The 115,343-nt window shown below is 28.2% G+C and carries 84 protein-coding genes, 10 tRNA genes, 2 rRNA genes and 1 pseudogene (1 of these 97 running past the window's edge); 75 read left to right on the top strand and 22 right to left on the bottom strand.

Annotated elements, in window-relative coordinates; translation table 4 throughout:
- Positions 1-6 precede the first annotated feature (6 nt).
- The 12 genes from rplT to EXC58_RS01610 all read left to right on the top strand — a co-directional run bounded on the left by rplT (position 7) and on the right by EXC58_RS01610 (position 14,055).
- Complete coding sequence (gene rplT, locus EXC58_RS01660; RefSeq protein ID WP_129725317.1) at positions 7-354, top strand: 50S ribosomal protein L20; 348 nt, start codon at positions 7-9, stop codon at positions 352-354.
- A 301-nt stretch (positions 355-655) separates the two neighbouring features.
- Positions 656-2,287: a site-specific DNA-methyltransferase gene (locus EXC58_RS01655; protein WP_220096555.1), complete on the top strand. Its 1,632-nt coding sequence runs from the start codon at positions 656-658 to the stop codon at positions 2,285-2,287.
- A complete protein-coding gene (locus EXC58_RS01650; protein WP_129725316.1) occupies positions 2,281-4,536 on the top strand; it encodes a DEAD/DEAH box helicase in 2,256 nt (751 codons plus the stop codon). The genes EXC58_RS01655 and EXC58_RS01650 overlap by 7 nt, the downstream gene beginning before the upstream one ends.
- 199 nt (positions 4,537-4,735) lie before the next feature.
- The gene (locus EXC58_RS01645) at positions 4,736-5,365 is read left to right on the top strand and encodes a thermonuclease family protein (RefSeq protein ID WP_129725315.1); all 630 of its coding nucleotides are present in this window, start codon (positions 4,736-4,738) and stop codon (positions 5,363-5,365) included.
- A gap of 70 nt (positions 5,366-5,435) precedes the next feature.
- Positions 5,436-6,467 (top strand): folate family ECF transporter S component, encoded by a 1,032-nt coding sequence (locus EXC58_RS01640; RefSeq protein ID WP_129725314.1) that lies wholly within the window; start codon positions 5,436-5,438, stop codon positions 6,465-6,467.
- Between the two features lie 5 nt (positions 6,468-6,472).
- The gene (locus tag EXC58_RS01635) at positions 6,473-8,881 is read left to right on the top strand and encodes an MAG1360 family OppF-related protein (RefSeq protein WP_129725313.1); all 2,409 of its coding nucleotides are present in this window, start codon (positions 6,473-6,475) and stop codon (positions 8,879-8,881) included.
- Between the two features lie 142 nt (positions 8,882-9,023).
- The gene (deoD, locus tag EXC58_RS01630; protein ID WP_129725312.1) at positions 9,024-9,728 is read left to right on the top strand and encodes a purine-nucleoside phosphorylase; all 705 of its coding nucleotides are present in this window, start codon (positions 9,024-9,026) and stop codon (positions 9,726-9,728) included.
- Position 9,729: 1 nt separating this feature from the next.
- Positions 9,730-11,025: a pyrimidine-nucleoside phosphorylase gene (locus tag EXC58_RS01625; protein ID WP_129725311.1), complete on the top strand. Its 1,296-nt coding sequence runs from the start codon at positions 9,730-9,732 to the stop codon at positions 11,023-11,025.
- 11 nt (positions 11,026-11,036) lie between these two features.
- Complete coding sequence (gene deoC, locus EXC58_RS01620) at positions 11,037-11,699, top strand: deoxyribose-phosphate aldolase (protein ID WP_129725310.1); 663 nt, start codon at positions 11,037-11,039, stop codon at positions 11,697-11,699.
- Positions 11,700-11,914: 215 nt separating this feature from the next.
- Positions 11,915-12,427: an AlbA family DNA-binding domain-containing protein gene (locus EXC58_RS04820; RefSeq protein WP_223211617.1), complete on the top strand. Its 513-nt coding sequence runs from the start codon at positions 11,915-11,917 to the stop codon at positions 12,425-12,427.
- The gene (locus EXC58_RS04815) at positions 12,418-13,272 is read left to right on the top strand and encodes an ATP-binding protein (protein WP_223211616.1); all 855 of its coding nucleotides are present in this window, start codon (positions 12,418-12,420) and stop codon (positions 13,270-13,272) included. Before EXC58_RS04820 ends, EXC58_RS04815 begins: the two co-directional genes overlap by 10 nt.
- A gap of 183 nt (positions 13,273-13,455) precedes the next feature.
- Positions 13,456-14,055, top strand: coding sequence for an FMN-dependent NADH-azoreductase (locus EXC58_RS01610; RefSeq protein WP_129725309.1), 600 nt, complete (start codon positions 13,456-13,458; stop codon positions 14,053-14,055).
- Between the two features lie 48 nt (positions 14,056-14,103).
- Here the strand turns inward: EXC58_RS01610 and metK are convergent, their stop codons facing one another.
- Positions 14,104-15,249, bottom strand: a complete 1,146-nt coding sequence (metK, locus tag EXC58_RS01605) for a methionine adenosyltransferase (RefSeq protein WP_129725308.1) — start codon at positions 15,247-15,249, stop codon at positions 14,104-14,106.
- Positions 15,250-15,547: 298 nt separating this feature from the next.
- Between metK and EXC58_RS01600 the strand changes: the two genes are divergently transcribed.
- The 8 genes from EXC58_RS01600 to EXC58_RS01565 all read left to right on the top strand — a co-directional run bounded on the left by EXC58_RS01600 (position 15,548) and on the right by EXC58_RS01565 (position 26,002).
- The gene (locus tag EXC58_RS01600) at positions 15,548-15,829 is read left to right on the top strand and encodes a putative quinol monooxygenase (protein WP_129725307.1); all 282 of its coding nucleotides are present in this window, start codon (positions 15,548-15,550) and stop codon (positions 15,827-15,829) included.
- Between the two features lie 277 nt (positions 15,830-16,106).
- Entirely contained in the window at positions 16,107-18,407 is a 2,301-nt protein-coding gene (locus tag EXC58_RS01595; protein ID WP_129725306.1) for a P68 family surface lipoprotein, read from the top strand.
- Positions 18,408-18,485: 78 nt separating this feature from the next.
- Positions 18,486-19,898: a thermonuclease family protein gene (locus tag EXC58_RS01590; RefSeq protein WP_129725305.1), complete on the top strand. Its 1,413-nt coding sequence runs from the start codon at positions 18,486-18,488 to the stop codon at positions 19,896-19,898.
- A gap of 20 nt (positions 19,899-19,918) precedes the next feature.
- Complete coding sequence (locus tag EXC58_RS01585) at positions 19,919-22,006, top strand: ATP-binding cassette domain-containing protein (protein WP_129725304.1); 2,088 nt, start codon at positions 19,919-19,921, stop codon at positions 22,004-22,006.
- Positions 21,993-23,012 (top strand): carbohydrate ABC transporter permease, encoded by a 1,020-nt coding sequence (locus tag EXC58_RS01580; RefSeq protein ID WP_129725303.1) that lies wholly within the window; start codon positions 21,993-21,995, stop codon positions 23,010-23,012. The genes EXC58_RS01585 and EXC58_RS01580 overlap by 14 nt, the downstream gene beginning before the upstream one ends.
- Entirely contained in the window at positions 22,987-24,009 is a 1,023-nt protein-coding gene (locus EXC58_RS01575) for a carbohydrate ABC transporter permease (RefSeq protein WP_129725302.1), read from the top strand. Before EXC58_RS01580 ends, EXC58_RS01575 begins: the two co-directional genes overlap by 26 nt.
- A 2-nt stretch (positions 24,010-24,011) precedes the next feature.
- Positions 24,012-24,284 carry a hypothetical protein gene (locus EXC58_RS01570; RefSeq protein ID WP_129725301.1) on the top strand — a complete coding sequence of 91 codons (273 nt, stop codon included), beginning with the start codon at positions 24,012-24,014 and terminating at the stop codon, positions 24,282-24,284.
- The gene (locus EXC58_RS01565) at positions 24,260-26,002 is read left to right on the top strand and encodes a hypothetical protein (protein ID WP_165177516.1); all 1,743 of its coding nucleotides are present in this window, start codon (positions 24,260-24,262) and stop codon (positions 26,000-26,002) included. Before EXC58_RS01570 ends, EXC58_RS01565 begins: the two co-directional genes overlap by 25 nt.
- A 296-nt stretch (positions 26,003-26,298) precedes the next feature.
- On the opposite strand, the gene EXC58_RS01560 is transcribed toward EXC58_RS01565, so the two are convergent.
- Positions 26,299-29,427 (bottom strand): coiled-coil domain-containing protein, encoded by a 3,129-nt coding sequence (locus tag EXC58_RS01560; RefSeq protein ID WP_129725299.1) that lies wholly within the window; start codon positions 29,425-29,427, stop codon positions 26,299-26,301.
- Positions 29,428-31,023: 1,596 nt separating this feature from the next.
- Between EXC58_RS01560 and EXC58_RS01555 the strand changes: the two genes are divergently transcribed.
- The 10 genes from EXC58_RS01555 to EXC58_RS01510 all read left to right on the top strand — a co-directional run bounded on the left by EXC58_RS01555 (position 31,024) and on the right by EXC58_RS01510 (position 50,521).
- Positions 31,024-34,173, top strand: a complete 3,150-nt coding sequence (locus EXC58_RS01555) for a coiled-coil domain-containing protein (RefSeq protein ID WP_129725298.1) — start codon at positions 31,024-31,026, stop codon at positions 34,171-34,173.
- The gene (locus EXC58_RS01550; protein ID WP_129725297.1) at positions 34,160-36,580 is read left to right on the top strand and encodes a transglutaminase domain-containing protein; all 2,421 of its coding nucleotides are present in this window, start codon (positions 34,160-34,162) and stop codon (positions 36,578-36,580) included. The genes EXC58_RS01555 and EXC58_RS01550 overlap by 14 nt, the downstream gene beginning before the upstream one ends.
- A 154-nt stretch (positions 36,581-36,734) precedes the next feature.
- A complete protein-coding gene (locus tag EXC58_RS01545; protein ID WP_129725296.1) occupies positions 36,735-37,541 on the top strand; it encodes a TIGR00282 family metallophosphoesterase in 807 nt (268 codons plus the stop codon).
- Between the two features lie 136 nt (positions 37,542-37,677).
- A 16S ribosomal RNA gene (locus EXC58_RS01540) occupies positions 37,678-39,184 on the top strand.
- Between the two features lie 298 nt (positions 39,185-39,482).
- Positions 39,483-42,373: ribosomal RNA gene (locus EXC58_RS01535) — 23S ribosomal RNA — on the top strand.
- Together the 16S and 23S rRNA genes form the textbook arrangement of a ribosomal RNA operon.
- A 181-nt stretch (positions 42,374-42,554) precedes the next feature.
- A complete protein-coding gene (locus EXC58_RS01530) occupies positions 42,555-43,466 on the top strand; it encodes a hypothetical protein (RefSeq protein ID WP_129725295.1) in 912 nt (303 codons plus the stop codon).
- A gap of 187 nt (positions 43,467-43,653) precedes the next feature.
- The gene (locus EXC58_RS01525; RefSeq protein ID WP_129725294.1) at positions 43,654-45,042 is read left to right on the top strand and encodes a hypothetical protein; all 1,389 of its coding nucleotides are present in this window, start codon (positions 43,654-43,656) and stop codon (positions 45,040-45,042) included.
- A 229-nt stretch (positions 45,043-45,271) separates the two neighbouring features.
- On the top strand, positions 45,272-46,639 hold the full coding sequence (locus tag EXC58_RS01520) for a hypothetical protein (protein ID WP_129725293.1): 1,368 nt from the start codon (positions 45,272-45,274) through the stop codon (positions 46,637-46,639).
- A gap of 419 nt (positions 46,640-47,058) precedes the next feature.
- A complete protein-coding gene (locus EXC58_RS01515) occupies positions 47,059-49,119 on the top strand; it encodes a S8 family serine peptidase (protein ID WP_129725292.1) in 2,061 nt (686 codons plus the stop codon).
- Positions 49,103-50,521 carry a hypothetical protein gene (locus tag EXC58_RS01510; RefSeq protein ID WP_129725291.1) on the top strand — a complete coding sequence of 473 codons (1,419 nt, stop codon included), beginning with the start codon at positions 49,103-49,105 and terminating at the stop codon, positions 50,519-50,521. The genes EXC58_RS01515 and EXC58_RS01510 overlap by 17 nt, the downstream gene beginning before the upstream one ends.
- 55 nt (positions 50,522-50,576) lie before the next feature.
- Here the strand turns inward: EXC58_RS01510 and EXC58_RS01505 are convergent.
- Positions 50,577-51,928: pseudogene (locus tag EXC58_RS01505) on the bottom strand (IS3 family transposase).
- A gap of 420 nt (positions 51,929-52,348) precedes the next feature.
- Between EXC58_RS01505 and EXC58_RS01500 the strand changes: the two are divergent.
- The gene (locus EXC58_RS01500; RefSeq protein WP_129725290.1) at positions 52,349-53,758 is read left to right on the top strand and encodes a hypothetical protein; all 1,410 of its coding nucleotides are present in this window, start codon (positions 52,349-52,351) and stop codon (positions 53,756-53,758) included.
- A gap of 343 nt (positions 53,759-54,101) precedes the next feature.
- Here EXC58_RS01500 and EXC58_RS01495 read toward each other — a convergent pair whose 3' ends face one another.
- On the bottom strand, positions 54,102-54,731 hold the full coding sequence (locus tag EXC58_RS01495; RefSeq protein WP_220096554.1) for a DUF6037 family protein: 630 nt from the start codon (positions 54,729-54,731) through the stop codon (positions 54,102-54,104).
- 451 nt (positions 54,732-55,182) lie between these two features.
- Here EXC58_RS01495 and EXC58_RS01490 point away from each other — a divergent pair.
- The 11 genes from EXC58_RS01490 (at position 55,183) to EXC58_RS01440 (ending at position 59,943) form a co-directional block, all read left to right on the top strand.
- Positions 55,183-55,259: transfer RNA gene (locus EXC58_RS01490), tRNA-Pro, on the top strand.
- 7 nt (positions 55,260-55,266) lie between these two features.
- A tRNA-Ala gene (locus EXC58_RS01485) sits at positions 55,267-55,343 on the top strand.
- 7 nt (positions 55,344-55,350) lie between these two features.
- A tRNA-Met gene (locus EXC58_RS01480) sits at positions 55,351-55,427 on the top strand.
- A 21-nt stretch (positions 55,428-55,448) separates the two neighbouring features.
- A tRNA-Ile gene (locus EXC58_RS01475) sits at positions 55,449-55,524 on the top strand.
- Positions 55,525-55,527: 3 nt separating this feature from the next.
- Positions 55,528-55,620 (top strand) — tRNA-Ser (locus EXC58_RS01470).
- 29 nt (positions 55,621-55,649) lie between these two features.
- Positions 55,650-55,725, top strand: a tRNA-Met gene (locus tag EXC58_RS01465).
- Between the two features lie 4 nt (positions 55,726-55,729).
- A tRNA-Asp gene (locus EXC58_RS01460) sits at positions 55,730-55,805 on the top strand.
- A 6-nt stretch (positions 55,806-55,811) separates the two neighbouring features.
- Positions 55,812-55,887: transfer RNA gene (locus tag EXC58_RS01455), tRNA-Phe, on the top strand.
- 101 nt (positions 55,888-55,988) lie between these two features.
- Positions 55,989-56,477, top strand: a complete 489-nt coding sequence (locus EXC58_RS01450) for a hypothetical protein (RefSeq protein ID WP_129725288.1) — start codon at positions 55,989-55,991, stop codon at positions 56,475-56,477.
- A gap of 15 nt (positions 56,478-56,492) precedes the next feature.
- A complete protein-coding gene (ileS, locus tag EXC58_RS01445) occupies positions 56,493-59,168 on the top strand; it encodes an isoleucine--tRNA ligase (RefSeq protein ID WP_220096559.1) in 2,676 nt (891 codons plus the stop codon).
- Positions 59,158-59,943: a signal peptidase II gene (locus tag EXC58_RS01440; protein ID WP_129725286.1), complete on the top strand. Its 786-nt coding sequence runs from the start codon at positions 59,158-59,160 to the stop codon at positions 59,941-59,943. Before ileS ends, EXC58_RS01440 begins: the two co-directional genes overlap by 11 nt.
- A gap of 32 nt (positions 59,944-59,975) precedes the next feature.
- On the opposite strand, the gene EXC58_RS01435 is transcribed toward EXC58_RS01440, so the two are convergent.
- Positions 59,976-61,327, bottom strand: a protein-coding gene (locus EXC58_RS01435) for an IS3 family transposase (protein WP_129725157.1) whose coding sequence is annotated in 2 segments (ribosomal slippage) — positions 59,976-60,886 and positions 60,886-61,327 — 1,353 coding nt in all. Because the reading frame shifts where the segments join, the coding sequence is not laid out codon by codon here.
- A 117-nt stretch (positions 61,328-61,444) separates the two neighbouring features.
- Here EXC58_RS01435 and EXC58_RS01430 point away from each other — a divergent pair.
- From EXC58_RS01430 to rpmA, 4 genes are all read left to right on the top strand, one after another.
- Positions 61,445-62,707, top strand: a complete 1,263-nt coding sequence (locus EXC58_RS01430; RefSeq protein WP_129725285.1) for a YitT family protein — start codon at positions 61,445-61,447, stop codon at positions 62,705-62,707.
- 87 nt (positions 62,708-62,794) lie between these two features.
- The gene (locus EXC58_RS01425; protein WP_223211615.1) at positions 62,795-63,046 is read left to right on the top strand and encodes a hypothetical protein; all 252 of its coding nucleotides are present in this window, start codon (positions 62,795-62,797) and stop codon (positions 63,044-63,046) included.
- Between the two features lie 122 nt (positions 63,047-63,168).
- Positions 63,169-63,468, top strand: coding sequence for a 50S ribosomal protein L21 (gene rplU / locus EXC58_RS01420; RefSeq protein ID WP_129725284.1), 300 nt, complete (start codon positions 63,169-63,171; stop codon positions 63,466-63,468).
- A 10-nt stretch (positions 63,469-63,478) separates the two neighbouring features.
- Entirely contained in the window at positions 63,479-63,748 is a 270-nt protein-coding gene (gene rpmA / locus EXC58_RS01415) for a 50S ribosomal protein L27 (protein ID WP_129725283.1), read from the top strand.
- Positions 63,749-63,764: 16 nt separating this feature from the next.
- Here the strand turns inward: rpmA and EXC58_RS01410 are convergent, their stop codons facing one another.
- Positions 63,765-64,490, bottom strand: a complete 726-nt coding sequence (locus EXC58_RS01410; RefSeq protein WP_129725282.1) for a DNA processing protein — start codon at positions 64,488-64,490, stop codon at positions 63,765-63,767.
- A gap of 250 nt (positions 64,491-64,740) precedes the next feature.
- Between EXC58_RS01410 and EXC58_RS01405 the strand changes: the two genes are divergently transcribed.
- The 7 genes from EXC58_RS01405 (at position 64,741) to gyrA (ending at position 76,093) form a co-directional block, all read left to right on the top strand.
- Complete coding sequence (locus EXC58_RS01405; protein ID WP_129725281.1) at positions 64,741-66,450, top strand: MFS transporter; 1,710 nt, start codon at positions 64,741-64,743, stop codon at positions 66,448-66,450.
- A 137-nt stretch (positions 66,451-66,587) separates the two neighbouring features.
- Entirely contained in the window at positions 66,588-67,625 is a 1,038-nt protein-coding gene (locus tag EXC58_RS01400; RefSeq protein WP_129725280.1) for an NAD(P)-dependent oxidoreductase, read from the top strand.
- On the top strand, positions 67,603-68,616 hold the full coding sequence (locus tag EXC58_RS01395; protein ID WP_165177513.1) for an MIP/aquaporin family protein: 1,014 nt from the start codon (positions 67,603-67,605) through the stop codon (positions 68,614-68,616). The genes EXC58_RS01400 and EXC58_RS01395 overlap by 23 nt, the downstream gene beginning before the upstream one ends.
- A 50-nt stretch (positions 68,617-68,666) precedes the next feature.
- Positions 68,667-69,389, top strand: a complete 723-nt coding sequence (locus EXC58_RS01390; RefSeq protein WP_129725278.1) for a nuclease-related domain-containing protein — start codon at positions 68,667-68,669, stop codon at positions 69,387-69,389.
- A complete protein-coding gene (locus tag EXC58_RS01385; RefSeq protein ID WP_129725277.1) occupies positions 69,382-71,532 on the top strand; it encodes a helix-hairpin-helix domain-containing protein in 2,151 nt (716 codons plus the stop codon). The genes EXC58_RS01390 and EXC58_RS01385 overlap by 8 nt, the downstream gene beginning before the upstream one ends.
- 127 nt (positions 71,533-71,659) lie before the next feature.
- A complete protein-coding gene (locus tag EXC58_RS01380; RefSeq protein WP_129725276.1) occupies positions 71,660-73,342 on the top strand; it encodes a restriction endonuclease subunit S in 1,683 nt (560 codons plus the stop codon).
- A gap of 129 nt (positions 73,343-73,471) precedes the next feature.
- Positions 73,472-76,093, top strand: a complete 2,622-nt coding sequence (gene gyrA / locus EXC58_RS01375; RefSeq protein WP_129725275.1) for a DNA gyrase subunit A — start codon at positions 73,472-73,474, stop codon at positions 76,091-76,093.
- A 42-nt stretch (positions 76,094-76,135) separates the two neighbouring features.
- Here the strand turns inward: gyrA and EXC58_RS01370 are convergent, their stop codons facing one another.
- From EXC58_RS01370 to EXC58_RS01340, 8 genes are all read right to left on the bottom strand, one after another.
- Positions 76,136-78,541, bottom strand: a complete 2,406-nt coding sequence (locus EXC58_RS01370) for a DEAD/DEAH box helicase (protein ID WP_129725274.1) — start codon at positions 78,539-78,541, stop codon at positions 76,136-76,138.
- Between the two features lie 3 nt (positions 78,542-78,544).
- Positions 78,545-80,146 (bottom strand): site-specific DNA-methyltransferase, encoded by a 1,602-nt coding sequence (locus EXC58_RS01365; RefSeq protein WP_129725273.1) that lies wholly within the window; start codon positions 80,144-80,146, stop codon positions 78,545-78,547.
- Between the two features lie 65 nt (positions 80,147-80,211).
- The gene (locus EXC58_RS01360) at positions 80,212-81,366 is read right to left on the bottom strand and encodes a site-specific DNA-methyltransferase (protein WP_235666108.1); all 1,155 of its coding nucleotides are present in this window, start codon (positions 81,364-81,366) and stop codon (positions 80,212-80,214) included.
- 53 nt (positions 81,367-81,419) lie between these two features.
- Positions 81,420-81,812, bottom strand: coding sequence for a type III restriction endonuclease subunit M (locus EXC58_RS04810; protein WP_223211614.1), 393 nt, complete (start codon positions 81,810-81,812; stop codon positions 81,420-81,422).
- Between the two features lie 62 nt (positions 81,813-81,874).
- A complete protein-coding gene (locus tag EXC58_RS01355; RefSeq protein ID WP_129725272.1) occupies positions 81,875-83,599 on the bottom strand; it encodes a site-specific DNA-methyltransferase in 1,725 nt (574 codons plus the stop codon).
- A gap of 100 nt (positions 83,600-83,699) precedes the next feature.
- Positions 83,700-84,410: a pseudouridine synthase gene (locus tag EXC58_RS01350; protein WP_129725271.1), complete on the bottom strand. Its 711-nt coding sequence runs from the start codon at positions 84,408-84,410 to the stop codon at positions 83,700-83,702.
- 14 nt (positions 84,411-84,424) lie between these two features.
- A complete protein-coding gene (locus EXC58_RS01345) occupies positions 84,425-85,468 on the bottom strand; it encodes a hypothetical protein (protein WP_129725270.1) in 1,044 nt (347 codons plus the stop codon).
- An 80-nt stretch (positions 85,469-85,548) separates the two neighbouring features.
- Positions 85,549-86,865 carry a glucose-6-phosphate isomerase gene (locus EXC58_RS01340; RefSeq protein WP_129725269.1) on the bottom strand — a complete coding sequence of 439 codons (1,317 nt, stop codon included), beginning with the start codon at positions 86,863-86,865 and terminating at the stop codon, positions 85,549-85,551.
- Between the two features lie 175 nt (positions 86,866-87,040).
- Between EXC58_RS01340 and EXC58_RS01335 the strand changes: the two genes are divergently transcribed.
- The 15 genes from EXC58_RS01335 (at position 87,041) to thiI (ending at position 98,986) form a co-directional block, all read left to right on the top strand.
- A complete protein-coding gene (locus EXC58_RS01335) occupies positions 87,041-87,487 on the top strand; it encodes a hypothetical protein (protein ID WP_129725268.1) in 447 nt (148 codons plus the stop codon).
- The gene (locus EXC58_RS01330; protein WP_129725267.1) at positions 87,480-88,247 is read left to right on the top strand and encodes a F0F1 ATP synthase subunit A; all 768 of its coding nucleotides are present in this window, start codon (positions 87,480-87,482) and stop codon (positions 88,245-88,247) included. Before EXC58_RS01335 ends, EXC58_RS01330 begins: the two co-directional genes overlap by 8 nt.
- 7 nt (positions 88,248-88,254) lie before the next feature.
- Positions 88,255-88,560, top strand: coding sequence for an ATP synthase F0 subunit C (atpE, locus tag EXC58_RS01325; RefSeq protein ID WP_129725266.1), 306 nt, complete (start codon positions 88,255-88,257; stop codon positions 88,558-88,560).
- A gap of 19 nt (positions 88,561-88,579) precedes the next feature.
- On the top strand, positions 88,580-89,176 hold the full coding sequence (locus EXC58_RS01320; RefSeq protein WP_129725265.1) for a F0F1 ATP synthase subunit B family protein: 597 nt from the start codon (positions 88,580-88,582) through the stop codon (positions 89,174-89,176).
- On the top strand, positions 89,176-89,730 hold the full coding sequence (gene atpH / locus EXC58_RS01315; RefSeq protein ID WP_129725264.1) for an ATP synthase F1 subunit delta: 555 nt from the start codon (positions 89,176-89,178) through the stop codon (positions 89,728-89,730). Before EXC58_RS01320 ends, atpH begins: the two co-directional genes overlap by 1 nt.
- On the top strand, positions 89,730-91,301 hold the full coding sequence (gene atpA, locus EXC58_RS01310; protein WP_129725263.1) for a F0F1 ATP synthase subunit alpha: 1,572 nt from the start codon (positions 89,730-89,732) through the stop codon (positions 91,299-91,301). The genes atpH and atpA overlap by 1 nt, the downstream gene beginning before the upstream one ends.
- 9 nt (positions 91,302-91,310) lie before the next feature.
- Positions 91,311-92,168 carry an ATP synthase F1 subunit gamma gene (gene atpG / locus EXC58_RS01305; RefSeq protein ID WP_129725262.1) on the top strand — a complete coding sequence of 286 codons (858 nt, stop codon included), beginning with the start codon at positions 91,311-91,313 and terminating at the stop codon, positions 92,166-92,168.
- Between the two features lie 15 nt (positions 92,169-92,183).
- Entirely contained in the window at positions 92,184-93,587 is a 1,404-nt protein-coding gene (gene atpD / locus EXC58_RS01300) for a F0F1 ATP synthase subunit beta (RefSeq protein ID WP_129725261.1), read from the top strand.
- Positions 93,580-94,002: an ATP synthase F1 subunit epsilon gene (gene atpC / locus EXC58_RS01295; protein WP_129725260.1), complete on the top strand. Its 423-nt coding sequence runs from the start codon at positions 93,580-93,582 to the stop codon at positions 94,000-94,002. Before atpD ends, atpC begins: the two co-directional genes overlap by 8 nt.
- Positions 94,003-94,050: 48 nt before the next feature.
- On the top strand, positions 94,051-94,503 hold the full coding sequence (locus EXC58_RS01290) for a hypothetical protein (protein ID WP_129725259.1): 453 nt from the start codon (positions 94,051-94,053) through the stop codon (positions 94,501-94,503).
- The gene (locus EXC58_RS01285; protein WP_129725258.1) at positions 94,503-94,988 is read left to right on the top strand and encodes a DUF4231 domain-containing protein; all 486 of its coding nucleotides are present in this window, start codon (positions 94,503-94,505) and stop codon (positions 94,986-94,988) included. The genes EXC58_RS01290 and EXC58_RS01285 overlap by 1 nt, the downstream gene beginning before the upstream one ends.
- Positions 94,988-95,374 carry a hypothetical protein gene (locus EXC58_RS01280; RefSeq protein ID WP_129725257.1) on the top strand — a complete coding sequence of 129 codons (387 nt, stop codon included), beginning with the start codon at positions 94,988-94,990 and terminating at the stop codon, positions 95,372-95,374. Before EXC58_RS01285 ends, EXC58_RS01280 begins: the two co-directional genes overlap by 1 nt.
- 66 nt (positions 95,375-95,440) lie before the next feature.
- On the top strand, positions 95,441-96,280 hold the full coding sequence (locus EXC58_RS01275) for an HAD family hydrolase (RefSeq protein ID WP_129725256.1): 840 nt from the start codon (positions 95,441-95,443) through the stop codon (positions 96,278-96,280).
- A gap of 3 nt (positions 96,281-96,283) precedes the next feature.
- Entirely contained in the window at positions 96,284-97,828 is a 1,545-nt protein-coding gene (locus EXC58_RS01270) for a hypothetical protein (protein WP_129725255.1), read from the top strand.
- Positions 97,829-97,840: 12 nt separating this feature from the next.
- Entirely contained in the window at positions 97,841-98,986 is a 1,146-nt protein-coding gene (gene thiI / locus EXC58_RS01265; RefSeq protein ID WP_129725254.1) for a tRNA uracil 4-sulfurtransferase ThiI, read from the top strand.
- 29 nt (positions 98,987-99,015) lie between these two features.
- Here thiI and EXC58_RS01260 read toward each other — a convergent pair whose 3' ends face one another.
- The 3 genes from EXC58_RS01260 to EXC58_RS01250 form a co-directional block, all read right to left on the bottom strand.
- Positions 99,016-99,372 carry a hypothetical protein gene (locus EXC58_RS01260; RefSeq protein ID WP_129725253.1) on the bottom strand — a complete coding sequence of 119 codons (357 nt, stop codon included), beginning with the start codon at positions 99,370-99,372 and terminating at the stop codon, positions 99,016-99,018.
- A 71-nt stretch (positions 99,373-99,443) separates the two neighbouring features.
- A tRNA-Lys gene (locus EXC58_RS01255) sits at positions 99,444-99,519 on the bottom strand.
- Positions 99,520-99,524: 5 nt separating this feature from the next.
- Positions 99,525-99,611, bottom strand: a tRNA-Leu gene (locus EXC58_RS01250).
- A gap of 188 nt (positions 99,612-99,799) precedes the next feature.
- Between EXC58_RS01250 and efp the strand changes: the two genes are divergently transcribed.
- Both efp and EXC58_RS01240 read left to right on the top strand, forming a co-directional pair.
- Positions 99,800-100,363, top strand: coding sequence for an elongation factor P (gene efp, locus EXC58_RS01245; RefSeq protein ID WP_129725252.1), 564 nt, complete (start codon positions 99,800-99,802; stop codon positions 100,361-100,363).
- Entirely contained in the window at positions 100,363-100,668 is a 306-nt protein-coding gene (locus tag EXC58_RS01240) for an MMB_0454 family protein (protein ID WP_129725251.1), read from the top strand. Before efp ends, EXC58_RS01240 begins: the two co-directional genes overlap by 1 nt.
- A gap of 44 nt (positions 100,669-100,712) precedes the next feature.
- Here the strand turns inward: EXC58_RS01240 and pfkA are convergent, their stop codons facing one another.
- From pfkA to EXC58_RS01225, 3 genes are read right to left on the bottom strand one after another with little or no spacing between them, the layout of a single operon-like run.
- Entirely contained in the window at positions 100,713-101,690 is a 978-nt protein-coding gene (gene pfkA / locus EXC58_RS01235) for a 6-phosphofructokinase (RefSeq protein WP_129725250.1), read from the bottom strand.
- Between the two features lie 22 nt (positions 101,691-101,712).
- A complete protein-coding gene (locus EXC58_RS01230; RefSeq protein ID WP_129725249.1) occupies positions 101,713-102,540 on the bottom strand; it encodes a bifunctional 5,10-methylenetetrahydrofolate dehydrogenase/5,10-methenyltetrahydrofolate cyclohydrolase in 828 nt (275 codons plus the stop codon).
- A complete protein-coding gene (locus EXC58_RS01225; protein ID WP_129725248.1) occupies positions 102,528-105,014 on the bottom strand; it encodes a valine--tRNA ligase in 2,487 nt (828 codons plus the stop codon). Before EXC58_RS01225 ends, EXC58_RS01230 begins: the two co-directional genes overlap by 13 nt.
- Before the next feature lie 113 nt (positions 105,015-105,127).
- On the opposite strand from EXC58_RS01225, the gene EXC58_RS01220 reads away from it, so the two are divergent.
- On the top strand, positions 105,128-106,900 hold the full coding sequence (locus tag EXC58_RS01220) for a hypothetical protein (RefSeq protein WP_129725247.1): 1,773 nt from the start codon (positions 105,128-105,130) through the stop codon (positions 106,898-106,900).
- A 44-nt stretch (positions 106,901-106,944) separates the two neighbouring features.
- Here EXC58_RS01220 and EXC58_RS01215 read toward each other — a convergent pair whose 3' ends face one another.
- A complete protein-coding gene (locus EXC58_RS01215) occupies positions 106,945-108,801 on the bottom strand; it encodes an ABC transporter ATP-binding protein (RefSeq protein WP_129725246.1) in 1,857 nt (618 codons plus the stop codon).
- A 12-nt stretch (positions 108,802-108,813) separates the two neighbouring features.
- Positions 108,814-110,598 (bottom strand): ABC transporter ATP-binding protein, encoded by a 1,785-nt coding sequence (locus tag EXC58_RS01210; protein WP_223211613.1) that lies wholly within the window; start codon positions 110,596-110,598, stop codon positions 108,814-108,816.
- Between the two features lie 358 nt (positions 110,599-110,956).
- On the opposite strand from EXC58_RS01210, the gene EXC58_RS01205 reads away from it, so the two are divergent.
- The 4 genes in view from EXC58_RS01205 to EXC58_RS01190 are tightly spaced (at most 12 nt apart) and all read left to right on the top strand, a layout consistent with a single transcriptional unit that may run on beyond the window.
- A complete protein-coding gene (locus EXC58_RS01205) occupies positions 110,957-112,372 on the top strand; it encodes an ABC transporter ATP-binding protein (RefSeq protein ID WP_129725244.1) in 1,416 nt (471 codons plus the stop codon).
- Positions 112,362-113,201 carry an ABC transporter permease gene (locus tag EXC58_RS01200; protein ID WP_129725243.1) on the top strand — a complete coding sequence of 280 codons (840 nt, stop codon included), beginning with the start codon at positions 112,362-112,364 and terminating at the stop codon, positions 113,199-113,201. Before EXC58_RS01205 ends, EXC58_RS01200 begins: the two co-directional genes overlap by 11 nt.
- Positions 113,194-113,982, top strand: a complete 789-nt coding sequence (locus EXC58_RS01195) for an ABC transporter permease (protein ID WP_129725242.1) — start codon at positions 113,194-113,196, stop codon at positions 113,980-113,982. Before EXC58_RS01200 ends, EXC58_RS01195 begins: the two co-directional genes overlap by 8 nt.
- A 12-nt stretch (positions 113,983-113,994) precedes the next feature.
- Positions 113,995-115,343, top strand: partial view of a hypothetical protein gene (locus EXC58_RS01190; RefSeq protein ID WP_129725241.1) — the 5' portion only. It continues 628 nt past the right edge of the window; 1,349 of the gene's 1,977 nt are visible here — the first part of the coding sequence; the start codon lies at positions 113,995-113,997; the stop codon falls past the right edge of the window.

Below are 115,343 nucleotides of genomic sequence, written 5' to 3'. Positions count from 1 at the left end.
ATAATTATGGCAAGAGTTAAAGGCGGAACAGTTACAAGAGCAAGACGTAAAAAATGACTAAAGTTAGCTAAAGGGTACTTTGGACACAAATCAATTGGTTATAAAGTTGCAAAACAAGCAGTTGTTAAATCATGAACATATGCATTTAGAGATCGTAAACAAGTAAAAAGAAACTTCAGAAAATTATGAATTGCTCGGATTAATGCAGCGACAAGAATGCATGGAATGAGCTATTCACAATTTATTAATGGACTCAAAAAAGCTAACGTTACAATTAACCGTAAAATGCTTTCTGAATTAGCAATTAATCAACCTGTTACATTTAAAACACTAGTTGATTTAGCTAAAAAATAATATAAATATTTTCATCTCAAAATTGAGATGAATTTTTTTATTTTTAATTAATAATTTTGTAATATTAAATATAAGTATAGTAAATAAAAATTTTTCAATCATAAAAATTAATATGTCCATCCATACATTAATTGATTAGTTTTATCAAAAGAAAGGTAAAAATGGCAAATATATCTAAAGAAAAAAGAGAAAAGATGATAGATTTTTTGAATAGACTAAAATCGCAACATCAAGATGATGAAACATTAAGATTTATTAATGAAATTCAAATTTCATTGAATGAAAAGAAATATGGGCTTGTTTGAGAAAAACATTCAGAAAACGTCGAGGAAATGCTAAAATACAACATTCCTGTTTTTGTTGAAGACAAAAGCAGAAGGATGACGTTAGCGAAGGATGACCATATAACTTTCTACTCGAAGGTGATAATCTTCACTCCTTAAAATTACTTCAAAAAACTCACAAAGCAAAAATTGATGTAATTTATATCGATCCGCCATACAATACAGGGAACAACGATTTTATTTACAATGATTCTTTCGTTGATAAAACAGATGGTTATTCTCATAGTAAGTGATTAAGTTTCATGAGTAAAAGACTTGAAATTGCAAGGGAACTTTTAAAAGAAGATGGAGTTATTTTTATTTCTATTGATGATAATGAGCAAGCTCAACTAAAATTACTTTGTGACGAAATTTTCGGGGAACAAAATTTGGTTTCTATTTTATGTGTTGAATTATCTAAAACTCAGGGAATGAAAGTAAAATCTGCTCAAGAAGGCAGAATAGTTAAAAATCATGAATATATTTATATTTATGCAAAAAATATTAATAAGGTATATGTTTCAAGAAAACCACTACTGGATAATGCTGATATATGAGATAGTCATTATAGTAAGGTTCTTCTTAAAAAAGAAGACATTTTTAGTTTAATGTCAATAAATGATTATATAAAAGAAAAACATAAAGATATATATATTGAATTTGAAAGCAATGGTTTTTTAGATAAAAATCAAATAAATGAAAAAAGCATAAGAATCGGAATACTTATTAACGATAAAATTAGGAAATTTTTATATGAAGAAATAGCTGACAAAATAGTGCGAGAAATGGCTTGTTCTATATCTATTCCTGAAGAAATAAAGAATAAATTAAAAAGCAATAAAATAGTTGAATATAAAAAATATTTTTTAACTTATACGGGTAATGGAAAATTAAGACAATATAGAACTTTATCTGAAAACATCAATGAAAGTGATGAATACAATAGAGTTTTGGGAAGAGTCACAATCAGAGGAGCATTGTGAAAAGGATTTTATTCAGATATGATGAATATACAAAAAGAAGGGATGATTGATTTTAAAAATGGTAAAAAACCAATTAGATTAATATCACAACTTAATAAATGGTGTAATAGACCTAATTCAATTATTCTTGACTTTTTCGCCGGATCAGCAACTACAGGACATGCAGTTATGCAACTTAATAAAGAAGACGGTGGGAATAGAAAATATATTCTTTGTACCAATAACGAAAATAATATTTGTGAAAATATAACATATCAAAGATTAAAAAATATTCAAACTGAATTACCGCATAATCTTAAATATTTTAAAACTGATTTTGTTGCTAAATATTCACAACATCAAGATGATGAAATTATTTTTAGAAAAATTTTCAATTACATCAAAGAGCTTATAGAATTAGAACATCACATTCAGATCGATGATAAAAAATATATTATCTTAAAAGAAGAAGAAAAAATCTTAGAAGCAATTAATAAAATAGAAAAAGGAGGTAAATTATTTATTCGTTCTGGAATCTTGTTATCAACAGAGGAACAATTTAATCTTGAACAAAAACAAGTAAAAGTAATCGAAATCCCAGAATATTATTTTAAAGAAGAGTTAAAAGAAGTAGGAGAATTATGATAGATATAAAACTTAAAATTTTTCAAGAAGAAGCAGTGGATTTTTTGTTTAACAAAACAAAAGTTAAAAATCCAAAATCAAAAATAGTTCTTCAAAGTCCTACAGGTTCAGGCAAAACTATTATTTTGGTAGCTTATATTGAGAAATATCTCAATTTTAATGAGGATACTGTGATTTGCTGATTTTGTCCTGGTAAAGGTGAACTTGAGGAACAATCTAGAAAAAAGATGGAGCAGTATGCGCCACATTTTAAAACAGGAAGCCTTTTTGATATTCTTAACAAAGGTTTCGAAAATAAAACAACCTATTTTATTAATTGAGAAACAATTACAAAAAAAGACAATACAGCTATAAGAGAAAGTGAAAGAAAAAACCTTTTTGAAAGAATTAGCGAAGCTCATAATCGTAATTTAAATTTTATTGTTATTATCGACGAAGAACATCAAAATAATACTTCTAAAGCTGATGATATTATTTCAAGTATTCATGCAAAGTATGAAATAAGGGTTTCTGCAACACCAAACAAAAGAGTTGTTGGAGAGTTCCATGAAATTCCTGAATTTGATGTAATTAACGAAGGATTAATTACCAAATTCATGTACATTAATAAAGACTTAGAAACTGCTAATGTTAATGATCCAAAAAATGAAGCTGAAATTCTGCTTGAAAAAGCCAATGAAATAAGAAAAGAAATTGCAAAAGCTTATATAGAAGAAAATGAAGATATTCGACCTTTAGTTTTGGTTCAATTTCCTAACTTAAATGATGAATTAATTGAGTTTGTTGAAGACAAATTAAATGACATGGGTTTTAGCTATGAAAATAAATTATTAGCTTCTTGATTTAGTGCTGAAACAAAAGAAGATAAAAATAAAAAATCAAAGAAAATAGGGAAAATAAATATCGGAACTACAAAAGAAGATGATATTACTAAAGGAAATGCTACACCAGTTTTTTTATTATTTAAACAAGCTCTTTCGACAGGTTGAGATTGTCCACGTGCTAAAATATTAGTAAAACTTCGCGAAAATATGTCCGATACTTTTGAGATACAAACATTAGGAAGACTAAGGAGAATGCCAAAAGCAAAGCATTATGGAAGAGATATTTTAGACTGTTCGTTTCTTTATACATTTGATGAAAAGTATAAATTAGAAGTTATTAAAGCTGGTAATGGTTTCGAAACTCAAAGATTATTTCTTAAAGATGAACCAAAAAAAATTAAACTTAAAAAAGAACTCAAAAATAGATATGCTGATTACGTTGATGAAAAGTTAATTCGTAATCATATAGTTGATTTTTTTAAAGAAAAATATAGTCTTGATAAAAACTTAGGAAAAAATCTTTCTAAAATGAAAAATAAAGGCTTTGTTTTTGAACCAAAAATAAAAAGACGTTATTTAACTGGTAAATATTCGACACTAAAACAAGTGGACGCAGAAGAGACTAAATATGGTTTAATTAACATTGAAATTAATAACAATTCTCACAATATTGAAAAGAAAGATTTTGTTAGTGCTATCAAAAAACACATTGGACTTAGCCATGACAAAACTATTCAAATTTTAAAAACACTATTTTTAAATGATGACCCAGAAAAGAAATATAACTTACTTAATTTAAGAAAAGCAGAATTCAACGCTTTTATTATCAACAATACTGACAAATTAAAAGAAGATTTTACTGAGTTTTCATGTAAAAAATATTACCAAATCGAATTACTTGAAAATTTTGTTGAAGAATTTACAATCCCACTTGAGGAACATTATAGATATGATCCTTTTCAAAGAAGTGCTAAAAATTTAGATTCTAATGTTTATAAAGAATATAACACTTCAATGATAACAGATAATTTTAGGTCTACATCTGAAAGATTATTTGAAAAATATTGTGAAAAAAATCCAAATGTAAAATTTATCTACAAAAACGGAGATAGTGGGCAAAAATATTTATCAATAGTTTATGCAAATAATTTTGGAAAACAAAAGTTGTTTTATCCTGATTATATTGTCCAACTCAAAGATGGTTCAATATGAATTATTGAAACTAAAGGTGGAGAAATTAGAGGACAAAGCAAAAATATTGATATTCAAGTGGAAAACAAATTTGAAGCATTTAAACATTTTGCAAATAAACACAAATATAACTTCGGATTTATAAGAGACAAAAACGATGATTTGTACTTTAATAATACAGAATATGTCGATGATATGTCAGATAGCAGGTGACAAAGTATTGATGAAGTTTTTTAAATAAATAAAGTTAAGACAGGATTTTTGAATGAAGACTCAATTAAACTTTTGGAGTTTATATCATTTTATGTCCTGTCTTTTATTTATTAAAAATAGATATAAAAATTTTAACAAAGTTAAATAACTTTATCTAAATATACAAATACGCTTTTTGTTTTTTATTTTAAGTTTTGAAAGAATTTTTTATTATTTAAATATAATGTGAAGAAAAATTCTATCTCTTAAAAGTTTACTATTGGTTCTTTTAAGTGTTTCGTGTATAAATTTAAATATTTACACTAATCCTGATAATAAAATTTCTATTCCCTTAAGTAGTAATCAAAAGCTTTTAAAGGGAAAAGTAATACAAATTAATGATGGAGATACTATTTTAGTTAATAGTGAAAATAAATACATTTCACTTCGTTTTTATGGAATTGACACTCCAGAAAATAAAAAGCCCTTTAAGGACGAAAAATTAGCTCAATATGAAAATTTTTACGCTCACAAAGCCACTGAATATCTTAAAAGTTTACTTTCTAAAAGTTCAGAAGTATATTTTACTAAAGAAACAATTGGAAAATATGGACGGACAATTGCACTTTTATTTAGTGATAATGAGCATACTAATTTAAAAGATTCAATTAACTATAAATTAGTTAATCAAGGATTAGCTAGAGTAGCATTTATTTGTTCAGGTAAGTGTAAAGAATATAATGTTAAAAATGAATATCAAAAAACCTTTTTAACACAAATTTTACAAGCACAAAGTGATGCAAAGGTTGCTAAAAGAGGATTTTGAACTCATAATATTAATGAAGTTTTTCATAAAAAATGAATTCAGAAGTAATTTCATAGCTATTTAATTTACTTTTATTCAATCACTTTATTTTTGCAAAAAAAGAGTAAAATTTAAATGAATGTTAAAAGATAAACTTAATGTATTTAACAAACCCAAAGGTAGTTACTATTGATTTGGACCAAAGTTTCGTGACCTTGGTCTTTTTCAAAGATGAACCATTAAAAAAATGGTTGTTGTTGCAATGTTAATTGCTATTTCAGTAGCTTTTACTATTATTTCTTCTCAAATTGTTCCAATTGCTTCAATTCCGACCTTTAAAATTGCTTTTATTGGACTACCAGTTAAAATTACTGGATTTATTTTTGGACCAATTATTGGATTTTTTGTAGGATTAATTGCTGATTTGTTATCTTTATTATTTGTCCCTCCAGTGACTTATCATATTTTATATACTCTAGGAACTGCAATGAATGGACTTATTGCCGGAATTGTGGGTTGATTTTTTATTAGATTTTTAAAATATGCTTTTAGCAAAGAAAACAAAGCTCGAAATTATGAATACAAAATTTGACGGATGAGCTTAAAACTTAATTTAGCTATTAGTGCAAAAGACGAACGCAAAATTCAAAAAATCTCGCTAAAAATTATTAAATATCGCAACTTAAGAGATTTTGTGATGCGTTATGGAATGAATGATAAATTAAAAAATATTTATATGATTATTTCAGTAATTATCATTTCAAGTATTATTATTTCCATTATTGCAATCATTTTACCTCTGAAAGATGATGATTTTAAAGACATTCCAGTTATTAAGGGAAAATATCCAGTATTAGTGTTTATGGTTACTGGATATTCAGTAATGTGCTTGTTTGTTATTATCGGAAAATATTACATTAGTGCAGCTAAATATTTTGTTTTTGCTCCAATTATTGTCTTTTCATCAATTTTAGAATTTGTCAATTTACCAATTTTAGGACTTGCAGATGCCCTTGCAATTGGAAATGGAACTAATGATTTATTTTTATGAATTATTAGTCGAACCGTCTTTAGTCCAATTAAAATCTGATTTAACATTTTTGTGATTTACTTTTCTTATTCAGTAATTTATAAACTAGTTAATAAAAATAAAAATAATACTTATAATTAGAAAATATGAAAAGAAACAATTTGCTCCTTACGATTTGAAATATGTTCCATTATCAAAATAAAAACGGCCAAAACCGTTTTTTAAACATACCTCGAATTGATATTTACGAAAATACATCTACAGCTTTTTACATCGATTCGCAATATAATGATTTTTCATATTCATTTTTTTGAGAAAATATTATCAAAAACAATACCAATACTATCTCATTGTGAACTGAAAATTCTGATAATAAGAGCAAAAAAGTTTTATTAAAAAAAGAAGAGATTCAAAAACACATTAGTTATTTAGAGTTAAAAAACATTGTTCAAAAAGATGATAATAACTTACCCATTTACACCATTTGAAAAGATTGTCTTAAAGAATATGAAAATGATAAAAATTTAAAGCAACAACTAAAGCAAACTTTTCATTTATTTGAAATTTCTATTAAGAATGCTTTTTATAATATTTTGTTTAAAAAATCTGAACACATTATTATTTCCAACACCGAATTAATTCGTACTATGCAGTTTTTAAAAAACAACATTAAATCCAAAAGCGCTGTATTATCAGCTTCAGAATTACTTGAACTTATTGAAAATTTCAATAAAAAAATTATATTAATTCAAAATAATTTATTCGAAAAATATTTTGAACTTTTTGATGATTTAGTTAAACATTTACAAATATATTCAGATAATAAACTCCTTGAAAATGGAACCTATCAACAACAAGAAATCAAAGAACATATAATGGAACTTGATTTTTTAAACAAGATCTCTCAAGCTTCAATTCAAAAGATTTATAATGACTTAAAAATTCGGGATATTAATACAGAAATTGAATTTTATAAAAATTATAAAAACTCAGTTTCTATGCAAGGAAACAACCAAATTCAAGTTATTAAACACCATTTAAAAAGCCAGCTGAAAGCTTTAAAAAGCCAAATTAAAAAATATCCCTCTAATACTTTGAGCAAAACTCAACTGTATAAAAATTACTTTTATTTTAAAAGCATTTTAAAATTATGAACTAAATACGAAAATGATCTTCAATATGCACCAATTGAAGAAATAGCGCAACTTGATAAACAAATTATTAGCGAAAAATTATTTTTTAACATCGGAAATAAAAAAAATATTTATAAAGCTTCCTTATTTAAAAAGTATTTGATTTATAAAACTATTGAAAATGATTTTGATAATATCGCATCCCCAACATATCAAATTTCTGAAGCTAATCGCAAACAAATTCAAGATAAAATCAATTCGTTGCAAAAAAGGTTATCAAAACTTAACAATAATTCCTTTAATCAAAGTCCTTTAAAACGAAATGTTGTTAAAATTCAATCGCTAAAAGAGAAAATTAAACTCGCTGAAGCTGATTTACTGTGAAATAATCTTTCAGAACTTAAACTGTATAAAAGTAAACTTAAAACCAAAAATTTAAAAATTAAGCAACTCATTGCTAGCACTAAAAAAACTCTTAAAGATTCCAATTCCTTTTTTAAATATATTCGGGAATTTATTGATAATCATCACAGTAAAAATGAGATTTTATTTAACGATCAATACATTAATTTTGAAAACTTTTTTACTCAATATATTGACTTAGAAATTTTTAATGAGTTTATTATTTTACTTAGTAATTTTAGTTTAAATAAAATTAAAGATTCTAATAAATTCATCAACTATTTCCTTGGAGTATCAAAATTTGTTAAAGCAATTAATTATTTATCAATTAATAGTATTAACTTTTTTTATCCATATAAAGAGTTAACTTTTTTAGAGGTAGCTAAGTTGAAATTAGTCAAATACTATCTTAATCAAAGTAAGGTAATTTTAATTGAAGATGATCCAAGTGTTGAGAGTTATCATATCAAAAATGAGTTTTTTAGAGTCTTTAAAAATATTGCCAAAGACAACAATATTACATATGTTTTTTTAACAGAAGATATTAAATTTTTACTAGATAATTTTGATTATTTACACATGTTTTACAATAACACAACAATTGAAGGAGGCGAGTTAAAAAGTATTTTGCATAACTCCTTACATCCACTAACTCGAAAAATTTTAATTAAAAAAGCGATCAAAAACATCTCGCTAAATAATGTTTTAGAAGATTATGTTTTTAATGAGTTTATTACCCCAAATCAACAAAATTATCATTATATTTACAGTAAATATGGAAATTATAAACAATGAAAAAATTCCCAAATTGATATTAAACAAAATTTTCAAAATAACGAAGAACAAACTTTTGATATGAAATTAGACAAACTTGTTGAAGTGAATTTATTTAGTTTTTTAGAAAATATGGAAGTAGATTTGACAAATTTTGGACGTAAAAGTAATTTAGATCGTAAGATTTTACCCGCAGATTTTACCGAAAAATTCGACAAACCACAAGATAATGAACAAGCCTTTTAATACCAAGCAAGCTTGGTATTTTTTTCATTTACGCTCATAAAGGCTTAAAAGTAGTAAAATTTATATGCAATCTATTTATTTAGGGTAAATTAGATATGGCGTATTTTTTTATTATAAATAAAATCACAAAGGAGTAAAAAAGATGACACCACATATTAATGCACAAAAAGGAGAAATTGCTAAGTTGGTAATTATGCCTGGAGATCCTTTAAGGGCTAAGTTTATTGCCGAAACTTATTTAGATGATGGCTATAAATTAGTCAATTCAGTGCGAAATATGTTTATGTATACTGGAACATATAAAGGAAAACCTGTAACTATAGCCGGAAGTGGAATGGGTTGTCCTTCAATAGGGATTTATTCATATGAATTATTTAAATTTTATGATGTAGATACTATTGTTCGGATTGGTTCTGCAGGTTCATATTTAAAAGAACTAGGGCTTTATGAAGTTGTGTTAGCTACTGAAGCTTATGCTGATTCAGGTGCTTTTCGAAGACTTGTTCTTGATAAAGAAGAAAATTTAGCCTATCCATCAGTTAAAGTTAACGATCAAATTCAAAGTATTGCTCAAAATCTAGATATTAAGCTCAATTTAGGGAGAGTTCATTCTTCGGATGTGTTTTATTCAAATACATCACTAGAGCAAAGAATTAAAGAAACTAAAGCCATTGCTGTAGAAATGGAATCATATGCACTTTTTACCAACGCTGAAGCTACAGGTAAAAACGCCGCTTGTTTATTAACTATTTCTGATAATTTAATCACCAAAGAAGAAACAAGTGCTGAAGAGCGTCAAAGTGCATTTACTAAAATGATGGAGATTGCTTTATCGTTAGCAAAATAATATGCGTGTAGTTGATTTAATTGATAAAAAACGTCTTAATAAAGAACTATCTGAAGTAGAAATTAAGTTTTTAATTAATTCTTATGTTAGCGGAGATGTTCCTGATTATCAAATGAGTGCTTTTTTAATGGCAGTTGTTTTTAATTCAATGACTACTAAAGAAATTGCTCAAATGACTAAATATATGCTTTATTCAGGAGATGTAATTACTCTAAAAGAAATCCCTGGAATTAAAGTTGATAAACATTCTACTGGAGGAATTGGCGATAAAACCACTTTGGCAGTAGCTCCTATTGTGGCCGCTTTAGGAGCTCCGGTTGCTAAAATGTCAGGTCGAGGGTTAGGACATACTGGCGGAACTATTGACAAACTTGAATCCATTCCTAGTTTTAATGTCGAATTAAGTGAAGAAGAATTTAAATCTCAAGTTAAAGAACATTTAATTGCCATCATTGGACAAAGTTCTCAACTAGTTCCTGCTGATAAAAAACTTTATGCATTACGAGATGTTACTGCTACTGTTGAATCAATTCCTTTAATTGCTTCAAGTATTATGAGTAAAAAACTCGCTACCGGAGCAGATGCTATTTTACTGGATGTAAAATGTGGCAATGGAGCTTTTATGAAGGATTTAGCTTCAGCTACAGAACTAGCTCAAACTATGATTAACATCGGAAAAGAATTAGGTGTTGATGTGCGTGCTGAAATAACCAATATGTCTAGACCAATTGGTCGTCAAATTGGGAATAAAAACGAAGTTTTAGAAGCTATTTTAACTCTTCAAGGTCAAGGACCAGAAGATTTTAAAGAGTTAGTTTATTCTTCATGTTCAACTATTTTAGAACAAGCTAAAATAGCTTCTTCGCACTCAGAAGCTCAAAAAATGGTTCAAGAAGTTATTTCAAATGGAAAAGCACTTGAAAAATTTTATCAATTAGTCTCACTTCAAGGTGGAGATGTTAAGGCTTTAAAAGACCCAAACTTTTGGTCTCCAAAATACAAATTAGAAGTTATTAGTAATTCTCAAGGTTATTTAGAAATTTTTGATGCATTAACTTTTGGAATTGTTTCAATGAAATTAGGAGCTGGAAGAGCCACTAAAGAAGATCCTATTGATTTTGAAGCTGGAATTACTTTAAATAAAAAAACTAATGAATTTGTTAAAGTTGGCGAAGTACTTTTTACTCTTTATTCTTCTAAAGAAATTGATGCTTCACTTGTAGAAGAATTAAAATCTGGATATAAATTTAATTCTGCACCAATTGAAAACCAAATAATCTTACAAAAACTTAAATAAAGGAAATAAATATGAATTACAACAAAATGATTGATCACACCTTCTTAAAAGCTGAAGCAACTCATAAAGATATTGATAAACTTGTTAGTGAAGCAAAGCAATATGGATTTAAAACTGTTTGCGTTAATTCTTCATATGTAAAATATGTTAAAGAAAAATTAAGCGGAAGTGATATTGGAATTACTTCAGTAGTAGGCTTTCCTCTTGGAGCAATGATAACCCAAGCTAAAGCTTTTGAAGCAAAACTTGCCCTTGATCATGGAGCTGATGAAATTGACATGGTAATAAATGTTGGTAAATTTAAGCAAGGTGAATACGAATATGTTTTAAATGACATTAAAAAAGTTAAAGAAGCTTGCGGGAATAAGGTACTAAAAGTCATTATTGAAACCGCCTTACTTACAGCTGATGAAATTAAAAAAGCCACCGAAATAGTTTTAAAATCAGGAGCTGAATTTATCAAAACTTCAACAGGATTTAGTTACCGTGGAGCTACTTTAGAAGATGTTCAGTTAATGAAAAGTGTTGCTGGAGATAAATTGCTTATTAAAGCTGCTGGAGGAATTAGCAATTTAGATGATTTAGTTGCTATGTATAACGCTGGAGCTACTCGTTTTGGAACCAGTCGTTCAGTGGCTATTGTTAGTGGGAAAGATTCTAAAAACGGATATTAGAAAAAATAACGAGATTTAAAAATTTCTCGTTATTTTTTATTGGTAATAATTTACTTAAAGAAATTTAATTCATCAATTTAAGTGTTTATTTAGCTTTAATTTAGAAAAATTCTTTTTATAATTTAATTAATAGAGCTTTTTATTAGTTACTACAATAAAAAAATAAAAAACAAAAATTTAAGAAATATAAGTAAAAAATCAAAAAAGAGCAAAATATGGAAGACGCTAACATTGAATATAAATTAGATATCCCTAAAAATGAAAAAGATTTCAAAGCAGAAATAGTTTCATTTTTAAATACTAAAGGTGGAGAAATTTTTTTAGGAGTTAATGATGATGGTAAACTTAATCAGGAAATAGCAGATAGCAAAAAGAAAAAATGGGAAGAAACTTTATCAAATTGGATATTTAATGCATTTAGTCCTGATGTTACAAATTTAATTTCTATATATCCAAATGAAAATCCTTTTAGAATTAAAATCTTAGAAGGCAAAAAGAAACCATATTTTTATAAAAATGGCGAAGGTTTTAATGGTAGAGGTGTATATATAAGGATTGAAAGCACTAAAAGATTAGCTACCTCTAATCAAGTAGAAAGAATGATCAAAAGTCGTGATGCTAGCGATTTTGAAACAATTAGTATCGGTAGAACTGATTTAACTTTTGAATATCTTAAAAAAAGATATAAAGAAAAAGGGATTAATTTCAATAAAAAACTTTGTCCTTAATAAATAAAGACGGAAAATACAATAATGGTGCATTAATTTTGAGCGATCAAAACCCTACAATTACAAAATTTGATGTATTTCAAGGAACTAATACTTTATCTTTTCGTGATAAAAAAGAATTTGAAGGCTCAGTTTTAAAGCAAATTGATGAAGTGTTATATTTTGCAAATTTATCAAATCGCATGAAGATAACTATATCAGGAAAACCTGATAGAGATGAATATTTGGATATTCCAGAAAGAGCTTTAAGAGAAGCGATTGTAAATTGTTATTGTCATAGAGATTACACTTTAAGTGGTGATATTAAAATTGAATTTTATGATGACCGAGTGATAATTTTCTCTCCAGGGAGTATACCAGATGGATTAACTTTAGAAAATATCAAAAGCGGTATGGTAGCAAAAAGGAATAAAAATATAGTAGAAGCTTTACGTAAAGTTGGAATAATTGAAAATTATGGAACAGGTGTTCGAAGAATTTTTGATGATTATGATGATTTTGCAAAAAAGCCAGATTATAATATTTCAGATAATAGGGTAATTGTGACTTTGTTTAATAGAAATTATCAGAAAATCAATGACACCCAAAATGACACCCAAAATGACACCCAAAATGACACCCAACTATCTCTAAAGAATAAACCTAATGAAAGATATAAACAAATTATTAAATTAATAAAGAAAAATAAAAATATAACAAACGAAGGACTTGCAGGTATTTTAAAATTATCAATAAGAACTATAAAAAGGGACACAAAAACACTGATAGATGATGGCAAAATTAAATATGAAGGAAGTTCTAAAAAAGGATATTGAATAATCCAGAATAAAAACAATAAAAAATAAAAATTCTATTTAATATGTGAGGGACAGAATTTCAAGTTTTATGTCATACTTATTTATGGCTTTTAATAGTTGGGCAGTATCAAAATCTATTTTTTCGTTGTCTTTTTTATAAAATCTTTAACTTAAATAATATAATTTTAATATCAATATAAAAATTAAAAAATCAAATAAGGAGCGATTTTCATGGCAAAAGTCTTATTTTTAGAGGGAAACCTCACTAAAAGTGAAAGTTCATATGCTTCACAAATGCTATATGAATTTAAAAATCAATACATGTTAGCTCATCCAGAAGATGAAGTGGAAATGGTTAATTTAAATGATACTGAATTTGCACAAGTATTTTTACACAATAGCAACTTTGGTACTTACTGAAAAGATGTTAATTCAGATAAATGAATTGATAAACTTAAAAGTGTAGATAAAGTAGTTTTATCATGTTCAATGACTAATTTTGGACCTAATGCAGTGGTAAAAAACTTTATTGATGGAGTAGCAGTAGCTAATAAAACCTTTTCATATAAATATTCTAAAAAAGGTGAAGCAATTGGATTACTTGATCACCTTTCAGTGATGGTAGTTGCTTCACAAGGAACCCCAAGAGATTGGTATTTATGAGGAAGTCACATTGAATGACTTAAAGGTACTTGAAAATTTTTAGGAGCTAAAGTGGTAGATACAATCGAAATAGCTGGAACTAAACTTGCACCAATTAATACTCAAACTCCAGCGGAATATGCAAGCTCTCAAAAAGAAGTTTTAATGGAAAAAGCTAAACACTTTTAACTAAAAATAATAAAAAATAATACTTCAGGAACATCTTGAAGTATTATTTTATTTATGTTTTGCAATGTAATTTTTGATCTCTTCAACTTTATCTAGGCGTTCTCAAGTGAAATCCACATCACTACGTCCAAAGTGTCCATAATATGAAGTTAGCAAATACTTTGGTTTACGTAAATCTAGTGAATTAATAATTCCTTTAGGAGTTAAATCAAAAAGATTTACAATGGCATCTTCAATTAAAGAGACATCAACTTTATTAGTTCCAAAGCATTCAACCATCACCGAAACAACTTCTGCAACTCCAATTGAATATGCAATTTGAATTTCAACTTTATCTGCTAGGTTAGCCGCTACAATATTTTTAGCAATTCACCGAGCTGCATAAGCAGCTGAACGATCCATTTTTGTGGCATCCTTACCTGAAAAAGCCCCTCCGCCATGACGAGCCGCCCCACCGTAAGTATCAACAATAATTTTTCTTCCAGTTAACCCTGTATCTCCTGTTGGTCCACCAATTACAAAATTTCCAGTAGGATTAATGAGTAATTTTGAAGGTAATTGTAAATTGTATTTAGCAAGTGCTTCTTTAATGACAACATTTTTGATAAAAGCATCAAATTCTTCTTTGTTGTACTTTGGCGAGTGTTGAATACTAAATAAAATTGTATCAACAGTAGTTTGTAAAGGATCGCTATAATCTAAAGTTACTTGGGATTTCATATCAGCTTTAGCTCATTTAAATGATCCATTTTCTCGGTATTTATCAGCAATTTTAACAATTTCATGAGCAAGCATAATTGCTAAAGGCATATATTGCTCAGTTTCATTAGTAGCATACCCAAACATAATTCCTTGATCACCGGCTCCAAGTTCTTCTCCGACTTGATTACCAAGTTCAACTCCTTGGTTAATATCGTTAGATTGTTCTTTAATGTCAACAATAATGCTAGTTTTGTATGAATAATATCCTAGTTGGCGCAAAATGTTTTTGGCAATTTCAATTACATCAATATCAACTTTGGATTTAACTTCTCCAGCAATAACAATCATATTTCCGGATGCAAGTGTTTCAATGGCTACTTTTGCATGCGGATCTAAAGTTAAGTACGAATCTAAAATTGCATCTGATATTTGATCACAAACTTTATCAGGGTGACCACGACCAACAGATTCGCTGGTAAATAATTTTCTCATAAAAATCTCCTTATTATAAATTAGCAGGAGCAACAAATTTAAAGCATGTTGGATTTCTCCCTAACTATCCACCTAACTAAATGAGGTTGGCAACGGTCACTGCTGTCAAGCTACCGTATTCTTAATGCTAATTTAGAATTTAATTATAACATAATAACATTTTCGTTAGTGTAAAGAGCTAAAAAGTATTTTTTGGTAAAAATAAGCAAAAATCATGCTTAATTTTGATAAAATAAAGGAGGCAATTTGGTTGCTGACATTTATTTTTAAATAAACGCTCATACATGAAGGAGATTTAATGATCTTTGCTAAGGCAACTCTTTACCAAGTCAAAGAGGAGAAACTGAAAGGTTTTGTTGATTATATGTTCATTTTGACTAAAAAAACCCGTATGTTGTCAAATAATTTATCATTTGAATATGGTTTTAATGGTAAAGATATTATTCTCTTTGAAAGGTGAACAAGTTTACAAGAATACGAAAACCACATTAAAACTCAAGAGTATTCAAAAGAACTGTCAACCTTGAAAAAAATGTCAAGAGGTGTTGTTGTTCTTTATTCAATGGATACGTTATCATAATAGCTAGTTATCACTTTTTAATAGTGAAAAGTTTTACTAGCTATTTTTCTTTAAAACTTATAAACTACTGAAAAATAAATGAAATTAAAATGTATTTTGACGGTTGTTCTTAAAGAAAAACCCTAAAATTGTGGAAAATATATGGAAAATATTCCGCATTTTTAGATTTATATGACTAAATTGATAAAATTTTATAGTATTTAATATTAATTTAAATACAGGCTTAAAAAGAGATAGTAATAAACAAAAAGACACAAAATATACAAGGAGAAATTCAATGACTTCAAAGTTTAAAAAAGTAATTTTAGGGGCTAGCGGACTTTTAGGTGGAACAAGCTTGGGATTTTTAGCATCTTGTTCTTCAGATGGAAATCCAATACCTGTTAGAACAGAAACTGAACCAACAAACACAAATGAAGACGCGAAATACGAAGAAAGAGTTGAGGCATCTAGATATGGTGCAAATCCAAGTGCTTCTTCAAAACGTTTTGATGCAAATGTTCAAGATAAAATTATAATAGGAACAACTTGATCAGAAGGCGGGCCACAAGTTAAAGCTCTTAATGCAATAATTGAAAAATATAACGAATTAGTTGAAGCTGGATCAAGCGATGTAGCTAGTGTGGCTAAAATGGTTGAGCAAAAAAACATAGGATCAGGATATACTGCAGGTGCAAGTCAAGTTGATAGAGATCTTACTGCTAGAAATGGTAAAGAGCTTTATAATTTAATCTTAAATTATCCAAATGTTGCTTCAAGGTTAGCTGAATACGACATGCTTCTTAGTTTTAATGATGAATTAGCTAAATACAATACCGATATTAATCGTTTTGTTGGTGAGTTCAAAAAAAGTAATGAAAATATTGAATTTGTTCAAAATGATTCAACATACATTATTCCGTTTGCAAAATCCACTTTAGCTTTTTCTATTAATGCACCAGTTCTTTCATACATTATTGACGAAATGAAAAAAGCGGGTGCAAAAATTGCTGATGATCAAGACACACAAAATTTTGTAAAAACCTTAGATGCTAAAGGTAAAAATGATAGAAATTCTGTCGCTTCAATTTGAGGTAATGCTCGTAGCGGAGTTAATTTTAATGATTATACAATTTCGATGGAATTATTTAAAAATTACAAGGATCTTCTTGAATTTTCGGAAAAAGCACAAAGTTTATTTGAAAAATCATACAATAATAACGATCCAGTAAATGCACAAACACACGTTTTTGGTATGTCTGATCCAACATCATTTATGAAAACATCGCTTTTCTCTCAAGTTGATGGAGATTATGAAAAAATGGATTCATATTCAACAAAAGTTAATGGAATTACAAAAACTAACTTCGGCGCTTTAAAATCAGGTGGAACCGCAAGTACAGAGCTTTCAAAAATTTATACAACTCTTTCTAAAGCAGTTTCAAGCGGAGGAGTTAAATTATACCCTAGTGGACAATACCCATCAGGAGAGCAAACTAAACATTTAATAGCATTTTCTACAGGTTCAACTTCTGGGTTTGAAAGAAATTTTATTTCATCAGATCCTATATTTATTAAAAATGAAATTCGATTATCAAGCGATTTATCAAGCGATTCAGACACCATGGTTTCATTCAACCTAACAAAATTAGGTAATGATGAAGTAGCTAAATTCAGTAAGTTTGATAATAAGCTTTATAAATATACATATAAAATTGCTGATAAAGATGCAGAAAAAAAAGAAAGATTCAATTTAGTTTTTGCTAGTGAAGCAGACCAAAAAGCTTTTGAAGATAAAGTTAATTCTTCGCCAGATACACACAAAGACTTCATTATTAAAGTAAGCAATTATAAAGATGGTAAAGATTCAGAAAATTACAAAAAACTTTATGAAGACGCAAAAAGCAAAGGTTATTTTGCAGGATTTGTTAAAGAAGTTAAAAAAGATCCTTCAAAAGCGAAAACAACCCTTCTTTTATATATGACAGGAGGAAGAAATTCGCTAGATATTCAAGAATCAGCTAAAAAAGCTCTTGAGGGATTAGGTTTTGAATTAACAGGTAAAGATACAACTAGAGAATTAAATAGAGAAGAACTAGTAGCTATTTCTGCTCCATTAAAATGAAGCAAAGAAAACAGACTTAATGTTATTTATGGACAAGGGCCATCGCTAATAGGAATTCATACAAATACTGGTGATGATTGAGCAACTAAAGCATTTGTTAGCTGATTATTTAACAATAAAGTATATGATTTTAAATCCCCATATGCTAGTGACGATAAAACATATAGATTAACTGCAATTCAATTTTTTGATAAATTCGCTTCATACTATACTGCTTCAACTGAATCGAAAAATCTTGATTCGACAATATTTGGAGACAATGATTTTCTTAAAAATGCGAGTGAATTATTTAAAACTGCGCAAAATGAAAATGGATATGTAATTTACGAAGAACCTGCTTCATCATTTTCGGATCCATTTAGAAGATCGATTGACGGTGCTTTTTCTGGATTACAACAGTCAGCAATCAACAAAAATCCACAAAGTTTTGATCAATTTGTAGAAAAACTTAAATTTCCAAATCCAACAAACTAGTTTTAAATTATTTTTAATCAAATACAAAAATATAATTTTCTTTTAAAAGAAATTATATTTTTAGTACAGGGATAGCTTATGAAAATATTTAATAAATTTTTTTCTTTTTATCTTAGCTCTAGCTTAGTTCTTTTTCCTGCCTCTTTAGCAGTATCTTGCTCTGGAATTTCTGAACAAAAAGGACCACAATTACCAAAATTAAAAAATAATAAACTCGATTTTTCGCTAAAAAAACTAGGAAGTTCAGAAAATTATCGCTTTGATTATAACAAAACAAAAATGGATGAGTATATAAATTATGGTTCAGAAAAATTTTTAAACAAAAGTGAAAAAAATAACTATCTTTCTAAAAGAAAAGTGCAGTATAGAAACGCTTGGGATAGAGCATTTCAAGAAGCAAAAAATAAATTTCAAATAGATATAAATAAAGAAATATCTAAAAACATTTCATTTGATAAATTAAGTTCTTTTTCATTGAATTTAGATCAAATTCATAATCTTCCAGAAAATAAAATTTTTGATTTTTTAGGTACAAAAGTAAAACTAAAATTATCTAATTACTTCTTCACATTTAAGGATAAAGGATATTTAGAACCCAACTTAGAATCGAATGAAGTGAAAAAACGAATTTCAAATTTACAAAAGCAAAGAAAATTTATTATTATTGTTTCCTTTAATTTTACAATTTCTGTTGATGATAAAAATATTAGTGATTTTACTTTAGAAGTTAAAAAAGAAACAGAAATTGAACTTAAAAAAACTTTAGGGGAATTTTATGATCAATTAATTGTAAATTTGAATGAACTTCCGCAAATTAACATTAATTGAGATGCCCCCGAAATTAAAAATACTTATTTTGACGGTGTTATAGCTAACGAAGCGGATGGAGATACATATACTATTATGGTTACTGATAATCATAATAATAATTCAGTTAAAATTGGAGATAGAGTTAAAGTTAGACTTTCGGGTATTGATACTCCAGAAAAAGCTGTAGATAAACAACAAGCAAGTGCTTTTGAACAAAGTTTTGCATTGTTGTCTTCAAAATTTGTGTCACAATTAATGAATAACAAATTAAATAACGGAATAAAAGTAGGGGATAAGCTTAGGGTTGGATTTAGTAGTGGTATTGATACATTTTTGAGAACTTTAGGCGATGTATTTTTTGGAGATAAATATCAATATTCATACAACTTATCAATTGTGTCTGAAGGATATACATTACCATATATTAATAATGCTGGTTGACAAAATAATATAAATGTTCAAAATACATATGAAAATATTTTATATCCGCAAATTTACAAGCAATTTAATAAAGCTATTTCTGATGAAAAAGGATTTTTCGAACTTTTCAACTCCCCAAATGATGTTCAAAATTTTGTTTATCTAAAAAAACCAAATGGTAAATGAACACCATTTTGAAGTGGAACTCCAAATAATTCAAATTCGGGGAAAGTTTCTAATTTTTTAGAAAATAAAGAATAATAAAGGAAAAAACTTTAAATATGAAGATTATAAATAAAATTTACAATTATATAAAATTATCGAAAAATTATCCATCAGATGAGTTTCAAAGTGTTTTGGATGAATATAAAAAGGAATATTTAAAAATTGATCACAATAAAATTCCTGCTATTGAATTAAAAAACCTTAATATTGACTTTGGAGAAACTTTAGCTGTTGATAATGTTAGTTTTAAAATTCCTGAAGGTAAATTGGTTACTTTGCTTGGTCCCTCAGGAAGTGGTAAAACCACCACTTTAAATGCTATTGCTGGCCTTTTAACTGTAACTTCGGGTAAAATTCTTTTTCGAGGAAAAGACGTAACAGATTTAACGCCTCAAAAACGTAAAATTGGTTTTGTATTTCAAAACTATGCACTTTATCCACATATGAGTGTTTATGCAAACATTGCCTTCCCGCTTAAAAATGATGCTGAATGACAATATAAAACATTTATGAATCGTGTTAAAGCTAAAAATGATATTCGTTGCATTTATTTAAAAGCACTCGGAGCTTCTGAATTGGAAATAAATAAACTTCAAGAAGCTTATTTAGATTGAAGAATTGCTCAAAAAGAATCAAAAGCTAAACTTGATGAAAAATACGCCCAACTAGTAGCTGAATACGAAAAAGCTAACACTGAATATAAAGTTGTTCGTGTACATGAAACTTCAGAATTATCAATTTTGGCTAAAAATGTCATTAAAACAAACGAAACAATTCGTAAGGATACTAAAAACAAAATAAAAGCTTTAAAAGAAAAATATAAGCAAGCATTACTTAATAACGAATTAGTTGAATCTGAATTATTATCTTCCGAAGAACTAAAATTATTTGATCACAATTTATTAAAATTTCAAAAAAATTTAGATGAAATTCAAACTAAAGAACTCGAAGCCAAATTGCTCGAAGCCAACGCAAAGCTTTTAAATGAAAATCTTAACAAATTAACTTTAAAACATCGTATTGCAATTATTAAATTAGAAGAAAAAATTCTTAATTTAATCACTCGTTATAGTTATGAAATAAAATCAAAAAAACTAATTGAAAAATACAAAAAACTTAAAGAAGAAACAGGAATAACTAATAAAGAAGCAAAATTATCATTTAGAAATGCCTTAAAAAATGACGAAGAATATTCTAGGTTACTTAGATTAAGTAAGAACTTAAGATTTTATGCAGAAAAGCGTTTTAAAAATCTTGTTAAAGAACTCGAGTCTAAATATTCTTACAAAGAATGATTAAAAGATGAAAAGACTTCTGGGAAAAGTTTACTTAGTGAAGAACAAAGAAATAAAGTTAAAGAATTTGCAAATCAAGACATTCCAATTAAAAAAGCTATTCATAATGAAGTTATGGAAGTCGCTAGAAGAGTAGAAATTGTTCCAATTTTACAAAAAAAACCTACTCGTCTTTCTGGAGGACAACAACAACGTGTTTCAATTGCTCGTGCCATTGTTAAAAAACCTCAAATTCTTTTAATGGATGAACCACTTTCAAACTTAGATGCTAAATTAAGAATTTCAACTCGCCAATGAATTAGACAAATTCAACAATCACTTGGAATTACAACTGTATTTGTCACTCACGATCAAGAAGAAGCAATGTCCATTTCAGACATTATTGTCTGCATGTCAACTGCTAAAGTTCAACAAATGGGCTCACCAATTGAACTTTATAATAAACCAAAAAATCAGTTTGTAGCTAGATTTTTAGGAATGCCAGAAATGGGATTATTCCCTTCAGAATATAAAGATGGAAAATTGTATATTGCTTCAAAACAAATTAAAGGTGTTACTATTCCGGATAAAAATCAAGCTACCTTGCATGTTGGAATTCGTTCAGAAGATTTTGAAATTACTACTGCTAAAGATAAATATCAATTTGTCGGAGATGTGCTTGTTCAAGAAAATTTCGGAAAAGAAAGTAAATTAGTTGTCGAAATCGAAAATGTAGGAAAAATAAACTTCTTACTTAATAATAATTTAAATTACAGCGTTGGTGATAAAATTTATTTTAAAATTCCTATTAATAAACTTCATATTTTTGATGCTTTAACTGAGGAGAGACTTAAATATGAAATTAATTAGCCCAGAATTATTAAACAAAATTTCTAAATCAGTACCGTTTTCATATCAATGAGTATTACGAAAAATATCAAGTATGAAAGGTACGCTTTCATATTCAATTTTGGATAAAAAAAATAATTTTTTAATTCCTTTTTTACTTTTGTTACCAGGAATTATTTTACTTTTAGCTTTCACCATGATTCCAATGGGTCTTAATATATATAGTTCTTTTACCGATAGTAATGGAAAATTTACTTTACAAAATTACGTAAAAATTTTGAAAGATCCAGACTTTGCTTTAGGAGTAAGAAATTCACTTATTTATGGTATTTTCGTCCTACCGATGGTAATGTTTATTTCCCTTCTAATTTCTTCTATTATTGCTAAACTATATCGCAATTATGCTCGTGGATTTTGACAAACCATTTTCTTTATGCCTTATATAACTAATGGTGTTGCTGTTTCTTTGGTATTTATACAAATCTTTTCTCCAAATGGTTTGTTAAATAATTTATTAGGTACAAGCACCGGTTGACTTAATTCAGGAGATAAAAATTCTTTTAATGCTTTAATAGCTATTGTTATTAACGGTATTTGAAATGGATTAGCCTTTAATATTTTAATTTATACTACTGCAATGCTTTCTGTGGATAAAAATTTATATCGTTCAGCTTCAATTGATGGATGTTCAGAAATTAAACAGTTTTTCACAATCACTCTTCCATCAATTAAAGGGACAATTAATTTTATTATTACTTTAGGAATTATAGGAGGATTAAAAGTATTCCCTCTTGCTCTTTTCCAGAACAGACCAGAAGATGCATTTAATAATGGTGGAGCCTCAATTATGCTCTATGTTTATTATAAAGTTAATTCAGGGGAATTTGCTCTTTCTGGTGCTTCAAGTATTTTATTATTTATTATTGGAGTTACTTTTTCATCAATTGTTCGCGGGGGATTCTTCATGACTCAAGTTACATTAAATAATCTAGGAGAAAGAAATGTTTGAGTTAAAACTAAGAGTTAAGCAACATTTTACTGGTAAAAAAATTCAAAAAAATCAAGAAAGAGTTTCCTCGCAAGTTCGCGAAAAAAATGTTTATGCTGTTGCTTTATCAAGTTTTTTGAAACTTTTGATTCTTTGTTTTTTTGGAGTATTAATTATCTTTCCGTTCGTTTTTATGATTTTAGTTTCGTTTATGAATGACAATGAAGCTTCTTCATTAAATACAACTTTTAATTTAATTCCTTCTTTTGGAAATGGCCCTTCATTAGTGGGAGGAGTAAATAGAAATTTAGAATGAGCTGATTTGGTAAAAAATACTTATCAAAGAGCTTTTACAAGTGGTTATTGATCTTCGTTTGCTCTAACGGCAGCTAATGTCTTTGTTTCGGTATTTCTAAAAATCTTTATAACTTCATTAATGGGTTATGCTTTTTCACTTAAAAACTGAAAAGGAAAAAAAGTCTTTTGATTTGTTGCACTTGCTTTATTGGTTCTTCCAGAAGTTGCTATTTTATCAGGACAATACACTGTAGTTTTAAAAACTGAGTTATACAAAACCTTTTTCTTATTTACCATTGCTGTTGCTGCTCCTTTTAGTGCAAGTATTTTCAACACCGTAATGTATAAAAATGCTTTTGAAGCTATTCCAGGAAGAATTAAAGAAGTTTCGCTTGTGGATGGAGCATCTGGGTCAAAATACTTTTTTAAAATTGCTCTTCCAATGGTTCTTCCGACAACCATTACTATCATCATTCTTACTGCATTAGTTTCATGGAATGCTTATTTATGACCTTCAATTATTTCGACTCTTGCGAGAAATAAATATCAAGTAATTTCAGTTTGATTATTTAAAGCAGGAATTGACCCTAATGAAATTGCTACTAGTGCAAATGTCTTTGTTAATATAAAAATGGCTGCCAGTTTACTTGTTATTTTACCGATGTTTATTGTTTACTTACTTGCTAGAAAATGAATTATGCGTGCTGTGTCAAGACAAGGTTCAACAATTAAGGGGTAATGATGAAAAATTATAAAAGAAAAGTTATTATTTGACTTATATTATCAATCATTTCTTTTGTTATGATTATTATACTTTCATATGTGATTAATTTTGCTAGTTCAACTATTTATTCAACATCAAGTGTTGTGATCGAAAAAGACATTTTAGATGTTTATAAATATGTTAGAGCATATGCTATAGGAGGATTATCGTTTTTTTGTATTGTTTTTGTGATGGGTTCTATCACTTCTTATGCTGGAATTAAATCATGAAAATATTCAGAAATGTTTTAAAAGCTATGAAAAAGAAAAATACATTAAAATTTTTATTATCATTGCTAACAATTAGTTTAGCTAGCACTAGTGCAATTTCATGTTTATATGAAGATCATCCTATTGTTATATATGCTAAATCATATTCACAGAAAAACCCTTTTTTAGTTAAATTCAAGCAGCGTGTTGCTACAAATTATCAAAATAATTCTTTATTAAGTTTTGAAAATAGTTTATATAATAAAGCTAATTTAAATTTAAATTTCAAAGATGTGATTTACAAAATTGATGGAACTTATTCAGTTAATAATAATGAAGCAAAAAAGACTCTCAAAGGTTTGGTTACAATTGAAAATAATAAATTTAATGCTAATTCTAATTTAGAACAGAAAATTACCAATGAAAATGCCCTAAAATTTTTCCAAGAACAATGAAAATTATTACAGAAAAAAACTGAAGAATATCAATCCTTATCAAATAACAAAAATCTTTCATTATTAGTTTCTGCAAATTTTAATAATGATTCCAAAAAGCAAGAATTTACTCAATTAGAAGAAGAAATTCATGATTTATATAATCGATTAAACAACTTATCATTTATTGATAAAAGTAATCCTAAAAAATTTATAGACAAGGAAAAGGTAATCAAAGTTATTTCTCATTTTTTGAAAGACACACCACTATATGCTGAATTTTTAAAAAAAATATCGCTACCTGAAAATGATTCTAATTCATTGATAACTGTTACTCGTGATAATTTTGGGGATGTCAATACAATTATTTTTCAATATAATAAATCTCAAGTACCGTTTAATTCAATTCCTTATAGTCATTTTATTAATGTTGCTAAGCAAGTTAAGGATCGTCTAACTTCAAGCCAAATAGAAGATACTAAAAATGTATATTTAAAATTATTTAATTATATGAAAAATCAAAAATTTGTAGTTTCAGATGAACTTAAAGCACCTGGAATGGCACTTGGATTTGGGCCAGAATTTCTTTTAACATCACAAAATCCTGAAGATAATCAAAAAAGTGATTTATTTAAAGTTTTTAGCGAAACTTCCGAAATTGATAAGAATCTAAAGTTAAGAAAAGATTTTTTGGACAATCCTAAGGAATTTTTTGAAAATAATTTAGATTTAGTTAACTTTGAGTCAGTAACAAATGCAGATTTAAAAGTTGAAAGTTTAGAAAAAAATGATGATACTTCTTCAAAAAATTATATTTTAGCTAAGCAAAAACAAAGCTTAATTCATCAAAGATTAAATAATTTTAAAACAGTTTTTAATGAATTAAAAACTTTAAGAGAACAAAACGCCTCTCAACAAACAATTATCTCTAAACAGGAAGAATTGTCTAAGCTAGAAGCCTCTTTTAAAGACGATATAGAAAATTCAAGAAAAAAACTTAATAAAGGAATTTCTATTGCAAGAACTAACATTAATCATCTTGTTGAACTTTATGGATATTTTTTATTTATAATTGGAGTTTATGATGTTCAACTTATTAAAGGAACCCACCAATATCCAAATGAAGATAAAGAACGTGAAACTTATTGATTAGAATTTTTTGATAAAAAAACCAATAAATGATATATGGTTGATATTTATAAAGGATATTTATCATATAGTTCAGAAAATAAATTTACTTATAATCCAACCGAAGAATTATACACTTCACTTCCAAAAGGATATACAGTTGATCCAAATTTTGTGGATGCTGCACATGTTAAATAAATTTAATTACTAATAAATTAAATGCACCCTTTAAGTTAGTCTTTAATTGTCTAACTTAAAGGGTGCATTTTTTATGTAATTAATTCAAGAAAACAAAATTAAAATATATAGCCATGTAAAAACATTTTTACAAAAAACTTTATCAATGTAATTTATTGGTAATAAATAAACAATATAATATATTACTAAACTGATGCATCTTTGTGAATTAAAAATTTAAAAAAATAAAGGAACTTAGTCCTATAAAGCACAAAACTAAGTTCCTTTAAAAATATTTTTTTCAATACTTCTTTTATTTAAACTGTCACAACAGAAACTACAGGATTTTTAGCCCTAAAAGGTAAATCATATTCTGGTTCCTCGTATGTTATTCCTGTCATTTCGTCAAAAAGTCTATTATCTCTTGGGATATCAGAAAAGTATGTAGCAACAACATTTGTAAATTCGAAACCAAGATTATTCATATATTTAACCACAACAAATTCTTCGGTAATTTGCGTAACACCATCTTCTGGTTCTTCGATTCGTTTTGATATTGAAAAAGCATATTCATTTCTTTCAAGAGCATCTAAATAGCTAATATTTTTTATAATTGTTTTAATCTTATTATTGTCATTTAGATCAATATAAGAAATTTTAAATTTAAAAGGCGTATCCTTTATATGTTTAGCTGGTAAAACTTTAATACTATTTATAGCAGCAACAATTTGCGGTTTTTTACCTGGATTAAATTTTGTAAAAAATTTTCCATATTTATCTTTGTCGCTATCAGTTGAATATGCGTTTCCAAAAAATCATTCATCATAGTAATTTTCAGATGTTGTTGCTCAACTAAATCAATCTGAATTGAAGATTAAGTTCTTATATTCTGTATATTTAGATGTCATTTCAGTTAAGTCGGTTCGACCTTTTTCTATTTGTTTTTCTAGTGTTTTAATTTGTTGGTTTAAATTACTAATTTGACTATTTTTTTCATCTAAGTGAGTTTCTCAAATTTTATTATTAATTTGATCAATAAGATTAGAAATTCTTTTATTCAATCCATTAATTTGTTGTTCCTTTAATCTTAAGGAATTATTAAGTGCTGATATTTGGTCATTTGTGCCTTGATCTTGATCAGCTATATTTTTAGTTATTCGCTTTTCAGTTTTAGTAATTATTTTATTTTGCAATTCAAAAACTTCGGTGGTTAAATTGCTAATTCGTGTAATGTATTCATTAATAAAATTAATTTGTTCATCCAAGTTGTTTCTAGGATTGTTTAAATTGCTTATAGCAAGTAATTTTTCAATTCTTGAAACATCAATTTGTCATTGCTTAGCTTTATTTTTAACTTTATTAGCTTTTGTTTTTATATCTGTATATTCTCTTGATAGAGAATTAATATTCGCATTCAAACTACTTGAAAGATTAGTTTGTTTTTGAATTAAATTATTAATATTTCTCTGAAGCTGATCTTTTAAGCCATTTAATGAAGAAATTGTGTTATTTAGTGTTGTTGTTCTAGAATCATAATCTTGTTGTAATGCACTTTGATAAGCATTATTAAGATTGGTCGAAAGTTCAATCAAAGACTTAATGGTTGCTTGATTCTGTTCTAATGTAGTATTATCATCAAAAGTTGGTGACACCTCTGCTAATTGAGTACTTAATTGTGAAAAGTTCACATTTTGACTTATACTTCTGAGGAAGTTTTGAGCTTTACTTTTAAGATTTTCATATAATGCCTTAGCAGTATCATAAACAGCTTTAGCTTGGATTTTGTTAGTTGTTATTTGAGTATTCAACCCTTCAAGCTGAGATTGTGTTGTTCTTAAGGTTTCTTGAGTTTTAGTTAATATTATTTTATTTTGTTCTAATTCTGCTCGAACGGCATTTAAAGAATTTTGAGTATTAGCAATTTCTTGATTTTTTGCATTAAGTTCAGATTGAGTTGAAACCAATTCCTCTTTAGTAGAATTTAAACTTTCTAAAGTTCTTTGGTGGTCACTCTTAAGCGGTTCAAAGATATTTTGTTTGTATTGTTCTATAGCATTTTGAGCTGATGTTAGAGCTTGTTTTATAGTTGGGATAAAAGTTTCTTTGTAATTTTCATTATTGTATTTATCTTTGAGATTATTTAATGAATTAATTTGCTCCTGAAGATTATCTGCTAAGGTTTCAGAGTCTAAATAATTTGAATTTCTAATTGTTTGTTCAATTCCACTTAAAGTAGTAATTTGATTTTCAAGAATTGAAGCTAGGTTATTTGTTAAATCATTTTTGGTTTGTTCAAGATTTTGTTCTAAATCAGTTTTTTGCTCATTTAAAGTATCTATTTGAGATTGAAGAGCATTGTTTTGATTTTGTAAATTAACAATTTGTAAACCTCTTTCTTGATTATTTTTTTCATATAAAGAAATAACAGAACTTCTAATTAAATCGTATTCATTAACAATTTTTTCAAAACCTTTATTAACTTCATTTAAATCATAACTTTGCACTGATGAGTAGTCATTATCATTTTTTGCATCTACTAAAGATTGATTTATTTGGTCAAGTAATTGTTTAAAATGAGTTTCCTTTGATTTTAAAAGTTTTAAAGTTTTATTAATTTTGGTTTTGATTTTTTCGCCTGTTGTTTTATCCACTTGTTCAAAGTTCAACTTATTAAATTGCTTTAGATTTTTTCTCAATCTAGAAATTAATTTTAAGTAGAAATTTAGTTGATTAGTAAGTTTTTTTACTAATTCTTTAATTTTCTCGTCTCTTTGAGCAATTTCTTCATTAAGTTCATTAGTTGCTTGATTGTGTTTGCTAATTTCAATAGTAATTAAACTAATAATATTAGTTAGTTGAGCAAGAAAAGTGTTTTGAGCTTTTTGAATTGACTCAAAAACTTTAATTACACTATTAGTATCAGTGAAGGCAAATGCGATCTTTTCTAATGAATTAAGTAATTCTTTAATTTTGTTAAGCGAAGTATTAATGCCTTGCTGAGTTTCTCCACTTAGACTATCGTTATTGGACGAAAGATTTTTTAAAGTTGTATTTAATGTCGAGATTTTATTAACTAAATTGCTCTTTCAAGTTGAAAAAGGTTGCTCAAATGCTTTAAATCCATCATCTGAGACTTTTTCTTGAGTTATTTTGCTCGAAAGATCACTTAAATTCTCACTAGATAAATTTAACTCATTTAAGTCTTTAACAAATAATTGCAATTTCTCACTTTGAGTTTTTAAGTTATTAATTTTTAATTTAGCAACTTTATTTGCTTGATTATATTGTTGAAGTTCAAAATTAAGAGAATTTATTTTACTACTTAAAAAACCAATTTGGTTTTGATTAACAGTTTTACCGGTTCCAAACCCAATACCAATACCAGTCCCTAAAAGTAATGCTCCTGCAAAAGATAAAAGTAAATTCCTTTTTCTTGATAATTTCATGTTTCTCCTTGTTGTTTATATTGTTAATATTTCCAGTTTTTATATGAATTTTTAAGACTTAAGAATAGAACTTTAAAAATTCCTTTTAAGTTTTAAAAACTATGTTTAAGTTTAATTGCAAATTTTACTTTTTGAGTTTCTGTTATAAGAAAACTGGAAAAATAATCAGAAACATTTATTTATAAAAAGTAAAACAAATACTACTAGAATTTTCCTAACTTTAGATAAAGTTTTTACCAAAACAAAATCAAAGATTTATTGATAAGATTTTCAATCTTTTTTATTTTAAAATACATTTTAAAAAAATATTTGTGTTATAATATTAATCTGTTGCATTTGAATATTTACTAATAATTAAATTAAAAAATATTTGCACAATTATCTAATTAACACTCAATATTAGTTTTAAAGATGGTATTTTTAGATTATGTTATTTAAAATTAAAAACTTTATCTAAATTATGCTATTTACCTCCTTGAGTTTTTTATTTAAAAAGTTTGCATTTACAATCTAAATTAACTTCAGATATATTTAAAATTAAAAGATAAAAATTACTTTAAAAACTTAAGACCTTTTTGTAAGAACTAAATTAGTTTTTGCAACATTTTAGATGCAACAAAAATTTAAACAGTCTCGCAAAGATTCTATTTGATTGTTATAAAAAGCATTTTTCACTTTTAAATATGCTTTTATACAAACTTTAGTTTTGATTGCCAATACTTTTTACTGTTTGGATAGCAAATTATAAAAATTTTTATTTTTATAATTTGTTTTTTTATTATCAAAAAAACTTTAATAAGATGCCACTTAAAAAAGAATTAGAGATTTTCAAACCAAAGAGCTTTTCGTATGGCACTTTAATTATATATTTAAAATGCATAGAAATAAAAAGAATTTTTTTGAAAAAATAAGAAAAATTAACCACAAAATCAATGTATTTTTGTGGTTTTTTCTTTTCTTTAATATTTTAAGAAAAAATATTTATTATAGATTTTTTAAAAATTCAATAAATATTGCGAGATTTTCATAAATATAATTAGGCTAAAAATTGATGTTGAAAAATTAATATAATATTTTTTTCGGTTATTTTTTAATGTATAGATATTAAAGGCTTATTTAAATTTTCCGAATTTAATCCCTTTTATTTGTTTATCATTATTAAAAATAATTAATTTTCAAAAAAATGATAAAAAGCTTAAAAATATAGTTATTTTGTGGAAAATTTCCACAATTTCTTAAGAAAAATTGCTTTTTACTTGGGTTTAATCTTAAGTAAAATTATAATTAAATTAATGAAAAGCATTTTTATTTTTAAGTTTTTTATTGTTTTTTGAGTAGTTTTTAATTAAAATCATACTTAACTTATTTTAAAACATAAAAAATCAGCAACAAATATTTTAAAACAAGAATTTTGATAAATTAAACTAATTCTTTTAAACTCCTTAAAAATAATGCTTCAGAACTTGAAATACTTAAATAAATAAGGATTAAAATTATGCAAATAATTTTGATTTTTCAAGTATATATGAGGTTGACTTTAATTAATTTAGTTAAATAAATGCTAAGTAATTAAAACAAATTGTTTAGGAGATCATCATGAAAAAAATAAATAAAAAATCAACCAAAAGATTTTTATTATCTTTTGGAGGTTTTTTGCTTCTGGGAACCGGTATTGGTATAGGGATCGGAAGCGGTAAAACTATTAATCAAAACCAAATTAGTTTTTTAAATACCAAAATAAATAATCTTAGTTTTCAACTCCGTGAATATAGTGAGGCAAACAAACAAGATAAAAGTAAAGTACAAAACTTAAAAATTCAAAGAGAGCAATTGCAATTATTTGCTCAAGATTTAAGTAATTTGACTTCATCTAATGCAAATTTAGATAAGCTTTCAAGTAATATAAGTAATCCAAAAGCTTCAAATGATGGATTTAAAGCATTTGAGCAACCATTTTTAAATTGGAAAGAGAGTTTAAGTAAAAAAGTATTATCTCTAACTAAAACGCTAAAAAAACTTTCAGATAATAGCAATAACTTTACTGAAGATTCACAAAAAGCAATTGCAAGTTCACTTAAAAAAGTCAAAAATCTATCAAATTCATTAAAATCAATAACCTTTAATAACACAAGCAGTGCAGTAAAAGCTTTTAACTCAATCCAAAAAGCTCAAAATACTTTTCTTACTCAATTAACTAATGTCATTAATTTAGTTAGCAATCAAATTAGGAAACATAAACAAGAAGTTGATGATTTAAACGATCAAATTACTCAAAGAGACGAGAAAATTAAAGAATTAGCCGAAAAACTTATCTCTCAGCTAGGTTTTTACTTAAAATGAATGTCAGAATTTAAAGGTACATTAAAAGATTTTGATGATTCTAAATTTGAAAAAACTGATAAAGTTCAAGTCGAAAAAATTAAAACCAAAGTTAATAGTACTTTAAAACTTTTAACAACAAAAGAAGCTTATTTTAATCAGTTATTTGAACAAATGAATCAGTCTTTAACTGATGCACAAGATGATAATGACTATTCAAATATTCAAAGTTATGATTTGAATGATGTAAACAAAAGTTTTGAAAGAATCATCAAAGAATATGATTCAGTTAAAGATTTAATTAATACTTTATATGAAAAAGAAATAAAGCAAAAAATTTCACACATTTCCGCTCAATCTCAGCAAATAAACAATTTAGAACAGCAAAACAATGAACTTCAAAATCAAGTAGATAGTTTAAATAATCAAAAAACTACTTTAGAACAAAATCTTGAACAAACCAAAAATGATTTAATGAGTAATTTAGCTTTAGTTCTTGAAAATCAAATTACTACTTTGGACACAATTGAACAAACAATAAGAAGTTCTAGCGATGCAAATGCTGATGCTTCAGCGGATAAATTAAAGAATCAAATTGAAATTTTAACTAATTTAAAAACTCAATACACAGCAGATAATTATTCTCAAACTTTTATAACTGTAGTTAATAATGCTTTAAAAGTGGCTCAAGAAGTTATTCAAGAGTACAAAAGCAATGTTTTAGATACACTAAAAGTTCAATACCAAAATACTTTAGAAAGTTTAAATTCTACTAAAGAGGAATTAGTAGCAACTCAATCTGAACTTAATGCAAAAAATCAAGAACTTACTAATACTCAAAATGCCTTAAATTCTGTTCGAGCAGAATTAGAAAAAAATAAAATAATATTAACTAAAACTCAAGAAACCTTAAGAACAACACAATCTCAGCTTGAAGCTTTAAATACTCAAATAATAATTAGCAAAGTGGAAGCTAAAACAGTTTATGACAATGTTAAAGAGTTATATGATAATATTAAAACTAAAGCTCAAGACTTTCTTGGGAGTGTAAATCAAAATTTGGACTTTTCACATTTAAGATCTCAATTAGCAAAGATTGCTCCAACTTTTGATGAACGTGCTAATTTAGAGCAAAATCAGGCAAATATTAAGTCTTTAATTGAACTTTCAACTAATCTTAATAGTGCTTACCAAAGTGCGTTACAGCAAGATTATGATATCAATACCGCAATATTAAATAATTCAATTTCTTCATTAAATAGTTCAATAGCTGAACTTCAAAAAAATGTTAATAATTTAAGCCAAAGGCAAAATATTTATTCAACTCTTTTAGTTTCAAATGTTAATTCATTAACAAGAGAATATAAAAATAGAAAAAGTCTCGCAATTAAAATTAAGTTAGCTGCTGAACAATGACAAATTAATGTTTCAGAAATTAAAAAATTACTTGCTTTGAGCGATTTACAAACTCCAGAAAATAATGCAGAAAAGCAAATTGATTTTATAAATGAATACACAAACAGAATTATTAACTTATATACAGAAACTATACAACTGCAAAAGAAAATTGTTGCTAAAACTGAAAACACTTTAAATTCAAAAAACAATTTAAGTAAAAAACTTCAAAATCAACTTGATCTTGCAAACGATGAAATTCGAGGTAAAGCTTTTACAATTAAAAATTTAAATAACGAAAACCAAAACTATAAAAAAAATTTGATTGAAAAAAACTCTTTAATAAATTCTTTACAAAACCAAATTCAAACTGTTACAAACCAATTAAAATCTTCTCAAGTTGAAAAAACTTCTATTGAAACTCAATTATCAAAAGTTAGAAGCGATTTATCTACAATGACAACAAATTATACTAAGTTTAAAAATTTAATTTTAAATTCAAAATTATACAAAAACGCGACTAAACATGTTTTATTCTATCAACCATACGGTTTTGGTACAGAACTTTACGGAACTGGATATAAAAACACCAACACAGATAAACAAAAATATGGGGAATATTTTTATAATTTTACTGGAAATCCGAAAAAACCACAACAAGTTTCTGTTCTTAATAGAATCAATATTTTAAGTAGAGGTAATTATCAATATAAATTCAAAATTTACTATATTGATGCTAACGAAACCGATGATGCAAATAAACTTAAGGTAAAAAAAGTTCAAATCCCTTTAGATGCGTTTAATAATGATAGAAAATATTCGTTTAAATTAAATTTATCTGAAAAAGAAACCAATGCAGGAAAAACCACTTCACTACAATTTGTTGTTGTTAGAAGGATTGAATTTGGGAAATTCGAATTTACTAATGTTGTTGCTAATTTATTCACTAAAGACTATGGTAGAGGTTTAGACTATTACAATTTAGTAATAACTTCACCAACTGTAATGGTTGCAGTCGATGACGACGAATAAAGAATTTTTTGAAATTTGAAAGGCAATTTTAAAAATGAAATTTTCAAAAGTTTTATCGTATAATAAATCCAAATGATCATTAGTGTTAGTTGGTGGGATAGTTTTAATTACTACGATTGTTTTACCTTTAGTTTTTGTTAAGAAAACTAATTTAAAAACAAAAAATTCAAATATTTTTAATGAAAAAAATATAGAACAAGCAGAAATAACCTCATCAATAGAAAAAAACCCTGAAAAACGCGTTATAACTGGTGAAGAATCTATTAAAAATCCTAAAATACCAATAGTTTTAGTAGAAAAAGAAAACAATTCTATTACAACCAAAACTCCAAAAGTTATTCCTAAAAATAACCAGCAAAAAATACCTATAGATTCGCCAAAAAAAGATGATAAAGAAGTTTTGAAGATTAAAAATATCTCCAATAGTTCAATGGCTACTTCGCCAGATATAGATAATAAAGTTACCAAATCTCTAATTAGTGGAGAAAAAAGAACCGAAAAACCAATTCCAAAACCAATTCCAAAACCAATTCCAAAACCAATTGAATATTTGTTATCAGATGAACAAAACAAAAAATTAAAAACTTTAAAATCTAATCTTCAAGAAGTTTTGGTAGACACCACAAATCTTCCATCATTAGATAAATTCATATTGCTTATAAATAAAAAAATTGAACAAATTGAAAGAGCAAAAACTTTCAAAGATTATTTAGAAATTTTTAAAAGTAATTGAAATTCTTTTTTTAGCAGATATAAAATTTGAAAATCTTCATTTTTAAGTAAAAATGAATTGATTGCTTCGGAAAGCGATAAAAATGAATGAAATAAATTGTATGCTAAATCTTTAAATTTAATTAGATCTGCTAAAGAAGAACCGACAAATGTAGTAAGAAATTCTCTCAAAGATTTTTATATTTACAAATTAAAAGAACAAATTAAATTATATGAACAACATCCATATTATCTTCAGCCACTTAAAAGGTTAAAAAAATTTTTATATTATTATCAAAATAATTATGATAAATATGTAGATTTTCAATGAGGAATTGATAAAAATAACGACTTTTCTTTGTCTCCAGATAAATATTACAGTGGAAATTTTAAAAAGATATTAGTTAATGATGAATTTATCGCTAATTGGCTTAAATATTATCGAAGATGAAATTGAATTTTTGTAGAGAAAAAAGATCAAATCCCTAAAATTGAAGATAAAGATATCTCCGCTTTACAAATAGATCCGAAATTTAAAGATAATAAAATAATTAGCGATTATTTAGCAAGACAAATTAATTTTCAACCAAATAGCTATTTTAAACTTTGAAACATAAATGAACAAAACCCAGAAAAAGTGAATGACAATGACGTTAAACAAAAAGGACTAAAAATTTTTTCGGGAGATTTTAATAAAGAAATAGCAGTAAGTAACGAAATTAATAGACTTAATTTATCAAAAGTTTCTTTTCAAAAACCAACTTTTAAATTTAAAAAAGATTTGTTTGATAATAAAGAGTACCAATTTTTGGACTGAAGTTCAATAAAAAATTTTGATTACAAAAAATTTTATGACTATCAAAAACTAGTAGAACTCAAAGACAAACCAAAAATTGGATCACACGAAAATTATAAAATTTACAATAATCTTTTGTTTGAAAAACCAAATTTATTTTCAGATGCCAAATACAAAAGTATAGAAAGTGAATTAATAAATCCAAAACGAATAAGATTTAATAATTTATTTAGTACTTATGGACAATTTACAGCCGACGGATCAGAAAATTATAGTGACGAAGAAATTAAAAAACTAAAAATAGACTCTTGAATTAATCCAATCCCCGAATATAAAAGATGATTTAATCATTGAAAAAAAGTTTTACCAAATATTATTAACAAAAATTGAAATGACGAAACTAAAATTAAAGCAGTTGCCTATTATATTGCGACTAATTCATTATATTTATATTTTCCTGTAAATGTTTATTATAACTATAATGGATACGGATTTTATAATCCGGCTCAAATTTTTACTAATGACCCTGAAATTCAATGTGTTGGATATTCAATGAATTTAGCAGCGGCACTTACAATTTTGAATATTCCAGTAAGAATTGTTAGTGGGCCATATTTAGGAGATCCTCAATCTACTATTGTTAGTGGTTATCACGCTTGAAATGAAGTTAAAGTTGATAATCGATGAAAAGCCATTGATTTAACAAATTTTGATTTATTCGAAGGAGAAAATCCGGAAAATCCAACATATGAACTTAGAGATGATATTGATTTATTTTTAGAACGTAATTCAAAATATATGAATCAATTTAAACTTGATTTAGGTTCATATGAAACCACATTAATGTTTTTTAAAAATCCAAAAGAATATGAATATTTAGATTTACCTGATAGTATTTAAATAAGATTTAATACAAAAAACTGATACATAATTTGTATCAGTTTTTCTTTACAAATAATTCAATATAAAAGATACTTTTTATCTGATAAAGTGTTTAAACAATTTCTCATTATTAGTTTTAAATAAAAACTTATGTTTTATAATTATTTTAACTATGGCACAACTTAAAATTTTATTTTTTGGTGATATTTTTGGCAAACGAGGATTACAAACCCTTGAAGCAACACTTCCTAAGTTAAGGGAACAATATCAGCCTGATTTTATTATTGCTCAAGGAGAAAATGTTTCAGGGCGTAAAGGGTTAACTTATAATGATTATCTCAAATTAAAGAGTTTAGGTGTTAATGTCATTACTATGGGCAATCACGTTTGAGCTAAAGATGATATTGCAACTTTTATTAATAATAGTAACATTATTAGACCTTTAAATGTTGAAGATATTTATCCAGGTGTTGGAGCAAAGGTCTTTGAAGTCAATAAGCAGAAGTTGTTGGTTATCTCACTAATGGGAATTAGCTTTAATCCATTGCTATCTCCATGAAAACAAGATGTTGCTAATAACTTTTTTGATGCTTTTGATTATGTTATTCAAAAGTATGAGCATGATTTTGTTTTTGTAGATTTTCACGGAGAAACTACCAGCGAAAAAAATGTTTTTGGACTGTATGCAGATGGAACTGCTGATGCAATCTGTGGAACGCACACCCATGTGCAAACTTCTGATGGTCGAACTTTGCCAAAGGGAACTTTATTTATTACCGATGTGGGTATGACTGGTCCGCAAGATTGTGCCATTGGAGCTAGTTATGAACCAGTATATAATAAGATGCGTTTTAATACCAAGCAACGCTTTGAAGTTAGTGATAATCCTACCCAATTAAATGCGGTTTTACTAATTTTAAATACTAATAAACAAGATAATCAAATTATTACCATTAACCAAAGAGATGTATTAGCTTAAAGCTAATTTTTTTAATTTTTTTAAAATAAATTTTTAATAAATTCTTTTGAAAAAAATTTTTATTAGTATAATTAGAAAGCTAACAACTCAAAAAGTTCTTTGAAAACTAGATATATAACAATACATGACAGTCAATTTTTTCGAGAGTTTGATCCTGGCTCAGGATGAACGCTGGCTGTGTGCCTAATACATGCATGTCGAGCGGAGTTTATTTATAAACTTAGCGGCGAATGGGTGAGTAACACGTACTTAACGTACCCTTTAGATTGGAATAACGCTGAGAAATTAGCGCTAATGCCGGATATTTATTACCAACGCATGTTGATAATATCAAAGAAGCGTTTGCTTCACTAAAGGATCGGGGTGCGGAACATTAGCTAGTTGGTAAGGTAAAAGCTTACCAAGGCGATGATGTTTAGCGGGGTTGAGAGACTGAACCGCCACACTGGGACTGAGATACGGCCCAGACTCCTACGGGAGGCAGCAGTAGGGAATTTTCCACAATGAGCGAAAGCTTGATGGAGCGACACAGCGTGCAGGAGGACGGCCTTCGGGTTGTAAACTGCTGTTATAAGGGAAGAAAAAGTAGTGTAGGAAATGACATTACCTTGACGGTACCTTGTCAGAAAGCAACGGCTAACTATGTGCCAGCAGCCGCGGTAATACATAGGTTGCAAGCGTTATCCGGAATTATTGGGCGTAAAGCGTCTGTAGGTTGTTTATTAAGTCTGGCGTCAAAACTTGGGGCTCAACCCCAAATCGCGTTGGATACTGATAAACTAGAGTTATTTAGAGGTTAATGGAATTCCTTGTGAAGCGGTGGAATGCGTAGATATAAGGAAGAACACCAACATGGCGAAGGCAATTAACTGGGAATACACTGACACTGAGAGACGAAAGCGTGGGGAGCAAACAGGATTAGATACCCTGGTAGTCCACGCCGTAAACGATGATGATTAGCTGATGGACACCATCGGCGCAGCTAACGCATTAAATCATCCGCCTGAGTAGTATGCTCGCAAGAGTGAAACTTAAAGGAATTGACGGGGATCCGCACAAGCGGTGGAGCATGTGGTTTAATTTGAAGATACGCGTAGAACCTTACCCACTCTTGACATCTTCTGCAAAGCTATAGAGATATAGTGGAGGTTAACAGAATGACAGATGGTGCATGGTTGTCGTCAGCTCGTGTCGTGAGATGTTCGGTTAAGTCCTGCAACGAGCGCAACCCTTGTCCTTAGTTAAATGTTCTAAGGAGACTGCCTAGGTAACTGGGAGGAAGGTGGGGACGACGTCAAATCATCATGCCTCTTACGAGTGGGGCAACACACGTGCTACAATGGATAGTACAAAGAGAAGCAAGATGGCAACATGGAGCAAATCTCAAAAAACTATTCTCAGTTCGGATTGAAGTCTGCAACTCGACTTCATGAAGTCGGAATCGCTAGTAATCGTAGATCAGCTACGCTACGGTGAATACGTTCTCGGGTCTTGTACACACCGCCCGTCAAACCACGGGAGCTGGTAATGCCCGAAGTCGGTTTTGTTAACTACGGAAACAACCGCCTAAGGCAGGACTGGTGACTGGGGTTAAGTCGTAACAAGGTATCCCTACGAGAACGTGGGGATGGATCACCTCCTTTCTACGGAGTACATAAAAACATCTAAATTAGATGTTTAATTTACCTTAAAGACTATTTTTTAAAAATCAGTCATGTAGCTTGTTGAATAGTCCAAGTGATATATATCTAGTTTTGAGAGAACTTTAATCTCTCAAATATGTTCTTTGAAAACTGAATAGTAAAGATATTTAATTAATATAACAACGACATCAAATAAAACAATTAGTCAATTTGTTTTGTGATACCGAGTTATAAATTATTAGTAATAATAGTTTATTAAAATGTCTTTGAATACATCAACAATAGGAAAATACATAACTTTTAAATAAGTAAGAGTTTGTGGTGGATGCCTTGGGTCTGGAAGTCGATGAAGGACGTGATTACCTGCGAAAAGCCTCGTGGAGCTGGATATACGCTACGATACGGGGATGTCCGAATGGGGAAACCTAGTTAGAGGAAAGTCTAACTGCTTAGCGATGAATCTATAGTCGCTATAGACGAGAGACGTTGTGAACTGAAACATCTTAGTAGCAACAGGAAAAGAAAATAAATAATGATTCCATCAGTAGCGGCGAGCGAAAGTGGAATAGCCCAAACCAACATATGTTGGGGTTGTAGGACTATCTACATGAAGTTACAAAATTTTGTCATAGCAAAATTAGTTGGGAAACTAAAGCATAGAGGGTGATACTCCCGTATGCGAAATGGCAAAATCTTCTGATAGCATCCTGAGTAGGGCGGGGCACGTGAAACCCTGTCTGAACCAGCCGGGACCATCCGGTAAGGCTAAATACTAACCAGACACCGATAGTGAACTAGTACCGTGAGGGAAAGGTGAAAAGAACCCCGGGAGGGGAGTGAAAGAGATTCTGAAACCACTTACTTACAATTAGTCAGAGCCCGTTAATGGGTGATGGCGTACATCTTGCAGTATGGACCGGCGAGTTATGTTATCATGCGAGGTTAAGTGGAAAAAAGCGGAGCCGTAGAGAAATCGAGTCTAAATAGGGCGACATTAGTATGATGACATATACCCGAAACCAGGTGATCTATTCATGAGCAGACTGAAGCTTGGTTAATCCCAAGTGGAGGGTCGAACCGTAGTACGCTGAAAAGTGCCCGGATGACTTGTGAATAGCGGAGAAATTCCAATCGAACTTGGAGATAGCTGGTTCTCCTCGAAATAGCTTTAGGGCTAGCGTGTGATGTTAAACTTTGGTGGTAGAGCACTGAATATGGAATGGCCGCGCCTAGCGGTACTGACTATAATCAAACTCCGAATACCATTGTGTATTATCATGCAGTCGGAACCGGGGTGCTAACGTCCCGGCTCGCGAGGGCAACAACCCAGATCGTCGGCTAAGGTCCCAAAATTGTGTTAAGTCAGAAAGGTTGTGGGGTTTCATAAACAACTAGGAGGTTGGCTTAGAAGCAGCCATCCTTTAAAGAGTGCGTAATAGCTCACTAGTCAAGAGACCCTGCGCCAATAATGTAACGGGAGTAAACACAATACCGAAGCCACGGGTACATTTATGTACGTTAGAGGAGCGTTCTAAACGCAGTGAAGTCAGATCGTGAGAACTGGTGGAGCATTTAGAAGTGAGAATGCCGGTATGAGTAACGATTTGTAGTGAGAATCTACAACGCCTATTGGGAAAGGTTTCCTGGGCAAGGTTCGTCCACCCAGGGTTAGTCAGGACCTAAGGAGAGGCTGAAAAGCGTATCCGATGGACAACAGGTTAATATTCCTGTACTATCAATAATAAGTGATGGAGTAACGGAGAAGGATAGCACTACCTATTAATGGATTTAGGGGTAAGCTTTTACTGGTGAACATAGTTAAATGCGTGTTCTATAACTGGGAGAAGCGATGCATAGGCTTTAATGTCAAATTGTGTGATTTCATGCTTCCAAGAAAAGCTTCTAAGCGTTATAACATTATTGGTACCTGTACCAAGAACGGACACACGTTCCCAAGATGAGTATTCTAAGGCGAGCGAGAAAACTAGTGTTAAGGAACTCTGCAAAATGACCCCGTAAGTTCGCAAGAAGGGGTGCCTATATTCATAGGCCACAGTAAATTGTGAGGGGCAACTGTTTATCAAAAACACAGCTCTCTGCTAAACCGCAAGGTGAAGTATAGGGGGTGAAGCCTGCCCAGTGCCCGAAGGTTAAGCGGATGCGTTAGCTTATTAGCGAAGCGTTGAAGTGAAGCCCGGGTGAACGGCGGCCGTAACTATAACGGTCCTAAGGTAGCGAAATTCCTTGTCGGCTAAATACTGACCTGCACGAAAGGCGCAATGATCTCTCAACTGTCTCAACACTAGACTCGGTGAAATTATGGTCCCAGTGAAAACGCTGGGTACCCGCATCAAGACGAAAAGACCCCATGGAGCTTTACTACAACTTCGTATTGGAACTTGGCCTAACATGTGTAGGATAGGTGGGAGACGGTGAGATTAAGGCGCTAGCCTTGATGGAGTCATCCTTGAAATACCACCCTTGGTATGTTGAGTTTCTAACCTGCTACCTTTATCAGGTAGGGGGACAGTGCGTGGTGGGTAGTTTGACTGGGGCGGTCGCCTCCTAAAAGGTAACGGAGGCGTTCAAAGGTACACTCAATATGGTCAGAAACCATATGTAGAGCGCAAAGGTAGAAGTGTGCTTGACTGCGAGACCTACAAGTCGAGCAGGTGCGAAAGCAGGACTTAGTGATCCGGCTGTATGTTATGGAACAGCAGTCGCTCAACGGATAAAAGTTACCCTGGGGATAACAGGCTTATCTTGCCCAAGAGATCACATCGACGGCAAGGTTTGGCACCTCGATGTCGGCTCATCGCATCCTGGAGCTGGAGTTGGTTCCAAGGGTTTGGCTGTTCGCCAATTAAAGCGGTACGCGAGCTGGGTTCAGAACGTCGTGAGACAGTTCGGTCCCTATCTGATGTGGGCGTTGGAATATTGATGAGAGCTGCTCTTAGTACGAGAGGACCGGAGTGGACGTACCGCTGGTGTTCCAGTTGTTTTGCCAAAAGCATAGCTGGGTAGCTAAGTACGGAAAGGATAACCGCTGAAAGCATCTAAGTGGGAAGCCTCCTCAAAGATAAGTATTCCCTTGAAATTCCTTATAGACTATGAGGTTGATAGGATGGAAGTGTAAGTGTAGTAATACATTCAGCTGACCATTACTAATAAATTGATCGGTTTAAAAGTTAAGATGTATTTAAAACATTTTAATAAATTATTATTTTAGAAATTACTATTCAGTTTTCAGAGTGCATAGTAGTACCGCTAAGGTACTTTTTTATGCTTTTTGTAACTTAAAACCTAATTATTGTGAAAAAATGTGGAAACAAATCCACTTTTAATTACTTATCTATATAATTAGCGTACTATGAAAACTAAAAACATATTTAAACACTTAGGGATTTTAGCATCTCCTGCTATTTTAGTAATAACTGGGATATCTTGCTCTATTTCTGAAAAAGAACCTGATGATGGTAAAGTTTCGCAAGATTTAAGTGACCAAAAACCAAAAGGTCCATCTCAACCAAATCAAAGTCAAACAAGTGATTCAACAACTAATACTTCAGGGATAAAAATAGCACCTGAAAATAGCAATTCTAAAGATATTAAAAAAGAAAAAGAAATTGATAATTCTGCTAAAGATTTAAAAACATCTCCTCTTTTAAAATTAGAACCTGCTTCAAAAATTCAAAAAAACGATAATCCAAAACTTTCTGAAGATTCTAAAAAAGAAACTCCAAAAGTTAATAACGCAGTAAAATCAGAGAAAAATAAACAAAAACCACCAATAAAACCACAAAATAATGCACCAAAATCTACATCTTCTGCTACTAATCAAACTCAAACAAAACCTAAAGAAAATAAAAATTCAAAACCTAATAAAGCTACTATTTCAAATCAAAATCCAGTTTCTACAACACCTAAACCCAAAAAACCCGTTGGCAAAATATATGAAAATATTACAGTTAATTTAGAGGGAGAAACATTTCGTTCTAAAGTCACTGAAGAACCAATTATTGAATCTGTTGAAACAGTTGAACAATTATATAAAAAATGAGCTGTAGTTAATAATGAAGTAACTTTTGTTAAAGCCGAGGTTTTTTATGATAGTAAAAGAAAAATGGCAGACATTGTTAAATTTGAACAAAAAGATGGAAAAATGAAATTTTATGCTAAATTTACAGAAACAGAAAAAAATAGATTAAGTCTTGAACAAGTATATGATTTTGGACAGGGAGATTACTTTATAAAAACTGAATTTAAAATTAGAAAACAGTAATAATTAATAGCAAAAAAATAACATAATGATATAAAACCTTAAGTTTACATTTTCAGTTTCTACTTTTGGGGTTATATCATTTTAATTTTGCTATAATTAAACCAATTAAGAGGTTTATTTTATTTTTCTGACAAAAATTTATTCAATTATTTAACAATTGAGTATCTGAAAAAAGGAGAATTTACATATGGCACTAAAAACAAAGTTATTAAAAACTCTTTTAGTTAGTTTTTCTGTACCATTATTACCAATAATAACTGCATCTTGCTCATTAAGTAGAGAAGATTATTTAAAAAATTTAGATGAAAAAGAAGTTTATTTTACAAATTTACTTAGAATTAAACAAGATGAACAGGGAATAAAAAGCAATAATAGTATTATCTTTGATCAATTTGGCAAAAGCTTATCTTCATCAAAAGAAAGACTTTCTTATCGTTTTCTAGATGGACCTTATACATGGATATATTCAAAAGAAAGTTTTTTCAATAAAATTACTAAAAAAATTAATTCATTATATGAAGAATTTAAACTCCCTAAAACTCTATCTGATGAAGAAATTAAAAAAATCTTTGAAAATGATTTTTTAGGTGGACAAGGCCTTAATGTTGTTTTGAGAAAAAATGATATTTTAATTTTAGAATCAATTAATGATCATTCTCCTATTGCTTTAGATTACGCTATCAAAGAAGAGAAAGAAAATCGTGTAAATATTTTAGCAATTAATCCATCTAAAAGAAAACAAGAAGAAAAATTTATTGGAGCATTTCCAATTTCGTATTTAAAAAACGTTTTTAGTGTTATTTTACTTCCTAAAGACAAAATATTTGAATTCAAAAGAACAATTACTGATGAAAATAATCAAATATTAAGCGATTTATATAGTCAATATCCTTATAAACCAGAAAACTTTTATGACTGATTTCATGAAGGGACTTTAATTGATCAAAGAATTAAAAGAATACAAAAGAAACAAAGAATTTTTAATAAAGAAAGGTTCATTCTTAAAAATTTAACTGACGATTACATCAGTAAATTACCTTTAGATTCTAAAACCGATTCTAAACTACATATTATTAAAGACCCTGATGATTTTATTGAATTTCTTGTAGCTCCTTTTCAAAAAGATGTTCCGGATAAGGATAATATTTTACATGAAGATTCAATTACTAAGGATTTTAGATCAATCTTTTCAGGTCGCCCAACTTTAAAGGAAATATTTGAAAAATATGACATTGTTATACAACGATTTATCAAAAAACCAAATAAACCATCAAATAGGCCAGCTAAATTAGTTAAAATGCCAAGTTCTACTGGAACGCAAATAGACTTAGCTTTTATTGATGAAAGAAAACTTAATTTTGATTTTGAATCTCACGATGACAAATGAAATGATTCTTTTTCTGAAAAACCAAGAATTTTTTATCAGGGACTGTTAGTTCCAAAAGGTTCGCAGGTCAAAATACATGGCGAGTTAAGCTTTAAAGAAACCAGTGATTTTTTATTAGCTAGCAAGCCGTTATATCAAGTAGAAAAAGTTGATGATTTTGAAATCGATGGCGAAGTTGAAGAAAAATAATATACAAAGGAATAAATTTAAATGACCATTTAAATTTATTCAGTTAGTGTTTTAATTTTTTTAAATACTCAATGCATCCACTTATTTTTTACAAGGATAATTAAACACATTTTCTGATAATAATTACAAGAACTAATTTTCATAGTGATGTAAAAATCGTAAAAAAGAATATGATTAAAAATTAAAGCTTTTATAATTGAATTTACAAAAAATAAAGGAGTGTTTACCTATGTCATTAAAATCAAAGTTATTTAAAAATATTTTAGTTGGTTTTTCTACACCCTTATTGCCGCTAATAACTGTATCTTGTACGCTAGGTAGAGAAACAAATAAAGGAAATTACTCAGAATATGCTGATGATAAAATACCTTATTTTATAAATTTACTTAGACTTAAACAAGATGAACAAGGAATAAAAACCAATAATAGTATTATTTTTGATCAATTCATTGGCCATTCAGACTTAAAACAAAAAGAAAAAGAATTTAATCATTTCATAGAAGATTTTAAAGTATTAATAAAATCAAAACAAGATTTTTCAAATTATATTACTAAAAAAATTAATTTATTTTACCAAAAACTCCAAATCCCTAAAACTCTATCTGATGCAGAAATTCAAAAAATCTTTGAAACTGATTTTTTAAACGGACAAAACATTGATGATATTTTGAAAAATAATAACATTTTAGTTTTAGAATCAACTGACGATCGCTCTCCTATTGGTTTAAAATATGCTATCAAAGAAGAAAAAGAAGATCATATAAACATTTGGGTAATTAATCCATCCCAAATTGATCATAAAGGTGGTCTTCATGCAATTCCTCATTTACTTGATTTACCTGAAAAAAGCGTTTTTAATGTTATTATAGTACCTAAAGAAAAAAGAATTGAATTTAAAGAAACAATCACTGATGATAACAACCAATTATTTAGCGATTTATATAATCAATATGCTCACAAACCAGAAAATTTTTATGATTGATTTCATGAAAGATCTGAAATTTCAGAAATAATCATGAAGATACAAAACAAGCAAGGAATTTTTAATAAAGAAAATTTCATTTTAAAAGATTTAACTAATGATTCACTAAGTGAATTACCTTTAGTTTCTAAGGTAAATATCATAAAAAATGCTAATGAGTTTAATGAATTTGTTATTGTTCCAATTCAAAAAGTTGCTCAAAAATTAAACCATCCTTTAACTATTGATAAAATTACTAATGATTTTGAAAAAAATTATTTAAATGCTCAAAAATTAAATGAAGTACTAAAAACACACGATATTGTCGTGCAACGATTAATTCAAAAAGCAAATAAACCATCAAATAGACCAGCTAAATTAATTAAAATGCTAAATTCTACGGCATCGCAAATAAACTTAGCTTTTATTGATGAAAGGGAATTTAATTTTAATTTTAAAGTTTCAGATGATACATGAAAGGGTCCTTTAGCTCAAAAACCAAGGATTTTTTATCAAGGTCTTTTAGTTCCAAAAGGTTCTCAAGTTAAAATTAATAGTAAATTAAACTTTAAAGAAACTAACGACTTTTTATTAGCTAACAAGTCGTTATATGAAGACAAAAAACCTGTTGAATAATAAAAATAGTGAAGAAAAATCAGAACTATGAAAAGTTCTGATTTTATTTTTATTTATTTAGTTATCTCACACTACATTTAACATTATTTTTGCTAAAAAATAACAGATATAACAGATTCCTTAAGTGAATTTATTATATAAATTTAAATATACCGTTTTATAGAGAAAATTAAACACGCTTTTCTTTTGATAATTACAAAACATCAAACCATATAGCATAGAATTTAGATTTTTTTATTTAAAAAATATTAAAGCAATTTGACAACCTAATAAAAGAGTATAATTTTTATATAGATTTAAAACAAAAGTAAATTTAATAGCTTTTGCTAAGTATTTTGCCTTTAAATGTATATAAATAAAAGCTTTTAATCAATATAGAGCTTTTATCATTAATTTTTTCGAAATATGTGTGGTATAAAATGAAAATCAAAATAAAAGTAAAATTCTTACTTACTACAACAGGTCTTTTATCTGCAGGAGTTGTTGTTTCAGGTATAGGAGTTTATGCAAATAAACAAGGCACTCAAAAACAGTGATATGATAGTATCAAAAATGAAAAATTTGAAGTTAGAGAATCCTTTTCTCAAAATAAATCTATCAATTCAAGAGCTATAGACAGCAATAATGACTTTGAATTAAAGTTACTTTTAAATCACAAATATGATAATTTAAATGAGTTATCAAATTCAGCTTATATCGAACACCAAAATCTAGATTTTGTAAATTTAGTTAAGCAAGAGAAAGTAAAATTTAAAGAGTTTATAATCAGTAAAGAAACACCAATTGTGTGGTTTTATTTTAATAATGAAAAAGATAGAGAACATTTTGTCAAAAAATTACAAGCAAAAGAAAATATTTTTAAATTCATTGTATATAAAAATAACTTTTTTAATACCTCAAAAGAACTAAATTATTCTACTCCGTATGAAAATAATTTTGGTTACAATACAGATGATGATTTAACTCAATATGACATTTTAAATAAAGATGATGTTTTTAGAACAGTTAATTTCACCAAACAAAAAGAATGGGACATAAATTCAAGTGATGTTTATCCATATTCAGTAGGAGTTTTAGAAGCTTATGGAAGATTTTTTTCATCTAAAACTAATAATTTTAAGTACAATGGAGAAGAAGTTTTACACAATTATACAGGGTCTGAATATAAGAAACACAAAGATCATGGAACTTTTGTTTCTTCTGTTGCAAGCGGAGATGAAGGGATTGATACTCACTCAAAACTTTATTTTTCTCAGTTTGATAAAAATGGTTTATGGCAAACAAGATTAGAAGAACTCATCAAAGATAAAAATGTTAAAATTATCAATCATAGCTATGGAGCTACAAACGATTGAGAAAGAAGATTTTATTTAGAAGAAAGTTATATAGTTGATTATCTTTCAAGAAAATATGGAGTTGTTAATGTTTTTGCTTCGGGAAATGAAAACAATAACACAGAAGACTTTAAAGATAACAATGAACATGGTTGAATTAATTGATATGCATTATCATATAATTCTATTGTTGTTGGGGCTCTTGATGATGTATATAGAAATGATGTCAGAGATGACAAATTAGCTTATTATTCAAATTATAAACTCGATAAATCAGAAAGTGGGTTAGCTAAACCTTTTATAGCTGCTCCCGGTAGTTATAAATTTAAAAAAACTGGAAATACAATTCGACATGGCACAAGTTATGCCGCACCTGTTATTACTGGTCTTACCTCAACGCTTTTGAGAATTAAATCATCATTAGATAATGAAGAAAATTACAGAGTACCTTCAATTAAAAGTATTTTAAGTGCTTCTGCAGTTTCTACTAACGATACAACACAAACAAAGAAACGAAACGGTTTTAGTGATAAATATGGAGCTGGGATTCCTGATTTTGAAAAAATGAAAGAAGCAGCTAATAATTTGAAAACATTTAGTGTAGATTTTAATGATAAAAAAGATGAAATAGTTGAAGAATCTGAAAGATTTCAGGTTTCTTCTGGTCAAACTATAAAAGCTTCACTTTCTTGAATGTTTAATGCCGGATTGCTTATAAATGATGAGAACATTCCTACGAATTATAATTATAATGCAAATAGATGATGACTTTTTAACCATATCGGTGGTGTTAGAGCCAATGTTGTTGAAAAAGATAGATTAAATAGATTAAATGCAGAAAAAAGAGAAACTAATAATTGATACGACACACATCTTAATGCTCAATGATTAAAAAACAAAGAAGCTTTAAAGAGACAACAAGAATTAAAATTTTCTGATTATGATTTATATTTACAAAAATATAAGAGAGATGAAGGTTGAGTAACTGTTGAACGATCGGATTCATGAAGCTCTAATGACGAACTATTAGAATATAAAGTTCCTGAAAATGGTGAATATAGAATTATTGTTAAAAAATATAAGTCAGCTTTATTTAACAATTCAGTACCTGATATAGGAGCATTTACATATGTCATTAAAAATTAAGCTATTTAAAACTCTTTTATTTAGTTTTTCTGCACCATTGTTATCGATAATAACAACTTCTTGTTCATTAAGCATAAAAATCCCTAAAAATGATCAAACACTAGGAGATTCATTGCTTGAAAGAGGAAAAGACATAACTCCTCCAAATGCTCAAGATAACAATCAGCTAGATAAAGGACCTTATTTTATAAATTTACTTAGACTTAAACAAGAAGAACAAGGAATAAAAATTAATAATAGTATTATCTTTGATCAATTTAGCGATAGTTTATATAAAATAAATCAATACCATTTTCGTTTCTTAAAAGATGGTCATGCATTAATAACTTCAAAAGAGGATTTTTCAAAATATATTACTAATAAAATCAATTCATTGTATCAAATTAAAGAACTCGAACTTCCTAAAACTCTTTCTGATTTAAAAATTCAAAAAATTTTTGAAAATGATTTTTTAAACGGGCAAAGTATTGATAGTATCTTGAGGCAAAATAATATTCTAATTTTAGAATCATCTAACGATCGCTCTCCTATTTATTTAGACTATTTTCTCAAAGATGAGAAAAAAGACCATATAAATATTCAAGTAATTGACCCAACTAAAATTGATGATTACGATAGCGTTTATCTTAGAGTTATACAAACCTATATTGATTCTCCAAAAAGTGTTTTTAGTGTCATTGTAGTTCCTAAAGGAAAAAGAATCGAATTTAAAAGAACAACCCAAAATGAAAACATTCAATTAACAAGTGAATTATCACGCCAGTATCATTACAAACCACAAAACTTTTATAACTGATTTTATGAAGGATCTGAAGTTTCGCAAAGAATCAAAAAGATACAAAACAAACAGGGAATTTTTAATAAAGAAAATTTCATTTTAAAAGATTTAACTAATGAATCTGTGAGTGAATTACCTTTAGATTCTAAGGTAAATATCATAAAAAACTCTAATGAGTTTAATGAATTTATTATTAATCCAATTCAAAAATTAGACCATTCTTTAGCTATTAACGAAATTACTAATGATTTTGAGGTAAATTATTTAAATAGCCAAAAATTAAATGAAGTACTAAAAACACACGATATTGTTGTGCAACAATTAATTCAAAAACCAAATAAACCGTCAAATAGACCAACTAAATTAATCAAAATGCCAAGTTCTAATTCATCACAAATAGACTTAGCTTTTATTGATGATAGAGAGCTTAATTTTAATTTCATTTCCTCATATGACACATGAAATGATTCTTTAGTTCAAAAACCAAGAATTTTTTATCAAGGTCTTTTAGTACCAAAAGGTTCTCAAGTTAAAATGCATGGTAAATTAAACTTTAAAGAAACTAACGATTTTTTATTAGCTAACAAGTCGTTATATCAAGTTAAAAAATCTGCTGAACAATAATAAAAAATGACAAAGAAAAATCAAATGATATGAACCCCAAAAGTTAGACAAAAAATTATTGAAGGAACTTAGTTCTGTATTGGACAGGGCTAAGTTCCTTTTAATTTAACTTTAATTCTTTTGTTATTGTAGTAATCAATGTAATTGATAATAGCTTTTTCTAATTGTTCAAGCGATTTAAAAGTATGTTCCTTGCCATAAAGCATTTCTGTTTTTAAAACTCCAAAAAATGATTCCATCATCCCATTATCTGGACTATTACCTTTTCGGGACATTGAAGCTTTTATCTCTTTAAAATTTAAAAATTTGTGATAACTATTATGTTGATATTGTCAACCTTGATCACTGTGTAAAATTGTTCCACTATATTTAGCTTTTGTGAAAGCCTTTTTAAGCATTTTTTCAACTTGCAATAAATTTGGGGAGCGAGATATAGTAAAACTGATAATTTCGCTATTATAACCATCTAAAATAGCTGACAAATAAAGTTTTTGAGAATGACTAGGTAAAGCAAATTCGGTAATGTCAGTGTAACATTTTTGCAATGGTTTTTTAGAATAAAAATCTCGATTAATAAGGTTTGGAGCTTTTTCACCCACTTCGCCTTTGTATGATTTATATTTTTTACGCTTACAATTTCCGCCAATTAAATTTAGCAAATTCATAAGTCTTTTTACTTTTTTATGATTTACCAAATATCCACGATTTTTGAGTTCTAAAGTAATACGACGATATCCATAACTGCCTCTATGTTCATTATATATAGATATAATTTCGTCTTTAAAATTTTTATTTTTATCAGCTGAATTGATTTTTTAAGATGATAATAATAAGTTGAACGTGATAGTTGAGCAATTTTTAATAAAATTTTTAATGAGAATCCTTCGTCGACCATTTCTTTAACTTTTTGGCTTTTATATTCTGTAAGTCTTTTTGATCCAACGGGATCCCTTTTAACTTTTTTAGGAAAATCACCTCAGTTCTAAGATATTCGTTCTCTTTTTCAAGTCGTTCAAGTGGTGTTAATTTTTCTCAAGTTTTCTTTGGTTTACGTCCCATTTTTGATGGCCTTCCTTTTTTCTTTTCAACAATAGTATACCCATTTTTCTTGTATTGAATAATTCAATTTGAAAGAATCCCTCAATTAGGTAATCCACATTGAAGTGAAATTTCTCTTGTAGAATGTCCTCTAAGAAGAACTTGATTAATCATTTCTAATTTTAGTTGTGGAGAATAATATTGATTTTTAGTCTTTTTAACAATTTCAATCCCGTGAAGATTTATCAGTGCGACAATATAATTTATAATTGCACGATTTACTCTAAATTTTATTGTTAAAGATTTTTCAGTAAATTCTTTTTTACGTAATTGATATATTTTGATTTTGTCTTCGTAACTTAATTTCATAAAAATGAACCCCTTAATTTTGGATTTTATTGTCCAACTTTAGGGGTTCATATCATTTTTTATTGTTGCTATAAATTAATTTTAAATTAATCATAAAGACCAAATAGGTAAATTTATTGTTTACATTTGAGCTAATCATTGCAAAATTTAGCAATTAATAACATACTTTAAATAATTAATAAGTAAAAAGTTTACATTTTTTAAAAATGAAACTTTAAAAATAATATAATTTTTATATATTCATAAACAAAGAGTTAATTTAATCATATTTTCTCTATTTAATATTTGTTCTTTTTTAAATGTTTTACCGTTTTTTACTTTTTTTATTTTTTGTGAATATGCGAATATATGAGTAAAAGTTTTCAATAACTAATTGTTCTTTTATCAATAAGTTTTTCAAAATATAAGGAGTATTTACATATGTCATTAAAAACTAAGTTATTTAAAACTATTTTAGTCGGTTTTTCAGGAGTGTTGTTAACGATAGTAAGTACATCTTGTTCACTAAAACCGTTAACTGAAGAAAATTATTTAGAAACTGTAGAATATAAAGCACCTTATTTTACGAATTTAATTAGACTCAAACAACAAGAACAAGGAATAAAAGTTAATAGTAGCATTATTTTTGATCAATTTAGTCTCGAATTATCAGAATATTTTTTAAATAAAAATGAACCTCGCCATTCTAATTTCCTAGAAGATTTTCAAGCACTGATAACTTCAAAAGAAGATTTTTCACATTATATTACTAGCAAAATTAATTCAATATATGAAAAACTGAAACTTCCTAAAACTCTTTCAGATGAAGAAATTCAAAAAATCTTTGAAAATGATTTTCTAAATGGACAAAATCTGAATGATGTTTTAGAAAAAAATAATATTTGAATTTTAGAATCAGTTGACGATCGCTCCTTTGTTAGTTTAAATTATGTTCTTAAAGAAGAAGAAAAAGATCATATAAATATTAAAGTAATCCAACCCTTTGAGATTAATGACAAAGGTCTTTATAAAACAACTACAGATATTAAACCTCAAAAAAGTGTTTTTAATGTCATTGTATTTCCAAAATACAAACAACTTAATTTTAGAAAAACAACCAAAGATGAAAACAATCAATTATTAATTAGTTTATATAACCAGTATCATTATAAAGAAAAAGACTTCTTTACTCAAAATTATCAATTGAATTCGATTGATTTTTTAATTAATAATATTCAAAGAAAACAAGGATTTTTTAATACCAAAAATTTAATTCTAAAAAATAAAATTGATACTTATATAAGTGAATTACCTCTAGATTCTAAAGCCGATTCTAAAGTAAAAATCATCAAAAACTATGGTGAATTTGTTAAATATGTCATGGCTCCTTTTCAAATAAATAATTTAGAAAAAGACTTTAATTTAAATCAAGATAAGGTAATTAAGAATTTTGAAACAAATTATTTAAATGGTCAAAATTTAAATGAATTATTCAAAAAATATAACCTTGTAGTGCAACGAACAATACACAGACCAAACACACCATTAAATAATCCGGCTAAGTTAGTAAAAATGCCAAATCCTAATTCATCTCAAATAAACTTAGCTCTTATTGATGATAAAGAATTTGATTTTAATTTTAATCGAGGTCATGCTGACTTAGACCTAACTCCAAAACGTATATGATGAGATTTTTTAGATAAAAAAACAATAGTTTTTTATCAAGGTCTTTTAGTTCCAAAAGACTCTGAAGTAAAAATTCATGGTAAATTAAAATTCAAAGAAACCAACGTTTTTTTATTGGCTAACAATCCGTTATATCAAAAAACAAAACCTGTTGAATCACAATAAAAATAATGAAGAAAAATCAGAACTGACAAAAGTTCTGATTTTAATTCTTATTTCTTTAATTATCTAAAGATAATAATGTTAATTTTAATATTATGCTTATAAACAAAATAATTATATGAATTTTTATTCAAACTTAAAGCATTGATTAAAAATTAAGAAGATCAATAAGTAAAACAGTTATTAATACATTATTTTTATAGGTGAATAAAATTTCTAGGAAAGAGAATGTATTTTTCTTTAAGTAATTGGATTATTACTAATTTATAATTTTATTCATTTTTTATTTTAATTAAATATGTCAAAACAATCAAGAAAGTTTTCTTCATTTTTGTACTTGATTGTTTTAAGTACTATTTTTTGCTCTTTTTGCAAAGTTTGTTATTATTTCCTCGTTACCTTTTTCGCGTTCTTTTTTGCATGAAAAAAGAAAGCTTATAGTTGAGTCACCTTTAAACTTTTCATATAATTCTCTTCTTAAAATTTCTGCTTTTCATGAATTATACGAATTTCTTGCTCTACCTTTGGGATTTCTATATAACCCATAGCAATAGATACAATTAATATCTTTTGATTTATCAGGGTATCTTGATAATATTTTAGCTCTTTTTTCGACTTTTGTAGTTTTTCTATTGATCTTATTGGGTATTTGTTTGGCAAATTCTTTTGTAAATTCTTTTAAAAAATCCTCTAAATTACTTTGATAGTAAACATTGAAAAATTTTCTTATTTCTATAATTTTAGCTTTATTAGCTATTAATTTTGCTGGGTTTGCTTTACAAATTAGTTTTTTAGATAAATTATTAGTATTAAAAAACTCTAATTTAACTAAAGCATACTGAACTTGCTTTTTTATACCATTCACAAATTTATTAAGCAAAAGAACATATTCATCGTTATTGTATTTGAAAAGAAAGCTTGTAATTGATCATATTAATTTTCACAATTCCGAATATAATATATTCAATTTTTTCATATTAAAATTACAATAGAGCTAACTTGTTAGCAATAATCAAATTTTATGCAATAAAATTTAGAAAATTTTTTATTCAAAAAACATTTAGTTAATTTCCTAATATATCAAAATAGTATAAACTAAATATAGTTTCAAAACAAAAGTTGATATTAATGATATTTACTTTACTCATTATTTTGTTTGTAAATGTGATATGGAATCCTTAATTTTGGATTTTTTGTCTAACTTTTGGAGTTAATATCAAAACCAAAACATGAGTTTTAATGTTGGAAATTATAAACCAACATAAAGAAACTCATATTTTTAAATGAAATTAGAAAGAATAAAAAGATATTTTTTCTTTTATGTTATAATTTCATAACAAGCTGACATACATAATAATTTTGTTAAAAATATTTTGTAAAATACAATTTTTAGATATAATAAATATGCACTTATTAAGTGAATAAGTGGAGAAGTAGCTCAGCTTGGCAGAGCGCTACGTTTGGGACGTAGTGGTCGCAGGTTCAAATCCTGTCTTCTTCACCATTTTTATGGGGGGTTAGCTCATTTGGCTAGAGCGCCTGCCTTGCACGCAGGAGGTGGTGGGTTCGAATCCCATACTCTCCACCATTTTTATGGCACTGTAGCTCAGTTGGTTAGAGCATCCGGTTCATACCCGGAAGGTCAAGAGTTCGACTCTCTTCGGTGCTACCAAAATAACCAACTCGGTCTTTTGGACCTATAGCTCAATGGTTAGAGCAACCGGCTCATAACCGGTCGGTTACAGGTTCGAGTCCTGTTGGGTCCACCAAGTGGGTGATTACCCAAGTCTGGCTGAAGGGACTAGTCTTGAAAACTAGCAGGGGCTTCACGGCCCGCGGGGGTTCGAATCCCTCATCACCCGCCATTAAAAAAAGTTCTTTATAAATTTATTATAGCGGAGTGGAGCAGTTGGTAGCTCGTCGGGCTCATAACCCGAAGGCCACAGGTTCGAGTCCTGTCTCCGCAACCAATACGGTCCAGTGGTAAAGTGGTTAATACGCCTCCCTGTCACGGAGGAGAACGCGGGTTCGATCCCCGTCTGGACCGCCATTTTATGGCCCTGTAGCTCAGTTGGTAGAGCAACAGATTGAAGCTCTGTGTGTCGCTGGTTCGATTCCTGCCGGGGCCACCATAAAAAATCCTCTTTTTTGCTTGCTATTAACTAGTAAATAAAAAAGAGGATTTTTCTTTTTTAGTATAATTTAAAATAAAATTAATAAATAAGGGAGGAAAATGACAAAAAATTGAAAAAAACTACTATTTTTTAATAGTACAATTATTCCAATTTCCTCGCTTATTTTAGTTTCATGTACTCAAAACAAACGAATTGAAATTGAAGAGCAAATTGCCAAAGCATTACAAAATGATCCATATGCTCAAATTCGACCATTAATTTATACGCCAAGCAAAGATCTAAATTTGAATAATTACACCGCTGAAACACTTGATTGCTTAGGATTTATCCAAGGTAATAACTTTACTGATAAGCAAGGAAATACTTATCATTCAAAGATTATTTCGGTAGTGCAAAATGTTTTAAGTGATAGTGCCGAAATTAAAACGATTTGAACTAAGAATGGATTGCCAGAAATAATTAATTATCCAAAAACTTTTTACATCGAAGGTTTTAAACCTATTCCAATTCAACATACGCATTATGTTCGTACTGAACAAATTCAAAACTCACCAACAGAGTGTTTAAATAAATATAATGGAAAGTAGGAGATTTTTCTTATGATTGATTATAAAAAAACTTTAAATATGCCTAAAACTGCTTTTGAAATGAGAGCTAATTTAACTGCTAAAGAACCTAAATACCGCCAAAAATGAATTGATCAACAAGTGTATCAAAAGTTGCTTAAATTAAACAAAGGAAATACTCCTTTTATTGTCCATGATGGGCCACCATATGCTAATGGGAACTTACATTTAGGACATGCGTTAAATAAGATTTTAAAAGATATTGTAGTTCGTTATAAATCAATGAGTGGATTTTATTCTCCATTTATTGTGGGTTGAGATACACACGGGCTTCCAATTGAACATAAAATGCTTACTGATGCAAATTTAAATCACACTGAGCTAACTAAAGGTCAACTTCGTCAAAAAGCTGCTGAATATGCCCTTGAGCAAGTCCAAATTCAAAAAGAACAATTTAAACAACTTTCACTCTTTAGTGATTTAGAAGATATTTATGTTACTTTAGATAAAAGTTATGAAGCCAAACAACTTCAATTATTTAAAAAAATGGTTATGGATGGATTGGTATATAAAGGGTTAAAACCCGTATATTGGTCTCCGTCTTCTCAAAGTGCTTTAGCTGAAGCTGAAGTTGAATATCAAGATGTTGTTTCTCCGTCAATTTATGTAGCTTTTGAAATTGTTGCTTCAGATTTTGATAAATTAAATGTTGGCGATTATGTTATTATTTGAACCACCACTCCTTGAACATTATTAGCTAATGCAGCTGTGGCTTTAGGTGAAAATATAGAATATGTCAAAGTATTAGTTAATAATAACAAATATGTAGTTGCAAGCACACTTTTAGATAAAGTTGCTTCAGCATTAAAATGACAAAACTATCAAGTTTTAACCTCATTTTTAGGAAAAGAAATTACCAATGTTAAATATAAAACTCCAATTTTAGGAGAAATTGCTCCCTTAGTTTTAGGACATCACGTTGGAGTTGATATAGGAACTGGAATGGTTCATATTGCTCCTTTATTTGGAGAAGATGACTTTTTAATTGGAAAAAAATTTAATTTAAATATGATTATGCACATTTCAGATGATGGTCATATTGAAAATACTGGCACTGAATTTGATGGAATGTTTTATCACGATGCAAATAAACCAATATCTACATTTTTACAAGATAAAATGCTTGCTTATGCACCACTTAAACACTCATATCCACACGATTGACGCACTCATAAACCAATTATTTTCCGCGGGACTCCACAATGGTTTGTTTCAATTAACAAAATCAAAGATCAAATCTTAGAGCAAATTCAAACTCAAGTCACTTCATATCCGGAATGAGGAAAAAAACGTTTATTAAACATGATTGAAAATCGCTTTGATTGAACTATTTCTCGTCAAAGATCTTGAGGGGTGCCAATTACTATTTTTTATGATGCAGACAAAAATCCAGTACTTGATGAAAAATTATTCGATCACGTAATTAACTTAGTTAAACAACACGGAACCGATGTGTGATTTAATTGAACTACTGAACAACTTTTACCTGCGGAATATCAAGGTAAAAATTTTACTAGAGAAATGGATATTATGGATGTTTGATTTGATTCAGGAGTTTCTTCACTTGCTGTTAATATTGATAATCAAGAAACACCATATGATTTATATTTAGAAGGAAGTGATCAATATCGCGGATGATTTAATTCTTCAATTATTAATGCAGTTGCTTGAAATGGAAAAACTCCATTTAAAAACTTAGTTTCGCATGGATTTGTCTTAGATACTAAGGGTGATAAAATGTCTAAATCCAAAGGAAATGTTATTTCACCAATGGAGGTAGTAACTCAATGAGGAGCTGATATTTTACGTTTATGAGTTGCCAATAGTGAATATTCTAATGATGTATCAATTTCTAAGGACATCTTAAATCAAAATAGTGAAATTTACCGTAAATTAAGAAACACTATTAGATTTTTACTTGCTAATCTCCAAGGATATGTATTCAAAGAGAATACAAAACTTGAAGGGATTCATTTATATATCAGCGAACAACTTAAAGATGTCAAAAATAAAGTTATTAGTGCTTATGATGAATTTAAATTTATTAATGTTATTAAGTTAATTAATAATTATGTTGTGGAATTATCGGCATTTTACCTTTCAATTATTAAAGATATTTTATATGTAAAAAAAGAAGATGATCCACAAAGATTAATGGTCCTTCATAATTTATACCAAATTGCTGAATTTTTAATTGTTTCATTAGCTCCAATTTTACCAACTACTGCTGAAGAAGCTTATGAGTTTTTTGAAAAACAAAATAAACAAACATCAGTATTTTTTGAGAGATTTTATAAGAAAGAAACAGATGTAAACACACAAATTTTGGTGCAATTTGAAGAATTATTCACTTTAAAAGATCAGGTTAATGTTTTAATTGAACAAGCAATTCAAAATCAAGTAGTTAAGCGGTCAAATGAACTAATGGTAACCTTATCAAGTGATGTTAGTGATTTTCTTAAAAATCTTGATTTAAAAATGCTTTTACAAGTTGGTGATATTGCTTTTGGTGATGAACTTAAGGTTGAAAAATTTAACTCAATTAAGTGTCAAAGATGTTGAAATCATTTTCATTTAGATCAAGTTAAAAATGACCTTTGTCTTTGCTGTGATGAAATTATTGAATCTTTAGGATTTAAAAATGAACTTTAAAAAATATTACGATAAATTTTTAAATAATCTAAAAACCAATAAAAAAGTTATTTTCATTAATTACATTGTTTTTTTAATTATTTTTATTAGCCTACTATTAATTGATCAGTCAACTAAAAGAATCTTTTTTAATCACGGAAGTGTTTTTGAATTAGATGGAAACGGGAATTTTATAACCCCTTTTAAAGGAGCTTTAAAACCATCAGATATTGCTCCTAAAGATCCTAAAGAGTGAATCAATTTAGGAATAATTGGGATTCGGAGTGTCTGACATCACGGAGTAACGTTAGTTAATAATCCTAATTTTGAATTAATACAAGCTATTAGTGTAATTGTAACTCTTTTGGGATTATTGTTGCCTTTATTTAGTGTTTCAGAGAAAAAAATTCTTTTTAGCTGCTTGGCAATTATTGCTTCTGGAGCTTTTGGAAATGCCCTTGATCGTTTTCTTTTTGATAATAATGTTAAAGATATTTTTTACTTTCCGTTTGCAGATCGAGGTACCTTTAATTTTGCTGATGTATGTATTATTTTAGGGATGGCCTTTTTGGTAATTTATTTAATTATTTCAACTATTTTTGATTTAATAAAAGAAAACAAAGAAGAACAAGAAGCTACTTTACTTGAAAATAAATTAATTGTTGAGTTAAATGCCACCCAAAAAGAACTCAAGCTTCTTAAAGATAATAAAATTAATATCACTCGTCGCAACAAAAATCTACTAATTTCACGTCGAAAAGGAAAAATTTCAACTCATAAAAAAACTCTAAAATAATCTGATATGAACCCCAAAAGTTAGACAAAAAATTATTGAAGGAACTTAGTTCTGTATTGGACAGGGCTAAGTCCTTTTAATCTAACTTTAATTCTTTTGTTATTGTAGTAATCAATGTAATTGATAATAGCTTTTTCTAATTGTTCAAGCGATTTAAAAGTATGTTCCTTGCCATAAAACATTTCTGTTTTTAAAACTCCAAAAAATGATTCCATCATCCCATTATCTGGACTATTACCTTTTCGGGACATTGAAGCTTTTATCTCTTTAGAATTTAAAAATTTGTGATAACTATTATGTTGATATTGTCAACCTTGATCACTGTGTAAAATTGTTCCACTATATTTAGCTTTTGTGAAAGCCTTTTTAAGCATTTTTTCAACTTGCAATAAATTTGGAGAGCGAGATATAGTAAAACTGATAATTTCGCTATTATAACCATCTAAAATAGCTGACAAATAAAGTTTTTGAGAATGACTAGTTAAAGCAAATTCGGTAATGTCAGTGTAACATTTTTGCAATGGTTTTTTAGAATAAAAATCTCGATTAATAAGGTTTGGAGCTTTTTTGCCCACTTCGCCTTTGTATGATTTATATTTTTTACGCTTACGATTTCCACCAATTAAATTTAGCAAATTCATAAGTCTTTTTACTTTTTTATGATTTACCAAATATCCACGATTTTTGAGTTCTAAAGTAATACGACGATATCCATAACTGCCTCTATGTTCATTATATATAGATATAATTTCGTCTTTAAAATTTTTATTTTTATCAGCTGAATTGATTTTTTTAAGATGATAATAATAAGTTGAACGTGATAGTTGAGCAATTTTTAATAAAATTTTTAATGAGAATCCTTCGTCGACCATTTCTTTAACTTTTTGGCTTTTATATTCTGTAAGTCTTTTTGATCCAACGGGATCCCTTTTAACTTTTTTAGGAAAATCACCTCAGTTCTAAGATATTCGTTCTCTTTTTCAAGTCGTTCAAGTGGTGTTAATTTTTCTCAAGTTTTCTTTGGTTTACGTCCCATTTTTGATGGCCTTCCTTTTTTCTTTTCAACAATAGTATACCCATTTTTCTTGTATTGAATAATTCAATTTGAAAGAATTCCTCAATTAGGTAATCCATATTGAAGTGAAATTTCTCTTGTAGAATGTCCTTTAAGAAGAACTTGATTAATCATTTCTAATTTTATTTGTGGAGAATAATATTGATTTTTAGTCTTTTTAACAATTTCAATTCCGTGACGATTTATCAGTGCGACAATATATTTTATAATTGCACGATTTACTCTAAATTTTATTGTTAAAGATTTTTCAGTAAATCCTTTTTTACGTAATTGATATATTTTGATTTTATCTTCGTAACTTAGTTTCATAAAAATGAACCCCCTTAATTTTGGATTTTATTGTCCAACTTTAGGGGTTCATATCATCTTAGAGTTTTTTTAATTTTTATGAGTTTTTAATATAATTGGAATTAAACCAAGGATATTATGGACAACTTAGATAAAAAGACCAACACAGACCCTTTACCTATGTCTTTAAGCAAAAATCAAATACAGGTAATAGATCAAGCTTCCCAAAATACGTTGTTAAACTATAAAATGGGAGAATATTTAATTAATAACAAGGAAGTTAAACTTACTTTTGATATTATCTTTAAACGCTATTGATGAAGAGTATTGCTCGTGTTAGCTGCTGCTTTTGTGTTTAATTTTGCTATTCAAATTTTTCTTTCAAGGGGAGATACTGTTCCTTCAGGGTGAACTGGGGTTCCTACATTATTACAAATTTTAATCAAAGAATTAAGACCATATTTTGCTTTGATATTTTTAGGGGCCAATTTACCACTGTTTATTATTTTTTGAAACAAAGTTAAAAAAAGTTTTTTATACTTAACTTTAACGTTTATGATTTCACAAATTCTAGCCAATTTAATTTTTACCCAAAGTGCAGTTTATGAGTTTATTACTTCCTTAATTAACTTAGTTCCAGATACTTTAGATATAGATAGTTTTAAAGATAAAGCATCAGTTCAACAAGCACTTGCACGACTTGATATTAATCCTTCATTATTGAATAATAAAAATATCGATAGCATTAGCTATACTGATAAAATTGCTTTACTGAAAATTCAATGATATAGCGAAGGAAGAACCTGACCAATTTTGCTTTATTGTTCAATTGGAGCCTTTTTTGTTGGTATTTCAGTTGCTCTTGCTTGAAAAGGCGGAGGTTCAACTGGAGGAACTGATATTATTGCTTATTATTTTATTACCAAAACCAAAAAATCAATTGGTGGATTATTAAGCTTATTCGGAATTATTACTGCCAGTTTATTTTTAGTTATTTGAGGATTTGTTCAACCAAATATTGCTTCTTCAGATCAAAAAAACTATCCTCCAATTTTTGGAGCTAGAGAATTATCCACCTTTATGTATATTTTAATTAGCAATTTAGTAGTTTCGTTGATTTATCCAAAATACAAAAAAATGAAGATGGTCATTGTTTCAAATGATATTGAAAAAATTATCAACTACTTTAAAGCAATCGAATACTGACATAGCTATCAAATTGTTGATTTTACCTCTGGATATGATGGCACTACCAAATACAAAGTTGAAACAGTAGTTTTATTACTTGAATCAAAAAACCTTATTTGTGATTTAAAATTAATTGAGCCTAATGCGTGAATTTCGCTTATTCCTGTTAAAGAAGTAGTTGGAAAATTCAACACCCAATATGTTGAACAATAGTAGCTTAACAAGCTACTATTGTTTTATTTTTCCACTTTTAAAGAGATTTTCAAAAAACCTTATTACTAAAGTGAAAGGAGGTTGCAAATGAAAATTAATCAATTAACTAAAGTTTCTCAAAAAGAGTATGCAAACATTGTTCCAGGATTTGCAATAGCAGCTCTTATTAGTGCAATTCCATTACTTATTAACTCCGTTGCACCCATTGTCGGACTGATTAAATCATCATTTTCAGTAAGCGGAGAAATTAAAGACAAAAGCAATTCATATAAATGAGACAATTCCAAAAACGTTGATAAATCAGGAACAAACAATCTAAATAAATACATAAGTTTTTAAAGTTAAATATTTAAAAGTATTATATAATTAGTAATGTTACTCTCAAGTAACCGTACTAAAAAGGTTTTAAGTGCTTAATAAGCCACCTTAAAGACGAGCCAACTTTGGAGGTATTGCACAAAATGATTGCAATTATTCAAACAGGTGGTAAACAATTATTAGTTGAGGAAGGTCAAACCATCTTCGTAGAAAAACTTGAAGGTGAAGAAGGAACTACAGTAACTTTTGATAAAGTGTTACTTCTAGATTCAAAAATTGGTCAACCTTACGTACAAAATGCTATTGTAGAAGGTGTAATCGAAAAACAAGGTAAAGCTAAAAAAATCGTGGTGTATCGTCACAATGCAAAATCCACTCACAAAAGAAAACTTGGACACCGTCAACCATATACACGTATTAAAATTACTTCAATTAAAGGATAGGTCTTAGAAAATGGCAAAAACAAAAGCCGGTGGTTCGACTAAGAATGGCCGTGATAGTCATAGTAAGAGATTAGGTGCTAAGTTAGGTGATGGACAATTTGCAACTGCAGGTTCAATAATTTATCGTCAAAGAGGGACAAAAATTTTCCCAGGAGTAAATGTTGGACGTGGAGGAGACGATACCTTATTTACCAAAATTACTGGTTATGTAAAATACGAAAGCAGAAGAAACAGAAAATTTGTTTCAGTTTACCCAGAAAAACAAAACAAAATGTCATAAAAGACATTTTGTTTTTTTATTCTAAAATCATACACTCACTAATCATTGTAACTAATTGAACACCATTTTTAATTAATTCATTGTTATATCCGTTGATTTTTTGGGAGGGAAAGCAATATACATCTTTATTTAAATTAGCAAAACAATTAATTAAATTTTCGATTTTAGTATTTGTTTTAGTTGAAAAAATAATCATTCTTTGACATAATGCAGCAACAAATAAATTAACATTTTTAAAATATTCTCGACGAGGATGATCAAAAAGTGGAGTTAATGTAATATAAAGTTCATTTTCAGAGATATTTTCTAAATTAACTTTGGCTAAATTATTTTTTAATACATAAATAATTTTAGCTCCAAGTTTTTTAAACTTTTCAATTAAAGGGCGTTCAGAAGCAAAATAATTAGTAACAATAACGCAATTACGAATAATTTTGAAAATATTTGAACTGAGCATTAAATCGTTTTCTTCTTCACTAACTAAATAGACTTTTTGTTCATGTGAGAGTAAATTTAAATTCCCTTTAGCAAAAAACCCTACCGGAGGATATTTATAAAAAAGCAAATTTTCAGGAAATAAATCATCATACAAATCAATAAATTTAATGTCATGATTTTTGTACAAACTAGCGATTTTTTCAATTTCTTGATCAATATTTTTTAAAGGTGTCCGCATGTTCTTATAAATAGTGTAAGTGTCGCTTTTGAATTTATGGGCAAAATATAGTAATAGTTTATTCATGTTTCCTCATTTAATACAATAAGTAAATTGATCTAAATGAATAATAATGGACAAAACCCGAAAATTTTGCATCTTTATTTAGATGTGGGAAAAATTCCACTTTAGGACCTAAAAATTAGGAAAAACCTAAATATAGGATATACTAGGTTTAGGTAATTACCTTGTTTTAAGAGATTATTACCTTTTACAACCACTGCAGAAAATGTGGGTAAAGTTGTAAAAACTTAAAAAAGAGAAGGGATTTCTTTAAATGCAAAGTTTAAGTATAAACAAAACAAAAGATAAAGATTATTCCAAAATTTCAATAGTCCTTTGGGGTATTGTTATGCTAGGATATTTATTATTTGTTGTTGATTGATTTATTATTGCCAAAGTAGGAGGAACTCCTACTAAAATTGGTTCAGTTGCATTAAATCCTGGGTGGCAATCAAGTTTTTTTGTTGCTAGTCCTGGAGCTATTGCAAATAGTGCAACTAATTGAACTATTACCTTGCTAAGGGTTGTAGGATCAATTCTTTCGGGAATTTTAGTTGCTAAATGAGGGCATCGCAAAGCAGTTGTTTTTATGATTTCAGTGATGTTACTTTCGTTTCCTATTTTAATTATTGGTGCTACTTTAAATGGAAGTAATTCATTAACTTTAGTACGTGCTTATAATTCAGAAGCAGTTGTTAAAGCTGGAGCTTCAATACAGGCTTATCAAGATGCTAAAGTTGCTGAAGGAACATTACTTGGTCCAGTAGCACAAATTGGCAATTCGCTAGTTTTAGCAGATGGAACTACTGCACCAGCACTTATAGGACTTGAAGGTGGAACAATTGGAACATCTTCATCAGTGTTAGGATACTCATTGTTTATTATTTTTAGAGTCTTTGTTGCAGTTGGTGGAACAACTTTAATTGCTTACTCACAACCAATTATTGCAACAATGCGTTCAGATCGAACCAAATCGGTTTTAAATAACACTAACCAAATTGGATTTAATGGAGGTGTGGCAGTTACCTTTATTCCATTCCTTTCATTAGCCTTTACTCGTTTTGCACAGCAATATTGATTATGATTTGTTTTAGGGACTATGATCCTTATTTTCACTAACATGATTGTGTTTTTTAGACTTTCAAAACCAGTAGAGCATCTTTGACCTCAACCACGTAAAGCGGGTGATGAAAAACTTGATATTAAAGCTTTACTGGCTAAAAAAACCACTTGAAAATACATTACAATGTTTGGAATTTGACTTATTTTAGTGGTTATGCCTTTAACTGGAACATATTGAAACTCATTGCGTCAAATTAGTCCAGTTTTAGCAAATGCAGCTTCAATTAAAACTTCAGGATTTGAAGCAGGACAAGCCCTTTTAGGACTGATTTGAGTCTTTGGGTTATTATTTGGATTTACTTGTGTTGCTGGGTTTGCTAAAACCATATTCAAAAGAAAGCTATTTTTAAGCTTTGCTTATGTAGCAAGTGCGTTCTTTTTAATTTTAGTTATCATTAGTGCGGCAACTTTAGGAACTTCTAGTGTTGCTGGATATACATTAATTGCATTATTTACTTTCTTAGGTGGAGGTTTTGCTTGAGGAATTTCAGGAGTAACTTTAGTGCTTCCACATGAATCAAAAGAAATTGATAAACGTTATATTGCTTTAATTTTTGGATTTATTTGAGGATTTGGATACTTAATTTACACTATTTTTGACGCAAGTACTGCAGTAATTTATGAATTTAGCACTAGTGTTAGTGCTTCAGGAGCAACCACTCACTACCCAGGAGCAATTGCATTATTGTCATTATTTATTCTTGTTTGTTTAAGTGTTGTCTTTATCATTAGAACTTTACCTGAAAGTTACTACAATAAAGACGGCGAACTTACACCAATTACTAAAGAGTGAAAAATTACTGATTGAAGATTTATTCTTGCTAATAAAACAAAAAACCGTTATGCAGACATTTTAAAATAGTTTTAAAAAATAAGAGTTATTGTAAAATAAAATGTGGAAAAATTCCACATTTTATTTATTCATTAGGAGCTAAAAGCAGAGCGAGTATAATTTATTATAATATATAAATTACTGCTTTATAGTAATTAGGAGATACCATGAAAATTGCATTTTTTGAAGCTAAAGATTATGATGTAAAATATTTTAGCCAGTATAATAACAATCGGCACGAAATTACCTTTTTTGAAGAAGCATTAACTGTACAAACAATTCAAAAAGTTCAAGGATTTGACGCAATTTCAACTTTTCATAATACTGATGGGAATGAAGAGCTTTTTGAAAACCTACATAAATTAGGAGTTAAGTTCTGATTGCAACGCTCAATGGGATATGGAAATGTTAATATTAAAGCTGCTAATAAGTTTGGAATTAAAGTTTTTAGAGTTTTAAGTTATGCCCCAGAAAGCGTTGCTGAAATGGCACTAGCTCTTTTAATGGGATTAAATCGACATTTAGTTAAAACTACCAAAGCAGTTAAACAATATAATTTTTCAACTAATGGACTTTTAGCTCTTTCTATTAGTGGTTCAACAATTGGAGTAATTGGAGCAGGTAAAATTGGTCAAAGTTTTATTAAAGTTGTTAAAGCAATGGGAGCTAAAGTTCTTGTAAGTGATCCGATGTTAGAAGAACAATCTCCACAATTATCAAATCAATTAGGATTTGAATTTGTTTCATTAAATCAATTAATGAGTCAAAGTCATTTTATCATTGTTTGTGCGGGATTAAATGCTTCAAGTAAACATATTCTTAATCAAGAAAGCCTTAGTTTAGCCAAAAATTCAGCTTTTGTTGTTAATATAGGACGAGGGGAGTTAGTTGATACTAAGGCAATGTTAAAGACTCTTAAAAACAAGCAAATTGCTGGATTTGCTACTGATGTTTTAGAAGGCGAAGAAGGAAGATTTTACGAAGATCTTTCAGCATATAAACAAACCCTTGAGCAAGAAGATTCAACTTGAAAGGAACTAATTCAAATGGATAATGTTTTAATTACTCCTCATTATGGATTTTTAACTACTTTAGCTCTTAGTCAAATTACTCAAGCAACTTTAAATAATGCTGATGCAGCTCAACAAGGCGATTTTACTTACGCTCTTGAAGTCCTTGAAAATGGAAAGGTTAAAAATGGATAAAAATCAGCAGCCAACTTTAAAAAAACTTTTTTCTTTTTTTAAACTTACTGCTTCACAAAAAGAACACGCACTTAGACCAATTGATATACATACTTGAATAACTCACGGAATTAGTGAGTTTTTCGGAACCTTATTTTTATCAATTATTCTTGCTGGTCTTAGCATTTATGTCTCTAATTACACAATTCAAAGTTGATCACTACTTTCACAAGGGCTTGTAGGATTTTTTAGTGGTTTTATTGTTTTAGGAACTGCTTTGGTGATTTTTAGTCGCTGAAGTTGTGATTTAAATCCAATTATTAGCATCACTAAATATTTAAAAGGACAAAATAATGGTTGATATGCTTCTTACAAAATCTTTATGCAATTTTTAGCTGCTTTTGTTGCAGGAGCAATAATTTTAGCAATTGGAAATGCAACTTCTTCTAGCGATCTTCCAAATGCTCCAATTAATGCATACATTTCAGCACAACAAACCTTTTTAACACAAATTTCAAATCTAAAACCAAGCATAAATTTAGGAATTATTGTAATTTTCTTTACTGAATTAGTTATTTGTTTGATTTTGTTATTTGGATATTTTTCTCCAATAATTAAGGAGCAATATCGTTACTTTATGCTTTTATTTTTATATTCGGCCTTGATTTGACTTGGGATTTTAGGAGGTTCTCAAGCTGCTAATCCAGCAAGAGGCTTAGCTCAACAACTTCCAAGCATGTTTTTATATGCTGCTGATAATACCAATGCAAGCAAAGTTATTAATACTGTTGCCATTAGTACTGTGACAATGCTTTTAGCTGAGTCAATTTCAACTGCTCTATATGTCTTTTTACAAGGATTTAACGAATATTATTTTGCTCCGTTTTTACACAAAATCATTAAATTTAAAAACAATCACCATAAAACTCTCATCACAAATAAGGATTTTAAAATCTTATGTGAGTGCCCTGAAGAAGATCAAAAAAATCATAATCATAAAAAGAAGGATTAACCTTCTTTTTTGTGACTTTGCTATAATTAAACAACAAAGGAAATTCATTAATGAACATTAAAAGCTTTTTTGAAGAAAATCAAGTGATGCAAACATCAACAAATGAGAGTTTTTTACCCACAATTATCTCAATTGTGGTTATTTTAGCACTGTTAGCAATTATTTTTCCAATTGTACTGGTGAATATTCGTAAGCAAAATAAGAAAAAAAGCATTGGCTTTAAATTTGAAGAAGAAGCTAATTATTTAGTTAAGGCTTTTGCAGGACCAACCTTTTTTACTCATATTGGTGGAGCAATTTATTCATATGATTCAAAAATGTATGAAGTTGATGGACTGTTAGTTAGCGATTCACTAATTGTTGTAATTGAATATAAAGCTTTTAATGGAACAATTAGTGGTGATGGTGCTGGTGAATATGTATACTTAACCTCAAATAACAAGCGAAAAGCTAAATTTAAAAACCCAATTTTACAAAATGAAAAACACATCCAACATTTATGAAACACCATTGGAAAGAAAATTCCAGTTGGTTCATTGATAATTTTTCCAGATAATGTTAAATTTAACATTTCTAATTTAGATAATCATGTTATTTTAAGTCATTTATCGGATGTTCCTGCTAATATTTTGATGCTTCATCAAGCAAGTGCTTCGCTACCACCAGTGACTAATTCCGATCACATTTTAAACGCACTCAAAATGATGAAAATCAAAACTCGCCAAGAAAATAAAGAATTTCAAAAAATGATTAATAAGGAGAAAAATGTCTAATTTACAATCACCTACTTTAATAGTTGCTAATCAACTAAAAATCACTGAAGAACAAGTTAATATTGTTTTAAAAATGCTTGAAAATGGAGATACTGTTCCATTTATTTCCCGTTATCGTAAAGATGCTACTGGTGGTTTAAGCGATGAACAAATTTATCAAATTGAGGATTTACACAAATACCAAAAAGAACTAATTAAGCGCAAAGAAGCAATTATTAAAACTTTAGAAGAAAAAAATCTCCTTACTGAAGAATTAAAAAACAACCTTCTTCAAGCCCAAAGTAAAGCTGAAGTAGAAGCCATTTATCAACCTTACAAAGAAGGAAAAATAACTAAAGCCACTGAAGCTATTTCACTAGGGTTAGAGCCACTAGCAAAAAGAATTTTAAATAATAGAAGCTTGAATTTTTCAGCTTATAAAGAAGCAAAAAATTATTTAAGCGATAAAGTTCCAACTCCTGAAAAAGCACTTGAACTTGCTGGATATATTATTGCTCAAATTTTTTCGCAAGATTTGGAATTAAGAAAATCTTTTAAAGAAATTATTTGGGATCGAGGAATTATTATTTCAACTAAAAACCCTAAAGTTGAAGATGAAAACGAAACTTTTAAAAACTATTATGAGTATAAAAATAAAATTAAATACATCAAAAATCATAATGTTATGGCCATTAACCGAGGAGTGGATTTAAAAGTTCTCAAACTTAGTTTTGAATATAACAAAGACTTTTTACTTAAAAATATTTTATGAAAATATGATTTTCGTAAAATTAATCAAGATCAGTTATATTGAGCTGCTGAAGATGCTTTAAAAAGACTTATTTTACCAAGTTTAGAGCGAGAAATTTTTAGTGATTTATTTGCAACTGCTGAAAGTAATTCAATTGTACTCTTTTCAAATTTAGTTGAAAAAATTCTCAATGGACCAGCTGTTTCTGGACACAATATCATTGCCATTGACCCTGCGTTTGCTAATGGATGCAAATTAGCTGCTTTAAATGAAAATGGAGAAGTTTTAGATGAGGTAGTGAAAGTTTTTCCGCCTTTTGCTGCTAAATTTACATCTGCTAAAAATGTCGACAATGCTGAAAAAATCACTCTTAATTTAATTCAAAAACATAACATAAGCATTATTGTAATTGGGAATGGAACTGCTTCTCGAGAAACGGAAAAATTTATTAGCGATTTAATTGCTAAATACCATTTACCAATTAAATACGCCATTGTCTCAGAGGTTGGGGCTAGTGTGTATTCAGCTTCTAAAAGTGCCCGTGAGGAATTTCCAAACTTAGATGAGCAACAACGTAGTGCCATTAACATTGGACGCAAATACCTTGATCCGCTTAATGAACTTATTAAAATTGACCCTAAATCACTTGGAGTTGGTCAATATCAACACGATGTTAATCAAAAAGAATTGCAAAATTACTTAGATTTTAAAGTTCAAAAAGTAGTTTCTTCAATTGGAGTGGATTTAAATGCAGCCACTAAAGAAATTCTTACTTATGTTCCTGGTCTTTCAACTAAGCATGCTCAAAATATCATCGAACATAAAAAAGAACATGGTTTATTTAACAATCGGAATGAGCTTAAAAAAGTTAAGGGAATTGGAGCTAAAACCTTTGAACAAGCAGTAGGATTTTTACGGATTTTTAATTCAAAGGAGTTTTTAGATAAAACCTTTATTCACCCAGAATCATATCAATTAACTAAGGCCATTATTAGTGATTATTCACTTAATCCAAACGAAGCAGGAATTGATGTTTCATTTTTAAATGCCGATCAATTAGCTAAGCAATATAACAGTAATATTTATGACATTGAACTAATTTTAAATGCTTTAAGTTCTCCAACCAAGTTAATTCGTAATTCCAAAGACGGGTTTATTTTAAAAGATAGCATCATTAATGATGAAGACTTACAGCCTCAAATGCAAATTCAAGGAACAGTTTCAAATGTAACTGATTTTGGATTGTTTTTATACATTGGAGTTAAGACCAGTTTATTTATTCATTCATCTAAACTTAAACTTAATAAAGACCAATCTCCAATTGATCTTTATTATCCAGGAATGATTTTAAATTGTGTTATTGAAAATGTTGATTTGAAAAACAAAAAAATCTCTGGTGCTTTAGCAGGATAACTTATTTTGATACTTAAACAACAAATATTTAGATGATATTTGTTGTTTTTTAATCAATTTATGCTATTTTTGGGTTTTAAAATCATTTTAATATAAAATTTAATTAAATAAAAATAAAGGGGACAAAATGGAAGAGAAAAGATTAGGTGATTTAGTTAAAGTAAATAGAGGAAGAAGACTTTTAAAATCACAATTTATTTCAAAAGGAAAATATCCAGTTATGAACGGTGGAAAAAATCCAACAGGTTATTATGATGATTTTAACGAAGAAGGAAATTGTATTGTAATCGCTAAAGAAGGGTCAGCTGGATATGTTTCTTGAATGGAAGGCAGTTTTTGAGCCTCTGATTCATGTGTTGTAATTCGAAGTCTTGACAAAAACATTGTTTTAAATAAATATCTTTATTATTTCTTAAAAAACAAGCAAAATTTTTTAATTGCATCTAGAAAAGAAGGAAATATTCCTATTTTAGATAGAGATGCAATGCTAAATTTAAAATTAATTTTTCCAAGCATCGAAAAACAAAAAGAAATAGTAAAAACATTGGATTTATTTACAGATTTATCACAAGAGCTAGAGGCCGAGCTAGAGGCAAGAAAAAAACAATATAACTTTTATAGAAATAAATTGCTACACTTTGAATATTTAACTAATTTTAAAACTTACAAATTAGAAGATGTTGCTGAGTTTGAAAAAGGCAATTGAAGTAAAAATATCCCACAAGGAACTAAATATCCTGTAGTTTCAAGCGCAACAAAAATAACAAAATATACAGATATTCCAAATAGAAATAAAAATTCTATTACTGTTTCCTCTTCTGGTTATGCAGGATATATCGCTTTTTGGAATACACCTATTTTTGCGTCAAATTGCTTCACAATTCAAGCAAACGAGCAAATTATTTTACAAAAATATTTATTTCATTTTTTGAAAAATAAACAAGATTATATTTACTCTTTAAAATCAGGAGGAGCTATTCCAAATATTTATCCTTCAGATATTTCAGATATGAAAATTCTTGTTCCTGATTTACTAATTCAACAAAAAATTATTGATGTTTTAGATAATTTTGAAAAAATTTGTCAAGATTTAAACATAGGATTACCTGCAGAAATTGAACTTAGAGATAAACAATATTCTTATTATCGAGATAAATTATTAAGTCTAGCAAGCGATATTTTCGAAGTGAAAGCTAGATCTAGTGAAAGCTGAGTAGAAGGATTAATTAAACTTACTAAATTTATATTTTTTGATATAAATTCAGATAGTATAGTCAAAAATGATGATTCAATTTTAAATAACTACATTACAATTAGTATAGGCAAACAACTAAACAAAGATAAAACATCTAAAATAGGTTTATATCCAGTAATTAATGGTGGGACATCACCTACTGGATATTTTGATAATTATAATCAGGAATCTAATACAATTACAATTGCTCAAGGCGGTTCTACAGGTTATGTAGATTTTCAAAAAACAAAATTTTGAGCCAGTGCACATTGCTATGTAATAAAACCTAAAGATGAAAAAGTTTTACTTAATAAATATCTTTACTATTTCCTTAAAAATAATGAAAATCTTCTTAAAAAAGAATCTTATGGAGCCGGAATTCCTTCATTATCAAGAGAATCGATTTTAAATTTAAAATTTAATCTTCCAAGCATTCAAACTCAGCAATACATTGTTGATATTTTAGATTACTTTGAAGAACTTACTAATGATTTATCAAAAGGTCTACCTGCAGAAATTATGATTAGAAATAAACAATATCAATATTATCGTAATTTACTTTTAAATCATGAATAAACAAGCTTATAAAATCTCAAAAGTGATTTTGAGATTTTATATTTTGCTTTTAAGTAAGTAAGCTATCAGATCCCAAAAAACACAAAAAATGGTATAATAAAATAAATATTTTATTATAAAGGACAAAAGATGGCTCAAAACAAAAACAAAATTGATGAAGAAATTAAAGTTTCTTTAGAAGAAGATAAAGAATATGAATACGAAGAAAATAATCGGGTAGTTTTTAAAAAAAGAGAACCCAAGATTATCCAAGAAGAAGTTGAAGAGGAAATTCCACAAGCCAAAGAACAATATCAAGTTCAATCGCAAATTCTTGAAGAACAAACTGAAAGTGTTGCTCCAATTTCAATTGATTCAGAAATGAATAATTCATTTTTAGAATATGCAATGAGTGTTATTGTTTCTAGAGCCCTTCCTGATGCTCGTGATGGACTTAAACCAGTACACCGAAGAATTCTTTTTGATATGAGCGAACTTGGAATTACTCCTTCATCACAACATCGTAAAAGTGCTCGGATTGTAGGAGATGTACTTGGAAAATACCATCCACATGGAGATTCATCAGTTTATGAAGCGATGGTTCGGATGGCTCAAGATTTCTCAATGCGTTATCCACTTGTTGATGGACATGGAAACTTTGGTTCAATTGATGGCGATGAAGCCGCTGCTATGCGTTATACTGAAGCTAGAATGTCAAAAGTAGCCGCAGAAATGCTTGAAGGAATTAAAAAAGATACCGTTGATTTTGTTGATAACTATGATGCTAGTGAAAAAGAGCCAGAAATTTTACCTTCTCGTTTTCCGAATTTACTTGTTTCAGGAGCCACTGGAATTGCTGTAGGGATGGCTACTGAAATTCCACCACATAATCTTGGTGAAGCTATTGATGCCACCATAGCTTATGCTAAAAATAAAGATATTACCACTAAAGAATTAATGCAATATATTAAAGGCCCTGATTTTCCAACTGGAGCTATTATTTTAGGGACTAAAGGTATTTATGATGCTTACGAAACTGGAAAAGGAAAAATTCCAGTTCGTTCAAAATGTGAAGTGCAAGAATTTTCAAATGGAAAATCCAAAATTATTGTTACTGAAATTCCTTACGCAATTAAAAAATCAACTATTGTCCAAAAAATTTCTGAATTGCACAAAGATAAAGTTATTGAAGGAATTTCGGATTTGCGTGATGAATCTAACCGCGAAGGGATTCGGATTGTTTTAGATATTAAAAAAGGATTTAATCCACATATTTTGTTAAATAAATTATTCCAAAAATCATATTTACAAACCAATTTTAATGTTAATATGGTTGCTCTTGTTAATGGGGAACCAAAACTTTTAACACTTAAAGATGCTTTAGAAGTGTATTTAACTCATCAAAAAAGAGTAGTAACCCGTAGATTGCAATTTGATTTAAATAAAGCTTTAGAACGGGTGCATATTTTAGATGGATTAAAAATTGCCATCCAAAACATTAAAGAAGTTGTTGAGATTATTCAATCAAGTAAAACTGATGCTGAAGCGCAAGAGCGTCTTGCTACTCGTTATGAATTAAGCGAAAAGCAAACTAAAGCAATTTTAGATATGTCTCTTCGTCGTTTAACTGGATTAAACTATGAAAAAATGACTGTTGAAATTGATGAATTACGCAAGGAAATTGAGTATTTAAAATCAATTTTAGAATCAGAAGAAAAACTTATTGAGTTAATTATTTCTGAATTAACTCAAATTAAAGAGCAATTTAATGATACTCGACGTACTACAATTGATTCTTCAGCTGTTGGAATTATTTCAGATGAAGATTTAATTGCTGAAGAGGAAATTGTTATTACTAGCAGTGTTAATGGATATGTTAAACGGGTAGCTCTTTCAGAATATAATACCCAAAATCGTGGTGGGGTTGGTTCAGTAAGTATGAAAACTTATAATGATGATGATATAAATACCATCATTCATACTAGCACCCACACTGATTTACTTTTATTTTCAAACAAAGGAAAAGCCTACCAAATTCGTGCTCATCAAATTCCTCAAGGTTCAAAACAATCAAAAGGAATTCCATTTATTAACATTGTTTCAAATTTAGATGTTCAAAACGGAGAAAAAATCATCTCAATGCTTGATGTCCCTCAATATAGCGAAGATCGATATTTAGCAACTGTTACCAAAAATGGAATTATCAAAAAAAGCTCACTGGCTTCTTTTGCTAATGTTCGTAGAAATGGGCTTAACGCCTTTAGATTAAATGAAGGTGATGAACTTGTTAGAGCTTTTATTGTTTCAGATGAAGATTATATTTTAATTGCTAATAACTACAGAAGTATCGTTAAATTCCGTGCTAATTCATTTAGAACACTTGGAAGAGTTGCTATTGGAGTTAAAGGAATTAACTTAGAAGCAAATCAACATGTTATTTCGGCATCTTCAAGTGCTGATGGAGAATATATTCTCTCGCTTGGAAGTCAAGGATATGGTAAATTAACTCATAGCGATGAATTTAGAGTAACTAATCGTGGAGCAAAAGGAGTTTCAGGAATAAACTCAGAAAAAGCTGGACATTTAGTCTTTGCTCGCTTTGTTTCAAAAGATGATGAATTAATTATTATTACAAGTAGCGGAATTACAATTCGAACTAAAATTAATCAAATCACATTAGCTTCAAGAATTACCAAAGGAGTTAAAATTATCAACCTTAAAGAAGGTGATGAAATTGTGGCAGTGGATGTAATTAAATCACAAGAAGAATAGTATACAAAAACCAGAGAAAAATAAATTTCTCTGGTTTTATTATTAATTTTCTTGCGATTGAGCGATTTCTTTGATAATTTCTCTAAGTTCTGAAGCTGATTGACTTTCTTTTTGTTCTTTTAGAAATTTATTTAATGACTCAATTGAACTAAATCCTTCAATATCTGCAAAACCTTTTCCTTTTGGTTTATAAATAATAATTGTTAAGGAATTAATTTCATTATTATCAAAAAACAATTTTGACTTTTGATTTTTCTCAAAATTTTGAACATATTTTTGATATGCCTTAAGCATTTGCGTAGTTTTTTCAGCATTAATGTCATTTTGAGATTTAACTTCAACAAAAAGCATGTGCTTTTGATCTATTATCAAAAACAAATCCGGATAACTTTTTTTGACCACTATATCATCGTCTTTTTCTAAATATCCAAACGAAAATCCATTATGAACTTGATTTTTAGTTCACAGTGTAATACTATTTTGGAAATCTTTTTTATATTCTAAAAGATCTTGTAAGTTGCTCATAAAATCTTCTTCAGGTTGTGAATCTAGCAACAATTCATCAAATAATTTGATCCGATATGGAAACTTTTCTTTTGATTTTCCAATAATTTTGTGTTTATATTTCTGAGTTTGTATGTCTTTTTGTTGAATAAAGTCTTCAGTAATTTCATTTGTATCAAGAACATAAAGCTCATCTTCGGCTTTAGAATTAGCTCTTTTATAATGAGATTTGTATTTTTCAATAATCAAGTGAAGGAATGTTTTGTAAATAATATATTCAAAAAAGTCCTGACTAAAATATTCTTTTTTTATTTGTTTAGCAAAATCAGCATATAAATTAGTCAAATAATTTTCGCCCAGTTCAATAAAGTATTTATTATTGATTTGCCTTTGCTTATTAACAAATATTCTTAGATCAATTTTATTTTCAAGTTTTGAGATAATACGAGTTCTTGATTTATTTTCAGTTTCTGAGACTTTGTATGTACTTTCTTCACCAATTAAAAATTTATATTTTTGGTATTCATTTTCAAAATAATCAAGCTGGTCTTTAACTCTTTCGATACTGATAATATGTTCTAAATCTTTTTTGTAAGTAACTTTATCAAAATGCAATCTAGCTTTTTTAGTTTCGATTTTTCCGTATAAAACTTTATAGCGGATTTTTTTAATTTCTTCTTTGATTTTTCAGTTAATTAAATTACTATCAATAGTTTTTTGTTCGTTGGAATAAATATAAAAGTAATTTGCTATATTATTTTCATCCAATTTAACATGCGGAATAGGGTTTCGTTTAATTCTTCCAATTGTTTGAATATTTAGTGTATTAGATGAAACTTTTCGAAGTTGCACTAACATGCAAGCACGAGGAATATCTCAACCTGTAGCAGGACCGATTTTAAATAAAATAACGTCAATACTTGAATTATGGGCAGATAAGTTTTTTAAAGAAATTTTTTCTCTGGTATTAGTTGAGGTTTTTGAATCACTAAAATAAGTTGCTCAAGTTAACCCGTACTCTTCTATTATTTTTTTGTATTCTTCAATATTTTCTTCAAGTTCTGGATCTATTTCCTCGTCTTTATTAGTTTTTTTACTTCTAATTTGAATAAGCATTGCTGGATTTATACCTAAAAGATGAGGTTCTTTTTTGGTGTCTCCATATTGCTTTTTAATTTCTTTGAATTGTTCACAGGCAGCTCTTAAAATAACATCATCATCAATTTTATCTGCATCTTTTAAATTGACATTGAATTTTTGATATTTTTTAAGCAACTGCATATCTGAATCATTTTGTAAATCTGTGGCTGTAATTTCAACTAAATTATCACTATCTTGAGGAGTTGCGGTCATATGAATTGAAAAAGAAGCAATTGAATCAACTAAATTTTCAAAGTCATTAACTATTTTATCTTTACTTTTTTTATCACCTGTTCCAATGTGAGCTTCATCACGAATGTAAATTAATTCAGTATTATCATCATTTTTAATTGAATCAAGAAAACCTTCTAAAATTCCATAATCAGTAAAAATTCTTCCTTTTCCAAAAGAAGATTTTCCAACAATCATAACATCAGAATCATTATATGTTAAATTTAAACTATAATCTTTTTTTGAGTCTTTACCTGAACTTGATGGCGATTGAATATTTTTAACAATTATATTAGTATTTACAAGTGAAGACCTGTAATCATTTAGTTTGTTTGCAAATTGTTGTGGTAATTCAGCAGAAGAAAGTGTCGCAATTAAGAAAAACAATTTTTTTCCGCTTGTATTGCTTGTTAGCATTTGATCAATTACATTTGCAATCATAAAGGTTTTTCCAGCTCCAGTAGGGGCTTTAAAAATTACTTTTTTGTTATCTTCATTGTCATAGCGATTTTCTCAGAAATACATAATTTCATCAACTGCTTTTTGCTGAACATTTGATAGAGTAAAACTCATATTTTAATCTCCTATTGCTTTTAGCGATCTTAATTTTGATAAAATCTTATCTGTAGAAAGCTCAAAATTTTTAATCCCAAAATTTATGAGCATTTCATTTACTTCACTAAGTAAATCTTCAAGTTTTTCATTATTGTTAATTGCAATGTTTTTGTATTTAATTTCAAAAACATTTAAATTAGCATTAAATGGGTTATTATTTTTTATTCACTCAAAATTTTCTTTTTTATTAAAACCTAATCCTTTGTTAATTCGATAAAGTCTTTCGTATGTGACGTTATAAGCTATATTATTTTCATTATTTGTGATTAATGTATATTCGATGTTTAAATTTTCTTCATTTTTTAATTCTAATGCTGCTTGTGCTGTGGTACCAGAACCAGCATAAAAATCTAAAACTCTTAAATTTTCTTTGCTAGCCAATTTTATTAAATACTTTATTAATCTTACGCTCTTAGGTGTTCCAAAATCACTATTTCCAATAACTTCTTTTAGTTTGTTGAAAGCTTCTTCGGTATGTCCTACTAGTTTGTAAGGTAATATAGAAAGCGAAACAACATCAGAAACACTATCTAAATGTATTTTTAGTGCAGGTCTTTTATTTTGATCTTCTGGTAGTCAGATTCTGCCTTCTTCTATTAGCTCATACATTCTTTTTTTATTATATAATCACCCTGAATTTTCGGGGCATTTGTAAATTTTAGAATTTCAAACAATATCATATTTATTTTTAGTTCTTTTAGTAAGATCGGCTTTTTTATAAAATCCTCTACCATCATTATCGTTGTGAATATACAATTTATTATTTTTTTCACTTCTTTTAAAGCGATTGAATTTTTTTATATGATCCTTGTTTTTTGCATAACATAATATGTAGTCATGATTAACAGAAACAAATTTATTGTTATTCTTAGGGGAATAATTTTTCTCTCAAATAAAATTTGTAATAAAATTATCCTCTCCAAAGATTTCATCCAAAAGAACTTTTAAATATGCTTGTTCGCTATCATCAATGGATACAAAAATAACACCTTCATTATTAAGAAGTTGTTTCGCGAGTTCTAATCTTTCTTTGATCATATTTAGTCAACCGTTTCGACTGAATTTGTCGCGGTAAATAAATTTTTTAGCAGCTATAGTTTCATTATTATCAGCAACTTTATTTCCCTCAGAAGCTGATCTTTCAGTGTTATATGGAGGATCAATATAAATTACATCATAGCCGAAATTATCTCTCTCTCTCTCTCTCTCTCTCTCTGTTTCTACGAAAATGAGATTTTTTAAAGCATCATAATTTTCACCAATAATTAATGTATTTTGGATTTTATTTTCATTTCCTGTAAATGAAAGTTCTTCATTCTTTTTTAGATATGCAATAGTATCGACTTTTGTTGCTGGTGCTGCATCAAAAGTAAATCCTATTTTTACTCTTTGAATTAAAAGTTGGTAAACCTCTTGAATTAATAATTCATCAGCTCCTTTTTCTTTTGAGACTGATAATAAAATTTGTTTAATTAATTGTTTTTGATCGTTATTTAAATTGCTTTTTGCAATTTGATCAACTTTATTGTGGTAACTTTTTACCAATTCTTGCAAATTTTTCATAATTCCTCCATAAATATATTGGTAAAATTATACTCATTTTAAAAATTAAAAATTAAAAATTCTATTTATTGATCAATTGCCTTTAATGATCTTAATTTTGATAAGATTTCATCACTTGAAATATTAAAACTTGCGACTCTAAAATCTTGGAGCATTTGATTCACCTCGCTAAGTAAATCTTCAAGTTTTTCATTACTATTAATAGCTATGTTTTTATATTTAATTTCAAAAACATTTAAATTAGAATAAAAAGGTTTATTGTTTTTTATTCACTTAAAATCATCAATTTTGTTAAACCCTTTACCGTAATTAATTCGATAAATTCTTTCGTAAGTAATATCATAAGCAATGTTGTTTTCGTTATTAGTTACTAAAGTATAAGAAATATTTGAATTTTCATCTTTATTTAATTCTAAAACTGCTTGTGCAGTTGTTCCAGAACCGGCATAAAAATCTAAAACTTTTAAATTATTTTTGGTAGCTAATTTAATTAAATATTTAATTAATCTAACACTTTTTGGAGTGTCAAAATTATTATTTCCAATTACTTCTTTTAATTTATCGACAGCTTCTTGGGTGTGTCCTACCAGTTGATAAGGTAATATCGAAAGGGAAATAACATCGGAAACTTCATTTAAATATTTTTTGAGTGCTGGACGCTTATTTTGATCTTCTGGAAGTGAAATTCGATTATCTTTAATTAATTGATACATTTTCTTTTCTGGATATAATCATCCTGAATCTTGTGGGCATTTGTAAATTTTAGAATCTCATTTAATATCATATTTATTTTTACTTTTTTTGGTTAAATCTGATTTTTTATAAAGTCCTCGACCATCATTATCATCGTGCATATATAATTTATTATTCTTTTGGGTTCGTTCAAGACGATTGAATTTACCAAGAATATTTTTATTTTTTGCATAACACAATATGTAATCATGGTTTACTGAAACAAATTTATTATTATTTTTAGAGGCATAGTTTTTTTCTCAAATAAAATTTACGATAAAATTATTTTCACCAAAAATTTCATCCATTAAAACTTTTAAATAGCCTTGTTCATTATCATCAATTGATATAAAAATAACTCCCTGTTCACTAAGAAGTTGCTTTGCAAGTTCCAATCTTTCTTTGAGCATATTTAGTCAACCATTTCGACTAAATTTATCCCGATAAATAAATTTTTTAGCAGCTACATTTTCGTTATTATCTGCAATTTTATTTCCCTCAGAAGCTGATCTTTCGGTATTATATGGAGGATCGATGTAAATTAAATCGTAGCCTGAGTTACTCTCTCTCTCTCTCTCTCTGCTTCTATAAAAATAAGATTTTTTAAAGCGTCATAATTTTCACCGATAATTAGATAATTTTTATTTTTATTTTTATTTTCATTTAAATTAAATGAAAGTTTTTCATTCTTTTTCAAATAAGCAATAGTATCAACCTTTTTACTTGGTGCAAGATCAAAAGTAAAACCTATTTTTATTCTTTGGATTAAAAGTTGATAAACCTCTTGAATCAGTATTTCATCAGCTTTTTTACTTTCTGAAACTGAGATTAGAATTTGTTTAATCAATTCTTTTTGATCGCTATTTAAGTTACTTTTTGATATTTGATCAATTTTGTCGTGATATATTGCAACTAACTCTTGTAAATTTTTCATAATTCCTCTAATAATTTAATGGTTAAATTATAACTTTTTTAAATATTCACTAAAATAGCATTTTAGCTATCTAATTGTTTAAGCGATCTTAGTTTAGATAAAATTTGTTGAGTTGAAAGATTAAAACTTAAAATTCCAAAATCTTGGAGCATTTGATTTACATCGCTAAGTAAATCTTCAAGTTTTTCATTACTATTAATAGCCATGTTTTTATATTTAATTTCAAAAACATTTAAATTCGAGCTAAATGGGGAATTATTTTTAATTCAAGGAAATTCATCTTTATTTTTAAATCCTTTACCGTAATTAATTCGATAAAGTCTTTCATAAGTAATATCATAAGCTATATTATTTTCATTATTTGTTACTAATGTATAACTTCTGTTACCGCCATCTTCTTTATTTAATTCCAGTACCGCATGTCCTGTAGTACCTGAACCAGCATAAAAATCAAGGATCTTGGAGTTTTCTAATGAAAAAATTCTGATTAAATATTTTAAAAGTTTTAAAGACTTTGGGAAATCAAATTTTCTTCCATTTAAAACTTTCATTAGTGATTCGGTTCCATTTTGAGAGTTTCCATGAATGTCTTTATTGATTAAAAGAGTATTTAAATATTCTTTTTTAAATATTGTAAACACATCTGTATCTCAATTATTATCAACACCATCATTTAAAATTTCATCATAAATTATTGAGATAGGAGTAACTCCTTGTTTAACTTCTGATAAAAAGAATTTCTGTCTTAACATTTTTCCTTCAGAATATATTCTTTTATCTTTGATTAATTCTAGCATTCTATCTTTTGTATACAACCAAGATTTACCTTTGGTTGGAGTATAAATCTTACCTTCAAACTCTATTTCAAAATCTCTTTCTTTTTTATATTTCATTGACGTTAGAGTTATCCTATCTCAAGGTCCTCTTGGATCATTATCCTTGTTTTTAAACTGTGCTAATTGTTTTTCAGTTCTTTCATTTAATTTAACATTAACACTTTTGATATTTTTAGCAAAACAAATAATATATTCATGATTTGAAGATATTAATTTAACGTTGTTTTTTGGAGCTTTAACTTTTGCAAAAACAAAATTAGCAATAAAATTTTCTTCACCAAAAATATCGTCCATCAAAACTTTTAAATAAGCTTGTTCATTATCGTCAATTGAAACTAAAATAACTCCCTGGTCGCTAAGCAGTTGTTTTGCGAGTTCTAATCTTTCTTTAAGCATATTTAATCAACCATTTCGACTAAATTTGTCTCGATATACGAATTTGTTAGCTAAAATAGTCTCTTTATCATCTGCTACTTTATTTCCTTCAAAAGCAGATCTTTCAGTGTTATATGGAGGATCAATTACATCATAACCGAAATTATCTCTCTCTCTCTCTGTGTGTGTGTGTGTGTGTGTGTGTGTGTGTGTGTGTGTGTGTGTGTGGTCTTCTACAAAAAGAAGATTTTTAAGTGCATCATAATTTTCACCAATAATTAATGTATTTTGGGTTTTGTTTTCATTTCCTGTAAATGAAAGTTCTTCATTCTTTTTTAGATATGCAATAGTATCGACTTTTGCTGTTGGTGCTGCATCAAAAGTAAAACCTATTTTTACTCTTTGAATAAGAAGCTGATAAACTTGCTGAATTAAAGATTCATCAGCTTTTGAATTTTGTGAAATCGAAGTTAAAATTTTTTTAATTAAATCTTTTTGATCAGTGTTTAAACTACTTTTAGAAATTTCATCAATTTTTATATGGTAGTCTTTAACCAAATCTTGCAAAGTTTTCATAATCCCTCCATAAATATAATGGTTAAATTATACATATTAAAGAGATAAATAATAACATTTGGACACTATTTTCGGACAAATATAAAAAAACAAACTCAAATTATTTGAGTTTGTTTGAAATTTTTTGCAATTTATTAATTTCTTCATTACTTAAAAAGCGGTATTGACCCAATTGAAGATTTTTATCTAAATTTAAAGGTCCAAATGAAACCCTTTTTAAATAGGTAACTTGCATTTTTATAGCACTAAACATAAGTTTTATCTGATGAAATTTACCCTCATAAATTGTAAGCAAACAACTATTTTCTTTAATATTAGAAATAGTTCCCTTAACAAAAACATTATTTGAAATTTCTATCCCGTCTTTAAAAATATTTACATTAATACTTTTCAAAGAAGAATTAACTTCAACATAATAAGTTTTAGGAATGTGGTTTTTAGGAGACAAAAGTTTGTGTCCAAGCTCACCATCATTAGATAAAATAATTAATCCTTCAGTATCTTTATCTAATCTTCCCCAAATATTTAAATCTTTTTTGGGAATTTCATCATTAATTAAATCTAAAATAACTTTATCTTTTTTATCAACATTGGCACTCAAATAACCAGCTGGCTTATTGAGCATAATGTAAATATTTTTATTAATTTGTAATTTTTGATTATTAATAAAAATTTGATCTTCTGAATTAATCTTTTGACCTAATAGTGCTATTTTTGTGTTTATTAGTACTTTTCTTTGCAAAATTAATTTTTTAATTTCGCTACGAGAATAATTAGTGTTTTGAGAAATTATTTTTTCGATTCTATCCATTGAAATATTTTAAGTTACCTTATGTTATTAAGCTCACCTTGAAGAATTTGAGCTATTTTTGTATTATTTTCAAATTTAAGCACACTAATTAATTCATTTAAAATTCAAATTTTCTTTAAATTGTCACTAAATTGACCATAATTTATTTCTAACATGTAAGTAGCTCAAAATTTAATATAAAGAGCATATAAAAGATTTTTGTATTTATTGATATTTTCCATATTTAATTTTTCAAAATATTCATTGATAAAATCAAATCCACTACTAATTACTTGTGAGGGGTTATCACTTTTTTCAATTAGTTCAAAAAATCTCTTTCCTACGTTTTCTAGAATCATTAAGTCTAATTGACCTTTAGTAATTGTCTTTCTTTCATTTTTGTTTTGATTAATCAAATTTTCGATTATCTTCTGAAAAACATCTTCAATAAATGGTTCAATTGCATTATTTAATTTAAATTGATTCATTAATGAGTTAGCTTCTTGTTTGATGTTTTGTTCATTTAAAGTTAGAGTATCTTTTGAATAACTTTGAGCTAAAGATGTTGTTTCTAAAGTAATTAAATTTTGACCATTATATTTTAATAAACATACTTTTTGAGATTGTTTATGGTTTGTTCTAACATAATGAGTATGATTGATTGGAATTTTCTTAAATCCATCAATATGGTAAGATTCCACATAATATGCAGGGACTGAAGAGTTTTTAACTCTTCATAGTACTTTAATTGTTGCGTCACTAAATCCAGGATTTTGAATAACTTCTCCTACTGTTGAAGTTAAAGTAATCCCAGAAGTAGAGTCGTGAATTTCTACTCCGATTATTTTTTCCATGCAATCAAGTGCTTCAGAAGTGTAATCTTTTTGAGTGTCTTCAGGTTTTAAATATTCCATTTTGGGAAGTTTTCTAGTTAATGGAGTTCTTTTTAAAATTTCTAAAATTAAATCTGTTTGCTGAGCTTCTGTTTGCGTATTTTGTGTAAATTGGCAAGATATAATTAAAAAAGAAGTGCTTAGCAACCCTGATGGAATAAATAAACCCTTTAAAAACCTTTTCATAAATATAATTTTATATTACATTTAAGATTTTAATATTTAAATAAAAAACCAAAACAAAGGGAATTGTTTTGGTTTTAAAATTATTTTTTAAGTAATTCAAACATATTTTTTTTGTATACTTCAACTCCAGGTTGATTAAAGGGATTAACTCCAAGTAAATATGCACTCATTGTAACTGCTCGTTCAAAAAACATAAATAAAGCACCCAATGATTCTTCGCTAAAGTCCTTGAATGTTAAGTGTAAATTTGGAACTGCACCAATATTTGCGTGTGCATCAATTGTAGCTTCAAGAACTGTATTGTTAATGCTATGTAAATCTTTATTATTTAAATATCCAAGCTTATCTGGGTCATCAATATCTACTTGTAAGGTGATGTTTTGATGTGAATTTTGTACAGAAAGAATGGTTTCAAATAAAATTTTATTTCCATCTTGAACCATTTGACCAAGCGAGTGTAAGTCAGTAGTGTATAAAGCTGAAGAAGGTCATAAACCTTTGCCGTCTTTTCCTTCGCTTTCGCCAAATAGTTGTTTTCATCATTCGGTAAAATATTGCATTTTAGGTTCATATGAAACCATTAGTTCAACCATGTATTGTTTTTGAGTGTGGAAATAATATCTTAAGGCCGCATATAAATAAGCCGGATTTTTAGCAAGCAATTCGCTACTAAGTTCCTTATTGGTTTGTCTTGCTCCTTCAAGTAATGCCTCAACATTAATTCCTGCACAAATAAATGGAAAAAGTCCAACGGCAGTAAGTACTGAAAAACGTCCACCCACATCATCAGGGACAATAAGTTTTAAATAACCTTTTTGAGTTGCAAGCTCATTTAACAGTCCTTTATCTTTATCAGTGGTTGCAACTATTAGTTGAGATGCTTCTTCTTCAGGACGTTGTTGTTTTTTAATTTGTGATTCTAGAAGCATTCTAAATTCTCTAAAAGCTACCGAAGGTTCAAGAGTAGTTCCAGATTTGGAAATAACATTAATTGCAAATTTTTTGTTTTTAACATAATTTAATTTTGAAACAAGTGTACTAGCAGATAAATCATTTCCAGCAAAAAGTAATTCCATCCGTGGCTTTTTAAGTGAATAAGGTCCATAAATAAAGTCATATCCAGTTTTAGCTCCTAAATATGAACCTCCAATTCCAATTACCACAACTACTTCAACACCCATTTTTTCTCATTGGGCTGCCTTTTGGTGCATTAATTCGACTTCTTGTTTATCATAATTTTGTGGTAGATCATATCATCCGAGTCAATCTTTTTCTAAAACCTGCTTATTTTGTACATCAAAGTGAATTTTAGAAACTTTTTCTTGTAAAAATGCCAATTCTTCAGGAGCATTTTTAAGGGCATTGAAAGTATTTAATTTTAAATATTTTAAGCTCATTATTCCTTCTTTAATAGGTTTGATTATATTAGTTATAATTATATTATATATGCTGTAAAAGCACTCATATCTTGCTAAAAAAAGCATTTTTTAAAAATCTTTAAAAAATTTTAAAATCCTATATAAAACCCTTTAAAAAAGGTATAAAATTCAATAAGCAAACAAAGGGGGAGCGGTGAAGCAGTTAATTACAAAAAACACTGTGGATGTTGCTTTTTTTATTATTTTTATTCCAATTTTGCTAATTTTAGCACTTTTAAGCTATTGGCATTTTGGAAGTTTCTTTGGTTTTGCTATTGGTTCTTTAATTGCTTATTTATCCATTAAAATTAATATCGTTATAGCATCTTTTTTATCTTCACGATCCTCAAAGGGCAAAATTGTGAAATTAATTATTGTCAAAAACTTTGTTTTTTTGATTTTAATTGGAATAATTATTTACTTATGCATTCAAATTAACGGTATTTACATTGAAAGTAAAGCAATAATAGGCTCTAAATGAAATTATGTTAATAATCCAATAAACTTAATTGCATTATTAGTAGGACTTTTTATTCTTTTTCCTACTTATATTTTAGAGTATCTGTTACAAAAATATTTAGCAAGGAGGTGAAATGAATAATATAGCTGATAAATTATGAAGCTGAAATCAACCTCAATTATTATCTTTAGTTGTTACTGTTTTAGTAATTTTTATATTAAGCATTATTGCTTATAAATCAATTAAAAAAGTCAAGCCACATCAAGCTCCTAAAGGAGCAGCTCTTATTGCTGAAATGTACCTTGGAGGACTTGATCAAATGATTGATGAGAGCATTGAAGATAAATTACCTAAAGCTCGTCATTATATTGTTACATTATTTAGCATGCTTTTAGTTGGAAATTTATTATCTATTTTTGGACTTGAACCCATTGGAACTTCCTATTCAATTCCACTAACTTTATGTATTGCTACGTGACTTGGAATTTTTGTGGTTGGATTTATTTATCAAAAACTCAGATATTTAAAAAAATATCTTAATCCATTTGAAGCTATCGGAGCCATTGCACCACTAATTTCGCTAGGTTTTCGTTTATATGGAAATTTAATTGGTGGAGGAGTTGTTTTATTTTTACTATATTCATTATTTGGGCATTTATGAGAAATGCTTCCAAATTTAAGCGGACATAGATGATATTTTATAGCTCCAGTTATTACTCCAGTATTTCATTTTTACTTTGATATTTTCGATGGACTAATTCAATCGTATGTCTTTACAATTTTAACTTTAAGTTATTGAATGAACGAAGTTGGAGAAGAACAAGCTCCACACCCACTTAAAAATCAAACAAACAATTTTAAACGTGTAAAAATTAGCCAAAAATTAAAGGCAATTTATTAGGAGAATTATGTTAACAAATGTTACAAAACTTTTAGAAGAAACAACAAACCAAGCCGCTACTACTTCTAGTGGAGCAGGTTCAATTGAAGCTGGACTTGTGGCTGTTGGGGCAGGAATTGCAATGATTGGTGCTTTTGGCTCAGCAATTGGACAAGGATATGCTGGAGGTAAAACTATTGAAGCAATCTCAAGAAACCCCGAATCTGAAGCAAAAGTTCGTAAAATGTTCATTATTGCAGCTGGAATTACTGAATCTGCTGCTATTTATTGTTTAGTTATTTCTTTACTAATTTTCTTTTTAGGTAGAAGATAAAATTTTCAAGCAGGTCAAAATGGTTCAAAACATAATAAAATTATTTGCTGAAACTACCGAAAATAATAGTGCCATTGACAAACCAAGCTCGCTTCAAGAAGGTATTTCAGATAAATTTGAAGCTATTTTTCCAAGCATTCCATTAATGATTGCGACCATTATAGCTTTTATTGCAATTGGAATTATTACTTATGTTTTTTTACGTAAGCCATTGCAACAAATGCTTCAAAAACGCAAAGAATTTATTCAAAATAACATTGATCAATCAATTAAATTTAAAGAAGAAATGATTCAAAAAGTCAATGAAGCTAATTTAAATTTAGAAAATTCCAATCAACAAGCTGAAGTAATTATTAATCGAGCTAAATTAAAGGCCGAACAATTAATACTTGCTTATGTTGCTAAAGCAAAAAATGATTCAAAGCAACTTATTGAAGAAGCTCATTTAGATATTAACAAACAGCAAAAAGAATTTGAACAAAATTCGCGTGAAATTGTGGCTCAAACTGCAAAGCAACTTGCTGAAAAAATTCTACAAAGAGAAATTTCGCAATCAACTCAAGAAGAAATCATTGATGCTTTTTTAGCCGAAGATAATCTTAAAGGATTTGAATAATGCTTGATAAATCTAGTGTTAAAGGGTATGTAATTGCTATTTTTGAATTAGTTAAAGAAGCAAATAAACTTGAATTAATTCATCATCAAATGGATGAAGTTTTAGACATTATTAAAGCCAATCCTGAGTTAATTACTTTTTTAAATAATGATCTTGTAAAAAAAGAAGAAAAATTAACATTAATAGATCAAATTTTAGAAGGATTTGATCTATTAATCAAAAATACTATTAAGGTTACCGTTGAACGCAAAAGTGTTTCTAAGCTAAAAAAAATTATTACTAACTATTTAAAACTTTCAAATGAAGCACTAAATATTTCATTTGTAAAAGTAATTACAGCTCAAGAAATTTCAAGTGTGCAATTACAGAAAATTCAAGCTAAACTTCAAAATCAATATCATAAAATTTTTGAAGTTAAAAATGTTATTGATTCTTCACTAATTTCAGGGTTTAAAATTGCTTTTGATAGTAAAATTATTCAAAGCAACTATCAAAATGATTTAAATGAATTAATTGGAGCAATAACTTCAAAAAACTTAAAAGGAGATAAATAATGGCAATTAAACTTGATGATATTTCCGTAATTATTAAAGATCGCATCAAAAATTATGATTTAAAAATTGATCAATCCGAAATTGGAAAGGTTGTTTCAATTGGAGATGGAATTGCGTTAGTTTCAGGAATTGAAAAAGTAATGAACTCTGAAATTGTTGTTTTTGAAAATGGAGTTTATGGACTAGCTCTAAATTTAGAAGAAGAAGTAGTTGGGATTGCTCTTTTTGGAGATGCTAACTCTGTTTCTGAAGGAGATAGCGTTCGAAGAACCAACAAAGTTATTTCAGTTGAAGTTGGAGATGAGCTTTTAGGAAGAGTTGTTAATGCTTTAGGACAACCAATTGATGGTAAAGGTGAAATTAAACTCACTAAAACTCGGGAAATTTTTAAAGTTGCTAGTGGAGTTATGTCTCGTAAAGAGGTTAATCAACCGCTAGAAACAGGAATTATTGCAATTGATTCAATGATTCCAATTGGAAAAGGCCAAAGAGAACTTATTATTGGTGATCGACAAACTGGAAAAACCGCCATTGCAATTGATACAATTATTAACCAAAAAGGCAAAGATGTGTATTGTGTTTATGTTGCGATTGGACAAAAAAATTCTACTGTTGCACAAATTGTAAAAAAACTTGCTGATACTGAAGCATTAAAATATACAACTGTTGTTGTTGCTGGAGCAAGTGAGTTAGCTCCTCAACAATACATTGCTCCTTATACTGGAGTTACAATTGCCGAAGAATGAATGTCTAAAGGTAAAGATGTTCTTATTGTATATGATGATTTATCAAAACATGCAACTGCATATCGAACCTTATCATTACTTTTAAGAAGACCACCTGGCCGTGAAGCTTATCCTGGAGATGTTTTTTACTTACACTCACAATTACTAGAGCGGGCAGCTCGGCTAAATGAAGTTTATGGGGGTGGTTCAATTACTGCACTTCCAATTATCGAAACTCAACAAGGAGATATTTCAGCTTATATTCCTACTAATGTTATTTCAATTACCGATGGACAAATTTTTACTCGTGAAGCATTGTTTAACTCAGGTCAAAGACCTGCAGTAGATGTAGGTTTTAGTGTTTCAAGGGTAGGTTCTTCAGCTCAAACTAAAGCTATGAAAAGTGTTGTTGGTTCATTAAAATTAGAACTAGCACAATATAATGAAATGCTTGCTTTTGCACAATTTGGTTCAGATTTAGACGATTCTACTAAAACCATTTTAGATCATGGTGCTAAAGTTTATGAACTTTTAAAACAAGAGCAATATCACCCTATTTCGCAAGCTTCTCAATCAATTATTTTAGTTGGAGTTAAAGAAAGAATTATTAACCCACTTCCTAAAACTAAAATTCACGAATATCGGGACTTAGTACTAAAAGAAATTGAAAATAATAAACTTTTAAATTTAGCTTACAAAGAAATTGTTTCTTCATCAGTTATTTCCTCAGAAAACTATGAAATTATCACTAAAGCACTTGTGAAAATAGTTCAAGATATTATTAAAACTATTCCAAATTATGATCCTAAAATGTATAAACCAATTCCAGCTAAATTTTTAGACTAAAGATAAAAAATGTCGAATTTAAATTCGTTAAAAAATCGTATTTCAGTAGTAACTAATACCAAAAAAATCACTAAAGCAATGCAATTAGTTGCTACTGCAAAATTACAAAAATCTAAAAAAAATTTAGAAAACATTCGAAACTATAAAAATTTACTGGAAGAGACATTTAATGAACTTATGCAAAATGTTTCTTTAAAGGATCTTAAGGAAATTTTTCCGCTTAATGAAAGTGTCTTAAAAAACTTATACATTATTATTTCTTCAGATTTAGGGCTTTGTGGTTCGTATAATTCTAATATTTATTCACAAATTAATCAGCATTTAACCAAAGATGATTTAGTTATTTTTGTTGGAGCTAAAGCATACTTATATTCACATTCTTGAATAAAAAATGAAAATATTGTTCAAAAATATTTTGCTTATGGAGATAATTTTAATTATGCTCTTGCAGATGCAATAACTAAAGACGCTCTTGAACTTTATTTTGGTGGAAAAGTAAAATCTATTAACATTATTTATACTGATTTTATCAATAATATTATTCAAGAAGCTAAAACATTTCAACTTTTTCCTTTTGAAGTACAAAATCAAAAATCTTCACTTAAAGCAAATGTGGAATTTTATCCAAATGCTGAAACAATTTTGAAAAATTCAATTCCACTTTTTATTAGCAGTATGATTTATTCGCTTGGAAATTTATCAAAAATTTCTGAAATGTCTTCAAGGCGAAACGCAATGGAAAATGCTACTGAAAACGCAAATGAATTAATTAAAGAATTAGGATTAGAATTTAACAGAAAACGTCAAAGTTTAATTACTCAAGAAATTAATGAGATTGTATCTGGAGCAGATGCAACTCAAAATTAAAAATAAGGAGAACATATGTCAAAAAGCAAAGGTACTATTGTACAAATTTTAGGACCAGTTGTTGATGTACGCTTTACTGATGGTAAACTTCCAAAACTTTTAAATGCTTTAATTGTGCATAAAGATAATCAAGTCTTTACTTTAGAGGTAGCTCAACACATTGGAGATGATACTGTTAGAACCATTTCAATGGTTTCAACAAATGGATTACAAAGAGGAATGGACGTTTTTGACACCGGAGCTGCTATTTCAGTTCCAGTTGGAAATGCTGTTTTAGGAAGAATGTTTGACGTTTTAGGAAATCCAATTGATGATCAAGAAATTGCTAGTGATGTGGAAAGATCTCCAATTCATGCTCCAGCTCCTTCATATGAAGAACAAAAATCTTCAAGTGAAATCCTTGAAACCGGAATTAAAGTTATTGATCTTTTAATTCCTTATGCAAAGGGTGGAAAAATTGGACTTTTTGGTGGTGCCGGAGTTGGGAAAACTGTTTTAGTTCAAGAATTAATTAACAATATCGCTACCGAACACAATGGACTTTCAGTATTTGCTGGTGTTGGTGAGCGTACTCGTGAGGGAAATGATTTGTACTATGAAATGAAAGCAGCAGGAGTTTTAGATAAAACTGCACTTGTTTTTGGTCAAATGAACGAACCACCAGGGGCACGGATGAGAGTGGCTTTAACTGGACTTACAATGGCTGAATATTTTAGAGACGTTCAAAATCAAGATGTTTTATTATTTATTGATAACATTTTTAGATTTACCCAAGCTGGTTCTGAAGTTTCGGCACTTTTAGGAAGAATGCCTTCAGCAGTTGGTTATCAACCAACTCTTTCAACTGAAATGGGTCAGCTTCAAGAACGTATTACTTCAACTCGTCGTGGTTCAATTACTTCTGTACAAGCAGTTTATGTTCCGGCTGATGATTTAACCGATCCAGCTCCTGCAACTACTTTTACTCACTTAGATGCTAAAACCGTTTTAGATCGGGGAATTGCTTCACTAGGAATTTATCCTGCTATTGATCCTCTTGAATCTTCTTCAAGATTACTCGATCCTTTAACAGTGGGAATTGAACATTATGAAGTAGCTCAAGGAGTAGTTAATATCTTACAGCGTTTCAAAGAACTACAAGATATTATCGCAATTTTAGGGATGGGAGAGCTCAGTGAAGAAGATAAAAAAATCGTTGCTCGAGCTCGTAGAATTAGAAACTTTTTATCACAACCCTTTACTGTTGCTGAAAAATTCTCAGGAATTAAGGGACAATATGTTCCGCTTAAAGAAACAATTAGAAGTTTCAAAGCAATTTTAAATGGTCAATTTGATGATTATCCAGAAGAATTATTTAGATATGCTGGAAGCATTGAAGATGTAATTCAAAGAAACGAAAAAAGACTAAGTAATGGCTAATAAAACTTATTTAACAATCACCACTCCTAATAAAGTTTTTTTTAGTGGAGAAACAGAAATTGTTACTTTAAAAATTGCTGATGGATATATTGGAATTATGCCCAATATTACTCCAATTTTTTCAAGTATTGAAACTGGAAAATTGACCATTGGATATTTAAATGATTCAAATTCGATCAAATGTTATATTGGAAGCGGTCTAATATACGCTGATAAAGACAAAGTTAACATTATTACTGACGATATTATTAAAGCTGATGATATTGATTTAGAACGTGCTAAAAAAGATTTAGCCTTTTATGAGGAAGCTATTTCTAAAGCTAAAGCAACCTCATCAGCAGATACTCAAAAATTTGAAGTTAAACTTAAAAAAGCCATTAGTCGAATTGATATTTATAATCAATTTCATAAATAACTAGCACTTGCTAGTTATTTTTTGCACTTTTTTTGGTAATATTTGGATATGAATAAATTTTTAAAAGCCCTAAAACAAAAAATTAACGAAGACAATCGAAAACTTAAGTGAGTTTTAAGACTTGATAAGCTTTTTAGTGGTTTAATTTTACTTTTGAACTTATCTTTTTTAGGACTTGCAATTACTGCTTTGCTAATTATTATCAAGCAAAAACAAGCAGCTGATACAACTTCTTTTTACATTTTAATTGTCTTAGTTTTATTTATTATTACTTCATTTATTTTAACTTTAGCTATTGCAATTTATAAAGTCAATGGTCGCTTTAATCGTTATAAAAGAGTTAAAGAAACAGCACTTGATTTAAGTGTTAAATATCAATATAACATTATTACCAAAGAAGAATTTATTCAATATTTGGAAGCACTAGCAGATAAACTAAATAAAAAAGAAAAAATTATTGTTAAAAACATTGTTACCAAACAACTTTCAGGAGGTAAGTAATGAAAACTCAAGCAGTTTATCAAAAGCTAAAAAAAGAAAATTGAACTAAATTGCTTATTTCAGGATTTTTCTATTACACCTTAAATATTGTTTCAATTGGACTAGCTTTTTATATTGGGATTATTGGAGTGATTTTTATTGCCTCAATTAATTCAAATTATGATAACGGAATAAACCCATACAAACAAATGTTTCCTTTTATTACTACTGGAGCTAATTACATTTTACTTACAAGCATTATTAATGCAGTAGTTTCGCTTATTTCAGGACTGCTTAGCTTTTTTGTAATTAATGATTATTTTAAAACTCAAAAATCTATTCGAGAAAAACTAAAGCTAGAATTTTTACTTTTTTCTGATAAAGTTTCTTACTACCAAGAACTATCAAATAAAGATGCAGAATACTTATTTTATAAGCGAATTTTCTTTTTATCTAAAAAAGAAAAATATGATCGAGAATACTTAATAAAAAAGGAGTTAAAATAATGAACCTAAATAGCACAAAAATCAATGAGAAAGATTATTGTAATCAAATTATTAAACAAGCAACTAAAAAATATCGTAAAAGTTATTATTTATTTGTCTTTTTAAATGTATCGTTAATTTTAATTACTGCTACTTCAATTATTTTGAACTTATTCGCCCTACGTTATAATCCATTTCCGGATGAAACAATGATTTATTTTATTTTACTTTCATGTACTTCGGTAGTAATTGCCTTTCTTACTTCAGTACAAACTTTTTTAAGTATCAAAGATCAAAAGCAATCACTAAGTAATAATATCGATATTAAAAGAGCTATGATTGTCAAAATTCAAAACAATGAACCAATTACTCGAGAAGAAATTGATAATATTCTCAATACCTTTTAGATGCGTTAGCATCTTTTTATTTTGTACTTATTCATTTTTTAATTAATTGCTATAATAATATCAATTATGAGAAATAAATGAGCTATTTTTAGTGATGTAGATGGGACTGTTTACTCATTCCCTGATAAAAAATTAAGTCAAGTCAATTTAGAGAAAATTCAAGAGCTTAAAATAAAAGGTGTTCCTTTTATTTTAAATACTGGAAATCCCCCTTATGAAAAAATTCAACGTTTAGCTGATAGTACTTTATCGCCATATATTGTTTGTTCAAATGGAGCCCTTGTTTTTGATAATGTTAATAAAAAAACTATTTTCATTGAAAAAATGCCTTTATCAGAAGTTCAAAAAATTTGAAAAGTTGCTGAAAAAAATAATTCCCCACTATATTATTTTGGAACAGATCAATATTATGTTAAAAATATGCCTAAAAAATGATTTGATTTTTTAGTTGATTTTACTGAATATAATGAGTTTCAAACCCATGGAGAAATCGTGGAAGATATCCATAAAATCGAAGTATACGGAGATCCTGAGGTTATTGAAAAGTTTTACAGCGATGCAATTAAAGAAGATATTAATTTAAATATTATCAATTTAAAAACTCACATCGAAATTACCAAAAAAGGAATTTCAAAAGCCACTGGAATGGCTTGAGTTTGCGAAAATGTGTTAAATATGAATGTTGAAGATGCAATGAGCATTGGAGATTCTCCAAATGATATTTCTATGCTTGAAGTTTCAAATTATTCATATGCTATGGATAATGCCGATCCATTAACTAAGCAAAGTGCAAAATTTTACACTTCAGATGTAACTCAAAATGGGCTTGCTGAAGCTATTGATGATTACTTATATCGTAGTGATTTTGAGTTAAAACGTGCTGTTTCTCAAAAAGGAAAAAACTAATTGATGAATCTTAATTACCAAATTATTTATTTTAGTATTATTGGTGTTTCAATAGTTATTTTTCTTATTTTCTTTTTTCTTTTAGTCCTTAATTTAGTGGTTAAAAGATTTGTTAATAAATTAGAAAATAACTACTTAAATGTTTCGCGTGAACAAAATGATTTTGTTAATTCTTTAAAAAGATTTAAAGCCCTAAAAGAACAAAATTCAAACTATGAACAATCATACAATTCTTTATTAGAGCTTGAAGGAACTATTTATTCTCAAAAGGAAACAATAGATACAATCTATCATCAAATTTATCAATTACTTAAAAGAAAAAAGATCTTTTTAGCCAAAAAAACCTTTAAAGATTTTAGAAAAAACGTGACCTTGTTTTTTAATTCTATTAAAATCTCAGATGAAGTAATTGAGCAAGTTAGTTTAAATTGAGATAATTATGAAGGTGATATTACTGATATTTTAAATAAACTATCTTTAGCTAGAGAATATATTAATAAAAATAAATTTATTTTAAGCAATATTTATAGTGATATTAAAAACAAAATCGATCAATATAATCAAAAAATCAGTTTTATTGATGATCAGTGAAATAATCAAGCTAAATTTGAAAATGTAAGTAGTTCAATTTCAAATTTAATTATTGATTTAGAATTTTTATTTGAATATTTAGATAATTCAAAATTAATTGAATTTGCCTTATTTACTGATTTACCAGAACTTTTTGAAAATAAAGGTTCACAACCACCTCAAGATAATCCGATATTATTTTGAAAAAATAAAAACAAATTTTACAAGGTTAAAGAAAAATTTAATCAATATCAAGTTGATGCAATTAAAAAAGAAATTGTTGGTTTTTACAAATATTTTCATAACTGTAGAGTTTTAGAATTTAAAAATCAAGTATTAAACTTAATTAAAAACAATATTTTTAAAGAACTCCAAAAAGTTAATGATAAGCTAAAAAATAACTTTAAAATCGCTAATTTTGTGGATAAAAAAATTGAAATTCATTTTAAAAATATTTCATTTTTCTTTGAACAATTAAAATTTAGTGATTTTGACTCTTCTATTAATCTTGTTAAAGAAATTTTGCGAACTTTCTTTGAAATTAATCAAATTTTAATTGATTACGAATTCCAAAAACAACAAAAACAAGTTTATGAGAATGGTTTTAATGAAGAAATTGATTCTAGTTTAAATTTATATTTTGAGATAATGCAAAATAAATATCTTTTTGCTAGTGAATATCAAGAAAATCTTCTTCAATTAAAAAGCATTTATGAACAATATTTTACTTTGGAACTAAATTTTATCAAACTTGAAAAAGTTTGAAACCGTTGAATTGAGTTAATTTGTTATTTTGTTGAAGAAATTGCTATTAACCAACAATATGAGCACTATTTTAAAACTGCTTATGATCTTTTAAACAAAAGTGAAAAGAACCCTTTGCAAACAAACACTGAATTAAGTAATAAACTAGCGATTTTTGTAGCTAAATACCAATATAAAGAATCTTTTAAGTTGCTACAAGAATATTTAAAATAAAAAGGAGTAAAGATGTATAGCAAAATTTTAATTCGCTATGGTGAATTGGTCTTGAAAAAGAAAAATCGCAAGCAATTTATTGAAAAACTAAGCAACAATATCTTTAAAATTACTGGTTCTAAACCTGAAGTTGAATTTGATCGCATGTATTTAAATTATTCTGAAGAACTGATGGATAAACTTCAATACGTTTTCGGAATAAGTTCATATTCACCAGTGGTAGTAGTTGAAAATGATTTTGAAAAATTAAAGCAAGCAGCTTTGTTACTTGTTAAAAAAACGAGCAAAACTTTTAAAATTGCTGCTCGCAGAAATTATAAAAAATTTGAATATAAATCAGATCAAATAAACCATCTTTTAGGAGCATATCTTTTAGAAAATACTGCATTAAAAGTGGATGTTCATTCTCCGGATCAAATTTTTTATGTTGAAGTTAGAAGCAAATGTACATATATTTTTAGTGAGTATTTTGATGGACTTGGAGGTCTTCCGACTGGAAGTAGTGGAAAAGGACTGCATTTAATTAGTGGTGGTTTTGATTCTCCGGTTGCTGCGTATTTAATGATGAAACGGGGAGTTGAACTACAATTTTTATCGTTTTTAACCCCGCCACAAACTGACGCCAAAACTAAAGAAAAGATTTTAAATTTAGTTGGTGTTTTATCGAAATTTCAAGGACAAAGTACGCTTTATTTTGCTGATTATTCAAAATTGATGAACTATATTTCTCTAGTTTCTAAAGAATCATACAAAATCAATTTGATGCGTCGCAGTTTTTATCGAATTGCCAATCAACTTGCAACTCAAAAAAACCTTCTTTGTATTTCCAATGGAGAAAATTTAGGGCAAGTAGCTTCACAAACTCTTGAATCATTAAATGTTATTAGTTCAGTAGCTGAAAAAGTCATTTTAAGACCTTTAATTACTTATGACAAAAACGAAATTATTAACATTGCTAAAAAAATTCAAACTCACGACATTTCAATTATCAAGGCCAATGAAACTTGCGAATTATTTGCTCCAAAAGCTCCAGTAACACGCCCTTTATTACAAGTAGCCATTTCTTTAGAAGAAGAATTATCGTTAATAAATTCTTTGGAAATGCAACTGCTTGATCAAGGAATTGAAACACTTCAAATCAAAGGAAAATATCATTAATAAAAAACATTCTTTTAAAAAGAATGTTTTTATTTGTAATTTAATAATCCAAGCGAAAATAGTGTAATTAAGGTTACTAAAACTCCTAAAATTATCAAAATTGATAAAATTCCCAGTCCATAGCCTAAGCGTTGTTTAGAGTGAAATTTTAAATCTTTTTCATTAAATTCACCAACACTTTTTGTTATTTCTTTGGCAATATCTAAATTGTTTTCGACAGTGTTATCTTCAAAATATTTGAGTTCTTTAGTTAAAGTATCTTCATCCTCAATTCCTAAATTGACCCTTTTATCTATAAACTCATTATCATCAGCTGATTGATCTAAAGATCTTAAATTATTAATTAATTCTTTAGTTTTTTTGCTAACTTTTTTGAAAGATTTCATATTGTTTATATTTTACCAAAATTAGCAATAAAAAAGCACCTTTATTAAGGTGATTTTGGTCATTTTTGAAATGGTACGTCCTAGAGGATTCGAACCTCTGACCCAATGGTTAAAAGCCATTTGCTCTACCTGCTGAGCTAAGGACGCAGCTTTGGTGCCCAGGACTGGACTTGAACCAGCACAGTCTTGCGACCGAGGGATTTTAAGTCCCTTGCGTCTACCTATTCCGCCACCTGGGCTTTTTGATTTGGTAGCTTTTCAATTATACACTATATTAAAATAAAACGAATAAATTTTAAATATTTTTATTTAGCGTTTTTAAAGTGCATTATTATTATATCATCAGATTTACAAGTGAAAAATAAATTTTAATATTTGTTTTATATTATAATTTAAGCATATATTTATTTACAAATAAAGGATAATTATGATTAATGTAAACGAATTTAAACCTGGAATTACCTTCCAAGATGAAGGTGAAATTTTTGTTGTTTTAGAAGCTCAGCATTCAAAACAAGGGCGTGGACAAGCTAATGTTAAAGCTAAAGTTAAAAATCTTCGTACCGGTTCAACTACCATCAAAACATATACCGGAGGAGATAAAGTAAAACCTGCCCACATTGACAAAAGAAAAATGAATTACTTATATTCAGATGGAAGCAATATTATTTTAATGGATAATGAAACTTATGAACAAGTTGAAATTCCAGTAAAAAATGTTGAGTGAGAATTAAACTTTTTAATCGAAAATAGCGAAGTACAAATTCGTAAATTCCAAGATGAAGTTTTAGATGTGGAATTACCAATAAATGTGGATATTAAGGTGGTTGAAGCTCCTGATGCAGTTAAAGGAAATACCACCACAAATCCACAAAAGAAAGTTGTTTTAGAAACTGGATTTGAGCTTGAAACTCCAATGTTTATTAAAGAAAATGACATTATTACCGTTTCAACTGAAACTGGAAAATATGTGGGAAAAGCTAATAAATAATGAATTGAATTGATGTTTCGTATAATGTAAATCAAAAGTATATTGTTACTGAAAGTGCTATTTTAGATGCAATAAACAATGTTTTTAGTGAAATTAAAAACTCTAAATTAATTTCAGTACCCCGTCTTAGCTTTGCTGAAGACCATTCAAATGTTGATGTATATTTGGATGTTAAAATTAGTAAAACACCTAAAGATAGTTTATACTCTTGTGTTGCAGAAATTGTTAAATCAGTTGAACAATCAATTAAATTATTAATTGATAAAAATCCGGCAAATGTGCAAATTTGTCTTGTTGACAATTAAAAAAATAAAAATAGCATCTACAAGCTTTTTGTAGATGCTATTTTTTAATACACTTGATTAAGTTTGTTAAATTTAGTTGCTTTAGCAATTGCTTTTGATTTTGCAGGGTTTTTCATACTTAAGGCTTCTAAAATTGGAGTTGCAACAATATCACTATTTAAAATTCCAATAGCAAGTCCGCTTTTTCCTTCAACTAGATATTCAACAGCTTTAATTCCCATTAACGAAGCATTAATACGCTCTTGAGCGCTTGGTTGTCCACCTCTTTGAATGTGATTTAGCGGATTAATCCGAGTTGCTCATCCAGTTGCTTGACTAATTTCTTGTTCAAGTTCTTTGATATTATAACCTTTTTCTGAAACTACAATAACAATACTTCTGCGTTTTGGTTGCATTGATAGCTCTTTAGCTTTTTGAACAATTTCACTAACTGAAGGACGATATTCGCTAGTAATAATCATTTCAGCTCCAGTTGCAAGACCTGAATAAAGGGCTAAATCTCCGCATTGATTTCCCATAACCTCAACAATCATAATTCGTTTGTGCGAATTAGCAGTATCACGAATTTTATCAATTGCACTAACAATAGTATTTAAAGCTGTATCATACCCAATAGTAATATCTGAAGAAGCGATGTCATTATCGATAGTCCCTGGCAATGCAATAGTTTTAACTCCAGCTTCATGAAGAGTTTGAGCCCCCATATAGCTTCCATCTCCTCCGATAACAACTAATGAATCGATATTATGTTTTTTAAGATTTGCAATAGCTACTTCACGAACTTTTGGGTCCTTAAATTCTGGAAATCGAGCTGAGTAAATGGCTGTTCCTCCTAGTGAAGCGTAATTACTTAATTTTAAAGTATCAGCTTTTTCGATTTGATCATAATAAAGACCTTTATATCCCTCTAAAACTACATAGGGATCTAAATTATTAGCTTTTGCACTTTTGGCAATTGCTGCAACAGCAGCATTCATTCCAGGAGCATCTCCTCCTGAAGTTAAAATAGCAATCTTTCTCATTTTTTGTTTCTTTCTGCTTTTATTATTTTAAAGTATCTACTAAATTTTTTAATAAGCACACAACTGTCATAGGACCAACTCCACCAGGGACAGGAGTAATAGCTGAAACTTTTTCTTTTACTGATTCAAAATCCACATCTCCATAAATTTCATCAGGAATTTGTGCATCTAAATTAGTTCCTACATCAATTACAATAGACCCCTCTTTTACGTTATTTGCTTTAACATATCGAGCTACTCCAATGGCAACAATTAAAATATCAGCACTTTCGATTCCCTTAATTCCTGTATTTTCGTCAAAAGTAGCCACATTAGCCCCGCGACGTTTAATAATATGTGCAAGTGGCTTACCAACAACGTGACTTCTTCCAACTACGCAAACTTTTTTATCTTTAACTTCAATGTTGTATTCATGCATTAATTCTAGTACTGCTCGAGCAGTAGCTGGAATAAAGCATTTTCCAGCTTCGTTGTATAAGAAAAATTCGTTTTTAGTGCTAAGTCCATCGACATCTTTATCATAAGGAACCGCATCTAAAATAACTTGAACAGGAATATGTTCAGGAAGCGGAAGTTGAACAATAACCCCATCAGCTCATTCATTTATATCATCCATTTTTTGCAATAAACGATTTTGAGAGATTTTTTCAGGGTACTTAAATAATTTTCCTTCAATTCCAATATATTCAGACTTTTGAAGTTTTTGTTGAACATATTTATTTGAAGCAGGGTTATCTCCAACTTGAATAATGGCCAATCTTGGTTTACGAATAAGCTTCATTTCAGCTAATTCGGTTTTAAGTTTTTCTAATTCTCTTTTGGCTAATTCTTTACCAGTTAGTATTTGCATTTCAATTCCTCCTGATATTTGATTAAGTCTTGTTGATATTTAGCTAATTTTTCTTGCTCAATTTGGACTTTTTCTTTTGGTGCTTTAGCAACAAAATTTGCATTACTTAAAATTTTGCTTGCACGGTCAATTTCGCTTTGAGTAAATTTGATTTTTTCAAGTAATAATTGTTTATTTTGCTCTTTTAATTGCTCATTAATTTGAATAAATAAATTATTTTTACTTAAGGTAATTAAAAAATCTGAATTAGGAACATATTGGGCATATGCCATTTTATTAATAATTTGTAAGTGTTCTTGATTTAGTTGTTTTTCTAAAGCATAGTTAATATATTCTTTTTTCGATATTTGATTTGTTTCACGGTATTTTCGGATCTCAGTAACAATTTCAATAATGTTATCAATGTATTGAGTTTGTTTAGTTATACGAATCATTGGAATATTATTATCCAACAATTCAGCATCAAAAAGTTCTGAATAAATTTTATCGGTAATAAATGGCATAAATGGATGGAGAATAATTAAAGTTTTTCTTAATACTTCTAAAGCATGTTTTTTAGAAGGATTATTTTTAATCATTTCAATGTATCAACCACTTAAATCATTAAATAAATAACGTTGAATTTCAGTTCCTACAACTGCAAAATCATAATTTTTCATTGCTTTATTAATAACTTTATTTAATGAAGCGAGTTTATTATTAATTCAATAGTCTGCATCACTTTTTTGCACGTTTTTTGCATCTAAAGAATTAATAAAGTGTGCAATATTTCATAATTTATTATTAATTCTCCAAGCACTTTGAACTTTTTCAGTTGAAAATTTAATATCCATTCCTGGAGAAGTGTTAGTAATTAAAAACCATCTTAAAGCATCTGAACCATACTGTTCAACCATATCCATTGGATCAACTCCGTTATTAAGGGATTTTGACATTTTTTGTCCATATTGATCTCTAATTAAGCCGTGTAAAAGTAAATGTTTAAATGGTTTTTCTCCCATAAATTCTTTACCTAAAAAATACATTCGAGCTACTCAAAAGAAAATTAAATCATATCCAGTAACTAAAAGTGAAAAAGGATAAAATCTATTTAAATCTTCATTTTTAGTTGGTCAACGTAAAAATGAAAATGGAGCAATTCCTGAAGAAAATCAAGTATCTAAAACATCTGGATCTTGAACTCAATCTTTCCCAGGAGATTCTTCTTGAACTTTGATATTGCCGTTTTTATTATATCAAGCCGGAATTTGATGACCTCATCAAAGTTGGCGTGAAATATTTCAATCATGAATGTTTTCCATTCATTTTTTTAAAACATTTTTAAAACGCTTAGGAAAGAATTTAACTGCTTCTTTGGTTTTGAGTTCTTCTAAAATTACCTTTGCAAAATGATCCATTTTTACAAATCATTGTGGAAGAACCAAAATTTCTACAGGATTTTTTGAACGCTCACTTAATCCAACATTGGAAATAGTATCTTCAACTTTTAATAGTTTATTATGCTCTTGAAGATATTTAGCAATTGCTTGACGTGCTTCAAAACGTTCCATTTTATCAAAACGACTTCCGGGAGCATTAATTAATCCGCTTTTATCAATGGTTTCAATAATTTCTAAATTTAATTTTTGAATAATTTCAATATCAGCTTCAGCATGAGCAGAAAGCTTCATTACTCCAGTTCCAAAATTAGGATCAACATAATCACTTTCTAAGATTGGAATTGCTTTTCCTGTGAGTGGATGAATAACTTTTTGTCCTAAAAATTGTTGGTATCTTTTATCTTTAGGATTAAATACAAGAGCTACATCACTAAGTAAAGTTTCAGTTCTTACAGTTGCAATTGTTAAAAACTTATTTGAATTTTCTAAGTGATAATTAATGTAATACATTTTTTGAGCAGTTGGCTCAGGATTAACTTCGATATTTGAAAGTGCCGTTTGGAGCTTAATGTCCCAATTAATAGCTCTTAAGCCACGATAAATAAATCCTTTATTGTATAAATCAATAAATACTTTATTAACAGCTTTATTAGCATCTGCATCTAATGTAAAGCGTTCTTTTGAATAATCTAGAGCAAGCCCTACTTTTGACCATTGTTGTCTAAAAACTTGAGCATATTCGTCTTTTCATTCTCAGATTTTATTAAGAAATTTTTCTCTGCCAAGGTCATGTCTAGTTAATCCAGTGCTTTGATATAAAACATCTTCAACTTTGCTTTGAGTAGCAATTCCAGCATGATCCATACCTGGAAGCCACATTACATCATAGCCTTTAAGTTTTTTATAACGAATTAAAGTATCTGGAATGTATACATCTAGTGCATGTCCAAGGTGTAACTTCCCTGTTACATTAGGTGGTGGGAGTAAAATTGAAAAAGGTTTTTTGCTTTTATCATGGGTCATAAAAAACTTTTTTTTGACCCATTTTTGTTCAATTCCTGCTTCAACTTTTTTATGATCATAGATTTTATTCATACTCACCTCATAAAAGAAAAATTAAACGCCTTTTTTGCAGAAAAAGATATAAAATATACTAATTATTAATAAATTATACCTTAAAAGTGTATTTTTTAGCTTAAAAGGAGCTTATGAAAACTAAAACATGATTAAAACTTGGTGCATTAAGCGTAGCGTGTATTCCCGTTATATCTGCATCTTGTGCAAATTCAAATAAAAATAATCAACCAAAACCAGAAGAAACTCAAAAGATTAAATCTTTTGATTTAATCCCCTTAGTAACTGAAAAAACCTCTTTTAAAGATGCTTTAGGCGCTCTAAAAGACAGCCTTTTATCATTTTTACCATTATCTTTTAAATTTACCGATAAAACAACCAAAGAAGAAAAAGATTCCTTTGAAAATTTTCAAAAACAATTTTCACTAGAAGTTGAGCAAGAATACAATAAAATCATTAGCGTTATTGATCAAATTAATGATAAAAATTTTTATCAATTAAATGATTTATTAAGCTCAACTGCTAATGACTTAATTTCTAGAAAATATAATATTATTTTACAACTTACTAAAAATATAAGCCAAAATGGTCAACTTGCTAAAAATGATTATGTAAAAAACTTTAATGTTATTTCAAAAAACTACATAAACACTTTGATTTTGTGAGAAAAAACTCAAATTCAATTAATTAAAAAACAAGTATTTCCGCTTATAGATAAAGCTTTAATGAGCAACAAACTTACAGAGCAACAAAAAAATGATCTTAATGCTTCAAAACCAATTTTAGACGAAATTATCAAAGACAATCAAAAAGTTAAAGAGTATTTTTTGAAAAATTGAACAGGAGAAAATCCTAAAGACATACCCCCAGTTACTGATAAAGAATATAAAGATTTAAAACAGTTAGCTTTTGATAAGAGCTCTGAGTTTTTTAATAAATTTTCAACTTTAGTATCAAAAACTTTTGTTGATAATGCCCAACCAATTAAGAAATCATTTATATTACCGCGTTTTACTTGAAGTGATTTTTTTAATCCAAAAACTGAATATCAAAAATTTGATTTAAATACTTTAAAACCAGATCAAGAAAATCAAAATCTAAGCATTTTTGGTAATTTTGCTGATTCATTAAGAAGTTTTATTAGTGAAGTGTCTAAAAAAGAAAATTTTGTTGGAGATAATTCATATTTAAATGACTTAAAACCAGATTATTCTGCTAAATTTACTCTTTCAGATTCTAAAAATGCCTATAAAGATCAAAAACCATTATATGCTTGAATTTATAAAAAAGAAAATGGTAAGTATCCAACTAATAAATTCACAGAAGATGAACTAAAAGCTTACAACCACAAATTAAGTGATGTTTTAAATAATTATGATGGTGATTATTTAGTTAAAATTACTCTTCCAGAATCATATTTACAATTTTTAGGAATAGTAAATAGTTGAACATATCCAACTCTAGAACAAAGCTTTATAGAAAAAAATCCTAATGCTCAAAATATTATTGCATTTAAAACTTTAACTCAATATCAATTTATTCCTGAAGTATCTAAAGGTGGAGAGTTAAATTTACGTTTTCAATTTGTTAATAAAGATTTTAAACCTTTTGAAGAAGGATTGGCATATTTTGGCTTTAATGATGTTAAACCAATTTGAGGTTATTTGGTCAGCCACAAAGGAGTTTCTCCTAAAAATGTTAATTATGATTTTTACATTTCATTGACCAAAGAACAATATAATAAAACCTTTGGAAGTGTGGCTAATTTAGATAAGTTAAATAGTTCTGAAAAACCAGTTATTACTAAAACCCCAGTTGATCCAAAAGAACCTAAAGGGCTTCAAAATCTGGATTTTAAATATGGGAATGATCTTATAGGTTCGGTTAAAGTTAATATTATTGTTTAAAAACAAAAACATCCAACAGGATGTTTTTTTACTGTAAAATGCGGTTATTTGTATTGAGAATGGTATAAATTATAGTAAAAACCTTTTCTATTAAGGAGTTCTTGGTGATTACCGCTTTCAACAATTTCTCCATTGTTAATTACCATAATAATATCGGCATTTTTAATAGTTGAAAGCCGGTGAGCAATAATAAATGAGGTTTTGTTTTTGGTTAGATGACGAATTGAGTTTTGAACAATAATTTCAGTACTTGAATCAATACTTGAAGTAGCTTCATCTAAAATAAGTAAATTTTTATCACTTAAAATTGCTCGAGCTAGTGAAATAAGTTGCCGTTCTCCTTGAGAGATATTTTGACCATTATTTTCCACTAAAGTGTCATAATCATTTGGAAGAGTCATAATAAAGTGGTGAATATTAGTTAATTTAGCAGCTGCAATAACTTGTTCTTTGGTAATATTTTTATTTCCTAGGGTTAAGTTATCATAAATAGTTTCATTAAATAAAAATGAATCTTGAAGCACAACGGTCATATGGCTTCGGAGCATTTTAGTTTTAATGTTGCGAAGTTCGTTTCCATCAATTAAAATTGAACCTTCATTATAATCATAAAATTTGCTTAGCAAGTTGATAATGGTAGTTTTTCCAGCTCCAGTAGGTCCTACAAAAGCAACAACTTGACCTGGTTTAACTTTAAAAGAAGCGTTTTTAAGTTGGTAAGTATTTGCGTGATCTAAATATTTAAAAGAAACATTTTTAAACTCAACTTCTCCTTTAATGTTATTAATTTCAATATTTTCTGGTTCACGGGGTTTAAAATTTAACTCAGTTAATTTAAATACCCGATTTGATGATGCAGTTCCTACTTGTAGAGCAAAAACAATATTAAGCAAGTTTTGAAATGGTCCAATAAAGTTTCAATTCAATGAAACATAAGTAACAATTAAAGCCGCCGAAGCAGTTCCATCAGGATTTGAACCAAATCCGGCAATTCCATAAACAGGAATTCCTTTAACAAAAAATAGTGCTGCAAGCCCTGAAATTACTAAAACTAAAATATTAGATACTAGTTGAAATCACACATCAAAAAAGCGAGCTGAGGTATCTCCCTTAAAGGCGATATTACGAATTTCTTTAGTAATTTGTTTTAGTCCATTAAGCACTTGCTCTTGACGATCAAAAGAGTTAGTTACTTTGGTGTTAGTTAACATTTCTTCAACATATCCGTTCATTTTTCCGAAAGCATTTTGATTAGCTACAAAATATCTTTGCGATTTTCCAATCACAATAAATGAGACAAAAAATAAAAAAATTGATAGCGGAAAGACAATAATTGTTAATATCGAAGAAACAAAAGCCATTACAATAATACTTAAAATCACATTTCATAAACTAGTGAATAATTGTGTAGTAATTTGAAATAAAGTATCATTAACAGCATTAATATCATTAATAATTATAGAAATAATATTTCCAGCTTGTTGCTGGTCATAGTATTTAATTGGAGTTTTGAATAATTTGTTCATTATTCGAGCTCTTAATTTAGTTCCGAGTCCATAGCACACTCGAATATATAAATAACTTTCAAAGTATCTAAAAAATCCATAAATAATAAATGAACCTGCTAAAGCCCCTAAATATAGTAAAAATTTATTTCAATTAAATTGTTCAAGAGTAATTTCTCCGCGAACTAAAGGTTCAAAAAAATCTTGAACAATTAATCCAATTAACACGCTTCCAGCTACATAAAAGGCAGCATTTAAAAACGCAAATAAATTTCCTCAAAGTAATCTGGTTTTTTCTTCTTTTAAGTATCTAAAGACTGTTTTTAGGGTTTGAACCATCGAAAAGGAACTATCGTAATACTTATCAATGTCACTTATTTTCTTTTTTTTCGACATTTTTAGCTCCTTTTAGTGCATAGTTTGGTTTAAAAAGACATCATTATATCATGAACAACTTTCAAGAAGCTCTTCATGTGTTCCCTTACCAATGATTTTTCCTTTTTCTAAAACAATAATTTCATCTGCGTGCTTAATTGAATTGATTTTTTGGGAAATAATAATAGTAGTGCATTGGTAATATTTTTTAATATTTTCAATTAGATTTTTAGTGGTGATATTATCTAGTGCTGAAGTAGAATCATCTAAAATTAAGATTTTTGGATTAAGTAATAAGGTACGAGCAATAGAAAGACGTTGTTTTTGTCCTCCGGAAAGGTTTTTTCCACCTTGAACAATTTTATGTTCAAGTGCCTCGTCAAAAGCATGAACAAAATCGTATGCACAAGCTGCCTTTAAGGCGGTATTCATTTCTTGGCTAGTTGCATCTGGTTTGGCAAATAATAAATTTTCTTTAATAGTCCCAGAATATAGCAATGCTTCTTGATAAACTATTCCTACATTTGCATGTAAATCTTTGGTGTTAATTTCGCTAACATTATAATCAGATAAAGTTACACTTCCTTCGTCTAAAAACATATTATTAACTAGTAAATTTGCTATTGTGCTTTTTCCTGAGCCAGTTGGACCAATAATTCCAAAGCTTTTTTGCCAGGGAATTTCAAAATTAATATTTTCAATGGCATATTCTTTTGCGGTTTTAAAATATTTGAAGTTTACATTTTTAAAAGCAACATTAAAATTTGTTCCTGCAATTTTGTGTCCTTGCTTAACAAATAAATTAATATAAGGGTGTTCATATACTTCGATATAGCGTCTTGCAGAAACTTTAGCTTTAACCATTGTTCCTAAAAATTGTCCAAAAACAACAATTCCAAAGGAAATAAGAACTTCATATTCAACAAAAACATTTAGCTTAGCAATTACTTGAGGATTAACTTCTCCACCATTAATAATTCTAAATCCACCAATAAAATAAATTAAAACAATAATTAAATTAACAATAACAAAAAATGAAGGGTTACCAATTGAGATGAATTTTCAAACTTTGCTTTCAACTTTGTATCAACGATTGTTTGAAACATCAAATTTAATTTTTTGTTTAGTTTGGAGATTATAAACTTTAACTACTCTAGCTCCATTTATAGTTTCGCTAACGTCTTTAGTTAGATGATCTAAGTTAACTCTGTTTGCATTGATTAATTTTGTACTTTTAATAAAAATAAAAGCTAAAATTGCAACATTTAAGGGAATGGCCACAATAATTGATCATGAAAGTTGCATATCAGTTAAAAAAGCAAACACAAAACCAATGATTATAAATAAAGGAGCTTTAATTAATGCACTAGTAGCACTAATTAAAAAATCTCAGTACTGAGCAATATCATTTGAAATCCGGTTAATTAAACTTTCTTTAGTTAAATGCGAAATATCTTTTAAGCTTAATTTTTGGTACTTTTGGAATAATTGGTTCCGATAAAACATTGAAGATTGCTCACCTGCCCAAGTTGTAATTAAAACCGCTCCAATATTAGCTATTACTGTAAAGAAGATAATAGATAATGTTAAAGCGGTTAATTTAATTAAAATATCACTTTGGCTATTACTTTGAAGTATCGTAAGCTTTTCAAATAGCACTATTTCAAACGTTTTTAATGTCCCGCTTTTAAAAGTTAAAATTGGAAGAAATTGCGCAAGCAAAATAGGAATAATCATAGTCCCAATAATATTAATTAAAATGCAACAAATACCATAAAAAAATAGCATTTTGATTTTTGTTGGTAACAACTTAAACATTTTAAGCATATTATTCTCCTCTGACTTAAGTTTTATTATATCAAAATATATTTAAATGCTGAATTAATAATTTTTATTCCCAATAATTGAGTGCAAAAATTCAATTTAAAAATCACAATTTTTCTATTTTTTTGCATTAAATAAATATTTTTTTTATAAAATTAAAGCTATGAGAAACTCAATTAAATTTATTATCAAATTATTAACTAAATTTGTGTTAATAAATTTTTGTTGTTTACAATATCCGAAATTAAGATTTATCATTGCTCAATATAGTGATGATATCTTTGATACAGCCTCCCCTATTGTTTTATTTTAAAAAACTAAATAAAACTAATAGAAAGGAACATAATAATAAATGCAACCAAACAATGCACAGCCACCACAAGTTAATGGTGATTTTAAGACTAGAAATCGTGCTAAAAGCGATAATATCGTTGAATTAATTGAAGTCGTTAAAGAATATGGTGAAAAAACCGTACTTAAAGAAGTAGATTTAAAAATCAAAAAAGGTGAATTTGTTACCTTGCTTGGACCAAGTGGAAGCGGAAAAACTACTATTTTGCGTTTGCTTGGAGGATTTGAATGAGCTACCCGTGGGGAAGTTAAATTTAATGGTTTAGATATTAAAGATCTACCTCCACACAAACGTAATTTATCAACTATTTTTCAGGATTATGCACTTTTTCCGCATTTAAATGTATGAGGAAACATTGCTTTTGGGTTAAAACTTAAAAAAGTTAATAAAGAAATTATTGATGAAAAATATATTGATTTATTAAAACAAAAAACCTTAAAATGAACTAAGGTTGCTCAAACAAAAATGCAACAACTTGATGAACTGCAACTTTCTTATGAAGAAAAACTCAAAACTTTAACTCCTGGAACAAAGCAATGACGAAAAATTCAAGATTGGTTAGATGATTCAGATTTTACTTATTCATATTGAGAAAGTTATGTTCAACAAAAAACTGTTGATTTTGAAAACAAATACTTCAAACGTAAAATGACCTCAGAAGAGCTTGAGGATAAAATTAGTAAAATTATTGAAGTTGTAGGGCTTAAAGGAAACGAAAATAAATCAATTTCACAACTATCAGGAGGAATGAAACAAAGAGTTGCTCTTGCTCGTTCGCTTGTGGTTGAACCTGAAATTTTGCTTTTAGATGAACCTTTGTCTGCACTTGATGCAAAGATTCGTCAAAAAATGCAAGCTCTTCTTAGAAGTATTCAAAAAGAATTGGGAATTACTTTTGTTTTTGTAACACATGATCAAGATGAAGCCCTTGAACTTTCAGATCGCGTAGCGGTTATGAGAGATGGAAAAATTGAGCAATATGACGAACCAAAAAAAATTTATGATTTTCCAGTTAATATTTGAGTGGCAAAATTTATTGGTGATTCAAATATTTTTGATGCACAATTTGTTGAAGAAGACAAGGTTAGAGTACTTGGAAAAGTCTTTAAAACAATTCACAAACAAAAAGATTTTGTTGGCGAAAAAACTTTAGATGCTTTAATTAGACCTGAAGATATTAATATGAGTCTTGAAACAAGAAATCCCCAAGATAAAATTATGGGGACTATTTTACAAATTACTTATCGAGGAAGCTACTACTATATTACTGTTGAAACTAAAGAAAAACAAAAAATTTATGTTGAAACAGCTGAAAAATTCGAAGAAGGACAAACTGTTTATTTAAGTTGAACTATTGATTCAATTCACTTAATGAAAAAAGATAGTAAGTGAGATTATCAAAATAATGTTTTCTAACTTAGCTGCCAAAATGAACTTAAGTAAAAAAACTTCTTTGTTAATTCCATATTTTTTAGTAGCTTTACTTTTAATTGTTCTTCCAATGATTTTGATTTTATCAAAAGCATTCACCAGTAATGGAGAAGGATTTGATAATTGAGAACTTGTAAAAAGCACTCATACTTGAAATATTATTTTGCGAAGCTTAATTGTTGGAATTTTAGCCTCAATAATTTGTTTAATTATTGCACTTCCGTACTCATATTTTGTAGCTACAAGCAATTCGACTATTTTTCGAATTTATGCACTTAGCTTAGTTGTTTCTCCACTAGCAATTTTTACAATTGCTAGAATTTATGCACTCAGAAGTTTATTTCAACTTATTTTTGCTAGTGACATTAATTCTTTAAATTCAATTTGATTTATCGTTACAGGATTGGTATATTTAAACTTACCACTAATGATTATGCCTTTATATACTGTTTTTAAAGATATGCCAAGAAACATCATTGAAGCAAGTAGTGATTTAGGTAATAATGCTTTTAGAACCTTTTTTAGAGTAATTATTCCTTATGGAACTAAAGCAATTTTAAGTGGTTTTGCTTTAATTTTTCTTGCTAGTGCAACAACTTTTGTTGTTTCGCAAAAATTACTTCCAAACTCTTCGCAATTACAGTTAATTGGGAACCAAATTAATGAAAAAATTAATCCTGGAAATGCTTTTAATCTTTCTTCAGGTTCAGCTCTTGTTATTGTTGTTAGTGGAATCTTTATTTCAATTTATGCTTTTGTGTTAATTATTCCACGAATTATTTTCTTTATTAAAAAAGGAGCTACATATGAATAAAATAGTTAATTTTTTCAAGCGCTCTTATGTATATTTAATTTTAATTGCGGTCTATGTACCTTTAATTACTGGAGCAATTTTTAGCTTTAATATAACCATTAAAGGTCAGTATAATTCTGTTTGAGCTGGTTTTACTTGAAATAATTGAAAAACTCTTTTTGACGAACGTAGAGATGTAGCTTTTGTTAATACTTTATTAATTGCTATTTTAGTGTCATTTTTAGTAGTTGTTTTATCAATTTTAAGTGCATATGCACTTTATAAGCAAAAAAATAAAGTAATTAAATCTTTTGTTAATTCCAGTTCTAAAATTCCACTTGTTAATCCTGATAACATTACTGCTTTAGGATTAGTGCTAGTTTTTGGATTGTTTTTTGGGATTATTGGAGTTGAAAAAGAAGGATTTATAAGAGTTATTGTTGCTCATACTGTAATGATTTTGCCTTATGGTCTTTCATTAGCAATTCCTCGAAGCGAAAAGTTTAATAACAACTTATATGAAGCAGCTCAAGATTTAGGTTATAACAAGTTTTTTGCATGATTAAAAACTTACTTTATTTACATGATTCCTTCAATTATTATGATTGTTATTGTTTCAACAGTGTTAAGCTTTGATGATTATATTATTACTCATGTGGTTTCGAACACCCCAACCCTTGGAACAAAAATGTATGAAGGAGAATTTAAACCTTGAGGATTAGTTCTTGGAACAGTTATTTTATTTATTGTTATTTTCGGAAATATTATTTACACATTTTTCAAGGCTAAAAAGGAAAAATAAAATATTTTTAAAATGAAATTATTTAAAAAAATATTAATTTGAACTGTTCCGTTTCTTTCTGCGAGTGCTTTAGGTGGGGTTTTTTATTATAAGATAAATAATTCTTACAAACCTAGCTTTTATAACTATAAAGCATACATGTCTCCTGATAATATTAAAGGAATTGGTGAAAACTTTGAATATAAAGAATTTGATTCAATTCAAGAATTCACTCGATCATTAATTGATAATAAAGCCATCGCAGGAATTGGAAGTGATTTTCAAGCTGTTGGATTAGCTAAAACTCATCGCATTGCTAAAATTGATTATTCAATTTTATTTAATGATCCTACTTTAAAAAATAACAAAAAAAGAACTCAAGCATATTTAAAATTAATTATTCATCCAATTGTATGAGAACATATACTTAGTTATGATGATTATTTAAATGAACCTAACACCAAAGAAGAAGACAAAATTCATCTTTGAGAATACTTTTTCCCTTATTATATGCAAGATTCGGTAATTGCTTATAACATTGTTAAAAAGCCAATTAAACCAGAAAATCAGGGCGAAGATGAAAGTATTGATTTTGAAAAATATCGTTCAGAATATCAAGAAAAACTTTATGATATGTCATCGCTTTTAAAAATCCTTACTCAAAATGGATTTAAAAATTGAAATATTACTGACGCTAATCGAGATAATATGGTCTATGGATCTACTTATTGAGTTTCTCCTGAAGATAACGGAGATCAAAAACTTAATCAACATTCAGGAGCTGTTACTGAATTAACTTATGATAAATTAATTGATGCTTTTGTTGATTTAATTCAAGATAATACCGGATTATCAGTTTCAGATACTGCTCATATTAATTTTTTAGGAGATGGGCTTAATATAGTTAACAATTTGCTTCATCCTGAAATTAAAACTAATGTAGCTATTATGTACAATGGAGATGCTATTGATTCATATTATGGAAAAGAAAATGTTGATGGAGTTGAAGATGGAAATATTCGAATTGTTCGACCAAAAGGAAACTTATTATTGGTTGATGGATTTGTTATTTCATCTAAAGCTTCTGAAAGTAATAGCTCAGAAGTCATTAAAAATCTTTCGAAAAACATTTATCAAGAAATTCCGCAAATTGCCAAAATTATTAATGAATTAGAAGAGAAAAATCCACAATTTTTGGACCAAATCACTTCAAAAAGCATTAATTTATTAACCGAAAAAAATATCGCTAATTATTGAAAAACATTGCAAAAAGTTTATTTTAAAAACTATTTTGAAAATTCAAGTGAGTATATAAAAAATACTTTAGAAAATTTTATTGACAATATCTTTAACTATATTGATTTGTCAAATTCAAATAATTT

The organism is Mycoplasmopsis citelli, from assembly GCF_900660645.1.
Classification (GTDB): Bacteria; Bacillota_I; Bacilli_A; order Mycoplasmatales; family Metamycoplasmataceae; genus Mycoplasmopsis; species Mycoplasmopsis citelli.
Note: the sequence above shows the minus strand (reverse complement) of the source record. Positions and strands in the feature narration are given on the sequence as shown.